Genomic DNA, 115,343 nt, shown 5'->3' on the forward strand with positions numbered 1-115,343 from the left:
ACCTGGATTGCGGAAGTCATACTGGAGGAGGTGTTAGCGGTCGCCTGGGTGGGTCTGACGAAAAAGTATGGACAGCCCCGTCGCGATCATGCGGGTGTGGGTTTTGCCGTTTTTGGTTATGGCAAACTAGGTGGTGTTGAATTGGGTTATGGCTCAGACCTAGACCTGGTGTTTATTTACGATGCCGCCAAAGGCGGAGCAACAGACGGCGAGAACAGTATCGACAATGCTGTGTTCTATACGCGTCTGGGTCAGCGCATGATCCAAATTATCGAGACGCAGATGGCCATGGGTCAGCTGTATGAGATGGACATGCGGCTGCGACCTTCCGGCGATTCAGGCATGTTGGTGAATACAATACAGAGCTTCAGTCGTTACCAGCAGGACTCTGCCTGGACTTGGGAGCATCAGGCGTTGGTGCGAGCGCGCTTTGTCGCGGGCGATCCAGACGTCGCGGCGGCGGTCAATACCGTGCGCCGGGACATTCTGTCCCTGGCCCGCGATGATGTTTCTCTGGCGCGCGAGGTGCATGCCATGCGAGAAAATATGCGTAAGCACTTACTGTCAGATGGGCGCTCCGAAGAAGGGGAATTTCACCTAAAACAGGGTGTAGGAGGTATCGTTGATATTGAATTTATGGTGCAATACGCGGTCTTGACTTGGTCTCATCGCGTGCCTGAATTGGCACGTTGGTCTGACAATGTGCGCATTCTGGAGGCCCTGGGGCAAGAAGGTTTGTTTGAGCAGCAGGAGTGTGAAGCGCTTACGCAGGCCTATTTAATCTATCGCTCCGCCGCCCATCAACTTTCCTTACAACAGCAACCAGGGACTGCCCCGGAGGGGAGTTTTGCGCAAGAACGGGCTGCAGTTAGAGCCAAGTGGCAGCAATTATTTGCGCCTTATATCGACGAAACAACGGATCAATAAACAGGAGTAATGTGATGAGTTTGGCCGATCGTGATGGTCTTATCTGGATGGATGGAGAAATGGTTCCTTGGCGCGAGGCCAAGGTACATGTGCTGACACATACGTTTCACTACGGTCTGGGTGTGTTTGAAGGGGTGCGTGCTTACAAGACAAAGGATCAGGGCACGTGCATATTTCGTTTGCAGGAACATACGGATCGGTTGTTCAACTCAGCCCATATCCTGCGCATGGCTATGCCCTTTGACAAGGAGACTCTGATTCAGGCGCAAAAAGACGTGGTGCGATTGAACGGCCTTGAAGAGGGCTACCTGCGTCCCATGTGTTTTTATGGCGCCGAGGGCATGGGCCTGCGCGCAGACAAGCTAGAGACACACGTGATGGTTGCTGCATGGGAGTGGCCTTCTTATATGGACCCCGAGGCTCGAGATCGCGGCATTAAGGTGCGCACTTCGTCCTTCACGCGGCACCACGTCAACATCTCAATGTGTAAAGCCAAGGCCAACGGTAATTACATCAACTCTATGCTGGCGTTGCGCGAGGCCCTTGATAGCGGTGCAGAAGAGGCATTGTTGCTGGATAACGAAGGTTATGTTGCTGAGGGCAGCGGGGAAAATTTCTTCCTTGTGCGTGGCGATAAAATCTATACACCAGAGCTGACCTCGTGTCTGGAAGGGATTACCCGGGATGCAATATTTGTGCTGGCCGCTGAGCTGGGCTATAAGGTGCGCGAAAAACGCATCACTCGGGATGAGGTTTATGTTGCGGACGAGGCCTTCTTTACCGGAACGGCTGCTGAGGTGGTTCCCATTCGTGAACTCGATGGCCGCATAATCGGTAACGGTGGTCGTGGTCCTTTGACGGAAAAACTACAGGCCATGTATTTTGATTCGGTGCGCGGTAATCGAAGCCAGAACAGCCAGTGGCTGGCGCCGGTGGTCTGATTTCGGGCGTGTTGTCTTCGATGCGCGGTGACAAGAGGTTGATATCACACATGCAGATAGAGATTAAAGCGTGACGAAAAAAGTGTTGGTGGTCGGCGCAGGCGGGCAGTTAGGACAAGAGCTGCAGCGCACATCTGGGCCCGACATTGAATGCCTGCCGATGGCTCGAGCGCAGCTTGATATAGCCGATCTGGCGGTTGTCACGCAGTGCCTCGCGGCTGTCGCGCCGCAACTAGTGATCAACGCTGCCGCCTATACTGCAGTCGATAAGGCGGAATCGGAAGTTGATGCCGCCCAGCGCGGCAACGTTGCAGGGCCTCTCGCCTTGGCACAGGCCTGTGCCCAGCAGGGCGTGAGGTTGATCCACATCTCTACCGACTTCGTCTTCGATGGCAGCGCATCCCAGCCTTACAAACCCGATGCGGCCACCGCCCCGTTAGGCGAATATGGACGTAGCAAGCGTGCTGGAGAGCTGGCGGTGCAAAGTGTACTTCCTCAAGCACTTATCCTGCGCACTGGCTGGGTGTATTCACGTTATGGCAGCAATTTCGTCAAAACCATGTTGCGCCTGATGAGTGAGAGGGATGACCTTGCTGTGGTGGCCGATCAGGTCGGTACCCCAACCTGGGCACACGGCTTGGCCGAAGCGGTCTGGGCCTCCGCGGCTCGGCCTCAGTTGAGTGGCATTTATCATTGGAGTGATGCCGGTGTCTGCAGCTGGTATGACTTTGCCGTTGCTATCTGTGAGGAAGCGCTTGCGCTAGGGTTATTAGCGAGAACGGTCAACATTCGGCCCATTGCGGCAATAGAATATCCTACGCCGGCGTGCCGCCCTGCTTACAGCGTGCTGGATAAGAGCGACAGCTGGCGAGATTTCGCCCTGGCAGGCGTCCACTGGCGTCAACAACTGCGGGCGATGCTCGAAGACTATAAGGCGCTACAAAATGGGTAAATCTCTCTTGGTAACGGGGGCCGCCGGATTCATCGGGGCTAACTTTGTCCACCACTGGATGCGCAATCATCCCGAGGACAGCGTGGTGGCCTATGACGCCCTCACCTATGCCGGCAATCAAGCCAACCTTGATGGGTTGCGGGAGAATAAACGCTTCAGTTTTGTTCACGCTGACATCTGCGACGATGATCGCGTGCTGCAAACGCTGCGCGAGCATAATATCGATACTTTGGTGCATTTTGCTGCTGAGAGTCATGTAGACCGCTCGATCACCGGGCCTGATGCGTTTATTGAAACCAATATAGTGGGCACACATTCGCTGCTTAAGGCCGCGCGCGAGCACTGGCTGGCAGGGGGCAAGTCGCAGCCACATCGATTTCACCATGTGTCCACGGATGAAGTGTACGGCTCTCTCAGTATTGATGCGCCGGGTTTTCATGAAGAACAAAAGTACGAACCGAACTCACCTTATTCGGCGAGTAAGGCCGCCTCTGATCATCTCGTGCGAGCGTATCATCACACCTACGGGCTGCAGGTCAGCACCAGTAATTGCTCTAATAATTACGGCCCTTACCATTTTCCGGAAAAGTTGATTCCCCTGTGTATCACTAACATTCTGCGCGGGCGTCCACTGCCGGTTTACGGTGACGGCAGTAATATCCGCGACTGGTTGTATGTGGAGGATCACTGTCGGGGTATAGAGCTGGTATTGCAAAGCGGCGAGGTGGGTGAGACCTACAATATCGGCGGCAATAATGAGTGGAACAATCTGGATATCGTGCACTTGCTGTGTGATCAGATGGATGCGCGCTTCGTCGCGGACCCGTCATTGGCGCAGCATTTTCCCGATGCACCGGGTGCCAATGGCAGTAGCGCGCGCGAGCTTATCCTCTTCGTAGAGGACAGGGCTGGGCACGATTGGCGCTATGCCATTGATGCCGGCAGAATCACCCGAGAGCTGGGGTATACGCCCCATGAAAGTTTCGAAACCGGTTTGCAGCGCACACTGGACTGGTATCTGTCCAATGAGCCGTGGTGGAAGCCTCTTCTTGTTGCTTGACGCTTTAGCGCAATAGTAAGTGCACGCTATGCTTTTAGGCCTTGTATTCAGATGAAGCGGGGTGTATCGGCCCAGTTCAGGCCTTCGCTATCCTTGGCCGACAATTGCGGGGTCTCCTTGGCGGGTACCGGCCACTGGATTCCCACGGTGGGGTCATCCCAGGCCAGCGTCTGCTCGCTGGCAGGATGGTAAATATCGGTGCATTTGTACACAAAGTCGGCGTAATCGGAGGTGACATAGAAGCCATGGGCAAACCCGGGTGGAACCCAGAGCATCCGCTGGTTTTCGGCGCTGAGGCTAACCCCGAACCACTGCCCAAGAGTGGGGGAATGGCTTCTGAGGTCCACTGCGACATCGAACACCTCACCGGACGTCACCCGCACCAGTTTGCCTTGGGTATGTTCAGTCTGAAAGTGCAGTCCTCTCAATATGCCATGGGCTGACCGACTGTGGTTGTCCTGCACAAAATTAAGGTCGAATCCGGCCTCGCGAAACGTCTCAATATTCCAAGTTTCCATGAAAAACCCGCGTTGGTCGCCAAAGGCCGTCGGTTCTACGAGGTAGACGTCCTGCAAGGGTGTTTCAATAAACTTCATGCGAAGACAACGCCATTATCGTTGAGGAGGCCTTTTAGATAGAGCCCATAGCCACTTTTTTCCAGTGGTTTGGCCAGCGCCAGCAGCTGCTCCGCACTGATATAGCCCTTGCGATAGGCCACTTCCTCGGGGCAGGAAATCTTCAGCCCCTGGCGCTCTTCGACAACACGGATGAAGTTGGCGGCATCCAGCAGGGAGTTGTGAGTGCCTGTATCCAGCCAGGCGGTGCCGCGGCTCATGACCTCTACGTGCAGGTCGCCGCGTTCGAGATAAGCTCTATTGATATCGGTAATTTCGAGTTCACCTCGAGCTGAGGGGCGCACGTCTTTGGCGATATCGACCACATCGTTATCGTAGAAGTACAGACCGGTTACAGCGTAATGTGACTTGGGGATAGTCGGCTTTTCTTCGATATTTTGGGCCACGCCATTGGCGTCGAAGCTGACGACACCGTAGCGCTCCGGGTCTTGCACATAGTAAGCAAACACGGAAGCCCCAGAGTCGCGACTGGCAGCATGGGTTAACGTTTGAGAAAAGCCCCCACCGTAGAAGATGTTGTCACCTAGCACCAAGCTGGCGGGCGACTTGCCAATAAAGGTCTCTCCCAGAATGAATGCCTGGGCCAGTCCATCCGGGCTGGGTTGCACCGCATAGCTGATATTGATTCCCCAACTGGAGCCGTCTCCAAGTAGCTCACTGAAGGCCAGCTGGTCGCGTGGCGTGGTTATGATCAGGATATCGCGGATACCGGCCAGCATGAGGGTGGCCAAAGGGTAGTAAATCATAGGTTTATCGTAGATTGGCATCAGTTGCTTGCTGACGGTGCTAGTCAGCGGATGCAGGCGGGTCCCTGACCCGCCCGCGAGAATGAGCCCCTTATAAGCCGAAGTTGTCATTAACCGTTTTCCTAGTGTCTAGACGGTCGATTATAGCGGTATAAGCCTCTCACTGGCTAATAGGAGGGGCCTTAAGGGGGTAGTTCGGTGATCAGGGCTGGATTTTTAACCAGTAGGTGATTAAAATCTAGCCCCTTTTTGCGGGGCTCCCAGAAAATCAGTGTAATCACATCGCACTGATGCTCTTAAGCTAGCGAGATACGCTGGGGTAGCCGCATTCGTTTCAACACGTAATTATAATGAGGACGCCACTATCTGGCATCAAGGTACAGAGCCGGCAGCTACAATGCCGGCAGATGGAGCAACAACCCCCGTCAAAGCGGTGGGGCTGGGTGGTCCATTGCGTATTGCGCTGCTCGGCTATCGCAGCCAGCCCCATGCCGGTGGGCAGGGCGTTTATATGCGTTACCTTAGTAAGGCGCTGGTCGAGGCGGGTCATAGCGTCGATGTCATTTCTGGCCCGCCCTACCCCCACCTGGATCCCCGCGTTCGGCTTATAGAGCTACCCAGCCTGGATTTGTTTGAAAATGGACTCACGTCTTTGCGCCCGCATCATCTGACGTCCATGAGCAATATCATTGAGTGGGTCAGTCAATTGACCGGCGGCTTCGCCGAGCCGCAAACGTTTGGGCGTCGAGCTGCAAAATATTTACGTCAGCACGGCCACCATTACGACCTGATACACGACAACCAGAGTCTGAGCTACGGCATGTTGGATATCCAGGAAATGGGTCTGCCCCTGGTGACGACGGTACACCATCCCATCACCAGCGATTTACGTATTGCGCTAGGCGCCGCTCGCGGCTGGAAAGAACGACTGTTTATTCGGCGTTGGCACTCTTTCCTGACTATGCAGAAAAAAGTGATCAAGCAGTTACATAATATCGTGACGGTGTCGGATTGTTCTCGTCAGGACATCGCCCGAGATTTCGGTTTGCAGCCGGCGGGGATCAGCGTGGCGCACAATGGCATCGATATAGACACATTCAAGCCTTTGCCGGGAGTGGTGCGTAATCCGTTGCGCCTGATGGCCACCTGCTCTGCAGATGCTCCGCTTAAGGGCCTGCGTTATCTATTGCATGCCTATGCCCTTCTGCTCGAGCGATATCCAGATCTGGAGTTGCTGCTGGTCAGCAAGCCCAATCCGGGCGGCCAGACGGAAAGACTGGTGCATCGTCTGGGCCTTGCGGATAAGGTGCAATTTGTTAAAGGCATCAGCACTGAGCAGATGGTGCAGTATTACGCCGAGGCCGCGATCGCAATAGTGCCTTCAGTGTATGAGGGCTTTGGCCTGCCTGCGGGTGAAGCTATGGCGTGTGGTGTGCCGGTGGTGTCCACTGATGGCGGGGCGTTACCTGAAGTGGTGGGTGATGCCGGAGTGATCGTGCCGGTGAAAAATGTCGATGCCCTGGTAGAGGCGATTGATGCCTTGTTGCAAGATCCGAAGGCCCGTGCCGAGCTGGGCGCCCGAGGAAAACAGCGCATTGAAGAGAATTTTTGCTGGCAGGTCTGTGCCAGACAGATGACGCAGTATTACAATCAGGTGTTGGCCCGTGAAGACGGTTGATTTTGCCCACCTGCCCCTCAAACCGGGCGACATCGTTTTGGACCTTGGCTGCGGTGAGGGTCGTCACGTGATCTCGGCTTATGTCGAGGGTGATGTGCAGTCTGTCGGCGTGGATCTGTCTCTGGACGATCTTAAAATAACCCGTGAACGATTTGTCGGTTTTGCTGAGCCCGAAAACGACGCCAAGTCCTTTGGCCTGTCTTCCGCTAGCGCACTGGAATTGCCTTTCGCCGACGATACCTTTGATAAGATCATTTGTAGCGAAGTGTTAGAGCATATCCCAGATTATCACTGCGCATTAGTCGAGATAGAGCGAGTGCTTAAGCCTGGTGGGCTCTTTTGTGCAAGCGTTCCGCGCCGGTGGCCAGAGCAGATATGTTGGGCGTTGAGTGAGGGCTATTACAATGTGCCAGGCGGTCATCTGCGGATTTTCCGCAGTAATGAGTTGCGAACGGAAATTGAACATTTAGGTTTTGAACATTATCACCATCACTGGGCGCATGCGCTGCATGTGCCCTTTTGGTGGCTAAAGTGCCTGTTTTGGAAAAATCAGGACACAAACTGGCTGGTCGCTCAATACCATCGCTTTTTGGTATGGGACTTAATGGAAAATCCAGCGCTGACTCGGATATTGGAGAAGTGCATGAACCCGTTTATGGGTAAAAGTGTCGTGATGTATTTTCGCAAGGATGCCAAATCATGAGTGGTTTATATCTTAGCCCGGGCTTATTCCCCGAGGAATTCCTGCGTCCGACCGTAGACTTTATTCTCGGCTGCCAGCGCGACAGCGGCGAGATTCCTTGGTTTGACGGCGGTTACACCGATCCCTGGGATCATGTGGAGTCGGCGATGGGCCTGTCTATCGGAGGCGAGTTGGAGGCGGCTCACAAAGCCTATCAATGGCTAGCGCAAATGCAGCTAGAAGATGGCAGTTGGTGGGCGTCCTATCGCGGGCAGGAAATCGACAACGCCAGCCGGCGCGAGTCGAATTTTGTCGCCTACATCGCCACCGGTGTCTGGCACCATTACTTAATCAGTGCTGATGATGACTTTCTGCAAGCAATGTGGCCGATGGTCGATAAATCGATAGGCTTCGTGTTGTCTTTGCAGTCCGAGCATGGGGAAATTGATTGGGCCGTGGATGGCACCGGAAAGCCAAAAGGTGATGCGTTGGTGACCGGTTGTAGTTCGATTTACAAAAGCCTGGAGTGCGCACACAATATTGCCGTGACGCTGGGTGAAAGTCGCAGCCATTGGTTGAGCGCGCGCGATCGTTTGGGCAACGCCCTGCGCCAGAAGCCGGAGCGTTTTGACCGAACATGGGAAACTAAGTCACGCTATTCCATGGACTGGTTTTATCCGGTGCTGACCGGCGTCTATACCGGAGCCGACGCTCGCGCTCGTCTCGTGTCGCGTTGGGATGAGTTTGTAGAGGACAAGCTGGGGTGTCGCTGTGAGAAGCAGCAGCCGTGGGTGACGATTGCTGAAACTTGTGAGCTGGTCATGGCTTTATTGGCCGCAGGGGATCATGCGCGCGCAGTCGAGGTTTACAGCTGGCTGCAGCAGTGGCGTGCCAGTGATGGCTCATATTGGACGGGTTATCAACTGGTCGAAGATTTGCTGTGGCCGGATGAAAGGCCCACCTGGACCGCTGGGGCCATTTTGTTAGCAGCCGATGCGCTTACCAAGCACACGCGAGCCGCTGGGCTGTTTTGCAGTGTGCGCTTGTTGGATCAGCCTGCTGACGATGTTCCTGAGCGTCGGAGTTTAGTTGACTAAAGTCGAGCCCCATCGCCCGCTACAAGCGCAGTAACAAGCCTAGGCTATTCACTTGCCCTAAGTTTTCAAACAGACCAGACGCCAGCGCCATGCGATAGACCGCATAGGGCGCTTGGCCACCCTTGTGTGGGTCGTCGAACAGATCGTGTATCGCTAGCACGCCACCGCGCATCAGATGTGGCATCCAGCAGCGGTAGTCTGTGAGCGCCGCCTCTAGACTGTGTCCACCATCGATAAAGACCATTGCCAATGGCGTTTGCCAGTGTCTGGCCGCCGCCTCTGAGCCGGCCACAACCGGCACTACCACTTCGTCCAGTCCTGCCCGACGCATATTGCGACGAAACTCTCGAAAGGTATCCATGACGCCCTCGCCGGCGTCGTAGAGGTCGGGGTCGTGAAAAAATTCCCCTTGTTGGTGTTCTTCCGAGCCGCGATGATGATCTAGCGCAAAGACTGTGCTGTTGTTAGCGCGACAAGCCAGCCCTAAGTAAATGGTGGACTTGCCACAGTAGCTGCCGATTTCCAGTACCGGCCCCATGGTGCTGGCCCGAAGGGCCTGCTCGAACAGTGCCTGTGCCTCATCCGCGGCAAGGAATCCCTTGATCTGGTCAATGTCAGCGGGCAGGTCGGGGATCATACGGCGCAACGTCCTTTTCTACGGTGAGCCGATAACGGATTTGGCTGATGGTGAGGTGGGAGGCACGAGAAAGGCGTCCAGTTTGAGAATGTCTGCCGGGCTGAGCAGTCCGGCATTTTCGTTCAGGCGCATCAGGTTAAGAATGTAGTCGTAACGGCTGTTGGCGTAATCACGTTCCGCCCGGAACAACGTATTTTGGGCATTAAGTACATCGACCACGTTGCGCGTTCCCACTTCGTAACCGGCCTGCGTAGCATCTACAGAACTCTTTGAAGAAATAATGCTTTGTTTGCGCGCCGCGATGCGCGATACATCACTGAGTACCGTCATATGCAGGGATCGCGTGTTGGTGACTGTGTTGCGTGAGAGGTTGATGCGCTGCTCCCGTGCGGCGCTGAATTCCTGGGCCGCGCGTCGTCGGTTGGCGCTGATCGCACCACCGCTGTAGAGTGGGACGCTGAGGGTTACCCTCCACATGTGCTCTTTGAGGCTGCTATCGGGGGGACTATTGATGCCGGTATCGGGCTCGACATAGATGTTCCCGTCGACGTCAAAGTCAGAATACTCATAGCCGCCGTTAACCTTGGGGGCGTGTTCCATTTTGTTCGCCTTGGCCGTTTGGCGTGCCGCCTCTTCTCTGTAGGTAGAGGCCAGAAGCTCAAAGTTATTTTGCAGCGCGAAATCGACCCAGGCAGCACGATCAATAGGGTCTGGTGGACGAATTTTGAAGTCTTCCACCAGCACGTTGAGGTTGCTTTGCCGCTGGCCAGTCAGCACCGAGAGCCGCTCCAGTGCCACGGATACATCATTTTCGTCCACAATGCGCTCGACCTCAGCAAGGTCTCTAGCGGCCTGAGCTTCATACACGTCGGTGATGGCAATGAGGCCGACCTCGAAGCGCTGCTGGGTCTGCTCTAACTGGCGCTCGAATGCGCGCTCCTGCGCCTGTGAGGCCGCTAGATTGTCCTGTGCGCGCAGCACGAGAAGGTAGGCTTCTACGACTCTCACGATCAGATTCTGCTGGTTCGCGGCAAAAGTGGCCTCCGCCTCTTTGGTGACTTGCTTGCCCGATTGAAAACTGAACCATGCTGACAAATCGAATAACGTTTGATTGAGGGAAATGACGTAGCCCTCGGTATTGATATCGCGGTTGGTGAACGTATCGTCAATAATGATGCCGTCTTCGCTAAAAATTGGGCCAAGGCCATCCGTATCCCCGTCTGAGTTTTGATAGGAATAGGAGGCGCCCACTTGCGGAAGCAGTGCAGAGCGGCTAAGATTTTCGGTTTCCCGTCTCGCTAGATAGACCGCTTCTTCTGACTTCAGCTGAGCGTCATTTTGTAGCGCCAACTGGTAGATATCACTCAATGAGTCCGCTTGTAAACTGACAGATGAGAGAAAGAATGCCAGAGATGAAAGCGCAATAACCAGATTTTTCATGCAACAATTCCTGAAAGAGAATTCGCTATTTTTGAGCACGTGATTGTACCAGCCTCTCGCGAACTCTGCATACATTGAAACTGTCATGCAAAGGGTGCAGTTCGGAGTCGTTTGTGCCATCTTAGGAACAGCGCTGCGGCCGTTTATGGTCAAAAGCTCTCCATAACGCGGCAGTTTTTATCCACTTACAAGGGCCGAACGCCTGGGCAAAGTTTTGCAAAATTCGACTAGACAATTATTTAAACTGGATTTGACGGAGTTGCACGCGATCTGTGATGCCAACTATCTCCGCCTGAAACGCCTCTTTCCCGATTATGAGAACTGTAATTCCCGCGAACTTTTGGTGGGCGCCGCTAAAGTGCGGCTGAGCGTTGTAGAGCGTTGTCGTTACACCACGATTTTTCATATCCACCAGCAATCTGCAGAATCCCGCTGGCTGGGCTTATTAAATGTCGAAGTGAGGGCTTATCATGACGCTCGTATGTTGGAGGTCGGAGCCTTTCAGTCTTATCGTCAGGTGTCGGCCCGATACCAGTACCCGAATGATCAAATGTTTGCGCAGGATGAAAAGTCCCAGCAGAATCGATTTTTGGCAGACTGGCTGGAACACTGTCTGCAAAACGGGCGTGCCGCGCTTGATGTTGTCGCCGCGACCGTGACCGATACCTAACGCGGCCGCGCCAGAATGCCCCAGACCCGACACCCGATCGAAACCGTCGACACCCAAGATGAGACCGTTCAGCTTGTGCAGTTGACCGATACGCACCTCTGTCGTTTGCGTGGAGGCACTTTGCTGGGCATGGATACCGACCACTCGTTGCAGGCCGTCATCAATCTGGTGCAAAAAGAGCGCCCTGTCATTGATCTGCTGCTGGGTACCGGAGACCTGTCTGATGGTGGCGCAGGTTCTGCTTACGAGCGACTGCAGGACTATTTCGAACAGCTGACCCCCGTCAATTACTGGCTGCCGGGCAATCATGATGATCGAGCGGCGATGGAAGCTGTTGCGGCAAGCCCTGCGCGCCTGTGCAGAGAAATCAGGCTGCCCCGCTGGCAGATTTTGCTGCTGGATTCCCAAATTGTCGGGCATGTCGGGGGGAGATTAGGCGAGGCGGAGCTGATGCTGTTGGAGCGGTCTTTGGCGGCCGCGCAGAAGGAGGGGCGACATACTTTGGTTTGTCTGCATCATCAGCCGGTGGCTATTGGCTGTGAATGGCTGGATCAGCAGAGGGTCGCCGATGCCGATGCGTTTTTTAACGTGCTCGACCGCTACACCGGCATCAAAGCCGTGCTGTGGGGCCATGTCCATCAGGAAATAGACCGTATTCGCAATGGTGTGCGACTGCTGGCATCACCGTCTACCTGTGTCCAATTCGCACCGGGCAGTGAACATTTTAAAGTCGATGATCAGCCGCCGGGTTACCGCTGGCTGGAATTACACAGTGATGGTCGCTTTGACACTGGCGTGTCCAGGGTGTGGGACACCCAATTTACGGTCGATCTGGATTCAGGCGGTTACTTATAGCTCGCACTGCGCGAGCCTCACTGTACAATGATGGCTAGACTGAACTCCACCGCAACGCACGATAAGTTATCACAATGAGCCAATATACCGCCGAAGACATTGAAGTCCTTACTGGGTTGGAGCCGGTGCGCAAGCGCCCTGGCATGTACACAGACACGACTCGCCCGAACCATCTCGCACAGGAGGTCATCGATAACAGCGTTGATGAGGCCCTGGGTGGGCACGCCAGCGAGATTGATGTCTGTCTGAACAAAGATGGCTCAGTCACGGTGACTGACGATGGTCGCGGTATGCCTGTCGACCTGCATCCCGGAGAAAAAAAGCCTGGGGTAGAAGTCATCCTCAGCACGCTGCATGCTGGCGGTAAGTTTTCGGATAAAAACTATCAGTTCAGTGGCGGGCTGCACGGTGTGGGTGTGTCGGTGGTCAATGCGCTGTCCAGCGCTCTGGAAGTGGTGATCCGCCGCGACGGCAATATTTACAGCATGACATTCGCGGGCGGAGAAAAGAAAACGGAGCTGGTGGTTGTCGGCAGTTGTGGCAAGCGCAATACCGGCACGGCGCTGACCTTTACGCCCGATCCCCAATATTTCGATTCGGTTAACTTTTCCGTATCCAGGTTGCGGCACGTATTGCGGGCTAAGGCGGTGCTGTGCCCGGGCCTGCGAGTCAAGTTCAAGGATGAGAAGAAAGACGAGACGGAAGAGTGGTATTTCGAAGACGGGCTTAAGGACTATTTGGCGGATGCCACCATCGACTTTCCGGTTATTCCCGAAGAGCCCTTCGTGGGCAGCTTCAGTGGCAGCAATGAAGGCGTAGACTGGGCCGTGCAGTGGTTGCCAGAAGGCGGTGACATCACGGCCGAATCCTACGTCAACCTGATTCCCACAATTCAGGGCGGCACCCATGTCAACGGTATGCGGACCGGGCTGTTGGACGCGATGCGCGAATTTTGTGAACTGCGCAGCCTGCTGCCTCGTGGCGTTAAGCTGGCGCCAGACGACATCTGGGAGCGATGCTGCTATGTGCTATCTTCCAAGATAGGTGACCCGCAGTTCTCCGGCCAGACCAAAGAGCGCCTCTCTTCGCGGGAGGCTGCGGCGTTTGTGTCCGGTATCGCCAAAGACGCTTTCAGCTTGTGGCTCAATCAGCACACAGAAGAAGCAGAGAAACTGGCGGAGTTGTGCATCGCCAACGCTCAGGGCCGATTGCGTCTGGCCAAACAGGTGACGCGTAAAAAAGTGACTGCCGGCCCCGCACTGCCGGGTAAATTGGCCGATTGTTCAGGGGGAGACCCGTCACGCGGTGAGCTCTTTCTGGTGGAGGGGGATTCCGCCGGCGGTTCTGCCAAGCAGGCGCGCAGCCGGGAGTTTCAGGCGATCCTGCCTCTGCGTGGAAAGATATTAAATACGTGGGAGGTCGACTCGCAGGAGATACTCGCCTCGCAGGAGGTGCACAATATTTCAATCGCCCTTGGCGTCGATCCAGCCAGCGATGACCTCTCCGGCCTGCGCTATCACAAGGTCTGTATTTTGGCAGATGCCGATTCTGACGGTCTGCACATTGCCACGCTAATTTGTGCATTGTTTGTGCGCCATTTTCGACCGCTGGTAGCGGCCGGTCATATCTATGTTGCGATGCCGCCGTTGTTTCGCGTCGATGTTGGGAAGGAAGTGTTCTATGCCCTCGATGAGGCTGAGAAGCAGGGCATCCTAGATCGCATTGAGGCGGAAAAGAAAAAGGGCAAAGTCAATGTACAGCGCTTCAAGGGTCTTGGAGAAATGAACCCGTTGCAATTGCGTGAAACCACCATGGATCCGGACACCCGACGTCTTGTGCGTCTGGTACTGGACGCCGGCGATGGTACCAATGAGATGATGGATATGTTGTTGGCCAAAAAACGTGCACCTGATCGCAAAGCTTGGTTGGAGGAGAAGGGGGGTATTGCCGAGGCTGCATTGTGAAAATTGAAGTGACAACGTTGCCTGAGGAAAACGTCAGCTGTTCAAATTGCAGAGCCTGTTGCTGCAGGTTGGAGGTCATGCTTGTCACCGATACAGGGGTTCCTAGCCGGTTTATTGTGGAGGATGAGTGGGGAGGTAGAACCATGTCTCGTTTGGAAGATGGGTGGTGTTCCGCTTTAGATAGGAACAGTATGATGTGCAGTATCTATGAGAAGCGCCCGTTAATTTGTCGAGACTTTGAGATGGGAGACTACGAGTGCAGGTCAGAAAGAGCCGCTGACGTTTAGCGCATACAACAAGACGATTTGTGCAGGGCCTAGAACATCGCTGCAATCATAGGTCTGCAATGTAAACCATTGAGTATACGTCGAGCATTCTATTAGCAACTTATTAGCAAACGTGGAAGGAGAAATGTATGGCGAAGGGCCAAGATTCAAAAAAAGCCGTTAAAAAGAAGCCTGAAAAAACAATGAAAGAAAAGCGCAATGAAAAGAAGGAAAAAAAAGCCAATAAAAAGTAGATAGATATTTTAGGTTCAGCGAAGGCCGGTCGGAGCGAGAGCATTACTATGAGCAGCGTACAAAAATTTCAGCAGTGGTTACTGGTCATTGTGTTGTTGATTCCTTTCGGCTCAGCCTGGGCTGATTGGGAACTGGACAGCACGCAATCAGCGATCAATTTTATCTCGATTAAAAATGATAGCGTGGGCGAGGTGCATAGTTTCACCTCGTTAGCGGGATCTATTGGCGCGACGGGTCAGGTTCAGATAGTGATCAACCTCAATAGTGTGGAGACGCTGGTGGAGGTGCGCAATGAACGCATGCGCGGACTATTATTTGAGACGGTCACATTCCCGGCCGCCCAGATAACAGCACGCGTTGATCCGACGATGCTGGCCGCAGCAGTCGACCGTGGTGTTATAACCACCAGCGTGCCCGTCACACTGGCACTGCACGGTCAGGAAAAAACAATGACCATTGCCGTGGTGGCAGTCGGAGAAGGTGATGGCAGTTTACGTGTTTTCACACCGCGTCCTGTCATCATTAACGCGTCTGATTTTGGGTTAGAAAAGGGTGTGGCGGCGTTAACGACTATCGCGGGCCTGCAGTCAATCAGCAGCGCTATCCCGGTGACGTTTGATTTGCAGTTCACGGCGACACCGTAATATAACGTTGCCTGCTCGGCTGTTCAACATGGGCAGCGACAGGCTAGTGGAACAGCATAGAGCGTCACCTAGCCTGCCAGAGCGAAGGCTGTCCTACTTGCCACTTGAGTGCTTGCAGGGCCTTTAAGGATTGTCCTTGGAAAGGCCATTGATCCTAATCCAGCCACGTTGGCGTTGATTGGCAGGCAATAAAAACCCGCACTAGGCCTTAGATGGCGGGCGCAACAGTAGTCATAAGACAGCGGGGTCTACTTTAGGTGAAACCAGTTTAATGCCTCTAAAAAGAAAACCCAGAGCCCGTTTGTCTTCCGAGAGCCCCAATGCGTGAGGGGACATGGGTTTTTTGATCTCAAAGCGCACTTTAATTTTTCCGGATACAAATTCTGGCAATTGGATTAAGAACTCTTTGGGATTATCCATTCCATAGGATAAGCTTATTTCCTCTACAAGATTCTCATTGACGAAAATGTCCGCTGTTTGCTGAGGGTGCTCACGTTTCAAATATGGAGATAAATCCAGCTGCAGTGTATCGGGGTGGCAGCCTTGTTCTGGCAACAACGACAATTCAACAACTGAACCATTACTCCATCTGCCGTGAGGTCCATGGCCGGAAAGACCTCTAGCGCCAAAATACCTGTCTGCCCCATCATCGCTGAAAGCAATTGCTGTATTGCAGGCGATCGGGTCTATCCAACGATCTGTTTTTATTCGACATGACGCACGCGTAAAAAGCGATGATCCATAGTGCAGATAGACAATATCTTGATCTTCAGAATCTATAAAATAACCTTCCCAGCTAACCTTTCTTCGAACAAGCATCGACACTAGATCAGTTCTATTTGCGGGGAACATGTATCCAATGATACTGCCCTGGTCATTAGAGATAGGAATTTGGCGGTGCCGCACAGCCGAATTATTATCGATATGCCCTGTCGCCATTGATATGCCTGGCCATCTTGACGGTTTAACCTTGAGATCTACATCAGGACAATCCCTTGATACTTGAAAACCACTTAGCCTCTTTGTATTAGCCACATGCCTAACTTGGTGCCGTCTGGATAAAAACTTATTGAGCTGTGTGCCGGACATTCCGCGTTTTTGCCCAAAACTTAAAAGAGGTTGGTAAACATCGGCGTCAGGAATACCCAATGGACTCAATACTGACATGCGCTCCGTCATCAGCCTGTTAGCGTGAGCACTTTGGTTATGAACCAAATGATCAGGGTTGGCAAGCAGAAAAGCAGTAATCCCAACGCAGCACAGGGTTGAAATCAATCGCCATAACGGTTTATTGCGGTTTACCGCCCAAGCAAAGCCTAACAGCATATTGCACACGCTAAGCCAGTAGACCATCACAATAGTTTGATAGCGCTCTAGCAATGGACCTCTGAAAAAGTTTGGCTCCAAGTATGTCGAGAGGACGATACCCAAGCATAAAGTCGCCATAACAAGCGCTAATTCAAACCACGCATTATGCCGGTAGCGGTCAAAAAATTTAGAGATTAACACCTTTAGCCACCCGCAAATAATGAGCAGTAAAGAAGCGCTAACTGCGATGTTTGCTACTAGAGGGTGGTGCTGAGACGCCGGAGAACCTAAGCCAATATATGTTTGCGAAAACATGTATACCACTTGATTTTTCAGTTGTTCAAGGAGCGTAGGCGGCTGAAAGTCCAACGCGGTCAAAGTCTCAACAGGTAGAGGAGAATTTTTCAACGCAGTGGCCAAAGTGTCAATAAATATAGGATGATTTGCGAGACTAGCTTCATTAGACCCGATTCCGGGCAGATAGAGCGCTAGCAAAACGCCTGAACATAGTCCCCCAAGTAATCCTATAGAAATGCTCCTCATTGCAATCACCAATGGCAAAAGCAGCCAAACGATGACGCCGCCAAAATTAGCGAGACCAGCAATAATAGCGAGAACATAAGCCACAGAGAAAACAAAAAAACTTGGCGGCGCCGACGTTTTTGTAATCATATGAATCGCAAGAGCGCTCGCCCCTAGGGCCATGTACCAGGTAGTATTGACAATCTGTATAAGATTCACGAACTGGGTATGGCTCGACAAAAACAGGAGCGCCAAACCGGTGGAAAAAATTAGAAGCGCAGTCTCAGAGCGATAGGTCTGTCTAAAAGCGCGTGTATAGACTACAAGTATTAATGCAATAGACAACCATGCAACGGCATAGCTCACGTAGCCGTACCCCGCGAAGAATCGATAATCTACGAACATTAGTGTCCGGATCAGTGCAATGCGATGGGCGCCAGCGTGGATAGAAAACCAATCCTGTAAATTGGTTGACCAGATTCCATGTTCGAGTGCACTTGCTATCAGTGGTATTTGAAGAATTGCATCATTGCTTGGAATATTTATATGGTATCGCACCCACATATCGATATTTAGCAGGAAAAAAAAGGTACCTGCTGTAAACGTGAGTAGGGCAATCACTGCGATTGTATACGTCAGTATGTTTCTATCTACAACACCCTTCGTAGTCACGGTATGAATCCTGCACAATTAGAGAGCCGTGGTGAATCATGATCTGGAGAGAGGGTCTCAACTTGGGCGCGTGGGTGAAAAGTATAGAAGCTCAGCGGAAAATCCACAGCCCAAGCTCCGCTACTCCCGATTAAAGAGGCAAAGAGCAAGCCGATTGAGATGATGTGTCGTAAAGGAATATTCAATGTTATTTCGCTGTTAATAACTAATAGGGCAAGTTCGCCACAGCGTGGCCTGTAAAAGACTAATCTTTGTTAAGAGTTTATCTTTTTTGAAGAGTACTGGCGACAGGCATATCTATGCTTCTGGTAAGAGAGCGACTGCTAAGGAGTAAAAGTCGTGATGCAGTTTGTGCCGACACAGTAATACAGAGTTTGGCGGTTCGCTGTTCACCATGGGCATCTACAGGCAAGTGGAACAGCACAAACCTTGACCTAAAACCTGCCAAAGCGAAGTAGGCCGTACTTGCCGCTTGAGTGCTTGCAGGGCCTTTAAGGATTGTCCCTGGAAAGGTCTTGGTAAAGCTTCTGGTAAGTGCGATTTCCCGGTGCGATTTGCGTCAATATTTTGGCGTAGCCTAGCGCCTTTTTGCGTTGGCCTAACTCCGTGTTGTAGTCGGTTAACGCAAGCAGTACTTCGGCGCTCTGCGGCACACTGCGTAACAACGCCTGTAACTGTGCGATCGCCTTGGCAGGGTGCCCTAGGTCATGCAGCGCAATGGCGTAGACAAACCGATGGCGGGTGCCCTCGGTTTCCAGCTCGGCGGCCTGTCGCAGATAAGTCAGTGCGATCTCGGGCTGTCCGCTGCGTGTTTCCAATAATCCCAGGGCATGCAGAGTCGGACCATTTTCTGGAAGGATCGCCAAAGCCTGGAGCAATATCGTTCGCGCGGCGGGGTCTCTAGATTGCCCGCGCAGCAGGTCCGCGAGGTTGAGGTAAGCGGGTATTAATTGTGAGTTGAGGTACAAGGCCTCCCGGTAAGCGGCTTCCGCAGCTTTCTCGTCTCCCTGCGCAATATAAAACACACCTAGCTGTAATTGCGCGCCGGGCATATCGGCATTCTGTTGCAGGTTGCTGAGGTATTCGTCGAATAATACGCGTAGTTGCGCAGCCTGTTCGGGCGACACCTGGTCCAGCGGCACCCCTGCAAGAGAATAGGCAACTGCCATACGCACGGCCGTAACGTCATCGGCGATGAGTGGCTGCATCAACGGGTAGCGTTGGTTCAGCGGTAGAAAGTCAAGTGCACGGACGGTACTGGCGCGCAGCAGCGCGTTGTCGTCGTACAACAGCTGCGTGGCTGTTTGCAAGGCATCGCGCCCGCCGACCTGTCCCAGTGCGTCCATGGCCGTGGCGCGCCAGATCGATGCGGTACTTGGGTCACTCGCAATGTTAACCAGCTGCGGTACCGCGCGGGTGTCGCCCATGGCGATATGCTGAAAAGCGCGGGCGGGATGACTGCCGGTATCGCGAAACTGTACACCCCATTCACGTAAAGCCGCTAAGGCCCAAGGCGCGTCTTCATCTAGGTGACACTGGTTGCAGGCATTGGGTGTGCCCATGACGACGCTGAGGTCAGGACGCGGAATACGCATGCTGTGATCTCGGCGGTCATCAACCCCCATGTAGGTTGTCTCCGGCATATGGCAGTTAGCGCACAGGGCGCCAGTTGAGTCTGTCGGGTGGCGGTGGTGTTTCGCGGTATCGTAATGTGCCGGTGCATGGCACTGAGCGCATACGCCATTGTTGGGAGCGCGTAGTTTCAGGCTGTGCGGATTATGACAATTACTGCAGACTGCGCCGGCCTGATGCATTTTGCTTTGCACCCAGGAGCCGTGCACATAGTCTTCATCGCGGATCTGACCATCCGGATAATACAGAGGCCACTGCGGCAACACCGGGTCATGGGTGTCGAGCAGCTCTGCACCGTAGTGGTAATCGCCTAGCGTAGCGCGTCGGGAGTGACAGCGAGCACAGCTGTCTATCTGGGCATTGGACTTTAAGGGCGACGTCCGTCGAGCAATGTTGGCATCTGTTGGAAACATCCATTGCCCGCGTTGAGCCAAAGCCGTAGGGAATCCGCCGTTTTCTGCGTCTTGCAGTGTGTTGGCTGCGGCCAGCGCCTGATGCTTTTCGCCTGGGCCATGGCAAGCTTCGCAGCCGACATTTAATTCCGCGAATTGTGTATCAAAGGAACGGTCGAGTGCATTGTAATTTTTCTTGAGGTCCGTGCTGTGACATTCCGCGCAGCTCGTATTCCAGTTTTGGTAGGTGCCGGTCCAGTGCAGTGGATCCTTATAATCGATTTTCTCGTCAGGATAAAGATGGTACCAGCGCTGGCCGCCCTCCGCTTTTGCGCGCGCATCCCAGGCGATACTCAGCGCCTGCAGTCGACCCCGGGATAAGGGCAGTAGATACTGCTGCAAAGGACTAACACCGAATACGTACGACACTTCAAAATCTTGTGATTGTCCGTCTTCACCGTCAGTATTCACCATGAATTTTTCACCCTCGCGAAAGAATCGGGTCGTGATGCTGTTATACGTAAAGGTGGTGTTGTCAAAGTCTCCCAGCACGGTTGCGGACGACGGTAGCTGCATCGCGAGATCATGATGGGAACCGCGCCATTGCGCATGCTCTTCTGCATGGCAGTTCTGGCAGGTATCTGAACCGACGAAGGCGCTAGCGTTAGCAGCCCATAACACGATTGCGGTGAAAAGAAGTTTTGTCAGCAGCACGTAGCAGCAACCGTATCCATATCTGTAGGGGGGAAGCACACATTACCAGCCATCCTGGGGTATGGACAGCTTCGAGGGCGCTACCTATTATAGGCCACTTTCGTGGTAGTTGGAGACAGGAACATGGACGTTAGTGAGGATAGGTTATGAAGCTGGGGATTCTAAGAACAGATGCGGTTCGTCCGGAGTTGAAGCTCGAGTACGGCGAGTATCCGGACATGTTCATCGCGCTGCTCCGACATTCGGACCCCAACCTTGAGTATGCCGTCTACGATGTGGAGCTTGGGCAGTACCCGGCCGACATTGATGAGGTCGATGCGTATCTGATTACCGGTAGCAAATCCAGCGTCTACGAAGACAAGCCTTGGATTGTCGAGCTCATGGAGTTTGTCCGGGAGCTAAACAGGCGACACAAAAAACTGCTGGGGTTTTGTTTCGGCCATCAGCTCGTCGCGCAGGCGCTGGGTGGGAAAACCGAGAGGTCAGCCAAGGGCTGGGGCGTGGGATTGCATACGCATCGATTCACTACTGTGCCCTCTTGGCATGATCAGGGTGATGTGGACCTGAATATTCTGGTCAGTCACCAGGATCAGGTCGTGGCTGTGCCTCACAGTGCGCGCGTATTGGCTGGAAGCGAATTCTGCGAGAACGCGGTGTGTCAGATCGGCGATCATATTCTGACCTTCCAGGGCCACCCAGAATTTGTGCCCGAATACTCACGTGAACTCCTGTCTATCAGGCGAGAGCGAATTGGTGAGGCGGCTTATGCGGCGGGAGTGTCCTCACTGAGCGGTATTGCCCAGGGTCAACGTGTGGGCAGTTGGGTGCTCAATTTTCTGGACGCGTAATGCACACTGTCCATTGGGTCTGCCTCACTTAGAGTGCGTTTTTTTACACGACACGCGAAAGAGAAAGCCTGCCCGCAAGTCAATTACCAGTCGCCGATATTTTCCATGGATGCCCAGGGTTCCTGCGGAGGCAGGGGCGCTCCGGCCTGCAGCAACTCAATGGAAATGCCATCAGGAGAGCGCACAAAGGCCATATGCCCGTCCCGCGGCGGACGATTGATCACCACACCTTTATCGATTAGGCGCTGGCACAGCGCGTAGATATTCTCCACGCGGTAGGCTAAGTGGCCAAAATTGCGGCCACCTTCATAGTCTTGTGTGTCCCAGTTCCAGGTGATCTCCACCAGAGGGCTCTGGCCCTGATGAGCACTTTCGATATCATCCGGCGCGGCCAGAAACACCAACGTAAATCGGCCCGCTTCGCTGGCATAGCGATTGACTTCAACCAGCCCTAGTTGGTCACAGAAAAAATTCAGCGTGTCATCAAGATTCCGTGCCCGCACCATGGTGTGCAGAAATTTCATGAGCGTGCCCTCGCAGCAGCTTGCTTGCCTGCCAGGCGGCCAGAGAATGAGGCATCCCCCACTGACATGCCACTGCTATACCCCTCCGCTCTGCGCACGACACCGCACGCGGTGCGACCTGCGGCATACAAGCCTGGGATCACATCCCGCTGCGGATCAACCACTTCACCGGTAGGCAGAGTGTCCAGTCCGCCTAAAGTGAAAAAGGGTAAGAAGGATCCCCGTCCCGGGGTGATGTCCAGTGCGACCAGCGGCGGCACCAGCGGTTCCAGCCACTCAGCCGCTTTGTGGCATTGGGTGTCTTTACCACTGACACAGTCTTCGTTGTAGACCTTAATGGTCTGTTGCAGGGTGCCCTCGCGCAGCTCCAGTTCCTCTTCCAGTTCTTGTACGGTTTCTCCGGTGCCCGCGACCCCAGAGCCCATGTAGCTGACCCGCTCATAGTCGCCATATTGCTCTACCGAGAGGATGAAGTAGACACGTTCTGATTGTTGGCGCACGACGAAAGCCCCGAGGCGGCCGTGATACACATCTTCATTGATGAAGCGCTGCCCCTGATCGTTAATCACGATACCCTTAGTCATGCTGGCCGGAGGGTAATAAGGCAATGTTATGAAACCCTCGTGCATATTGATCGCAGCGCCGCCTACGGACATACCCATCAGTATGCCGGTGCCGGTGTCCCCTGGGTTGCCGATGGGCGTGTTACCGGCGGTCAGCATGGGGGCGTACTTGCGAATCATTTCCTCGTTCATAACGAACCCCCCGGCGCACAAAATGACGCCCTGGTGAGTGCGCACATTCAGTTCCTTCTGGTTCTGGCGTATCACTAGGCCGACAACCGAATCCTCTTCATCCACGATCAACGTTAGGACGCGCGTTTCGTACGCAACCGTAATGGCTTCACGCCGGTCGACATTTTCTGCGACGATTTTCATAAACAACGGGCCACCGTTGTCACCCTCAACATGCAGGTTGTGACCGCGCGGACAAGGCTTGGCCTGTTGCGCGAAGGGGTAGGCTTTTTCACTGCCTGTATACAGCAGACCGTCATCCGTCAGGCACATGATAGCCCGCTCTTGATGAAAGCTGTCTTTAAAGGGAATGCCGATATCCACCAGCCACTGAAAGTGATCGGTACTGTTTTCACAGTAGTTGCGAATTTTCGCCTCATCTGCCTGCGGCCCTGCTGACATCATCATGTAGGTGATCATGTCCTCGGTGCTGTCTTCGAACCCGCAGGCTTGCTGCACGCGGGTACCGCCATTGCCGCCCATGTAGATTTCTGCGCTGGACATCGCGGTGGAGCCACCGTTGTCACTAGCAACTTCGAAGAGGGTGACGCTGGAGCCGGCATCTGCCGCTTCGATGGCAGCGCAGCCACCCGCGCCGCCAAATCCGACGACGGCCACATCCGTTTCCAGGTCCCATTGCGCTACGTCACGGATTTTGCGCGGTTTGGAGGGGTTTATTTTTGACTTGTCGGACATTTCTGCACACCTCGGTGTTGGGCGCGATAAGAGGCGCCCGAGTCATTTTTCTCATGATACGGGATTAAAGCGTTTTCATCGCGGGCTTACAACGGCGCATGTCGCTGCTGAGGTTAAGAAATTGTACGCGGCGCGGCTTTTTGCCCCGACATCGCATAGATTGTCGCTAGCGACCCCTTCTGATGGATGCGCGCTGGTAATGGAGGGCGGCTGGGGTACAATCTCCGGCTTTTGCGAGAGGCAGTAATCCCCCATGTGGTTCAAGAATATCCGAGCATATCGTCTGACCAAGCCCTTTGACCTGTCCCCTGAGCAGCTGGGGCAAAAACTCTCCGGACACGGCTTTGTGCCCTGCGGAAAAGTCCAGGCTGTGTCCTCGGGCTGGGTGCCACCGCTGGGCGAGGAGTCCGAAGAGCTAGTGCACGCTGCTGCTGGCCGTATGCTGCTCAAGCTAAAGAGAGAAGAGAAGTTACTGCCCTCTACTGTCGTGCGCGAACAGGTGGATGAGAAAGTTGCCGTTATTGAGTCCGAGCAGGGGCGCAAGGTTTATCGTAAGGAACGGCTGAACCTGAAGGATGAGATTGTGCAGGATTGCCTGCCTCGGGCATTCACTCGCTCGACCTATGTGTACGCTTATATCGATGTTAAGGCGAATTGGATTTTTGTGGATGCGGCCAGTGCCACGCGGGCAGAGGAGTTACTCAATCTACTGCGTGAATGTATCGGCAGCTTTCCTGTGCTGTTGCCGCAGGTTAATAACGCGCCGTCCGCGGTGATGACGGCTTGGCTGTTACACCGTAATCTGCCCGATGATTTTGAGCTGGGGCTGGAGTGCGAGTTGCGTGAACTGGGTGAAGAGGGCGGAGTGGTCCGTTGTCGCGGCGTTGATTTGTTGAGTGAAGAGGTGGAAACTCATCTGCATGCGGGTAAACAGGTCGCCCGTCTGTCACTGACCTGGGATGAGAGACTCTCCCTGGTGCTGGCAGAGGACCTATGCCTGCGTCGCCTCAAATTTGCGGACGAGCTGATGAAGGAAAACGAAGAGATCCCGGAAGCAGATCAGGCCGCTCGGCTGGATGCTGACTTTGCCCTGATGGCAGATGCGGTGACAAGCCTGCAGGAGCGAGTATTGGCGCTGTTTGGCGGTGAGGTCGAGTAACGACGTCTATGTCTGAGCGCCCTGACACGACAGATTATCGAGCGCTTTTCCTCAGCCCGACACCGATGATGGATATGCGTGCACCGGCTGAGTTTACACGCGGGGCGTTTCCCTCTGCACTCAGCCTGCCTTTGATGAGTGATGATGAGCGCGCTCAGGTGGGGATTTGTTACAAGCAGCAGGGTCAGGATGCGGCGATCGCGCTGGGACATGCATTGGTTAGCGGTGATTTAAAAGCGCAACGTCTGGCACAATGGAAGGCCTTTACACAACAACACCCCCAGGGCTACCTCTACTGCTTTCGCGGAGGCCTGCGTTCGCAAACCGTGCAGCGGTGGTTGCGCGAGGAAGGCATCGATTACCCCCTGATTACGGGCGGCTACAAGGCTATGCGACAATTCCTGTTGCAGGAGTTGGAGCGTTCAGTCGCCAGTGCCTCCTTTGTTCTGATCAGCGGTAGGACCGGCACCGGCAAGACCCGTGTGATTACCCGTCTGGCGCGAGGGGTCGACCTCGAAGGGCTAGCCAATCACCGTGGCTCCAGCTTTGGCCAGATGACCACACCACAGCCTAGCCAGATTGATTTTGAAAACGCCATCATTATGTCCTTGATGAGATTGCTGGCGACGGGCGCGGAGCGTATTTTCTTGGAAGATGAAGGGCGGCTTATTGGCTGCCTGTCTCTGCCTGGCTCATTGCTTGAGAAAATGGCGGACGCTCCTATGGCCGTGGTTGAGGAGACTCTCGATGACCGCATTGATGTTGTTATTGAAGACTATGTACTGGATCTGGGCAGGCGTTACGTTGAGTTGTGCGGGGAAGATGGTCCGCACTTGCACGCTGAAAGGCTGCAGAACGACCTTCTTAGGATACGCAAGCGCCTTGGCGGACAGCAGCAGCAAAACGTGAGCGCCCTGATGGCAGAGGCTTTCGAACAACAGTGGCAACACGCTGACCTCGGCGCACATCGGCATTGGATCGCTGTCTTGCTGGAAAAATATTACGACCCTATGTACGAATACCAACTCTCCAAACGCGCCGGCAAGCAATTGTTTAGCGGTGATCGCCAGGCGGTGATCGCCTGGGCGCAGCAGGGCGCCTAGAATGAAGGCGGCGGTTGAACTGCGTCGTGACTTGGTGCTGGTCGGCGGTGGCCACAGTCATGTTCTGGCGATGCGCATGCTGGCAATGACGCCCATCGAAGGGCTGAGAATTACGCTAATTTCTCCCGCTAGTCACTCGCCCTATTCGGGCATGCTGCCCGGCTTGATTGCAGGTCACTATACTTTCGAGCAGACACATATCGATTTGGCGCGTTTATGCCAGTGGGCGGGAGTGCGCTTTGTTGCGGCTGAAGTGGTCGCGCTTGACCCATTGAATCGACGCTTGTCTTTAGCGGGTCGCCCTCCTTTGAGCTATGACGTAGTGAGCATTGATATTGGTTCTCAGCCGGAGCTCGATTCAGTGCCAGGCGCAAGAGAACACGCAACGCCGGTGAAACCGGTGTCGGGTTTATGGCAACGTTGGCTCGCAGCACAGCAAAGAGTCAACGAACAGCGCGGGGCGGAGGAATACTGCATTGCCGTCGTCGGGGGGGGTGCCGGCAGCGTGGAGTTAGCGCTTGCGATAGCGCACCGTCTCAAAGGCAAATCGTTGGTGTTAGATTTGTGGTGTGGCGCCCCGGTGATTTTGCAGCACTACAATGCCCGAGCCAGGCGGATGGTGATGATGGCGCTGCAGCGCCACGGTATACGCGTGCATCTCAACGCCCGAGTGACAGAGGTTGAATCGGCTGCCCTGTCTTTTGCGGACGGGACGCATGCCGCGTATGACCAATTGTTCTGGTGTACAGGTGCTTCTGCTGCGCCCTGGATTGCGGCAAGCGGGCTTGCCACCAATGAGCACGGGTTTCTCGCAGTCCGCGACACGCTGCAAGCCATGGACCATGACGATATATTCGGCGCCGGCGATATCGCCACTCAGGTGAATCATCCAAGACCCAAGGCGGGTGTCTATGCCGTGCGTCAGGCGCCGGTTTTAGCCCACAACCTGCGCGCGGTGCTACTCGATACATCGCTGCGTCTGCATCGGCCGCAGCGCCGGTTTCTTTCCCTAATATCGCTGGGTGACAAGCGTGCGACTGCCGAGTGGGGGCTGCTCTGTGCGACCGGTAGGTGGACGTGGCGCTGGAAGGATCGGATCGACCGAGCCTTTATGGCACGCTTCGAAACACTGCCGGTGAATATGCCGCTCACACCGTCCTACCGCTTGCCCGCCTCGGACTCTGCGTCGTTGCAGCCTGTCTGTGGCGGTTGTGGCGCGAAGGTCGGCGCAGATGCTTTGCGTGGTGCCTTGGCGCAGCTGAGGCAGGATTATCCGCAACATTGTTGCGGTACAGATGATGATGCGGTGGTCGTGCCTGCGCCTGCCGGAGCGCCGGTGCTGCAAAGCTTGGATGTCCTGCGCCAGATGGTGTCCGATCCTTGGCAGATGGGGCGCATCACGGCTAATCATGCGCTCAGTGATCTTTATGCCTGTGGTGTTAGGCCCCTATCTGCTTTGGCAGCAGTGATACTGCCTTATGCCAGCAGCACGCTGTTGCAGCGGGAACTGCAGCAGCTGTTGGGCGGCGCCTTGCACGAGTTTGCCGCCGTGGACTGCCAGTTGAACGGCGGACACAGCATGCAGGGACCGGAGCTCAGTCTCGGCTTTACCGTAAACGGTGTGCCAATGGCTTCTAACGGGGCACTATTGACCAAGACGGGTGCCTCGCCGGGCGACCAACTGATATTGACCAAGCCTCTAGGCACAGGGGTGTTGTTTGCGGGGCATATGCAGTTGGCTGCGGACGGGCGTGATGTGAGTGCGGGGATATCTTCCATGCTACAGGGGAACGGCGCGGCGGCGGAATTGGCACTGGCGCATGGCGCTACTGCCTGCACCGATATTACCGGTTTCGGGCTGCTGGGACATTTACTGGAAATGCTGGCGCAGGAGCATGCCGCGCGTTTGGATTTGTCAGCTCTGCCACTTCTCAATGGCGCGATTGAGCAGATTCGTGCTGGGACTGTGAGCACTATGCACGCGTCAAATGTGCGTGCCAACGAGCCTTTTTTGGAGTGCACCGCATCGGTTGATGAGGCTCGCAGGCAGATGCTGTTCGATCCCCAAACTAGCGGCGGGTTACTGATCGCGATTCCTGCGCACTGCGCGCTGGCATTGTGTGAAGCGTTACAAAGCAGCGGCTATGCCGCTGCTCGGATCATGGGTGAGGTAGTGGCACTGAACCCCAAGAGCACAGCGCTCGTCCAGCTTCACCCTTCGCTCCAGTAGTGGGCCATTTTAAGATAGAGGAAAGAGGCCGTCCACGTAATCAGCACTAATCCGGTTAGGGCCTCCAGCCCTGCGAGAAAACGCAGATCACCGTGAGGCACAACATCGCCAAAACCTAACGTGGTGTAGGAGGTGAAAGAAAAGTACACCGAGTCCATCAGACTGCCGCTATAGTTCCCCTCAAAGTAACCCCAGCCCTGTGCTTTGTTCATCCAATAGAATGCAATGCCAAACACCCATATCTCAAAGATGTGCGCAGTAACGGCTAAAATCACGCCTAGCACGATCCGCAAGCGGTGGCGCATAGGGAGCCTGGGGGTAAGACGATTAATCCGGTAGAGACATTCGTAGTGGCCGGTGACGACTATGCCAACAATGAACATATTAACCAGATAAACAACAACCGTTTTACAAATACAGACCGCTAAGGCGAGTATGAATAATGCTGTCGGCTTCGCTCATGATGCGGTCGATGAGCTCCTGCACAGAGGGAACATCGTGAATTAATCCGGCGACCATCCCGCATGACCAGGCGCCTTCATCGTGCTTACCTTCAATCATAACCTTGGGATAGACACCCGCGACCTCGTCAATAATGTCTTCGAACTTTAGGTCTGCACCTAGAGTCCGCTCTTTTTCCAGCAAGCGCTCTACGGCGGGGTTGTTCAGCACGCGCTCTGTATTTCGCAGCGGCCGCATAACCAGGCGAGTATCCAGTTCACTCGCGACGACGATAGCTTGTTTCACGTTATCGTGTACGGGCGCTTCTTTCGTGGCGATAAAGCGAGTGCCCATGTTGATACCATCTGCTCCCATCGCCAGTGCACCTACCAGGCTGCGGCCGTCAGCCATGCCGCCAGAGGCCACGAAGGGTATGGTCAGCTCATCAGCTGCGCGGGGCAGCAAAATAAAGTTGGGGATATCGTCTTCACCTGGGTGCCCGCCGCATTCAAACCCATCGACAGATGCTGCGTCGCAGCCAATAGTCTGGGCTTTCAGTGCATGGCGCACAGCGGTACATTTATGGATCACCTTGATGCCAGCCTCTTTTAGCATGGGGAGATACTGCGCAGGGTTATTGCCCGCGGTTTCAACGATCTTCACGCCGCCATCGATAATGGCTTGGAACAGTCCGGGGTAGTCAGGTGGGGTCAGCGTCGGCAGGAAAGTGATATTCACGGCGAAGGGTTTATCTGTCATACCGCGACAACGCTTAATTTCTGCCGCAAGTTTCTCCGGCGTGCCCTGCGTCAATCCGGTAATGATACCAAGGCCACCCGCATTGGAGACTGCAGCTGCGAGCTCTGCCAGACCGACAAAGTGCATGCCGCCCTGAATGATCGGATATTCAATGTCAAACAGTTCAGTGATTTTAGTTTTCATAGGATTGTGCCCTAACAATGAGATTTATGCTGACATCGCTGTCACCGTGTCTATTGAAAATCACGCCTTCAATGACCCCCGTTCAAACCCTATTACGCATAGCATTTTAAACTGGGATGCAGACATTAAAACAAGTCGCTGGTCGACGCAAGCCGATTAAAAACAGGAAAACACGGGCTCTAAAAACCGAAGCTAATCCATTTTTTATCTTGCCGTCTTTAGCCCTATTTTGACCAGAGGCCGGCAGAGGCGCGTGACGCAGGTCGATCCTGTCTGTAAGCTAGCCGGTAAGCGAAGGACGCCCACCAGGACAACACACAGGAGCTATTTGTTATGACGGATGCAGCCGCTTACGAACCCCCCAAAATTTGGCAGTGGGATCCCAACAACGGTCAGGCGTTTAGCAATATTAACCGTCCGACGGCGGGTGCGCAGCAAGAAAAGGCATTGCAGGTAGGAAAACACCCGCTGCAGCTCTATTCACTAGGCACACCCAACGGAGTAAAAGTCACCGTTATGCTCGAGGAATTGCTGGCCAAGGGTCACGCGGGTGCCGAGTACGATGCATGGCTGGTCAATATTGGTGACGGTTCTCAGTTTGACAGCGGTTTTGTCAGTGCGAACCCCAATTCTAAAATTCCGGCGCTGATGGACCACAGCATGGCGAAACCGACTCGCGTATTCGAGTCCGGCGCGATTTTGCTCTATTTGGCAGAAAAGTTTGGTGAGTTTGTGCCGACAGATCCATCTGATCGAGCGGAATGCTTGTCGTGGCTGTTCTGGCAGATGGGCGCGACGCCGCTGCTCGGTGGCGGCTTCGGTCATTTTTATGCGTATGCGCCAATAAAAATTCAATATGCCATTGACCGCTATGCGATGGAAGCGAAGCGTCAGCTTGACCTGCTCGATAAGAATTTGGCCGAACGTCAGTATATTTGTGGCGACGATTACACGATTGCCGATATGGCCATTTGGGCCTGGTACGGTGCAGTGGTGCAAAACAAAGCCTATCAAGCGGCAGAATTTTTGCAAACTCAGACGTACACGAACCTGATTCGCTGGGTCGACGAGGTGGGAGCGCGCCCCGCCGTTCAGCGTGGCCAAATGGTGAATCGGCCTTACGGCCATAAGTCACGACAGTTGCTAGAGCGGCACGACGCGAGTGACTTCGAACTGCGCACGCAGGATATCCTTGACCCCGATCCGAAGCCAGAGGACGCCTAAGTGCCGAAAACCCCGCGTATGCTTGTACTGTAAAATCAATAGCGCACTGAACACCCAGAGGGCTATTGAGTGATCAATAAGCAATGGATCTTAGGGATTGATATTGGCGGTAGCGGTGTTCGTTGCCTACTGGTCAATACAGCCTCAGGTGACACGTTTAACAGCGCCTGCAGTGGCTGGGAGTTTCCTGAAGCGCCGGCAACCATCGCCGGGTTTGATATCGACCTTGATAGGATCTGGAGGCACATCGGTGAAACCACCCAAAATGTCTTAGCCAAAGCAGGGATCAATGGCGACAGCGTGATGTCTGTCGCTGTATCGGCTATTCGCTTTGGCACGGTTATCGTGGATAAGGACGGCAGCCCATTGTTTGCCGTTCCCACGCGTGATGCTAGAGCCGCAGGCGAGTTTCTTGAGCTCGCTGAAGCTGAAGGCGATGACATACTGCACGACACCGGCTGCTGGCCCCTGCCCATTTACGCATCAGCGCGCCTGATGTGGGTGTTACGCGAAAAGCCCGAAATCCTTAAAAGCGCAGCCGCTGTTTTCAGTATTGGCGACTGGGCTAACGCTAAACTCACTGGCGTTAATGTCACCGACTACACGCAGGCCGCCAGCTCCGGCTTATTTGATATTCACAAACAGCAGTGGAGCTGGGATCGCATTGCAAGGCTGGGTTTGTCCAAAGATATTTTCCCTGAGGTCAGGCGTTCCGGTACAGCGATAGGAAACATGACCCGCACTGCAGCCGCCCACCTGGGCTTACACCCCGATGTTGTGGTGGGCTTGGGCGGCGGTGACAGCCAGTGTAGCCTGCTCGGTGGTGGCATTATCACTCCGGGTCAGACAGCTTTTGTCAGCGGTACGACAGGCCCCATTCAGACCCTTTGTGACAAGCCTGCCATTGATCTGGAAGGCCGCTGTTTTAGTGGTTTGCATGTCGTGCCTGATCAATGGGTACTGGAAAGTTCAAGCGGCCCCATGGGTGAGACGTTAACGTTTATGGCGCAATTATTGTTTCCCGAAGCACCTGACCCCGAGCTTCGCTTGCTCGCCGAAGCCCAAACGGCAGAGGTAGGGTCTTGCGGTATGCTTTCGACCGTTGGCGCCGAAGTGATGAACGCCAAGTCGCCTGTGTTGTCGTCGGGCCAATTGACCCTCAGCCATACCTTGATGGCTAAGGACGCCAATCCGCGCAGCCAGATGTGTCGCTCATTGATTGAGGGCTACGCCTGTGCGGTGCGTGCAAATATCGAGCAACTCGAATCCGTAACAGGCCCCATTAGTCAAGAGGTTCATCTCACCGGCGGTTTCTCGCGCAGCGGCGTTTTTGCGCAGATACTGTCTGACCTGTGCGGCCGCAATGTTATTCGGTCAGACACGCACTTGACGTCTGCGCTAGGCGCGGTCATTTGCGCCTCTGTTGCGGTGGGGCTACACACGGATTTTAAGTCGGCGGTTAATGCGCGGGTTAAACCCACCTCCCCGGTGGTACCCATTGCCGAACATGCCGATGCTAATGCTGCGCTTTACAGCAGTTGGAATGGCCTGCGCGAAGCGAGCAAGAGCACTGTTACCCCTGCGATTTTTAATCACACCCTCAGCTGGATGTTTAAAGACCTCGCAACTGATGACGCGATAAAGCGCAAGGCGATTGAGGTCGATAAACCGTTGAGGGCTTTGGTCAGTGCGGCGTTTGATCAGGACTCGCTCGACACGATGAGCACATTAGTAAATGTGACCTATGAGAATTTTCGCGCCGTAAACCGGGTGCTCAGTGGCCAGGGTTTGGTCGACGTCCTCCAGCAGGCGCGCATCAATATTCTGGTGACGGAGGTGGATGTTGTCGATGCAAAAAGTCTCTCTCTACTGCCCGAGTTGCGGGTCATTGCCGCCTGCCGCGGGAGCGCGGTGAATGTTGATGTCGACGCCTGCACCGCGTTTGGTATTCCTGTTCTGTATGCCCCCGGTCGCAATGCACTGGCGGTAGCAGACCTAACCGTTGCCTTTATATTGGCCTCTGCTCGTAAGCTCATGGGAGCGTCCGTATTTTTAAAAGACGAGTCAGTGACGGCGGGTAATATGGGTAAGATGGGCCAGGCATTCAAGCAGTTTCAAGGACAAGAGCTGTGGGGAAAAACGATCGGCCTGATTGGCATTGGCGCCGTTGGCCGTGAGGTCGCCCGCCGCTTAAGTGGGTTTGGCGCCCGCATTCTCGCGGCTGACCCCTACGCCTCCAACGAGCAAGCAGCCCTTGCCGGTGTTGCATTGGTAGACCTTGATACGCTGCTCGGCAACAGTGATTTCATCAGCTTGCACGCTGCTGTCACCCCTGAAACAACCGGCATGTTGGGTGCAGCACAATTTTGCAAAATGAAAATGGGCGCGGTATTGATCAACACTGCGCGCGCGGCTCTGGTGGATGAGCCGGCCCTGATTGCCGCCCTTGAGTCTGGGCATCTTGGCGGCGCCGCTCTCGATACGTTCAACCAAGAGCCTCCGGGCTTTGACCATCCCCTGATTACCCATCCGAATGTCATCTCAACCCCGCACTGCGCAGGTAACACGTTTGAAGTGGCTCGCCATCAGGGTGAAGCTATCGCAGACGCCTTGGCGAAAATGTTACGCGGTGAAACGCCAGACAATGTGCTCAACCCGCAAGTCTTGGTGCACTTTGATTGGAACGCAGAACGAACAACGCTCGATGACAATACCTTGGAAGCCTTGATTAACAGGCCCGGCCCGGCCATCACCGACCTTGATAAGCCGGCCGAGGGCAAGGACGCTGCTGCTGTCGCCGACATGAGCTTAAATGAGGTCACTGCCTCCCCCGATGTCATAGCGAAAATGTCTGTCATCCTGGCGCGCTTTTGTGCCGCTATGAGCGAGGACGAGTATGTCAGAGCATTAAGCATAGGGCTGGACGTGAGCCTTGGGTTTCAGGTTGGCGATCTGGGTTTAGAGTTTTACATTGTGTTGAACGATGGTGTTGTGACTGCCGCGCTGGGTAAAGTAGACGGCGGTGCTGATGTTCGACTCGGAATGCGCGCAGAATACATTGACGGCATGCTCTCGGGGAGTAAAGACGCCATGGAGGCCGTCATGGACGGGTATATTTCGTTCGCTGGGGATGCGGGTAAAGGCCTGACAATTGCGCGACTCGAAGCCGACATGAAGCGCATTTACAATGCCATTGTTGACGAGCTCGGCAGCCCTGGCGATCTAGCCGGTATCCCGCTTCCCGGCAGAGCCATCATCGGGGCGCCGGCCATTGTTGGTGTTGCCGACATTCGTCAGGAGCTTCTTGATACGGTAAATGAGCTTTACGCTGAAGGCGTGATTACCGCGACCGGCGGGAATGTCAGTGTGCGCAACCCCGATGTCGAGGGTCAAATCTGGATCACGCCCAGTCAGGTTTTTAAGGGTGATCTTACGCCTGAGTTAATGGTGCTTATCGATCTTGATGGAAAACCTCTCATTCCCGGGCAAAAAGCGCCCTCCAGCGAGAAAAGTTTTCATACGCAAATACTGACAAAAAAACCCGAAGCCAATGTCGTTATTCATGCTCACGCGCCTTTCGCTACGATTCTCGCTAACGCAGGTATTCCTTTTCTTCCCATATCATCAGAGGCCGCCTTCTTTGGGGGTGACATTGCCCGCGTCCCCTATATGACACCGGGCTCTGACGAACTGGCCGAAGCCGTATCCGATATAATGGTGGATGAATGGGCCGTGTTTATGGTGAACCATGGGGTGGTGTGTGCTGGCAGGAGTTTGCGCAAGGCGTGTGACATGATCCAAATCATCGACCGCACAGCTGAAGTGATCTTAGGCTGTTTTGCTGTCGGGAAGGAACCTCCGCTATTGCCTCAGTCAGCCATTGATAAATTCAGGGCGATTGGCGACATCATTGCCTGATCGAGGAGCCGCCATATCATGGCGCTGTTGTCCGGCAGGCATTAACGGATTGCGTCAACGCCGTATCAGGCTTGGCGGCATATCGTAGCGATCGCCACCCACCAATTATAGGGATTTCCCTACTTCTTAATCCCCTCGTTTTAGGTAAGATAAAACGATGAAATCGATCAGAGATATCGTGATCGCCTCGCCGTTATTCCTCCAATTACCAACGGACAACGGCGGTAAATCGTAAATAGTAAAAGGCCACTGGTAGGGGAAACACCCCTAAAACGTAGGGAAAACCCCCTATTACCAGCACAGCCTTTTTTTTATACTATGGCTCGACATTCACACGCAAGCTTATGCACGCATAGTATTCTTTAGGAGAATTGGGTTGGCATGTACCTGATATGGACCGCTTGCGGCCATCACTGACGCCCCCTGCAACGGAACTGATGATAGACATACACTGCCACATGCTGCCTGGAATTGATGACGGGGCCCGAGACCTAAATACGGCGCTTGTCATGGCGCGCCTGGCGGTTGAGGACGGCATTACAACGACGATCTGCACTCCCCATATCTATCCGGGGTTGTTTGAAAATACCGTAGAGGGGATCCAGCAAGCCGTTGTGGATTTCAGGCAAGCCCTGCAGGTAGCGAAGATTCCTCTGGAGGTAACGTACGGTGCGGATATCCAGATCACGCCCGAGTTGGTGCAGGGGCTGCGCACAGGGTCTCTGCCGACATTGCATCACAGTCGATACTTTCTGTTTGAACCTCCGCATCATATTGCCCCGCCCGGGATGCTGGACTTACTGCACAACGTCATTTTATCGGGCTACGTTCCGGTCGTTACGCACCCGGAGCGACTGTCTTATGTGGAGGAATATTACGATCAATTTCTCGAAGCAGCGTCCATGGGCGCGTGGCTGCAACTAACGGGTGGCTCTCTGCTGGGACGCTTTGGTCCCAGGGTTAAAGCGGTCTCTGAGCGTTTTCTGGCAGATGGCGTGGTACACCTTTTGGCCTCAGATGGGCACAATCTCAAAAATAGGACGCCAGAATTGTCAGAGGCACGCGACGCGGCAGCGCTTTGGGTCGGTGAAGAAGAAGCGCAGCGGCTGGTCCAAGATCGCCCCCGTGCCATTTTGGACAATCTAGAGCCGGGTCTGGTTACGCCACCTCACGTGCAGCGCCCCAGCAAGATAAAAAAAGAGGGCAAAGGGCACACATTGAGTCTTTGGGCTCGCCTTTTTGGCGGAACCGGATGACAGCCCACCCCTTTTCTAATGTTCTGTCAGTGAGCGACCCATGGGCCAAATAGACATGCTACTGGCGATAAGCCTATTTGCAGTGGTGGCGCTCTGGGCGACTGCCGGGTTAGGACGCCGCATCGATCTGGTCGACCGACCCAGCGGTCGCAAGAAACACGCAGGCGATATCCCACTAACGGGTGGCCTCGCTATATTCGCCACCCTACTGTTCGGTGTTGCCATGCTTTCCATTCCGCCTTACACGGCCGTCAGTCTGGCACTCGCGGGCGGGTTGGTTGTGGTTAGCGTTTACGATGACTATCAGCATCTAAATGCCATCGTGCGACTGGCAGTGCACTTCGGCTTTGGCGTTTTACTGGCCGTGACCGGCGGCATCACCATCTCTAATGTGGGAGACCTGCTCGCAGGGGGCGACATTCCTCTGCTGTTGCTGAGCGTCCCGCTTACCGCGCTGGCTGTTGCCGGTCTATGCAATGCCTACAATATGATTGATGGCATTAATGGCCTGTCTGCCAGCCTCGCAGTTCTGCCTCTTGCCGTGCTGTTTTTTTTGGCGCGCAGTGTAGGCCACGACGGTGCCGACTTTGCGCTGCTAATATTGATTCCCTGCCTGGCATTCCTGCTGTTCAACTTGGGCCCTGATAACGCCGTATTGCCCAAGGTTTTTCTCGGTGACGCCGGCAGCGTGACGCTGGGCTTTTTAGTCACCGCATCACTGGTGTTTTTTTCGCAGGGCGAGGACGCGGTGATTCGACCGGTAACGGCACTGTGGCTAGTGGCCGTGCCGTTGATGGACATGATAGCCACCATGCTGGGACGCTGGCGCCATGGGGCAAGCCTGACCAAGGCCGACCGCTCGCATCTGCACTATTTGCTGGTGGATAAGGGCATGGGCACGCGTCAAGCCCTGGTGCTGTTGCTGACCTATGCCGGTGTCTGCGCCGTTGTGGGTTTGGCGCTGGAGCGCGTGCCAGAAAGCCTCAGTCTGCTGGCGTTTTTTGTCCTTTTTATCGGCCACTGCGGGTTTGTTCTGCGCCGTCGCGGCCGCCAAAGCGCTCTGCAACGCTCGTAGCGCTGCGCGCGCACTGCCACGGTTCGTGGGTCGGGTTGTGCTTGAACCGTGCTGTGAAGCGGTCAAATTGCTCAGGCTTATTAGGTCCCAAACGGTGCAATGCGGTGGGTGCATCAGCGCTGGGGTAGTAACAGGCCAGTTCTGCGCTACAATCGTTGTAGTATCGATGGGTAGTGTTAATCGATTGAGTCCACTGTTGTCGCAGAGTGCGGCCGCCGTTAGGGTTTCCCTGCGGCACTTATATTAGGATATCCAATCATGTTGAGGTTGAGAAGCGACAGGGGTGCCACCTTACACCACCTACTGCTATTACTGGTGGTGCTGGTAATGGGGTTCACCACGGTGATCAGCGCAGAACAGGCGTCTGCGGCGGATGCGGAGCCGGGTGAATTACGCGCCATGCCCGCCACGCCGGCAGAGGGCAGTGGCGTAGTGACCCTATCCACCAATGACTATCGCATAGGCCCTTCCGACCAGCTGGAAATAGACGTGTTTCAGATCGAGGAGCTGTCGGGCGTGGAGCGGGTAAATTCTCGAGGCTATATCAAAATGCCGCTGATTGGCTCAGTGAAGGTTGCGGGGCTGACGCAGGGAGAAGCAGAAAATCTGATCACCGGGCTCTATAGCGAAGAGTATCTGGAAGACCCGCAGGTCAATATCGACATCATAGAATACGCCAGCCAGCAGGTGACCGTGATGGGGGCGGTGAAGCGACCCGGCGTGTTCGCGCTGAAGGGCCGGACCACGTTGCTGCAGGCTCTGGCGATGGCCAAGGGCCTCGACGGCCTGCCCGATAAAGAAGGCATTATAATATTTCGGGCGAACACCGCCGGCAAGGTCGTGGGGTATGTGGTGGATCTGGCGCAAATCGAGAGCGGCCTGCAGGGTGACCCCGAGGTGATCGGCAGTGACAAGATTGTCGTGCCGGTGGCCGGTGTGGCGTCGGGCATTAAGGGGATAACCGATACGCTGCGCGGCTTTGTCGGGTTTCAGCGCTATTAATATGTATAGCACGCTAACGATGCCCACCGCCCTATGTAATAATGCCCAGCGTGTTATTCGGCAGGCGCTACCATGAAAATAGGAATTTTTTGCAGTGTTGTTTGCCTACTCTTAAGTAGTGTATCGCTGGCCTGGTCGGCCGGTTCCGAAATGACGGCTGCGCCCATGCCCCTCACGCCAGAAGACGGTAGCGGCGTAGTAGCCCTGTCGACCAGCGACTACATTCTCGGCCCCTCAGACCTGCTGCAAATTGACGTCTTTCAGGTGGATGAACTCTCCGGTACCGAGCGTATTAATGCCGCGGGGTATATCAAGATGCCGCTGATAGGCTTGGTGAAGGTGGCGGGCCTGAGTCGGGAGCAGTCCGAAGACTTGATCACCGAGCTGTATGCTGAAGGGTACCTGCAAGACCCGCAGGTCAATATTGATATCATGGAGTATGTCAGTCACCAGATTACGGTGCTGGGGCATGTGACGAACCCCGGAGTCTACCCGCTGAAGGGCAAAACCACCTTGCTGCAGGCCCTCGCCATGGCCGGTGACGCCGGCGCGCTGGCTAATGAAGAAGAGGTTGTGGTGTTTCGGTCCGATGAATACGGCGTAGTGGTGGGCTATGTGGTTAACCTGGAAGACGTTTTAGCCGGCACGGCCATTGACCCGGAAATTATAGGCAATGACAAAGTTGTGGTGCCCGTCTCGGGCAGCAAGTCTTTCATTAAGGGCATCACGGATACCCTGCGCGGCTTTGTTGGCTTCGCCACTTTTTAATATGAGTTGAATGACCCATGAGTTCAGATTCTCCGCCTAACAATCCGGTCCCCGCTGACCAGCAGCTGATGATCGCTGAGCTGAAAAATCAGTTGGCGCGCTATGAGCAGGCGATTGCTGCGCCGGCTGCCGCCCCCGTCGATGACGATTTCATTGACCTGCGCGAGGTGTGGAACCTGCTGTGGCGCCGGCGTTGGACTATCTTCATCACGGCGGGCGTTGTATTAGTGGCTACGATTATCGCCACGGCGATGATGACACCGATTTTTCGCGCCACCACTGTGCTGCAGATTGAGCGGGATGCCGGCAAGGTGGTGGAGTATCAGGGCGTGACCAGTGAGGAGTCGTCAGGTTCCAGAGATTTCTACCAAACCCAGTACGAGCTGCTGCAAAGTCGCACGCTGGCGCGACGCGTCATCGATCAGTTGGGGCTGCACGAATCCGGCGCTATGACGCAAGATGACGAAGAGCCGGGTTTTATTGCCGGCATGGTGAACAGTGCGAAGGGTTTTTTCAGCAGCCCGCAGGAGCGTCCGGAAGAAACATTGCCCGCAAACCTAGAGTCGGTATTTTTGGCTAATCTCACTGTGGCGCCCATCAGTAACTCCCGCCTGGTGCGCCTGTACTACGAAAGCCCAGACCCGCGTGAGGCCGCTTTGGTGGCGAATGCCATTGCGGCGTCGTTTGTGGATATGAGCCTGGAACGCCGCTTTGAGGCTTCTGCTTATGCCAAGGGCTTTTTGGAAGAACGGCTTAAACAGGTGCGGGCAGACCTGGAGGATTCCGAGCGCGCTATGATCGCCTACACGCAGGAACGCGGCATTATCAACCAGAATGACAAATTGGGGATTTTGACCGAGAAGCTGAAGGAGATGAACCGGGCGCAGGTGAAAGTTGAATCTGAACGCTTCGCGGCAGAGTCCCAGTATCAGGAAATGCTGAGCGCAAGTATGGCCAGCTTGGCCGAGATGCTGGAGAGTCTCGTGATCCAGAATTTGAAGCAGCAGCGCTCTGATTTAACCTCCGAGTATCAGGAGAACCTGAAGATCTACAAACCGGGTTATCCGAAAATGCAGCAGATGCAGGAAAAAATCACCCAGCTTGATCTTGAGCTGAGTAAGGAGATCGGGCATATCCGCGACGGCATTAAGGTGAAGTATCAGGCCAAGATGCGCGAAGAGGGGATGCTGGCAGAGCGTATTGCGTCTACGCGCGATGAGATCCTCGATCTGGAGGCCAACAGTGTCGATTTTAAGACACTCAGGCGCGGTGTGGATACCAACCGAGAGCTTTACGACGGCCTGTTGCAGCGTATGAAAGAGGTGGGCGTTGCCGCCGGCGCCAGTAACAACAATATTTCAGTGATAGATCGCGCTGAAGTCCCGCGCAACCGGTTTAAGCCAAATATGAAACTCAATGCTGCCCTCGCACTGGTGCTGGGCTTGATGTTGGGAGCGGCGATTGCGTTTCTGTTTGAAGTGATGGACGACAGCATCAAATCCGGTGCCGACCTGGAAAAACTGCTGAATAAGCCCGTGCTGGGCATCATCCCCAACATAAACAGTAAGGAGGCTGCGTTCGAAGAGATAGCCTTAATGGCCTATCGAGAACCCGCCTCGGCGCTGGCGGAGGCTTATCGCTCCATGCGCACCGCGCTGACTTTCTCCACCGCCGAGGGCGCCCCCAAGGTCATGCAGTTCACCAGCGTCGTTCCCAATGAGGGCAAAACCACCACCGCGGTGAATATCGCGATTAACTTTACCCAGACCGGCAGCAAGGTGTTGCTGGTTGACGGTGACCTGCGCAACCCCTCACTGCACAAACTGTTTAGCTGCCCCAACGAACAAGGCTTGACCAACTACCTCACCGGGAATGCTGATCCGGCAGAGGTGACTCAGTCTCTGGGCATCCCCGGGCTGTTCATCATGACCGCAGGGCCCGTGCCGCCCAACCCCGCGGAATTACTGCAAGGCGGCAAATTAATAGAGCTGGTGGCGCTTGGCGCCCAACGGTTTGACTACGTGATTATCGACAGTCCGCCGCTGCTGGGGCTGGCGGACGCCGTCATCATTGCCGATGCCGTGCAGGCGACGATTATGGTTGCGGCCGCGAACAGCACCAGAACGGGCGCGTTCGAGGCCGGCGTAAAGCGCCTGCACCATTCACGTGCCAGCATATTGGGCACGGTATTGACCAAGTTTGATCTGAAAAAATCGGGCGATAGTTATGGCTATGGTTATGGCTATTCCTACGGCGGCGACAGCGATGATGGGCAACGCGCCTGAGTGCTTCCAACACAGTGATTCCCGATCTTCTGGTAGCGGCCCTGGCGTTTTATCGCGAGCCCGCGCGCTTTCCGCAGTTGCGCGACTTCGGCGCGCCGCTGCCTGGGGGCCTGACCGACCTGTTGGCCGCCACCACGTCTATTCTTTCGGATGAGCAGATCACTGCCACTGCGGCCGCGCTGAATGCGACAGAAGGTGAATGCTCAGACAGTGTCAGTTTTTTTCTGAAGCAGGTGATGCTGGATGCAGATCGCGATTACTACCGCATTTTAGGCGTTGCCTCGGATGCGCCGCCCGGGCTGATTAAGCGCCATTATCAGTACCTGATACGGATTTTTCATCCCGACAAGGGGATTGCGGGCGATAGCTGGGATGACGTGTATGCGCCCCGCATCAACGAGGCCTACAACACCCTGCGCAATGCGGCCAAACGCAAGGCCTATGATGCCGCGCTAGCCTCTGTCAACGGACTGCGACCGGATGCCGTGCGCCAGCCGGCGAGTGCAGGCTCTGCTCCGCCAAGCCCACGCGGTGCCACAACGTACTCGGCGACCGCTGGCGGATTTTCGCCACGGGCGAAGAAAGCCACCGTGCTGGCGTTAGTGTTGGTGCTGGTGTTTCTGGCACAACTTTTGTACCGGCAAAATCAAAAGCCCAACTTGCGAATTGCGACTGCAGATACTGTTAGTGCACCGGTTGCAGATGCTGACATCAGTGTGGCTCGGCAGGACCTTTTGGGTCAACGCGGTGCGGTGCGCTTTAACGACAAGCCGCCAGTTGAACTGGCTGTGAATGCGCGAACCCAACAGCCAGAGCCAGAGCCCGAGCCCGAGCCAGCGCCCGAGCCAGAGCCTGAGCCTGAGCCCGAACCCGTGCCAGAGCCAGAACCCGAGCCTGAACCTGAGCCCGAGCCAGAACCCGAGCCAGAGCCAGAGCCAGAGCCAGAGCCAGAGCCAGAGCCAGAGCCAGAGCCAGAGCCAGAGCCAGCGCCAGCGCCCGAGCCAGCGCCAGCGCCCGAGCCAGAGCCAGAGCCAGCGCCAGAGCCAGAGCCAGAGCCAGAGCCAGAGCCAGAGCCCGAACAGGTTGTTCAGGCGCTGGGGCCCGACATCACCCTACCTCAACTGGAGGCACTCATTGATGATTTTACTGAGGCCTATGCGGCCGGTGATGCGGCGGTATTTGCGGCGCTCTTTACTGACGATGCGCAGACCACCGACGGTAACGGTCGTGACGCCATTTATGCAGACTATTTGAATTTCTTTGCGCAGACGGTGTCGCGCCAGATCACGCTGCGGAGTTTCACTTGGCGCAAGGCCACTGAGAACGGACGCTTGGGCTCTGGTCGGTTTCGCATTACTACGCTGGCGGCGGACGGTGAAGCGTCCATTGTCGAGGTGGACATCACTCTGGAGGCGACTCGCCAAGGTGAGATATTGCTGATAAAAAGGATGTATTACCAGTGAGCGATGGGTTTGTAGGCAGTCGCACGGGCCTTGTCCTAAAGCGAATAGGTCTGGCGGTCATCGCGGCGGTTGTGAGCTGGCAGATTCTGACCGTCAATCTGTCTGATTATTTTGTAGAAGACGCCAGTTACGGCAACCCCGAGGCTTTGCAGACGGCGCTATGGTGGGATCAACACCATCCGGTGGCATTGGCGCAATTGGGCGCGGATGCGATACGGCAGGAGCAGCCCGCGGCGGCGCTGGCGCTGCTGCGCGCCGCCATTGCCTCCAACCCGGCAGATGCACGGCCGCAAATGGACGTGGTCGCCCTCTATGCTGCAGACGATGAGGTAGAGCAGGGTGACCGCTTGGCAACGGCGGCTAATACCTTGATGCCAGTGCAATATGCCGCGCAGTTAGACCTGGCGCTCTACTGGTCCGGGCGCGAAGACGTGGAACAGGCGGTGCAGCATTTAGCCATTGCACTGGTAGGGGGCAGGGGGAGACTGCAGGAGACGTACTTTCCGCAGCTACTGGCCGTTGCGGCGCTGGAGCAAGGCCGGGGCGCACTGCTGCCCATCACCGAAAACCCAACACTCTACCCCTGGTGGGAGAGTTTTTTCAGGTATGCCGCGCGTGATGCGCAGGATGTCACCACCGTGACAGCCTTGGTTGACATGCGCGAGGCGTCAACGCAGGTGCCGTTGAGTGCGCTTGAACGCGAACTGTATATCGGCCGCTTGCGTAAAGATGACTTGATCGCCGAGGCCTATCTCTATTGGGTCAATGGTCTGGATAAAGAGGATTTGCAATACTTGGGGTATCTGTTTGACGGCGGGTTTGAGCGCGAAATCGTCTACAAAACTGGCTTTGAGTGGCGCGCTTCCCCGCCCAGAAACAGCGGTATACGCATCACGTCGGGAGATACCTACGGCGTCGAAGGCGACACCGCCCTGCGTGTGTCGTTTAGCGGCAAGCGCATCTGGTTTAGGCACCTCAGTCAAAACCTGTACCTCGGCCAAGGCACCTATGCGCTCAGCGGCAGGGTGCGCCCCGACAACTTAAAGGCCCGCCGTGGTTTACAGTGGCGGGTTGACTGCAATGCAGGGGCTAGCGGGGCACTGGGCAACAGCGACACGTTTGCCGGTACCGGAGACTGGCGCGATTTCGCCTTTGATATCACAGTGCCCGCAGACTGTATCGGCCAGGTGTTGACGCTAATGTCGGTGGGCGCGCGCGACGTAGACCATGAAATAGAAGGGGTACTGTGGGTGGATGCTTTAAGGATTGAACGCAAACGATGAATGCCTCGCCGTCTATTGCCAGCAGGGTGCCACCATTGTTACTGGCCGCGTTGATTATACTGGCGCCTCTGTTTCGCTCCGGCAAGATTCCCCTGGCGACACTGTTGCTGGAGCTGCTGGCGGTAGCGGCCTTTTTAGCCCTGTGGTGGTGGAGTGAGCGACGCTTGGTACTGGGGCGTCTGGAGGTGTTTTTGCTGGCCGCGTTGGCGGTTTTCCCACTGCTGCAGCTGTTGCCGCTGCCCGGGCTCAGTCCGTTAGATCTGCCGGGGCAGACAGATTATTTTATAGCATCGCAGGCGGCGGGGGTGGATCGGGGCGCGACGACGTTGTCGATCATTCCGCGTGAAACACTGTCGGGTTGGCTGGTTTTGTTGGTGCCGATAGCAGTATACCTGCTGACCCGTGCCACCTCGGTGCGCAGCTTGCAGAAGCTGGTGACACTGATGCTGGTGGTCGCGGCGCTCCAAGCAATGCTTGGCCTGATGCAATTTGGCTCGTCGCCATCGCCGATGTTTTATCTTGGCATCGAATTACCCAGTACCGGCAATGCGGTGGGTACCTACACCAGCCGTAACAATTTTGCGGGGTTTTTGTACCTGTCGTTGATGCTGAGTTTGGCGTTATTCATGGCCACCCTCGGTCGTCAGACGGGCAGAACCCAACAGGGGCGGAGCCTCCGCGAGCGCATCCAGTATTATGCAACGGCCGACGGGCATCGTGCGTTTATGTATGGCGCTGTGGCCCTGCTGTTGCTACTGGCGATTATTTTTACGCGTTCCCGTGCGGGTATCGTGCTCACGTTGTTGGGCGTGCTGTTGGTCAGTGCGACCTTTTCCCATCGTATCGGCGGAGGCAATGCGTTTGGTCGCATGGGCGTGATCGTGTCGGGCGCGATAGCCTTGGCGATTGCCATCGGGCTGGGGACGGTGCTGGAGCGGTTCACGGTAAGCGATTCGCTGTCGAATGGCCGCTGGATTATATTTGATGGCGTCTTTGTCGGTATTGGCCAGTTCTTCCCTTTGGGCGCGGGCACCGGCACCTTTCAGCAGACGTTTGCCCGCTTTCAGGATCTCAGTCAGGCCCATTACCTGATCAATCGGGCCCACAACAGCTACCTGGAGTGGATCTATAGCGGCGGGATAGTGGCGCTCGCATTGATACTGGGGTTTCTTGGGTTGTATTTGGCGCGCTGGTTTAGCCTGTGGAAGCGCGGTGATTGGGGTGAATTTCGCTATATTCAAGTCGGCGCCGGCCTGGGACTCATGCTGATGCTGTTACACGAGTTGGTGGATTACAACCTGTTTGTGCCCGCCAATATGGTCTATTTTGCCTTCCTCGCCGGGTTGTACCTGCACCCTTATCGGGAGCCCACTGCGCCCAAGCAGCGTACCAAGCCCGTGGCAGAATCCGCTGCAGCCCGCTCAGAGCAAGCGCTTCGCAAAGTCAGCCTGTTGCCCCAGGCGGGCGAGCCCGGGCGCAACCCGTTTATGGATTAAGTTGAATTTGTAGGGTTTTCCCCCCTTGAAGCCGCGTTTGAAGGGGGTTATCATTTCTTGCTATGATTTTAAAGACTCTGATTTGAGTGAAAAGGATATTACGATGAGAAAAAATATAGCAGTGATTGCAGTCGTGGCAAGCGCACTTTTGGGCAGTAGCCTGAGTGTTATCGCCGAAAACGCCGGAACGCAGCTCACCAGCCTACAGTTGCCCGTTATGATCAATCAGACGGGGACGTATGTTGAGGCACAGACCAATATGACGGTATACCCGGGTGATCGTCTGATGGCGATGGGCGGCGGCTCGGCCACAGTGGTGTATGCCAATGGTTGTGAGCAGTCTGTCAGCGACAATGAAATCGCCCAAGTCGGTACGCCGGAAAGTTGCAACACGCTGGCTGAAGCAGGCACTAATTTTGCTGTCGGTAGTGCTGCTGCCGCTGGCGGCGCCGCGGCTGGTGGCGCTGCGGCCGCGCCAATAACCGGTGGCCTCGTATTTGCCGGCACCATGGCTGCCGGCGCTGGCCTGGTCAAGGTCACGCAAGACGAAGTATTTTCTTCTGGTGACAGCAACGACAATCCGCCCATTTCTAGGTAGGTTTGTTCTAGCCTGAAAACGCCCCAAACGCCCGGTTCTGCTGGGCGTTTTTGTTTGGCCCAAAGCAACACGCCTTTAACGGTGTCCCGTTCCTTAAACTCGGAAACCTAACGCTAATGAGCACGCAGTGGTTTGCAGTGCAGTCTAAGCCACGGCAAGAGTGTACCGCGAAGGTACAGCTCGAGCGCCAGGGCTATACCGCCTATCTGCCGATGATGACGGTGCGCAAACGCAAGCGGGCGGCCTGGACAACGTCAATAGAGCCGCTGTTTCCCCGTTATCTTTTCGTGCACGCCGATGTTAATCAGCAGAGCCTAGCGCCGGTGCGTTCAACGGTAGGCGTGTCGGGGCTGGTGCGCTTCGGCACCATACTCAGGCCTGTGCCGGACGCCGTCGTGCACTATTTACAACAGGCCGAGGCGGCGCAGGGTGCTGAGCCGGGAGAAGACAGCTGGCCTTTTCGGGCCGGCGATAAAGTCGCGGTGTTAGAGGGCCCCTTTGCGGGATTAACGGCCGTGTTTGAGGGCGCTGAGCCCGAAGCGCGGGCCATGATTCTCATTGAACTACTGGGCCGACAAAACACTGTTGAGGTGCCTATCAATGCGCTGAATGCGCTGTAGCGCGCCACCAGCATTGGTTTAAGCCCATTTTTTAGCGCACCACTTCCCTTTGCCAGCAACCTGTGTTCAACTGTTGAACACATCGATATCATGCCACATTGCTCCCGTGAAAAGAACCAGGGCGGGGCGGTAGCGTGTCCAAAGGCAGATCAACCGGTATGACAGAAGACTCCGAATACACCCTCCTTAAGCTGCTTGAGCTGAACCCACAGGCGACGCAGCGCGAGATTGCGAGCGAAATGGGCGTAAGCCTGGGCAAGGTCAACTATTGCGTGCAGGCTTTAGTGGCCAAAGGCCTGGTGAAAGCCACGAACTTCAAAAACTCCCAGCGCAAGGCCGCCTATGCGTATCTGCTAACACCCAAAGGTATCACGGCAAAAGCTGCTATTTCGCTGCGCTACCTGCGCCGCAAAGTGCAAGAGTACGAGGCGATCAAGGCCGAGATCGAAGAGCTGGAATCTGACCTTGTGGCGCAAGGGGTGGATTTAGGTTGAGTGGGTCTTTGGCATTGAAGGCTAGGTTGTGAGTGTGCCGATGCTCGATAACGCTTGTTGTCAATCGCTAGCCTAAACCGATACCGCACGGCTGCGGCTGTGAATAGCGACGCAACACGGTTACCAGCCCCAATTGGCTCAAGATATGAGCCAATTAAGTCAATTATTCGGCTCATATGTTGGGAAAAGCTATATCGGCGGTGCTTGCTGAAGCGCATATCAAGATATATCATGATTAATCAAGAAAGGTCATGATGGGGTCTATTCTATGGCAGCAGTAAGAGAAAAATTTGCGACTCAGGTTGATGCAGAGCTGTTGGAGTCGGTGCGCGAACTTGCTAAGTCAGAAGGTCGGCAGATCCAGGCAGTGGTAGAGGACGCGTTGCGCGAGCACCTCGAGGCCAAACAGTCTCCGAGGCCCCAGGGTCGAGAGCACGTCATGAAAGCCTACCTCAAGAGTACTGAGCGTTATCCCGGGTTGTATCAGAAACTGGCGCAATGAGCTTCGACTATATTCTGGTCGAAGATATTCTCGCGATACACGAAGACCAGATCGAGCGATACGGTGGGGCGCATGGCATCCGGGATCCAGGACTTCTTGAGGCGGCACTGTTTCGTCCCCAGACAGGCTATTACGACACTTTGATTGATGAGGCGGCCGCTCTGTGGGAAAGCCTTTCACAGAACCACCCATTTGTAGATGGCAATAAACGGACTGCCTTTGCTGCGACCTTTGTATTCCTGGCGATCAATGGACTAGATGTCACATCTACCGATGACGATTCACAAGCATTCCTATTGGATCTTTACGATTCCGGTGGAGTTAACTTTGAGAATCTACAGTCATGGTTATTGGTGAACACCGCTCAATGCTGAGGAAAGATAACGCTTGTGATCGCTGCCGCGCTCAATAAGGGATAAGCGTTCTTATCGGATGTTAGTGGGGTGTGAAAACGCTTGTTATCGTTCATTAAATTATCCATTCCTTGAAACTGGCGAGCACCTCCATCGGCGAGGTACGAGTTCGTTGTTAAATAGCAAGTTTGTTGGGTACCCACATTGTACTGAGAGAAAACTATGGTAGATGACGATAGTAGACATACTTATTAAACTTTTTTTGCTCTTGCTTTTCCACTTTATCATCTGCAACGATCAGATGGTCATTCGACCGGTACTGACTATCGAGTTCCCATAGGGCAATAAGTGAATAGCAAAGATCTAATCAAGTATCTTAAGAGATCGTTTGTCTCGGGTATGTCTAAAAATCTCGTAGTAATCCTTTCGACTCTTATTTTACTTCCGTTGATAATTCGCGAGATTGGTATGAATGTATACGGACTGGTAACAATGCCCATGATATTTGGAGGGCTGGTTGTTGTTGCAGATTTCGGTATCTCAAAGTCGATAACCTTTAGGTTGGGTCGGCGACAGCGAGATTCCGAAATTGGGGAAATTATCAGTAGTGGACTCGTAATAAATGGGGCAATTTTATTCATTCTGGGGATCATTATTGCTGTTGCCATTTTTCTCAACGTTCAGCCATTCGGCTCAAAGCTGAATATAACCCAGGCCTTAAGTAATCAAATAGTGCTGACAGGTTATCTGGTGTTTGCCGCGACGCTCATGAATAACTTTTTAACGGCGATTATGGGGGCGTTTTACTTACAACATTATGTCAATGTAGGTTTCGCAATTTCTTCTGTGAGTCTCAATTTGTCGATATATGCCTTTTGCCTACTAACGGATTCGGTGGAGTTGATTATCTTGGCTCCTTTGGTAGCGTATCTAGTTGTGGGCAGCTACTACATGTACGTGGTCAAAACCCGAACGGACGCAAGGCTGGGTGCAACGAGTAAAAGTGACTTGCTGAATGCGGTTTTGATATCGGTTGGGTTTTTCAAAATAAGTATGGTGAGCTCCATAGTTCTTCCAGCAAATAAATATCTCCTGATATTTCTATCGGGTAGTCCCACCGCACTTGCTATCTTTGATCTGTCGCTAAAGATAGCGCAAATGGCTTCCTCCATGCTAAATACAATCTCTCAACCACTGTTCGCGGTTTTTTCAAGTAGCGCTCTTGAGAAAGGCAAGGTCTATTTTTATGCTATTCGCGTGTCAGGAATCATTTTTTTGGGTTATGTCATAGGTCTATCAGCCTACTTCTATATTGGTCCGGAGATTGCTAAATACGTATCTGCTGAAAGTGCCGTGTCAATATACAAACTTAGTTTCACTCTGATTTTTGGCCTAGGGGGGTATGCATGTGCGGAGCCCGTCTACCAAGCGATGCTCGGACGGGGTCAATTAAAAATAGCATTGCAGCTCAAACTTCTTATACCACTTTTCAATATTTTGATTCTTGCACTAATATATTCCGAAAATACGCTTACCAGTATTGTGTATAGCTATGCTGCAGCAGTTTTTTCCGCAGGAGTTGTAGCAATATTATATTTCCTCACATATTTTCTTCGTGGCCACAGTAAGGCAATATGACAATTTTTTTGCTTCTTACTGTCTTGGCTATGGTTGCATATCTTGGTGTTACGCGTCCTACTCTGTTAGTCATATTCTATTTGCTAGCGTCGACAAAGTTCTTGGGTTTTTATGATTTAGGTCTTCTCGTATACAGCGGGATTGATCTTGGGTTTCCGAGCGTTAATTTATGTGTGGGTGTATTAGCAGCGATTTCAGTTCGTTCGCTTAAGATATCAAAAAAAATATTCTTCTTATCTTGCGTTCTTTTTTTGCTAATAGTATGGGGGGTTGCAAGTCCATACTTTCTGGGATATCAGTCGTTTCTTTATTCTGTCATAGCTGCAAAGCAGTTTATGTACTTCCTTTTCATGTGGTATGTAATCGTGAAAAAGTCGCATATCGATGAAATGGTAATCCTCAGATTTGCTAAATGGCTTGGAGTCTATCTCGCAGTAGTTAGTATCTTTTATGCGGTCCTGAATATAGGCCCACCATTCTACAGTATGATGGGTGGGCAGGATCGGGTTGCATATTCTGGATCTCTATCGATTTTTCGCGTGTATTTTCCGACCTATATAAGCCTTTCCATTTTTATCTTTTATGCAGAATGGTCTGAGCGCAGGATAACTGGACGCTCCTTCTTGATTTGGACAGTGGTTTTGTATTGCGGGGTTCTTCTATCGGGATATCTCGCACTGAGCCTTACGACGGCGCTGGGAATTGGCATACTGTTTAGTCTTGATGGCCATACGCGCCGCCAGATCATACAGAATCTCATTGTACGGCCGTTCATGATTGCGCTTATCGGAGTAGTTGTCGTCTTTTCTTCTGAAACTTTGAGGAGTTCAGTGGAGCAAAAAATGACATCCGTTTTGGCGGGCACAGATGTCGCTCTCACTAGTAGGGATAGATACAACGAGTTTCGATGGAGGGCAATCGACGAAAGGCCCTTGTTGGGGTACGGGTTTCTACATAAGTCGTCGACCTTAACGGCCGATATTGGTATGAACGCAAATAACCGTTTTATGGAAAGTCTTGGGGTGATAGATTCAGGATATGTAGATCTGCTGACTCGTTTCGGGTACTTGGGCACCACAGTCTATTTGGCCGCCTTTGGATTATTTTTGTTGCGGATATTTAAAGCGGGTGCGAAAGATAACGTGCTGACTTTTGCGATGGCCATATTTTTATTCCAATACTATGCTATTAACTATACTTGGTCAGTGTTCAGCTACGCACATGGGATCATTCCTATGTCGTTAGCTCTCTTTCTAATTCTTTCGTGTCGGGAGAAGAAATCTGCAGAGCAAAAATTTAGTGAACTATCTCGATCTACTTCGTAGCGACTTGCAACAAGCTAGAAAAAAAACACAAAATTAGGATTTTTCGTCGTTTTGGATATTTCTCACACTTCTATTTTCTTCTCGAGCCTGCCGAGTCCAGACAAGCTGACACAGAATGCATATGTGGAGAGCTTCAATTGAAAATTCAGAGATTGTTGTTTGAACTTGAATTGGTTCATGAGCCTTGATTATGCTCGTGGCGAAATCGAGAACTTGGAGGGTTCACTCAAGTCATGTGAGACCGCACTGCTCATTAGGGTAAAAAACCCCCGGCGGTTTTTTCCCGGGAGGCGGCTTAATGAAGAAATTCTCACAGCAGGTATGGCACTGGCTAAGGGGTACGGTCAGACGAAGTCGCTATACGTATCCTTGGGTTTCCGAAGCTTAGGTTAGAAATTTAAATAACCCACTAATGAGTTAGTAATCTTATAGAGGCAAAATGAAAGAGTTTATATTTATTTGCAAAGAAATATGGAAAGGACACACAATTCTTAGAGCTTTTCTAAATTTGAGATTATCCACGGAAATGCTACGCGGTCTTATAATTGACATTGGTGGTGGCAGAAACTCTGACTATATCCAGTTCATGGAAAAGGAAAAATCAGTGAGTCTGGAAAGTTTTGATCCTAAATCCGGTCAATCGATTAACTTCGAAGTCGACAACCTTCCGGCTGAAAACTCGAGCTATGATACTGTGCTTTTTCTAAATGTAATGGAGCATATATACAACCACAAACATATCGTTAACGAGGTTTATAGAATATCGAGAGAGGGTGGTGTCGTGATTGGTTTTGTGCCATTTATGATGTGGTACCACGCGGATCCCTCTGACTACTTCAGATACACACACGAATGCTTAGAAAGAATATTTAAAGAGGCTGGTGTCGATTCATATGAGATTGAATCGATTTCAAGAGGGCCCTTTACTGTCGCCAGCCATTTTTTTCTGTGGCCTTTACCTCGCGTTTTGAGGGTGCCTATGTATCTGCCATTCCACCTATTGGACGGGATATTTTTGCGGCTGAGACCTGCGCACAAAGATCGGTATGCTCTTGGCTATTTCTTTAAACTAAAAAAAATGCCGGTGGTGCGAATTTGATTTTGGATGACGAAAGATGAAAATTCTTTACATATTATCTTCGTATAATATATACGGTGGTACTCCCAAAAAAACATTGGACTTGATGCGATGTTTTGGTGACAGGTCATCTTTGTATGTTTACGGCAATGGTGGCGCTGAGTTCAAAGATCTATTTTGTGAAACTGGTGCGAACATAGTCGATGGTAATCATGGAAATAGCGTTTATGCGCACTTTAGGTCCCTCATAAGGCTGGTTGATGATAATGAGATAGAGATTATTCACACTCAGTTCTCAATGGGAGAAACTCTCGCTTTTCTAGTAAAGTTATGTCGGCCTAGGGTAAAAGTTGTAAATGCTTTCGTTGGGCCTTTTTCGGCGGGCTATTTTAAGAGAAAACTACTTTCGCTGATCTACAGGAGAGTGGATGCATTTGTCTATGTTTCTAACTATGTAAAAAATGAAAAGCAAGCCCAGTTTCCGATTCTTCGCTCTAAGCGTGGAGAAATTATCTACAATGGGACAGAAATTCGTACGAGTTCTAATTGTGTTGCACCCTCGCCAGAAAAAATTGTTCTTTTTGACGTAGCTGGCTTGGTTGATTGGAAAAATATTCGTGTCCTAATTGAGGCGCTTAACATACTGGTCAACGTAGAGAATATAACAAGGCTGCATTTAAATGTTGCTGGAGATGGTCCGGAGAGGGGCGTCTTGGAGCAATTGGCAGATAGATACAATCTGAGTGAACATGTTTCATTACTTGGCTATCAAACGAACATTGGTGATTTGTTAGATGTCACCGACATATACCTGCACCCAGCCTATGCGGAGGGTTTTGGTATCGCGGTGGCAGAAGCGATGATGGTGGGTAAGCCCCTCATTGTTTCGAATGCAGGCGCGTTATCGGAACTTATAGAGAATGGAGTCTCTGGTTTAGTTGTTGATCCCCATGATCATAAAGCATGGGCCGAAGCGATAAAGAGTCTTATTGAAAACCCTTCTCAAGCGGCATTGTTTGCACAGAATGCAGAAGAACGTGCAAAAAAACTGTTTAGCGTAAAGACGTTTGTAGAAAATTACGAAAATCTCTATCTCTCGTTGATTGCAGGCAGATGAGTCGGGTGTTGTTCCTTGGATGCAATCTAATTTTTGCGCAATACAGGGTTTTCTCGGTGTGCCGGATTTACGTATGAAAGCATCCAGTCAGGATGAAAAACCTCGCGTGCTCATTTTTCACCCGGCGTTGGCGCCTTACCGTCTTGATCTGTTTAACGCGTTTGGCGAAGTGTTCAATCTTAAGATTGTTTTTCTTAGAAAAAACCTTCTCAACCAAAAGTTTGATCAAAAGGCGTTGCTGGGTAAGCTGAATGTGGAGCATAGCTTTCTTGCGAAGGGGGTTACACTGCGTGGGCAAAGTTTTCGACTTGGCGCCAGCAGAGAAATTCGCGAGTTTTCCCCTGATATTGTTATAACTCCAGAATATTCAATGATTACAGCATCGGTGTGCTTATGCCGCGTGCTGCTGCGTAGACGCTTTGCCCAGGTGGTGTGGAGTGACGATAACTCTGAGTCATCATTACGAGATAGTTATTCAAGAAAGCTTCTTCGATATCTAATTATTCCAAGAGTTCAAGGAGTGATATTGATCTCTGAGGAGGCGATTAGCGACTACCGAAGTCGACATAACTGCAGGGCGTTGATGGCAGCCGTACCGATTATTCGTGAGGAAAAACTATATGTGGAGGAGTTGGAGGCATCTAGTGGCCAAGTCGAGCAACTGATTCGAAAGTATTCACTAAGTGGTCGAAAGGTTTTGCTTTTTGTGGGGCGTCTAGCCAGGGAAAAGCGTATAGATCGATTGATCCGCGCTTATGCGGATATATTATCCAAGAACGAGAGATTGAGCTTAGTGTTGGTAGGGGATGGCCCGTTGCGTGAAGAACTGGAATTACTTGCCAAGGAATTGGGCATAGACCAACACGTGGTTTTTCCGGGGCGACAGGAGCATGAATTTCTTGCGGCGTGGTACCGCGTCGGTGGAGTTTTTGTGCTGCCCTCAGAATCCGAACTATTTGGAGCGGTTGTCAATGAGGCACTTTTGGCTGGAATGCCTGTTATCTGTTCAAACAAAGCTGGGGCTAGAGTGCTAATTCAGCACAAAAAAAGTGGAGTAGTGGTTGATGCGGCTAACTTCGGAGAGCTAAAGGGTGCCGTTTTAGAGTACTTGAGGCATTGCGCTCCTGTATCGAACGAAAATGTTACCAGACTCAGGCCGAGCCTGATGACCGCTGAGTTCAACGCCGGGGTAGATCAGGTCCGTTGTCTCGTCGAAAAAATATCGGCTGGCAGAATAGAGCGATGAGTTCGCTTAACCAAGTAGACTCTGATGCTGGAGAGGCTGTTTTTTTGAAGCTTCTTTTTTCAAATCTAAACGCTGGTAACGTCCGTTACGCTGTAATGCGCAACGGCGACTCCCTGCCAATGAGTCTTGGAGGGAGTGATTTGGATATTTTATTTGATCCTTCGGAGCGGATAGCGGTTCTTCGTCACGTGAACGAGGCGATACGCCAAGCGGGAGGGACTGCTATTGGTTGTGCGGACACCATCGGGTTTACCAAAGTATTTGCATTTGGTCGGAGCGGGCAGTCTCCAGAGGATTGGTGGGGGGCTCGTTTGGATTTGTCATTTGGCTTTTTATTCTCTGGAAGTTCGGAGCTAATGGCCGGTCACGTGCTGACAACGCGTGTTGATACCAGAAATGATATCCCTATGTTGTCCGGAGATCTCGCTGCAACGATAGGTGTTATCAAGGAGGTGCTACATAATAGTTCTATCCCATCTAGGTATGTTGAAACAGCTCGTCAGGGTGTACTCAGTAATTGGCCGCAATTGCGTTTGGACCTTGATCCAATGGGCCAGCCAGCCCTGTCTTTGTTAAGGGAACTGTGTTTAGACGAGTTCTCAAGTGCTGAAGTAACTTCCGTCTGTGCGCAGTTACGCAAAGACGTGAAAATGGCTTCGTTTCGCCGTTCTCCTGCACGCTACATGGGCTCGAGAGCGAAGTTTGAGTGGTCAAAGGTTCGCCGATACTTGAAACCACCCGGTGTGATGCTTGCGATGTTGGGGACCGATGGTGCTGGTAAGTCGACAATAATTTCAGCCGTTGAGCCAGTATTGGAGGCGGCAACACATGGTGATTTCACGGTCCAACATTTAAGACCAACAGTTCTGCCTCCTTTATCCGGGTTTAAGGGGCAGCCCAATTCTCCACAGGGACCGGTAACTGACCCCCATGGCTCGGTACCGTCGGGAAAAGTGGGTTCGATGTTTCGGATTCTTTATCTGGCTACGGACTATTTTTGGGGCTACTGGTTCTCTGTACGACCGAAGGTAGCAAAGAGCCCTGGAGTATATTTGTTTGATAGGTATGCATACGATATGTCGATGGACCCGATAAGGTTTCGCATAGCGTTACCTGGCTGGGTAATAAAATCGGTTGTTCGCCTTGTGCCCAAACCAGATATTGTATTTTGCCTTGTAGGTGATCCGGGGCAGATAGCTGACCGAAAACGTGAATTACCGCTCAAAGAGGTCACCCGCCAGGTGGCGATGCTACGAGAATATGCGGAGCATGAACCACGAGCAGTTTTGGTATCAACGGATGACTCGATAGATGACTCGCGAGATCAAGTATTGAACGCACTGCTTGAATACTGCGTCCGAGGAAAGCAAGTTGTCTAATAGTGAGGAAGACGCTGCACTTTTGGATTACCGTTTTGCCTGGCGGTGGTTACTTCCTTTATGCTTTGAGCACAAAAAAGAACTATATGGTTTTACGGAAAAGGAAGTTGAGTTTTGGCAGTCGGCGCACCAGTATGATGCTTTTCCGTCAGAGCCGAACGGCGCAGAAGTATCAATCATCGTAGATAATCAGCTGCCGGAATTCATACAGAAAGACACCCTTGATAGGGTTGAATCCTACTGTGTTATGGGCTCAGCCGATGTTATAGCGGCTTGGGCTAGATGGGATTCGGGAACATTTACCACCGTTCATGAATATGGGTTATTGGAGCCGAAAAATCCGCGACTTGCTGTACCTCTTGGGGATAGGCAGTGGACTAGCGAGGCACTTTCGTTACATCGCCCCGGCAGAATAATCGCGAGGGCGGCAATGTGTATGCTGAAATTGTGCTCTCAATTTGGGTTCGACAAACCACTACGCAAGAAGGTATTGCGTATAGCGGTAAAGGGCGCGGATGTCCTTCCGAGTGGGGCCTACTCATTGGGCTTGGATTTGGCCACATCAGCAGCTATGGGTGATTTCGCACTCTATTTTGGTGCGGAAGGTAAAAAAAGAAAAACCGTGATATTGCCCCTGGGTAGTGCTCAGACCTCGATATTGAAGTACGGCGAGTCCGTGGCTGCACGAAAATCGCTGCTAAACGAGGCAGCCGCATTGAAGTCTTTGAGCAATACAGCGCTGGTGACAAGAGTGCCCAGATTGCTGGAGCTAAGCAATGCCAACGGTCAGGTGACGTTACATCAAAGCTACCGCGCTAGAGTTTGGGCCCCCGTGAGGCGCCTAAAAACTTCAGCTAGCGACTTACTGGCGGACTTGTCCAAGTTGAACAGGCAGGAGTTAGGCCTTGAGGAGGTTCTCTCAAAAATCGAAGCGCGATTTCCCCAAGGAATTAATAGCCAGCTTTCGGATGATGTGGCTGTGGTCAAAGCGCAACTGAATGTCCTCGCGGTTACAGGTCGCAGCATCATTGGACACCGAAGCCACGGTGATTTCGCTCCCTGGAATATCTCATGGACGAAACAGGGGCTATTTGTTTTTGATTGGGAAGATAGTAAGGAATGGGACGTGGCTTTGGGTGATGCGTTTTATTTGGTGGTTGCACCTGCCGTTCAGATCGCGGGCCGGCTTTCGATCAAGGACCTTGAAATGAGAGCGCTTTCATTTGGCCGTAAACTATCAGCGGCTGCTGGCTTGGGCATTGATGATATCAGAGTGTACTGGTCCTTATGGCTACTTGACCGTATGGGGATGCAGCCCCACGCAGTGTATTCACAGCTAATCGCACGGTTGGCTTCCACATGGAAGTGAATAAACGGCTAAGAGTGCTGGTATCCGCTTACGCGTGTAGTCCATATAAAGGGTCAGAGCCGGGTGTGGGCTGGGGGTACGTTAAGGCACTGTCTGAATACCATGATCTTTGGGTCATTGTAGAAGAGGAAAAGTGTCGGGAGGATATAGAGCGCTACCTGGAAGAAAATTCGCAGTTTGCCAGCTCAGTGCATTTCATCTTTGTTCGCAAGCAGCGAAATCGTCTTTTGCGCAAAATCTGGCCACCCTCCTATTACTGGTATTATCGGCAATGGCACCGGGAAGTCTTGAAGCTGGCGCAGCAGTTACAGCAAGACCTAAGTTTTGACCTTGTGCACCAGCTGACAATGGTTGGATTTCGTGAGCCAGGCTACTTATGGAAACTGGATGCCCCATTTGTCTGGGGACCCGTGGGTGGCATGGGTTTGTTTCCTTGGCGGTTTCTACCGGTAGTCGGCGTTTATGGTGCTTGCTACTATCTCGGGTATAACTTGTACAATCTGGCGCAGATGCGTTTGCTGCGCCGGCCCAAAAAAGCGGCGATCAAAGCGGGAAGGGGGTTGATTCTCGCAACACCGGAAAACGCGAGTGGGGCTATCAAATATTGGGGAGTACAGGGAGAGGTGATACCCGAAATCGGTTTGCCCGAGGCGCCTGCCGTTGAGTTTAGTAAGAGATGCGAAGGAGAGCCGTTGCGCATCGTCTGGACAGGGTTACATATACCCAGGAAGGCCTTGAACCTCGCGCTATTGGCGCTATCACGCTTACCAGAATCTACAAATTGGGAACTTCATGTTCTCGGCAAAGGCGAGCAAACCGAAAAATGGATGCGCTTGTCCAAGACTCTCGGTATTGGTTCACACTGCACATTTCACGGATGGATGCCAAGAGAAGATGCCTTACAAGTCATGAAAAGCGCACATGTAATGTTGATCACCAGTCTGCGGGATTTGACGTCGACGGTAACCGTGGAATCGCTGGCATTGGGGCTTCCCGTCGTGACGCTTGACCATTGCGGCTTCTCCTCTGTCGTCGATCAGAGCTGCGGATTGAAAATCCCAGTCACTTCCCCGCGGGAAGTGATGCAGGCAGTTTCCGAGGCACTTGGGAGTCTGGAGCAGGACGAGGGCAAGCGACGGTCGCTTGCAAGTGGAGCCTTGCTTCGAGCGAGTAACTTCGCTTGGGAAGGTAAGGCGGCACAGGTCGACGCAATCTACAGGGCCAAGCTTAAGGAAGTTAACCAGGCCCGTGACTACGGATGCTGAAAATACTGCTTGCCAATAATTTCTACGGTTCTTCCGCGCCTTCGGGTGAGACGCAGGTCTTGGAAGTTGAGCGCAGCCTTCTGCTCAAAAATGGTCACGAAATTGTGGAGTACTATCGCCATAGCGACGAAATACGGGACAAAGGGATAGCTGGAACATTGCAGGGGGCGGTTGCTACCCCTTGGAACCCGTTTGCTGCTGGCGCCATAAGGAAATTGGTGAATGAGAGTAAGCCGAACATACTACATGTTCACAATACGTTTCCATTGCTCTCGCCATCAGTATTCAAAGCGGTTGGCACTCGTGCCGCTCGAGTTCTGACGCTGCACAATTATCGATTATTCTGCCCAGCAGCGATTCCCATGCGTGATAACCAGGTTTGTACGGAGTGCATCGATAGAAAAACAGTTTGGCCCTCGATTCGGCATGGCTGTTACAGGGGTAGCAGATTAGCCACGATACCGCTGGCCACCAATGTTGCGTTACATCGCGGCCTGGGTACATGGCGAAATCAGGTAGATGCATATATCGCGTTAACCGAGTTTCAGCGTGAATTGATGATAAATGCAGGATTGCCAGCCGAGTTGGTGCATGTGAAGCCAAATTTCTATCCTGGAAAACCAACGGTCGTGCCATGGGATAAACGTAATCGATGTGTTGTTTTTGCAGGCCGACTAACGGTCGAGAAGGGTGTTGAGTCACTTGTGCGCGCCTGGATAGGCTGGGGCGTCTCGGCGCCCGAGTTGCGTATTATCGGTGATGGAGATCTGCGTCAGATGTTGGAAGCGCTGGCAAGCTCAGCACCGCAAGTTCCGATTCGGTTTTTGGGTCAATTAGCAGGAGATGCTGCCCAAGCAGAAATAGCGAGTTCACAATTACTGGTGCTGCCTTCCGAATGTTATGAAGGGTTCCCTATGGTCGTTAGGGAGGCATTTGCATTTGGTACTCCTGCGGCGGTTTCGGGGATAGGGCCTCTCCCTTCAATCATCCGTAGTGGAGAGAACGGTGTGGTTTTTGAACCAGGTAATCCGGAATCCTTGCTCAACACTATCAGGTCACTCTGGGAGTCGCCGGGTGAACTTGAGCGCTTGGCGCGTGGAGCGCGGCGTTCATTCGATGCGCTTTATACGGAAGAGGAAAATTACCGAATATTGATGGATATCTATCGGCAAGCCACTGAAGTAAGTAGTCAAAGGAAAGTCTTTTGAATCAGGTACTCCGGGAAAATATAGGTGGGTATCAGGTCGATGTTCCTAACATTAAGTCTTGTGTTTCAAGTATCGTAGACTGGGTACAGCAGTCGGGCCAGAGTGACGCTTGTCGATGGCTGGCTTGTATGAACCCACATTCCTATACGGAGTCGCTCAAGGATGATCTATTTTCGGAGTCACTCCGCCATGCAGATTGGTTGGTTCCGGATGGTAGCGGTGTTGTTCTAGCCTCAAAAATACTGGGTGGGAACATCAAGGAGCGAGTGACTGGAAGTGACATTTTTAGGGGGTTATCTGCCGCAATGAATGCAAACGGTGGTGGTCGGGTGTTTTTTCTGGGCTCAACTGAAGATACTTTAAATCGCATTCGCAGCCGTATGGCAGATGATTATCCAAATCTCGAGGTGGTGGGAACCTACTCGCCACCGTTCAAGCAGGATTACTCGGAGTCTGAGATGGATGAGATGGTGACGGCCATTAATTCAGTCTGCCCCGATGTACTCTGGGTTGGTATGACAGCGCCCAAGCAGGAAAAGTGGATATACGAGCTGAGCCCACGCTTGCAAGTAAAGTTCGCTGCTGCGGTTGGTGCGGTTTTTGATTTTTATACAGGTAAGGTTAAACGCTCGCATCCGATTTTTCAGCGTCTCCATCTGGAGTGGCTGCCGCGGCTGCTCCAAGAACCAAAGCGACTATGGCGCAGAATGGCTGTCTCTGCTCCTCTATTTATTTGGCATGTATTGAGGCAGCGTTTTCGGTTTAACGAGAAATCGACCCCATAAGATTTTTGTCACGCAGTGGGCCTGAGATTGAAGCGCCTCCCTTCAAATCAATTTCTCGAATTACGACCGAAATCCACGGTATTGTATATTCCATTAAAAAATGGTGGCTTCGTTACGGTTAATTGAAAAATATTAGCGTTTAGTGGCGGTGTGTCCCTTGTTAATAATAACGTGGTTATCATTGTTGCCGCTAGACATTCCCTCCGCGCCTCGCTCCGATAAAATGCAGCACATAGACAACAGACTGACAGCAGAGCGGGCCGATGCCTCGGCAAAATGCTTGACGTAGCTAGAGAGATCCTCTGGGGCGTAGTCAAATGGCGCGACGTCATTCTGCGTGCACTACTTTTGAAACTTCTCAATCAGGGGTCGTTATTCCCGAGTTTGATTCACCTCATAACCTTCGCGCACCAGCAGTCGGTTCTTTCTCGCCGCGATGAGGTCGGTGTCTATCATCTCTTTAATCATTTCATCTAAGGTAGTGGTGGGCTGCCATCCCAGTTTGGCTTTGGCTTTAGTGGGGTCGCCCAGTAGCGTTTCCACCTCGGTGGGCCGGTAGTACTTGGCATCTACGCCTACTAGTACATCGCCCAACGCCACGGTTATATTGGGGTCGGCCTTGCTCGAGTCTATAGCGGCCACTTTACCCACCTCTTCCAGTCCCTGCCCTTCAAACGCGATTGTAATGCCCAGCTCGTTGGCGGCGCGGATGATAAAGTCTCGCACCGAAGTTTGTTGCCCGGTGGCAATCACAAAGTCTTCAGCCACCTCCTGCTGCAACATAAGCCACTGCATTCCCACATAGTCACGTGCGTGGCCCCAGTCTCGTTTGGCATCCATGTTGCCCATGTACAGGCACTGCTCCAGGCCTTGGCTAATATTGCATAGGGCCCGGGTGATTTTACGACTGACGAAGGTCTCACCTCTGCGGGGTGATTCGTGGTTAAACAGAATGCCATTGCAGGCATACATGCCGTAGGCCTCGCGATAGTTAACGGTTATCCAGAAGGCGTAGAGTTTGGCCACGCCGTAGGGCGACCTAGGGTAGAAGGGAGTCTTCTCTGTCTGGGGTGTTTCCTGCACCAGTCCATACAACTCTGAGGTGGAGGCTTGATAGATGCGGGTTTTCTTTTCCATCCCCAACAATCGAACGGCCTCGAGTATGCGCAGTGTGCCGAGGCCGTCTACGTCGGCGGTATATTCGGGTTCTTCGAAGCTCACCGCCACGTGGCTCTGTGCCGCGAGGTTGTATATTTCATCGGGCTGCACCTGCTGAATAATGCGCGTGATGTTGGAGCCGTCTGAGAGGTCGCCGTAGTGCAGTACCAGCTTGCGATTTGTGGTGTGGGGCCCTTCGTAGATATGGTCGATGCGCTCGGTGTTGAACGAGGAGGCGCGGCGTTTTATACCGTGTACTTCGTAGCCTTTTCCCAGAAGGAATTCGGCTAGGTAGGAGCCGTCCTGGCCGGTTATTCCGGTGATAAGTGCTGTTTTGTGCGTCATTTAGGTTCTCGCGGTGTCGGCGTGTTCAATGTACCACTGGTAGGCATTTTGCAGGCCGGATGTCAGTGAGTGTTGGGGGCGCCAGCCGAGGCGGGTGAGCTTATTGCTGTCCATCAGTTTTCTGGGAGCGCCGTCGGGTTTACTGGCGTCATAAATAATGGCCCCTGTGTAGCCGGTGACCTTGCCAATGGTGAGCGCCAATTCGCCAATGGAGCAGTCGCTGCCCGTGCCGACGTTAATATGGCTTAGCCGTGGGTCGGTAGCGGCGCTGTAATGTGCGGTCGGCAGGTTCATCACATGAATGGAGGCACGGGCCATGTCATCTACATGTAGGAATTCTCGTAGTGGCTTGCCGGTGCCCCAGATAGTGATGCTTTCTGCGTTGCTATGTTTTGCCTCGTGAAAGCGACGTAGCAGGGCGGGAATGACGTGGCTGTTCTCTGGGTGATAGTTGTCGCCAGGGCCGTAAAGGTTGGTGGGCATGACGCTGCGGTAGTCGGTGCCGTACTGACGGTTGTAGCTTTCACACAGCTTGATGCCAGCAATTTTAGCCAGGGCATAGGGTTCGTTGGTGGGCTCAAGAGGGCCGGTGAGCAGGGCGTCTTCGCGCATGGGTTGTTCGGCTAGGCGCGGGTAGATACACGAGCTGCCTAAAAACAGCAATTTGCCCACGCCGTGTTGGTAGGCCTGGTGCACCACGTTGGCTTCTAGCATCAGGTTTTGATAGATGAACTCGGCGGGGTAGGTATTGTTGGCATGAATGCCCCCTACCTTGGCGGCGCACAGGTATACCTCGTTAATGTTTTGGCAGGCAAAAAATTCTGCCACCGCCTGCTGGTTACACAGATCGAGCTCACTGCTGCTGCGGGTCACTATCGCCACATCTGCCTTGCTGGCCAGTTGGCGGGCGATAGCTGAACCTACCATGCCTTTATGACCGGCGATGAAGATGCGGTTAGTCATAGAAAATCCATTTCGAACTTTGTAATGACGCTATAATACTACATTGAGCCGATCCAAGTCGCATATAAGTCGCCGATTGTTAGCCCAGCTTTAAGGCGCCAGGGCGTTTTATAAGACGAGCCAGAGTCCGCATTTTTTCCTATAATTATCTGGCTCCAGATGTATATAATCCAACACCAGTCATTCCACGTCATTCGCTTTTGGCGCCTATCACCGCTTTAACAATACGACTAAAAAAATAATGAATGTGTTACCGACAATTGAAAAGCACTGGGCACTATTAACTGCCTGTCTTTTCCTCATTATTACGGGGCTGTCATTATCGCCGTTAGACAGTCTTCCTTCGGCGCCTGGCTCCGATAAAATACATCACTTAATAGCCTATGCTGCTTTAGTGTTTCCTGTCGCATTACGTCAACCCAATCGGTGGCTGTGGTTCGTGATTTTTTTTATCGGCTACAGCGGCTTAATCGAGTTGATACAACCGTATGTGAATCGCTATGGTGAATGGCTGGATATGTTGGCCAATACCGCGGGCGTGGTGTGTGGTGTCGCACTGGCGACAGCCATAAACGCGTTTCGTAATCGCAGGCTAAAGGACTAAGTCACTCTGATCTGTTCGGATCGCAGTGTTGAACGGATGTGATGTTCGCTACCCTCGGTGCTTTGGAGAGTATTGGTCAACGCACAGGGGAGGTGTAGTATGGCGGCAGTTGCATTTGATTCATTAGAATATGCTCACCAGCTTGAGGCCGCCGGTATGCCGCGCGCACAAGCGGAGGTGATAGCGCAGGGATTAACGTCTATGTTTGTGCACAATTTTGATTCACTGGTCACCAAAGATTATTTGGATGCGCGTTTTAGCGAGCAGGCTGCCAGGCTGGACGCGATGGATGTCAAATTTGACGCCAAGCTGGGGCTTCTCTCAGCTGAAATCGACGGCAAGTTTAGGCTTTTCTCTGCTGAATTTGACGCAAAGCTGGGGCTTCTCTCAGCTGAAATCGACGGCAAGCTCGGCAAACTCTATGTGATGCTCGGCGTGATTATGGCAGGCGTGGCCGTCCCGATTATTCAAACGGGCATCGCTTGGCTGGCGTAGTGTTGGTCGCGCGTTTGATTAGCCTCCTAACGCCTAACGCCTAACGCCTAACCCTTCCTTCACCCATAGTCTCGCTTGTCGCGCGCGATAAGATCGTTGGCAAGGCGTTGAACAGATGTGATGTTCGCTACCTTCGGTGCTTTGGATAATATTGGCCAAGGCACAGAGGGGGTGTACTATGGCGGCAGTTGCATTCGATTCATTAGAATATGCTCACCAGCTTGAGGCCGCCGGCATGCCGCGCGCACAAGCGGAGGTGATAGCGCAGGGATTAACGTCTATGTTCGTGCACAATTTTGATTCGCTGGTCACCAAAGATTATTTGGATGCGCGTTTTGCTGAGTCAGATGCAAAAATGGATGCGCGTTTTGCTGAGTCAGATGCAAAAACGGGTGCGCGCTTTGAACGGATGGAAGGCAAGTTCAATCTGGTCTTCTGGATGTTGGGTCTTGCGATGATCTGTGTCGTGGTCCCCGAAGTTCTAAAATTTTTGGGTTAAAGGCGTTGGAGCAGCGTGCGACCGCTGGGACATAAACAACATTGCTAGAGACAGAACTCACCTGCTCAAATGCAAGGCCTAACGTCCTAGGCCTTCTTGCTTAAACGAGTGGCAGCGGCACCAACGTTGATCTGGTGGGAGTCGAATACGACGCTGGGCTGTAGTCGCCGTTGGTACCGATGGAACAATACTGAGCAGTAACGACGGCATCAGTTGGACGCCGCAGACAAGCGGTACTATTCAGAACCTAAGAGATGTTGGTGTAGGTAAATCCTCTCCCTCTCCCGCTCTCCCGCTCTCCCGCTAAGCCCCGCCTCTATTCCAACACTGCCGCTACCACTGCTCGTGCTGTTGCCGCTACTGATGGCGGGCACGGGGGCGGTAATGTTTAGACGCAAGCAGAGGTAACAAGGGGTTGAGTCATGGCGACTCTGCCGCCCATAGCACAGTGCTGTGGCACTGCGTAAACCTTTGGCAAGCCCTGCAGATAACACTGATCAGCACAATAAAGCGCGATAAGCAGCACTGTAGCAGATGGGAATCAGCCGTTTTGTGTGGTGTCCACACCAGGGCGAAGGCCACAGCTTTCCAGCAACGCGGCAAGATGACGCGCGTGTTCTCGAGGCGCATCTGCCGCACTGGTCAGCAGTTGGTCCCGTTGGCGGGCCCAGATTCGGTAAGCGTCAGGCATGTTTTTTTGCAGGCTTTGCTCCAGAGCCAGCACGGGCGGCATCAGCTGATTTCGGCGCCGGGCAACCTGCACCGACCAGACTTGTACCTCGCCGATGAAAAACTTGCGCACCACATTGTCAACGACTCGTCCTTCAGGGCTGGGCGTGTTGCCAATGCAAATTGATGCGTGCTCCAGCCTCTGCTGGATCGCGGGTGACGCTGCAGCGAGGGCAGAGCGCTGTAAATCGAGCGCTGCCAGCAGTGCGCCGCCATCGCCGCTGCGAATGTCTCCCAGCAAACGCTCAAGTTCGCCGCTGCCAGCCGCATAGTTTCCGTTCAGCCACTGGTTTGACAGTGCCGCCAGCCGAGCCAGCGAGAGAGCTATCTGGCCTCCGGTATTCGCGGGGTAATTGTCGAGGCGGTGGGGGCGTTTCCAGAAGGCGCGGAATTCCGGCCCGCCGAGTGTGGCATTCCAGATTCGCGTAGACAGCATCCGGTGCTTTTCGGACATGGCGGCTTGCAGCGTAGCGATCAGTTTAGCATCAGCGGTCTGATTCAGCGCACTGATGCAGGCCGGTGCCAGCGACAGAAATTCAAGCTCTAATAAAAGTCGCTGGGAATCATTGGCCAGTTTGCCGAGGCTACTATTGATAGTGCCGATTGTGATACTGAGTTCGCAACTGTTCAATGCCAGCAAATCGAGTAGACCGATAGAGTGTGATTGCGGGTCGATGTGCAGATCGCGGCTGCGGGGCAGTGGCGGCAAACGGTCGGCGTTCACTGTGATAGGCCGATCAAGGCTGTTCGCGAGACGCGTCAGATACTTGTCTAACGGCACGCTGGACCGTTCACTGCACCCGCCCGCTAGGCTTGCAGCCAGCAGCAGAATCGAAATCTTGTTACGCGCGCTCTTCACAGCTGTGCACTCATTGATACAGTGGCCCTGCGCAGGCCTTCGCGCAGTTGCAAGTAAAGTGCAGGAGCAGCCAACGACGAGAGACTCGTTCGCCGGCCCTGCTTACCGGGACGGTTACATCACGCAGTTTTTGGCGTAGGCTTTGGCTTCGTCACCAGTCCACTCGCCTTTTGGCTTATCATTCAGATCTTCGCACCAATCTTCGGAGCCGACGGCCATACCGTCAATCAAACAGTTTTTCGCATACGTTGCGGCATCCGAGCCGGTCCAGTCCGATTTTGGCATTTCGCCCTGAGCGACACACCATTTCTCGCTACCGGGGTCGGTCGTGCAGGCCGCTAGTGTGAGGATGCCGACGATCATTAGAATGCGTTTCATAAGATGCTCCTTGAGGGTATCCTAAAAGAATAAAGCCACAAAAATAGTATACACCTTGTTTAATTCTTTGTGCGACATCGTGCCGTTTTGGGTTTTGTTGGTTTATTCATTTGGCCTGCAAGTGCGGATAAATGTGTTATGAAATATTCTGTAACCGACTACACTTAGCGCTTAGCGACGGCCTGGCTCCCGCAGTAGCAGAAGAAAAACTTAACTCACTGTCCGGAAATAGTTGACCACTACACTTAGCCCTTACCAAGTGCCTACCCAGATTGTGCACAGCGGCATGACCACTTCCAGGCAACAAAAAGCCCCGTCTTTTTCTGGGCTGTCTATCGGGCATCACACCCTATATATGCACCCTCATTTTCAACAATTTCAGGCTATTCACTTGTCAACACGCCTTTTTGCTTGCCCTGATTCAGAATACTCATTTAACACTTCGATTGGCACCTAATCGGAAGTAGACTAATACAATGACAAAATCAAAAAAACAAAAGGTTTCTGGGGAGTACACCGGAGTCGGACAGCTATTGGTGCTGCTGGGTTTGACCGCTTTTGCCATCACTGAACCGCTTCTAACAATATTTGGCTCCAATCCAAGCCTGTTCTATTTTTACAATATAGACAGCATTGTATGGCTTGGCATCTATGCCTTGACCGTCGCGCTACTGCCCGCTTTGACACTTTTTCTAGTAACTGCTGCTGTCAGTTTACTGCACCGACGACTCGGCGGTCTTCTACATCTCATCGTGGTTGGAATTTTGGTGGGACTGTGGGTGATGCAGTTAGCGAAGTGGAGTGCCGGGATAGAACAACCTGCTTTAGTTGTCGTGTTCGCAGTTGCATCAGGATTAGTCGGTGCTCTCACGTACAGAAAAGTGCCTGCTGTAGGTGGCTTCTTGCAGGTAGCGGCAATTGCCTCGGTGATTCTTGTGGGCAATTTTCTGTTTTTGTCAGATACCGCAAGTGTCGTGGCAAAAAGTAGAAGCATCAACCCTGAACAGGCACAAAAAAAGGACCTCCCAACAGTCCTCTTCATATTGCTCGATGAATTCCCAACCATGGCTCTGATGGACGAAAATAATCTACTCGACAAAGGTCACTTCCCAAACCTGGCCCAATTATCAGATCAGGCGACCTGGTATCGTCACTTCACGGTTACTGCGCCAAAGACCGTCTATTCAGTTCCATCAATTCTCACTGGCAATCTGCCGAAATCACTCGCACCAAGCATCACCAATCACCCCAACAACCTATTCACCCTTCTGGCGCCCACCCACCATCTCACAGCCTATGAAGAGTTAACTGGCCTTTGTGCGCTACCTAAGTGTGGTGAAGGCCCTCCAGGGGAGCCCATCGAGCGCCCTACAGTGGAGCTGGGCATGCTGCTGTCAAAGACTGAAAATCTCTGGTTACAAAGGATAACGCCCTCAAGTAAAAAAGGCGCGAGCTACGATGATTTTCAGGAAAAGATCACAACTAATCTTGCCACACCGAGGGCGCTAAAGACTCCGAATTTTGACGATTTTTTTAGTCCGGAAAAACAGCTGGGGACTCTGCAGGAAAAGCCGGCGCGCCTGGATAAGTTCATACGAACATTTACTGCCGGACAACCCTCCGTTCTCTATTATATGCACTTGCAGATGCCGCATGCGCCTTGGCGCTTTTATGACAGTGGCGAGGTGTACGACATACCTTTTTCAAGATTGCCCATGTCATACAACAATTCCGATGGAGGAGCATGGCTAGCCGCACTGTCAGAATACAGGTTTATGCAGCAGGCTCAGCACACAGATACACTTTTAGGCGAGGTGTTTTCAAGATTCAAGGCTCTGGGAATGTGGGATGATGCTGTAGTAGTGGTCACGGCTGACCACGGTCGTTCATTTAAATATAAGACAGAGGGGCGAAGATTTTCCGCCAAAACAATCGATGGCATCGCCTACTCTCCCCTATTTGTTAAGGCTCCAGGTCAAGTTGATGGGCGCATTGATGACAGCAACATAATGTCCCATGACCTTTTACCTACACTGGCAAACGTAATGGGCATCGATATACCTTGGCCTGTAGATGGGTTACCGGCAGGTGATGTAAAAATGGCTGACCGCGGAGACAACAAGACATTCTTCGCCATAGAAAGCCGAGGACTATTCTCCACTATCCGTTTGGGAAAGCAGCAGATGTATGATGATCGAGAGCATTTCCCTCGTTTTTCGAATCGATCAATTGGCAAATCAGAACAGGGAAAGGAATCGCTTCGCCTACTGAACTCCAGACTAGGACTGGATGACTATATTGGCCAATCACCCGAGAAATTCAGCTACGCCTCAGGGGGGCGAGCCATCATCGACGAACTGGAAAATCTACAGACCCCGACTCCTGACCGACCGGCTCTAGGTGTCATCGTAGGTAATCTGGAATTTGAAGCCTCGGGAGACAATGTGCTTATCTCAGTTAATGACCAGTTTGTCACTGGCTCCCCGTTAGTGGAGTTCAAGGAAGTACCCAACACTTTTATTGCCATGCTTCCCGACGGTGTTTTAAGACACAGGAATGAAATAAGAGCTTTTTTGGTCCAAGAAGACAAGTTGGTCGAACTAAACATTCACTAGACAGACAGCAGACATTGTTGTGACATATACCCCGAGGCTTCTCCACCTTTCCCTCGTCAATCCGCTGTAACAAGCAATGCCTAGTGTTGTTTGAACTTCCGTCCACAGCCTGAAAGTAGAGTTCACGGCGGACAGTTAAGTTATCGATACCCCGCACATGATCCGCCACAGGCTATTCGCTACACAGCTGAAGACGATACGGAGGAAAATACACAACGTCCGAATAACATGCTAAAGTGAAATAGACACTGGTATAAGAGTGTCTCCCAATAACTGACGTATCCTCTGCTGGTGTAAAGCGGATAAATCGTGATGGCACGCTATGAAGGTATTTTGCGTTTATTTTTTGCAATCGCATTTTGCAGCCAAATAAAAAAACAAGCGCTAGTATTGAGACTCACGCCAAACAGGAGCAGGCCTTATTGTACAACTGGGGCAATATTGGAGAGTCTTCTCAACGCATAAATAATGGGTTCCCCAAATGATAAAGTATTTTCTTACATCGCTTTTACTAATCACTTTTTCCCAGCAAGCCGCAGCTTACCTGGACCCGGGTACCGGGAGCATGATACTGCAGGGTATTATCGCGAGTATTGCAGTAGCCGGATTTACTATAAAAAACTATTGGTACAGGATACGCGCATTTTTCGGCAAAGAGGCGCCCAGTAGCCTTCTGGATGATGAGGAAGATGAGACTCAAAAACCCTTATAATTGTACAGTGCTAGCTTCCCAAAAAAGCGCTCAACTACTCCCCCCTTAACCGGATTTGCAATGGAACCATTACCCTCGTCTTTTCGAGACCCGAGCGGATTTGTCTTTTCTCATGCCGGCTCGGTCTTTCGCCAGATTAACAACAGCTTCGCCCAAAGTTATGACGCGTTTATTGCGTCCGGCCTTTACGACAAACTTGTCGACAGGGGCTTATTGGTAGCGCACGAAGACATAGTCGATGACACCGTCCCCAATGCACCGGACTGCTACAAGTTGATAAAACCGCAGCAGATCTCTTTTATTTCCTATCCCTATGAATGGAGCTTCGGCCAGTTGAAAGCGGCTGCAATGTTGACTCTTCGAGTGCAACATGAAGCCTTTAAACACGGTTTCATCCTCAAGGACGCTTCCGCTTTCAATGTGCAATTCATCGAATCCAAACCAATCTTCATCGACACACTGTCATTTGAACCCTACGCGCCGGGCAGCCCCTGGGTAGCCTACAAACAGTTCTGCCAGCATTTTCTCGCGCCGTTGACCCTGATGGCACACACTGACGTCGAGCTTTCAAAGCTGATGATCAGTCATATTGACGGCGTCCCACTGGCACTAGCCAGCAAGCTGCTGCCCTTTAGCACAAGACTGAATTACTCCCTGGCAACTCACATTCACCTGCATTCGAAAATGCAGCGAAAACACGCTGATGCCGCAGGAACGGACTCAACAGCTAAGGCAAAAAGCGCCCAGCTGTCAGAGCAGGGCATGCGAGGCTTGATTGAAAGCCTCGCCAATACGGTAGAAAAGCTGAACTGGAAAATGCCGGAAACAGAATGGGGAAACTACTACGCTCAGACCAACTACTCTGATCAAGCTGGTGAAGAGAAAAGAGCTCTTGTAGACAGATTCCTGGGCAGGATTCCAGACCCATTGACGGTCATCCAGGATTTTGGCGCAAATACCGGTGAGTTTAGTCGTATTGCCGCAAAGCATTGCACGCTGGTGGTATCCCAAGATATTGATCCCGTTGCCGTCGAGCTAAACTACCGCGAAAATTCAGCTAACGGCCCCAAAAACATTCTGCCTCTGATCCAGGATTTTAGCTCGCCCTCACCAGCAATCGGGTGGGGCAACGCCGAGCGCTCTTCCTTTTTGGAACGCAGTCAGTGCGATGCCTTGCTAGTTCTCGCCCTGATCCATCATCTAGCCATAAATAATAATGTGCCCCTGTCCAACATTGCGAAGCTGTTATCGAGCATCACCAAATGGCTGATCATTGAATTTGTACCCAAGGCTGATTCCCAGGTGATCAGGTTGCTTGCTACCCGGGAAGACATCTTTGTGAACTATACGGCGCAGGGTTTTGAGGCGGCATTTTCAGAATATTTTTCTATCGAGAGCACCGAAAATGTCCGCGATAGCGAGAGAACCTTGTACCTGATGAAATCACTTCCCAAACTGTAAGTGGCGAAATCGCACGTCATGATTAATGTCAGCGCGTTGATTGTTCAGCTCGGTTATTCTCATACTATTTGGTGTTGTGGATCGTCTCGGATATCAGTTCCCTGTGAGCGACCCCATAACTGCGGAGATTGTTCGTCACAATCTACCTGGGATGACAACCTTGAGACCTGATCTAGCGCCTAAGTAATGTGCCGATTCACCAGTTTGGAATGTGTTGCGCAGCAGTCTGCGTAGAGCGCGGAGCTGTAACCTTCGGCATCGCGGGCATCTGCCTCGGAGTAAAACTCTGCAGCCTGCTCCGGAGCACTGTCTAGATCCAACTCCAGGAAAAGCCTGGTGAAAGTTGTCAGGGACGCTGCACACATGTACTCGTAACTGAGGAATAGGGTTCCGGCCGGCGCCACAGCTCGGGCAGAATCCCCGCTTCTTGCAGGAAAACGCTACGAGCCGCTCGAAGTGGCACTTATCGCAACGTACCCGCAGGAACCCGTGTTCGAGGCGACCGCATTTTAGGTACGCTTCAAACTCTCGATGGACATGAGTTGGCAGATTTTTGCCCTGGAATTCCAACTGCTCAACCAGGGTGGGGTAGTGTTTCTCTACAAGTTGGTAGAGCGGGGTTTGCTCTGGCTGAAGTTTTAAGGAGACCGAAATGAGCTTGTATGTGGTGCCCAGAGACAGAATCGAACTGCCGACACGGGGATTTTCAATCCCCTGCTCTACCGACTGAGCTATCTGGGCAATATGCGCAACCGCAATTGGCGCGTATTAAACCCGTCTGGGCAGCGCGAGTCAAGTTGCTCTGATGTGTGCCGCGGGCTGGCGGGCTACTCTGAGGGCGGAACGTAACCCTCTGCCCGATCATAGTCTTCCCCTGAAAAGTATTTATCCATCTCTGTTTGCAGATACTTCCTCGCCTCCGGATCCACCAAGCTCAGGTGCTTTTCGTTGATCAGCATAGTTTGGTGGCCCTGCCAGTCCAGCCACGCTTTTTTAGAGACATTGTCGAACACGTCCTGACCTTTAGGCCCTGGATAAGGAGGCGCGTCGAGTCCTTCCAGTTCTTCCCCGTACTTCTTGCAAAAAATCATCCGAGACATGCTTGTTACTCCGTTTGTGGTGGGTGGCTCGCCAGCTTTTCCAGCAGCGAAGCCACCGGGGCCGCGAGGCCGATTTGTGGTGGGTTGCTCAGGTTATACCAGAGCTGCCCTGAGGCTTCCATCACTGCATGTGGGGTGGTGCCCAGTGCTACTATGATGGGTGTGATATCCAGGTGGTAGTGGCTGAACGTATGACGAAAGCCCGGTTGAGGCGCTACTGTTATCGGCTCAATGCCCCATCGGTCCAGACAGTGCTGCACACTTGTCTGTGGGTCACTGATCTCGGGAAAGCACCACAAGCCCCCCCAGATACCGCTGGATGCGCGCTTCTCCAACCAAACATCGCCTTGTGCACTGCGTACGATCAGAAAGCAGGTGGCTTTGACCGGCACAATTTTACGCGGTTTTTTGCCCGGATAGTCACGCTGATCGCCATTGGCCAGTGCTTGGCAGTCTGCTGCCAGCGGGCAGAGCGTGCAGGCAGGCGTCGAGCGGGTGCAAACGGTCGCGCCCAGGTCCATCATGGCTTGGGTGTAGTCGGCGCAACGTTCGGTCGGCGTATATTGCTCGGCAACATCCCATAGCCGTTGGTGCACGGCAGACTGTCCGGGCCAGCCCCCCACGCGCCGGTAGCGTGCTAGCACCCGCTTGACGTTGCCATCGAGAATGCTCGCGCGCTGCCCAAAGGCAATACTCACAATGGCTCCGGCGGTGGAGCGACCCACGCCGGGCAGGTCACATAGCCCTTCGATCGTGTCGGGAAATTGTCCGTCTAGCACGTTTGCCACCTGTTTTGCGGCCTTGTGCAGGTTTCTCGCCCTGGCGTAATAGCCCAGCCCTGTCCACAGGTGCAACACGGCATCTTCCGGCGCATCCGCGAGTGTTTGTACATCCCCAAAGGCAGCCATAAAACGCTCAAAATAAGGAATGACCGTCTTCACCTGAGTTTGCTGCAGCATGATTTCTGACACCCATACGCGGTAGGGGCTGGTGTCCTGTTGCCAGGGCAGGTCTTTGCGGCCGCACTGGTCAAACCATTCAAGGACGCGTTTAGAAAAAGGTTCAGGACTTGGCATGAAGAAGAATCGGGTGCCGATTGGCGTCACAGAGTAATGCCTCACCTGCCATAGTGCCAGTGAATTAAGCCTTGTGTTCCCTTATAATATGCCTCTTTTCGGGGGCTTTCCTTGAAACCAATCGAGTGGAGAGAACGATGGCTGCGCGCAAGGCCACAGTAACGCGAGATACGCTGGAGACCCAGATCACCGTTTCGGTGAACCTGGACGGCTCCGGTAAAACGGCGTTCGACACAGGCATCCCTTTTTTAGAACATATGTTGGATCAGGTTGCACGTCACGGCATGGTTGATCTGGATATCAAGGCCAACGGTGACCTGCACATCGACGACCACCACACGGTCGAAGATATTGGCATCACCCTGGGGCAAGCCGTCGCTCAGGCGGTGGGCGATAAGAAAGGCATCCTCCGGTATGGCCATGCGTATGTGCCGCTGGATGAGGCCCTTTCAAGGGTGGTCATTGATTTTTCTGGCCGCCCTGGGGTCGTATTTCAGGTGCCGTTTACGCGCTCCTCGGTGGGCGGTTTCGACGTGGATTTGTTTATGGAATTTTTTCAGGGCTTTGTGAACCATGCCCTCGTCACCCTGCACGTGGATAACCTGCGCGGCGACAACAGCCACCACCAGATAGAGACCGTCTTCAAGGCCTTTGGTCGTGCGCTGCGCATGGCCTTGACGGCCGATCCACGTATGGAGGGCATCATGCCCTCGACCAAAGGCGTGTTGTAAACAGGGATCCAGGGTATGAGTGGTATTGTCGCCGTTATTGACTACGGCATGGGTAACCTGCATTCCGTCGCCAGCGCGTTGGAGCATGTTGGCGCGAGTGAGGTGGTAGTCACGCACGACGCCGATGTGATCCGACAGGCTGATCGCGTGGTGTTCCCGGGCGTGGGTGGCATTCGTGACTGTATGTCGGAAATTCGCCGCCTCAAGTGTGATGAACTTCTGACGCAGGCGCTAACGCAGCAGCAGGTGCCCGTGCTGGCGATCTGTGTGGGTCTGCAGGCCCTGATGAGTCGTTCGGAAGAAAACGACGGCGTCCATTGTCTCGACACGATTCCCGGAGAGGTCCGTTATTTTGGCAACCCGCTCACCGATGCTGAGGGCGCGCGCCTGAAGGTGCCGCACATGGGTTGGAACGAAGTGCACCAGACCATGAATCATCCCTTGTGGGCGGGCATTCCTGATATGACCCGCTTTTACTTTGTGCACAGCTATTACGCGCACGCGTGGGATCGCAGCCTGTTGGCAGGCAGCGTCCAATATGGCGTTAGCGCTGATGCGGCATTGGCCCGCGACAACCTGTTTGCAGTGCAATTTCACCCGGAGAAAAGTGCGACTGCCGGGCTAAGACTGCTGAAAAATTTTCTGGAGTGGAACGGACAATGCTGATCATCCCCGCAATTGATTTAAAAGACGGACAGTGTGTGCGTCTGCGTCAGGGCCTGATGGATGACAGCACAGTTTTTTCTGACGACCCGGTAGCGATGGCGGCGCGTTGGGTTGAGGCCGGTTGCCGACGTTTGCATTTAGTGGACCTGAACGGTGCCTTTGCCGGTGAGCCAGTAAACGGTGCAGTGGTAACGGCCATCGCTGCAGCTTACCCTGATTTGCCAATACAAATTGGCGGGGGTATCCGCACTCTGGACACCATCGAGCACTACATTAATGCCGGTGTCAGCTACGTGATTATTGGCACCAAAGCCGTCAAAGAACCTGAATTTGTGGCCGAGGCCTGCGCCGCTTTCCCCGGTAAAGTCATCGTGGGTCTGGATGCCAGAGACGGTCTTGTCGCCACCGACGGTTGGGCTGAGGTGTCCGAGGTGCGCGCCACCGATCTTGCCAGGCGCTTTGAATCCGACGGCGTGGCCGCCATCGTCTACACCGATATCGCGCGCGACGGCATGATGCAGGGCGTCAACGTTGAAGCGACTGTGGCGATGGCGCAGGCCTCTAGTATTCCGGTGATCGCCTCTGGTGGCATCACCGATATTCAGGATATCCGGGCATTGATGAACGTGGCGCATACGGGCATTTGTGGCGCCATTACAGGCCGAGCGATTTATGAAGGCACGCTGGATGTGGCCGACGCACAGCAGCTGTGTGATGAGGGGGTCGCCTAGCCATGGGTCTGGCCAAACGTATTATTCCCTGCCTCGATGTCGAGAACGGGCGCGTCGTAAAGGGCGTGAACTTTGTGGATATTCGCGATGCCGGTGATCCGGTGGAAATCGCTATGCGGTATAACGAGCAGGGTGCCGACGAGTTATGCTTTCTCGATATCACCGCCAGCCACGAAGGCCGCGATACGACCGTCCATACCGTCGAGCAGATCGCTGAGCACGTGTTCATTCCACTGACCGTTGGCGGCGGCATTCGCGCGATAGAAGACATTCGCACCATGCTGAATGCGGGTGCCGACAAAGTCAGTATCAATACGGCCGCCATTCACAATCCTGAACTGGTGCGAGAATCTGCCCAGCGCTTTGGCTCTCAGTGCATCATAGTCGCAATTGATGCCAAGCGAGTGGACGATGTGGAGGGTCAGCCCCGCTGGGAAATATTCACCCACGGTGGACGCAAGCCTACCGGTATTGACGCAGTCGCTTGGGCGGTGAGAATGGCTGAGCTGGGCGCGGGGGAAATTCTCCTGACCAGTATGGATCGAGACGGCACTAAAAATGGTTTTGAGTTAGGGGTGACGCGGGCGATTACCGATGCCGTTGAAATTCCAGTGATTGCTTCTGGTGGTGTGGGCACGTTGGATCATCTTGTTGACGGTGTCATTCAAGGCGGTGCCGATGCGGTGTTGGCTGCGAGTATCTTCCACTTCGGCGAGTACACCGTGCCCCAGGCGAAAGCCTACATGGCCCAGCACGGCATTGAGGTGCGGCGGTAATTAGCGCTTAGGGTGTATCCGCGGCTTTGGCAGCTACTTTTTTCTCATGCAACCGAAGGATGTTCAGGCCTTTTAATAGGGCAAGAGCTTCGTATAACTGGTTATCATCGGTGAGTAACTCTGTTTCGACGACGACGTCACGCTTGCTCTGACGCGTGCCGTTGGCATTGCTGAGGTGGCCTGACAGATCCGCTTCGCTGATCCGTTGCGTGTTGTCATAGGCGGTGATGATAGCGCGCTCGACGAGAATGTCGGGCACGATGCCTTCGGCCTGAATAGAGCGGCCATTGGGTGTAAAGTACAGTGCAGTAGTGAGTTTGATCGCACGGGAATCAGACATAGGCAGCACGCTTTGCACGGACCCTTTGCCAAAACTTTGGGTGCCCATAATGACAGCGCGGCTGTGATCTTGCAGGGCGCCGGCAACAATTTCTGAAGCGCTGGCGGAGCCTTGGTTGATCAGCACAACAATCGGCACACCGTCAGTGGCGTCGAGTGGAGCGGCGTCATAACGTGTATCCGAGCCGCTGACACGACCCTCAGTGTAGACGACATTGCCCTCGTCCATGAACAGCTCAGCCACATCGACACTGGCACGTAAAATGCCACCGGGGTTGTTGCGCAGGTCTAGTACAAGCCCTTTGAGCTCCCCTTTTGAGAGAAGTTTATCCAGCGATTTTTTTACGTCCGCGCCTGTGCTGCTTTGAAACTGGGCTATGCGGATGTAACCGTAACCGGGCGCTAGTATGCGCTGACGTACGCTGGCAACCTTAATCACATTGCGCACAAGGGTGACGTCGAAGGGCTCGCTGTTGCCGGGTCGGCCGATAGAGAGCACGATTTTGCTGTCCTTGGGGCCGCGCATTATCTCGATAGCCTCGTTCAGAGACATGCCTTTCACCGGAACGTTATCCAGTTTGAGAATGATGTCACCACTTTCCAAGCCGGCGTCTGCTGCGGGCGAGCCATCGATAGGGGCGATGATTTTGACGTAGCCATTTTCCGTTCCTACCTCCAAGCCCAGCCCGGTAAATTCGCCGGACGTGGAATCTTGTAGGCCCTGATAAGCGTCTTCTGTCAGGTACATCGAGTGCGGGTCGAGGCCCATCAACATGCCCTCAATGGCGAACTCCAGCAGTGTGCTGTCATCAATTTCTTCGACATAGCCCGTTCGAATCTGGTTGAACACTTCGGCGAAAGTGCGCAGTTCATCCAGCGGCAGTGCGGCCTGTTCTTCTGCCGCAGTCAGCGGAATGGAAACCGCCAGTGCAAGAGCGGCAGTCATGCTGGTCAGTGTAGGGCGGAGCCAAGAATTAAAGCGCATGGGTGTGGTCTGCGAGTCGGTAGCTTGAAGGCGACAGTTTACCTTATTCTCTATTACAAATGACATGTGCGTTGGCGCTCCACAGATTTAGCGTTTACACCAATTTGCCGGGTTGGTGGGCACGCCGTTATGACGCACTTCGAAATACACGGCGGTCTGCTCCATGCCGCCACTGTTGCCTACGGTGCTGATGGGGCTGCCGGCAGTGACCCACTCGCCGACCTCCCGCAGTAGACTCTCGTTATGCGCATACAGGCTCATATAGCCGTCGCCGTGATCGATAATCAGCAGCAGTCCAGAGCCTCGCAACCAGTCAGCATAGACCACGCGGCCGTGATGGATAGCCTTGACGGTAGTCCCTTCCTTCGCCGCTATCGTGATGCCCTGCCACTGCATTTTACCTGCGTTGCGTGAGCGACCGAACTGATTGCTCTGTTTGCCTTCTACCGGCCAGGCCATGTTGCCCTTGGCGCTGTCAAAGGTTGCATAGTTGGCGGGGACTTCCAGGTCGACAATGGCTTCTTCGATGGCTTGTAAGAGGTCTTCGAGTTGCTGTCGGTCCTGCTCTTTCTGTTTTAGTTGGGCGTTGTTACTGCGGATGCTTTGGTCCAGTTGAGTCACGGCCAGTGAGCGGTTGGCCTGTGCTGCAGTGAGATTGACCTGCTGTTCTTCCAGAGTCTGAGCGCGGGCTTCCAGCTCTGCCACAGTGGTATCAATGCGTTGCTGCAGAGCCACCAATTGACGTAGGTTTTCACGATACTCTGCGATCATGGTGTTGCGAGCCCGGAAAAAATAGCGGTAGTAGCCCAGCGACCGCGCCACAGTGTGTGGGCTTTTCTGGCTCAATAGCACTTTGACTTGTCCCTGGCGGCCGACCTGCCAAGCGGTCTTCATTTCCACGGCAATACGCGCCTGTTGCTCGTCGCGAGCTTTCTCATGTTGGCCGCGCTGTTCTTCCAGATCGACCAGCTTGTTGGCGCTGTCTTCAAAGGCTTGTTGATTCTTGGCTATATCGCGCTGTAGCGTTCCCAGTTCTATCTCGGTTTTTTTCAGTTGTGTTTGTAGCGCAGTCTGGCGGTCACTGGCATTGGATATTTCCGCTGTGATGCGTGTTATTTCGAGGTCAAGTTGTTGCAGCTGTTGTCGCGTTTTTTCTTCATCGGATTGTGCGACGCCCTGACATGATACGCCGAGAAACAGCAGTGCAAACAGTATTTTCCAGGGGGCAGGTAGTGTCAGAGCTGGCCTGTGCATGTCAGGCATCGACGCAGCCCCGGCAAAGGTGTCTATAGGTCAAGTGCGCTCGGTGAGGAGGCTGGTGCCCGTCATCTCTGACGGCTGCGGCAGCTCCATCAAATCGAGAAGGGTCGGCGCGATATCAGCCAAAATTCCACCAGACGGTTTCAGCTGGGCTTGTTTGGGCCCGATATACACAAGAGGCACCAGCTCCGTGGTGTGCTGAGTGTGCGTTTGGCCTGAAGCATGATCGGCCATCTGCTCACAGTTACCGTGGTCAGCGGTCACCAGGGCCTGGCCTCCCGCGTTAAGCAGCGCGTGTTCTACTCTGCCCAGGCACAGGTCCAGAGCCTCCACGGCTTTGACCGCAGCATCGAATACGCCAGTATGGCCCACCATATCGCCGTTCGCGTAGTTGCAAACGATCAGGTCGTATTTGCCCGAGGTAATTGCCTGCACCAGTTTGTCGGTCAACTCGGGCGCGCTCATCTCTGGCTTGAGATCATAGGTTGCAACATCCGGTGAGGCGATTAACTGTCGATCCTCGCCCGCAAATGCCTCCTCGCGGCCGCCGCTAAAAAAGAACGTCACGTGAGCGTACTTTTCTGTCTCAGCAATGCGTAATTGGGTCATGTGCCGTTGAGCCACATAATCGCCCAAGACGTTATCCAGTGTTTCCGGCGCGAAAGCGCAGCAGGCATCCATGTCTGCGGCATATTCCGTCGCCGTCACGAAATCCGCCAGCACCGGCACCGTGCTGCGCGGGAATCGATCAAAGTCTTTATCGACAAATGCTTGGGTTAACTGCCTTGCCCGGTCGGAGCGAAAATTCATAAATACGACGGCGTCGTTGTCGCTGACGAGGGCAGCCTTGTGCTGTTCATCGCAGATAACCGTGGGCAGCACGAATTCATCACTTTCGCCGCGCTGGTAAGCCGCGGCCAGGGCATCGCTGCTGCTGTCTGCACGGTATTGTGACGCACCTTCCGTGAGGAGGGCATAGGCTGATTCAATGCGATCCCAGCGGTTATCCCTGTCCATTGCGTAATAGCGGCCACAGACGGTAGCTGTGCGGCCGCAGCCGAGCTCTGCGAATAGGGCATCTGCCTTCTCCAGAGAGGGCCCCGCGCTGCGCGGGGGCATATCGCGTCCGTCAAGAAAGGCGTGCAGATACACCTGTTTAGCGCCGCGCGCGGCAGCCAAGCGTATGGCGGCGAAGATCTGTTGCTCGTGGCTGTGGACGCCGCCTGGGGAGAGCAGTCCGAACACGTGCACCGCTCCGCCAGCGGCGGTGGCCTTGTCGATAGCGCTGGTGAAGGCTGTATTGTGGTTGAAACTGCCGTCTTTTATCGCCTCGTCAATGCGTGAAATATTCTGATAGATGACGCGGCCTGATCCCAGACTCATATGGCCCACTTCGGAATTGCCCATTTGTCCGCTGGGGAGGCCCACGTCTTCGCCGGAGGCAGAGATCAGCGCGTGTGGAGCATCCGCCCATAGTCTATCCCACACCGGAGTGGAGGCCTTGGCAATGGCATTGTCTTGTGTCTCTTCGCGGTAGCCCCAGCCATCCAGAACAATCAAGACAGTGGGTGTTTTGTGACTTGCGGGCATGTGGATTCTCGACCGGTCAGAATGTTAATGGGTCTCATTTTAACCTTTCTGAGAAGTGAGCGCATCGTCTCTGTGGCCGGTTGACGATGGCCAGTGTCGTTCGCTCCTCGGGGCTGGTTGCGCCTTAGTAGACCCTGTATACTTGGCGCCCTTTAAATCGACCCAGATGTGTTTGACCGCATCATCAGTGTGCGCAGCTTTGGCACAACGGTCTTAATGCTTCTTAACAGGCATCAGTTAACAAAACCATGGCACTATTTTTTGAATTTTTGACACAGCAATGGATGCTAGTGGGTGCGCTTCTCGTCGTCGTCATCATGCTGATCATGAATGAGTCACGCAAGTCTGGCCCGGCTGTGACGCCGCAGCAGGCGATCACTATGGTGAATGCTGAAGATGGCGTGTTTTTGGATCTGCGCGATGCTGCCGAATTTAAGAAAGGGCATATCGTTGGCGCGATGAATATTCCCGCCACAAAACTGCCGGCGCGCATGGGGGAGCTTGAAAAATTAAAGGGTAAACCCATCGTGCTGGTCTGTAAGATGGGCCAGCAGTCTGGTGGCGCGAGCAAGCAGCTTAAGGCTGAAAATTATGAACAAGTCTATAAAATGACCGGTGGGATGATGGAGTGGGGTAACCTGCAACTGCCCACGGTCAGCTGATTCAGTTGTCTATATGAGCCACAGTGTCACTCTTTATACGACGCGTTTCTGCCCCTACTGTGTCCGGGCTAAGGCTTTATTGGACCAAAAAGGGGTCATTTATACGGAGATCGCGGTCGATAACGACCCCGGGTTGCGTCGAGAAATGATGAGCCGCAGCGGTGCTACCTCTGTGCCGCAGATATGGATAGGCGAAGAACACATAGGCGGCTGTGACGAAATGCTGTTATTGGAGCGGCAGGGTCGCCTGGATGGATTGATCGAGCGGGCGCTCGCCGCGCCCTGATTTTTGATAAACATAGGAGTATGACTTTATGGCCGATGAGCCCGTAGCAAGCGAGCAGCAGCCGCCTCAGCAACAGTTTTTGATGCAGCGTATCTATATCAAGGATTTGTCCTTTGAGTCCCCTTCAACACCGCTTTTGTTCAAAAAGCAGTGGCAGCCCAAAATCAGCGTTGATCTGAACACCAAAGGCGAAGCCATCGATGACCAGGGCAACTTTGAGGTTGTCCTCACGATTACTATTACCGCTAAGCTTGAAGAGGAGACGGCCTTTTTGATCGAATTACAGCAGGCCGGTATCTTCGCTATCCTGGGGTTTGAGGGTGAGCAACTGCGGCGGATGTTGGCTACGGCAGCCCCGAATGTTCTGTTTCCCTATGCGAGAGAGACGATCGATTCCATTTGTGTGAAAGGCGCTTTTCCTGCACTGATGTTGGCGCCGGTAAGCTTTGAAGCACTGTACCAGCAGGCTCTCCAGCAGGCGCAAACACAGGCTGATGCAGCTGCTGAGGCGACGCACTAAGCCGCTTCGGTTCCTAATTTTACTGGTCTACACCGAGAGTAAGCGCTCGCTTACTTGAGTTCTGGAAAATCCAACTGACGTAGGCCTTCGTAGACTACGAGGGCCGCAGCGTTGCTGAGATTGAGGCTGCGGCTATCCGCCTTCATCGGAATGCGGATGGTCCGTTCAGCACCCAGATTGTCTAATATGGTCGTCGGCAGTCCACGGGTTTCCGGGCCAAATAAGATGGCGTCACCAGGCTGATACTGTATCTGATGATAGGCTGTGTTGCCCTTGGTGGTAGCGGCGAAGATCCTTGGATTGCCTTGTTGCTGACGGAAGCTCTCAATGCTGGGGTAGAGTTGGACAGGGGCGAATTCGCGATAGTCCAGTCCGGCGCGGCGCAACTTTTTATCGTCCAGGTCAAACCCCAGTGGTTCGATGAGATGGAGCGAGCAGCCTGTATTGGCGCACAGTCGAATAATATTGCCTGTGTTGGGAGGAATCTCCGGCTCAAACAGAACGATTTTCAGCATGGTGCGGGCGACCTTGTGCGTGTCAGCGTCTAGAGTTTTAGTTCTTTCATTTTGCGTGTCAGCGTATTACGCCCCCACCCAAGTAATTCTGCAGCGTCCCGTTTTCGTCCATGGGAGTGCTCAAGCGCGACTTGTATCATGACCTTTTCAAACGCAGGTACTGCGTCCTGCAGAATTTTTTGCTTGCCTTGTACCAGCTCCTTGCGGGCCCAGTTAAATAGCAAGTCGGGCCAATCGGGGTGTTCGCTGGTCTTTGGCTCTGGCGAGCCGGTGCCGAGTTCTGGCGGCAAATCGCTCAGGTGCACTTCCCGGCCCGAGGCCATTACGGTGACCCAGCGACAGCAGTTTTCGAGCTGTCGCACGTTGCCGGGCCAGTTGAGGCCGCACAAAAAGGCTTCTGCCTCTGGCTGCAGAATCTTTGTTTCCCCGCCCAACTCTTTCGCCGCTTGCTGGAAAAAATATTGCATCAGTCGCGGGATGTCCTCTCGCCGCTCGGCCAGTTTGGGAATATGGATGCGAATCACGTTCAGTCGATGGAACAGATCCTCTCTGAAAGCCCCTTGTTGTACCAGACGCTCCAGATCCTGATGGGTCGCGGCAATAATGCGCACATCGACCTTAACCGATACGCGCCCGCCTACCCGATAGAATTCTCCGTCAGCAAGAACCCGCAACAGTCGGGTCTGGGTATCGGCAGGCATATCTCCGATCTCATCGAGGAACAAGGTGCCGCCATCGGCCTGCTCAAAACGTCCCTCGCGCTTGTCGTTCGCGCCGGTGAAAGCCCCTTTTTCGTGACCAAATAACTCCGATTCCATCAGATCTTTGGGAATAGCCGCCATGTTCAAAGCGATGAAAGGCGAGTTGGTGCGAGGGCTGTGACGATGCAATGCGCGCGCTACTAGCTCCTTGCCGGTACCGGACTCGCCGTTTATTAGCACGGTGATATTGCTGTGCGCCAATCGTCCAATGGCCCGAAAAACCTCCTGCATGGCAGGTGCTTCACCGATAATCTCAGCGAACGGTAGCTCCTCTGGTGTGGGGGTCTTGCTGCGTTTTTCTCGCGCGTGGGCGAGCGCACGCTCGGTAACCGCAACCACCTCGTCTAGGTCGAAGGGTTTGGGAAGGTATTCAAACGCACCCTTTTGGTAGGAGGCAACAGCACTCTCCAGGTCTGAGTGAGCAGTGGTAATGATAACCGGCAGATCGGGGTAGCTTTCGCCGAGGAGAGACAATAGCGTAAGTCCATCTGTTCCGGGCATGCGGATATCGCTGATGATCACATCCGGTTGTTGCGAGGCGATTTCCCGCAGCAGTGCATCTGCATCCTCAAAGCACCTGTTTGCAATGCCTGCCTTGTTGAGGGCACGCTCCAGCACCCAGCGGATCGAACTGTCGTCGTCTGCAATCCAGACTTCTGTGGGGTTAGGCATCGCGTGTATCCATGGGTAAGTAAAAGGTAAATCGGGTTTCCCCGGGGCGGCTATCACATTCAAGTGCGCCCCCGTGAAGAGAAATGATGGACTGGGCAATGGATAACCCTAGACCGGTGCCATCGGCGCGGCCAGTCACCATGGGGGCGAACACGGCAGGCATGAGATCTGCGGGTATTCCCGGGCCGTTATCAATGATGTCTATACGGCAAACCAGCCGATGTAGCTTTGCGCCCACGGTGAACTGCCGCTGTGAGCGACTGCGCAGGATGATCTCGCATTGATCGAGGTTTGGCGCGGCCGCTTGTAGCGCGTTGCGCATGATATTGAGCACCGCTTGAATCAGCTGTGCTCTATCGCAGGGAAACTCGGGCAGGCTAGGGTCATAGTCGCGTTTAATGACGACCTGATTGCCAGACTCGGCCGTAATCAGGTTGCGCACATGTTCCATAATTTCGTGGATATTGAGTGGCTGAACATCCAATTGTCGGTTGGGGCCTAGCAATCGATCGACGAGATCACGCAAGCGGTCAGCCTCGCGGATAATAACGTCTGTGTACTCGGCTAACGCCGCGTTGGGTAATTCCTTGGCCAGCAACTGGGCTGCTCCGCGCACGCCGCCTAATGGGTTTTTGATTTCATGGGCCAGACCACGAATGATCGCTCGGCTGGTTTCCTGGGCGTGTTGTGCGCTCTCATCCCTGCTGATTTTCAGTAAACGGTCAACGGCCGTCAGCTCAACCACCAATCTGAATGGGCCTTCACCATCGACAATAGGCGTGATGATGATATCGACACGCACTTCCTGTCCAGAGACTAATACCAGAGAAACACCGCGGCTGGCCTGTGGGGTATTATTGGATAGCGCCTGTTTCAGCTTCTGCAGCCAGTCTGCGGAGTGCAATATCAGGCTCCCGGCGTGTTGCCCAATACAGCGCGCCTCTGATGTTTCCAGCAAGGCCTGTCCGGCGGCGTTGAGCGCGACGATCTGTAGATTCGCGTCCAGCGCTACGATACCCGTACTGATACTGTCCAGTAGTTCCCGAATGTGTCTCATCCTTGCCTCACGGTTGGGTCGGCTCTCGCTTGTTCAAGTGGTCAACGCTGACGCGGAAGTCTTTGCGCGTTCCCCCTCTCTCTACCGTGCTAGCAAAAATTGGGCCAGAATGACGCAGCAGTGGGTGAAAAGGGAGTAAATGTCCGAGTATTGTGCCGGCAGTAAAGGTAAGCGCTCATATCGGTGGTGTAGTGAGCGATTTAGACGCCTGAGAATTATTCGGGTAGGTATCGAGAAACGCCTGCCGGGCACTTTACGCACCATAATGGTGCGCTTATGGTCAGGCGCTGTCCAGCACTTTCACTTTTTGTTACGGTTCCGCCTAATGCTAGAAATTCGAACGACAAAAACGCGCACGGCGGGCGAGATGGCTAATATCGCCCCGGAGCCGTCAATGACTGCCGCAGTAAGATCCTGCTGGCCGGGAAAGACATTGGTGAGCTCCCATGTGGTCGCGCGCTGCGGCTCACCCTGGGGCGTGCCGTTGATGAATAACTGCAGGCGCTCACTCACTCCCAGCTCAGCGCTGACAATGGTGCTGACGGAGAAGTTACCGGGCCCTGCGGGTATGGTGGTTTCGTTAGCCGGCGCTGAGATAGACACAGAGTAAGCCGGAGTCTCCCGCTGCTCTTTTCCTGCGGTATTGTCCGGTACAGGGATAAACAGCGCCTGTGGAGCTGGCGTGGTGTTGATCTGCGGGATGTCGACTTGTTGTGAAGGACTGCTATCGGGCGGCGGTGTGTCTGTGAATACGGCATTCCCGCGCGCGTCCGTTGTGCGGTAAATGGTGTCGGCAACACCGCACATGGGCATTAGCAGCAGGAGGGCAAAGAGAAATTGGGGCATGAATATCGCCTTACAGGATTCCTAACGTCTTTACCGTAGCAGAAATCTTAAGCCCAGCAGAGGTTTTATCGGCATAAATTGTGATTCCGAGCGCCATAATCAGGCAAAAAAAAGCCCGCCGAAGCGGGCCTATTCCGTGTGCCGGTTAGGCGTTATACGGAGTAATACATTTCGAACTCGATAGGGTGAGTCGTCATGTTGAGGCGCTGGATTTCGCCTTCCTTGAGCTCAATGAATGCATCGATCATGTCGTCGGAGAACACACCACCTTTGGTCAGGAATTCACGGTCAGCATCGAGTGCCGCCAAGGCCATTTCAAAGCTGGAGGCAACAGTCGGAATAGCCTTTGCCTCTTCGGCGGGCAGGTCGTAAAGATCTTTGTCGGCAGGGTCGCCGGGGTGGATCTTATTCTGGATGCCGTCCAGGCCAGCCATCAACATAGCGGCGAATGCCAGATAAGGGTTGGCGGTTGGATCCGGGAAGCGGATTTCAATGCGCTTGCCCTTGGGGTTGGCTTCGTACGGGATGCGGATAGACGCGGAGCGGTTGCGGGCCGAGTAGGCCAGCATTACCGGAGCTTCGAAGCCAGGCACCAGACGTTTGTAGGAGTTCGTAGACGCGTTCGCGAAAGCATTCAGTGCGCGCGCATGCTTGATGATACCTCCAATGTAAAACAAGGCAGTCTCTGACAGGCCAGCATAGCCGTCGCCAGCAAAGATGTTTTCACCGTCCTTGCCGATGGATTGATGCACATGCATGCCGGAACCATTATCACCGACAATTGGCTTGGGCATAAAGGTGGCTGTTTTGCCGTAGGCGTGAGCCACATTATGCACGCAATATTTCAGCACTTGCACTTCATCGGCCTTTTTCACCAGCGTGCTGAACCGCACACCGATTTCACATTGTCCTGCAGTAGCCACTTCGTGGTGATGCACTTCGATATCCAGCCCCATTTGCTCCATGGCGGTACACATGGCGCCACGAATATCGTGCAGGGAGTCGACCGGTGGCACGGGGAAATAGCCTCCTTTAACGCCTGGACGGTGGCCAGTATTGCCTTCCTCAAAATTGTGGTTGGAGCACCAGGCCGCTTCTTCTGAGTGGATTTTGACACTGCAGCCGCTCATGTCGACATGCCACTTGATGTCATCGAAAACGAAGAACTCTGGTTCAGGGCCAAAGAAAGCGGTATCGCCGATACCGGTGGACGTCAGATAGTCTTCTGCGCGCTTGGCAACGGAGCGTGGATCGCGGTCGTAGCCCAGCATAGTGGTAGGCTCAGCGACGTTACAGCGCAAGATTACGGTGGCATCGTCGGTGAAGGGATCCAGCACCGATGTGCTGTCGTCAGGCATTAGCACCATGTCAGAATCGTTTATGCCTTTCCAGCCGGCGATAGACGAGCCATCAAACATCTTGCCCCCATCGAAGAAGTCCTCAGACACTTCCTTGGAAGGAACGGTCACGTGCTGCTCCTTGCCGTGGGTGTCAGTGAAGCGCAGGTCTACCCAGCGGACTTCGTTTTCTGTGATGAGTTTCAGGGTTTGCTTTGACATCTTGTTTTCTCCATAGGGTAGTAATTGATTCGGCCTTGCCGATAGCGTTTTTTCTTGACGCCAGACAAGCCGGTTGCACAGGTAGCATCAGCAGTCTTAACAGAAGCAAGAGCCATGCCATAAAGGGTGCTTGAGGTAACGCACTGAAATCTAAAGAATTTATATCACCCACCACACTAACAAAGCCAATATGCACCATAAAAAAGCGTTTTTCGCTCTATTTTGGTGCAATTACTAACGCTGCGAACGTGTGATCGCTTCACAAGGTGGTCGGAGCGAAGCCAGTAAAATACCAGCTCCGAACAGAGGGAATGTTTATGGCCTCTATACAATTCGTTGTCAAGTATTTCTCTGAAATGATGATGAAAAGAGCCTGTTGTGCCTTTAACGGTGCAAATTGATACGCAAGCATGCAGCATCAATAAGGCTCAATATTGTAGGGTGACGCTGGTAAAGCGCCGCAACACCACCCCCCGCGGTTGACCCTACTAGCACTACATTAGTATACAAATCACACAAGTCCTAGCATGCAGTTGCTTTGCTATGGGTTATACTCCGCGCGTTTTTAAGCCACCCCGCCGTCCAGAGGTAATCCCTTGATCGAGAAACTTCGCAATATCGCCATTATTGCCCACGTAGACCATGGCAAAACCACCCTTGTGGATTGTCTGCTGCAGCAATCGGGTACGCTCGATCGTCGCTCCGCGGGAGCCGAGCGTGTGATGGACTCCAACGATCAGGAGCGCGAGCGGGGTATTACCATTCTGGCCAAAAATACGGCCATCGAATGGGACGGCTACCGCATCAATATCGTTGATACCCCCGGTCATGCCGATTTTGGTGGCGAGGTTGAGCGGGTGTTGTCTATGGTCGATTCAGTCTTACTACTGGTTGATGCAGTGGATGGCCCGATGCCGCAAACCCGATTTGTGACGTCCAAGGCATTTGAACAGGGCCTAAACCCGATTGTAGTGGTCAATAAAGTGGATCGCCCGGGTGCGCGCCCCGACTGGGTGGTTGACCAGGTATTCGATCTGTTCGACAGGCTGGGGGCGACAGACGAGCAGCTGGACTTTCCGATAATCTACACCTCCGCTATTCAGGGTATAGCGGGCCTGGACCATGAGGAGATGGGTGTGGACATGCAGCCTCTGTTCCAAACGGTCATCGACAAAGTGCCTGCACCACTGGTCAACTCTGATGGCCCACTGCAAATGCAGATCAGTGCACTGGATTACAATAGTTACGTCGGTGTTATTGGTGTCGGTCGGATAACACGCGGCACCTTGACGCCTAATTCCCAGATTGTTGTGGTCAACAGTGAGGGTGCTGTGCGCAAGGGGCGCGTACTGCAGGTCATGGGTTATTTGGGGCTAGAGCGAGTGGATGTGGAGTCCGCAGAGGCGGGCGACATCGTTTGTGTGACGGGTATCGAGGGATTGAATATCTCCGATACTTTGTGTGACCCCGCGACACCGGAACCGCTTCCACCGCTTTCAGTGGATGAGCCGACAGTGAGCATGACATTTCAGGTTAACGATTCGCCTTTTGCGGGCAAAGAGGGCAAGTACGTTACCACGCGAAATATCAAGGAGCGACTCGAACGGGAACTGATTCACAATGTCGCTTTGCGGGTAGAGCCCGGTGAAACCCCCGACAAGTTCAAAGTGTCTGGGCGTGGTGAGTTACACCTTTCTGTGTTGATTGAATCGATGCGTCGTGAAGGCTTTGAGCTGGGTGTGTCCCGGCCAGAGGTGATTCGCAAAGAAGTGGATGGCGTCATGCAGGAACCTTATGAGCAGCTGGTGATCGACTGTGAAGAGGCTCATCAGGGTGCAGTGATGGAAGAGCTGGGCCTGCGACGCGGCGAATTAGAGAATATGGTGCCAGATGGCAAGGGCCGAATTCGACTGGAGTTTATTATTCCCGCCCGCGGGTTGATTGGGTTTCGGTCGCTGTTTTTAACGCTGACATCCGGCGCCGGTATTTTGACCCATGTCTTCGACCACTATGGCCCGATCAAGAATACGGAGATCATTCACCGTGCTAACGGCGTACTGGTGTCTATGGTCAAAGGCAAGGCGCTGGGCTATTCCCTGTTCAATTTGCAGGAGCGGGGCCGCATGTTTGTCGAGCCCAATGTTGAGGTCTACGAGGGGCAGGTTATCGGCTTGCACAATCGCGGCAACGATCTGACGGTCAATCCTATTAAGGGTAAGCAGCTGACCAACGTGCGTGCATCGGGAACCGATGAGGCGTTGACGCTGACTCCCCCGGTCCGCCATTCGCTAGAACAGGCACTGGAATTTATAGAAGACGATGAATTGGTGGAGGTGACTCCCGCTAGCATTCGTTTGCGCAAGAAGCTTCTATTGGAGCATGAGCGTCGCCGCGCTGGTCGCATCTAAGGCAGCAGCTGAAGGATGAAGTCTCTGTTGCAGCGTGTTAGTCGCGCTACCGTAACGGTGAACGCAGAGACTGTTGGTGAGATCGAGCACGGCCTGCTGGTGTTCCTGGGCCTGGATCGGGATGATGACCGGGCTGGCGCAGATCGTATGGTGGATAAGCTGCTAGCGTACCGGGTATTCGCCGATAGCGAAGGCCGCATGAACGCTAGCGTGGTAGATGTGCATGGCGGCGTGCTACTGGTATCCCAGTTCACTCTGTCAGCAGATACCCGCAAGGGGCTACGGCCGGGATTTTCGTCGGCTATGCCACCGCGCGAAGCCGAGCAGCTTTATGACTATACGCTAGCACAATTGCGCCGCCACCATCCGCTGGTAGCGTCCGGCGTGTTTGGTGCCGATATGCAGGTTAGTCTGGTCAATGACGGCCCCGTGACATTTCTTCTGAACGCCTAGTCTCCTTCCGCTAGTGAGACGCCATAGCGCATTTTTCGATGCGGTATGTTGTCTTCCAGATATTCGTCACCTTCGGCGATAAACCCGCAGTCAGCATAAAAATCTTGCAAATGCGCCTGTGCGCTTATGCAGATATCATTATTTGGCCAATGCAGCAGGTTGTGTTTAACGCCGCGTTGTACCAGTTCTCGGCCCAGCTGCTGGCCGCGCATCGTCGGACAGACAATGATTCTACCCAGCGAGCTTTCCGGATAATTCAGCCCGGGCGGGAGGCACCGTTGGTAGGCGACTAGTTCTGTGCCTCGCATGCCGAGCATATGTGCCGCCGGCTGATCAAGATTGTCGAGATCCAGATACGCACACTTTTGTTCGACGACGAAAACTTGCTGGCGTAAGCGTAGCACAGCGTACATTTTCTCCAGGGTCAGCCGGGCAAATGATAGGGTTTGCCACTGTAGGTTCATCACATTCCCGTGTTAGCCGTAGGGTAGTTTTAACAAAACTTGGGCGCAACGTTCTCCGTCAGCGCATTAGTTGATACTATAAGCCCTCAACGGCCGTGGTAACAGGGCCTGACTTTGAGAGCGTGTGGCACACAAGGCTTTGGGCGCTGAGGCAAAATATGTATTCCCTTCAAAATAGAGCAGGGTCTAGCTGATGTTGGTAAATGTTGACACTCAGGATGTCTCGGCACTCAGTCAGCAGTTCGCAAAACTGGTGGGCGCATTACTCGAAGTAGTGAACATGTCGGCCTTGCCGATTGAGGTCGATTTTACACCTGAGGAAAATTTCCGTGGTTTCGATGCGGACCAATTCTATGTTGTACAACAAGGCACTATAGCCGCTCGATATCAGGCCAAAACAATTTACACGCTGCAAGTGGGTGAAATTTTAATGCCCGATATCGCCGGCAGTATGGACAAAAAAATTGCGGTGTTTTATGGCAGCGATACTGGGGCTCAGTTACATTGCTATTCCGCGTTGGAGTTTATGCAGCGTGTGTTTGACGAGCCGGCGGCCATTAGGCTGTGGACGCGTCTATTGATTACATACGCCGGTTTGATGCTAAGAATTACCGCCGCAAGCTCCGAGAGGGATGCGCCAGCCACGCTCGGATTTGATATTTACGAGCCGGGAGACGTTATTATTCGTCAAGGCGACAGGGCAGACCATGTTTACAATATGGGCTCCGGCGTTGCAGAGCTGTTGGTTGATGGCGTTAATGTGGGGGGCATCGGTGAAGGCGAAATTTTTGGGGTGATGGCGGCTCTGACGCACGGCGATCGCAGTGCGTCAGTGAGAGCCAAAACACGCTGTGCTGTAGTGAAAGTTCCCAAGGATCAATTTATCGGGTTGATCAAGAATCATCCTGGAAGCGTTCAAGCCTTATTGATGGACATGGCGAATACTATCGCCAACCTCAATGAGCAACTGGTCGGTTTGCAAGGAAACCGCCACGAGCATCACAAAGGGAGTTAATGTTTCCATAAACCTTGAGCCGCTTGGCGCAACGTTTATAGGATCATTCATTCGAGGTCAATTCAGATAGTCGTTATACAGGCCAGCGTTTAATGTCCGAGATTTTGGAAATCGATAAAGACGGCACCGAGCAGGTGTCACTCAAGCTCTACGCTGAGAAGGCTTACTTGGATTATTCCATGTACGTCATTCTCGATCGAGCGCTCCCTCACGTGGGCGATGGGCTTAAGCCTGTGCAGCGGCGCATTGTCTATGCCATGAGTGAGCTGGGACTGAAGTCCTCTGCCAAATTCAAAAAGTCGGCGCGCACCGTTGGCGATGTTATCGGTAAGTTCCATCCGCATGGGGATAGTGCCGCCTACGAGGCTATGGTACTGATGGCGCAGGACTTCAGTTACCGCTATCCGCTGGTGGATGGACAGGGCAATTGGGGTTCACCCGATGACCCTAAATCTTTTGCCGCCATGCGCTACACAGAGTCGCGTCTCACCGCCTATGCCGACGTCTTGCTCAGTGAGCTGGGTCAGGGCACAGTGGATTGGATACCCAACTTTGACAGTACGCTTGATGAGCCGGTGGTGCTGCCTGCGCAGGTGCCTAATGTACTTTTGAACGGCACAACGGGGATTGCTGTAGGTATGGCCACAGATATCCCTCCGCACAATCTGCGAGAGGTAGTGGCGGCAACGGTGCTGCTGTTGGACTCACCCAAAGCCACGGTGGCTCAGCTGTGTGAGCATATTCAGGCGCCCGACTTTCCCACCAATGCGGAAATCATCACACCTCGCGAGGACATTCTCGCGCTTTACCAAACGGGGCGTGGTGGTTTGCGTATGCGTGCGGTGTGGGAGTCTGAAGGCGGCGATATTGTGATCACCGCCCTGCCCCATCAGGTATCCGGATCAAAGGTGTTGGAGCAGATTGCGCAGCAGATGCAAGCAAAAAAATTGCCTATGGTGGCGGACCTTAGGGATGAGTCGGATCATGAAAACCCGACGCGCCTGGTTGTGGTGCCACGCTCCAATCGCATCGACCTTGAGGCTCTTATGAGCCACTTGTACGCCAGTACAGATTTGGAACGCAGTTACCGCGTCAATCTCAATATGATCGGTATCGACGGTCGCCCTGGGGTTAAAGGGCTGGATAGAATTCTCAAGGAGTGGCTGAAATTTCGCACCTCTACCGTTCGGCGTCGGCTGGAATACCGCCTCGATCGCGTACTGAAGAGATTGCATATCCTAGACGGTTACCTCGTTGCGTTCCTTAATATTGACGAAGTGATTCATATTATTCGAACAGAGGAAAAGCCCAAAGCCGCGCTGATGGAGCGTTTCGGGATCACCGATATTCAGGCTGAGGCTATTCTAGAGCTGAAACTGCGCAATCTGGCAAAGCTGGAAGAAATGATTATCAGCACAGAGCAGGAGCAATTGCAGCAGGAGCGTGACCAGCTGCAAAAAGTCCTAGGCAGTGAAGCTCGGCTCAAGAGTCTAATCAAGAAAGAGCTTCTGGCCGTGGCAGAAAAATATGGGGACGAGCGCCGTTCGCCACTGGCAGTGAGGATTGACGCCAAAGCGTTTAGTGAGCTTGACCTAGTCACCGCTGATCCGATCACGGTGGTGATGTCAGAAAAAGGCTGGATCAGGGCGGCAAAGGGGCACGATATTGATCCTACTAGCCTCAGTTACAAGTCCGGTGACAGTTATCAAATGTGTGCCTATGGGCGCAGTAATCAGCCTGTCGTCATCCTGGATTCAACAGGGCGGGCTTACACTGTGCCCTCCCACAACCTACCTTCGGCGCGGGGTCAGGGCGAGCCGGTCACGGGGCGTATCAATCCGCCTTCGGGAGCGAGCTTCGGTGGCTTGATGATGGGTGCGGATGACAGCCTTTATTTGTTGTCCAGTGATGCCGGATACGGCTTCGTGGCCAAGTTAGGTGATCTGCAGTCAAAAAATCGGGCAGGTAAGGGGGTTATCAGTTTGCCCAAGGGGGGGCAGGTGATGCACCCCGCGGCGATTCAATCATTAGAGGAGTCGCAGGTTGCGGCGGTCACTACCGAGGGTCGCTTGCTGATCTTCCCGCTGGCGGACCTGCCGCAGATGGCCAGGGGCAAAGGCAATAAAATTATAGGTATTCCCTCCGCTCGGGTGCTGGCTCGCGAGGAATATGTAGTGGCTATACAAGTATTTACGGCACAAGATACCATTGTGATTTATTCCGGTAAGCGCCACCAAAACTTCAAAATGAAGGATCTCGAGCACTATCAGGGCGAGCGGGGTCGGCGCGGAAACAAGCTACCGCGTGGCTTTCAGAAAGTGGACGGTATGAGTGTTGAGCGCTTGATCAAGCGGAGCGAACCGGAATAGCTTAGAGCCTCGTTGGGTCCGTCAATCGCTTCAGCATCAGGCGCAGTTGGCGTTCCAGTAAATCCTGATAGGGCCCGGCAAACTCCTCGATGACAGCGTAATCCATCACTTCGGTCGGTCTATATTGCAGGCGCCCTGATATATCCGTGTCTTCACAGATAGTGGGCGAGAGCAGAATGTTAGGAGGCCTGCTGGTGCAGACGGTGTGTAATTCATCGAGCGTATGCTGCGTGTACAATCCTGGATAGATATCGGTGCCATTTCCCACGCCCAGTTCGCTCTGTGCAATGGCCATTGACATGGAAAGGGACAGCGACATCTGCTTTTCCAGCGCCAGGCTTGCGGCCTGCACCAGCCAGGCACAGGATGCAGCTCGAAATGCTGCGCTACCCGCAGTGTTGTGCCCGCTGAAGTAAACTGCCAGGCCGAACTGACGCGCGACCTGTAAATCTCCCGCATAAAAACCTGCTGCGGCGTAAATGGTCTGATGCAGACGGTCTGTATAGCGTTGCAGCGAGAGTTCGTCGAGCGTATCGACATAGTGCTCGAGACTGGAGAGGTGGAGGTACAGCACTGCAGTCGTTTGGTAGTTCTCGTCCTGCGGGCTGGGTTCGCTGCGGGTGCGCAGCAGATCCATTGGCAGGGCCTCAATTTTTTTGGACAGTAGCAGTAGCTCATTCGTCGGCCCTGCCCTAGGATCCTCCTCCTCGAGTGCGATCTTGCGGGACAGGTCGGACAGGTGGTTTCCCAGTTGCTGCCCAAAGCGGCGACTGACACCGTAAACCGCCAGACTGAGCAGTACCGCTAGGCCCAGCATACTTAAAATAAAGCGCAGCTGTGCGGCATGGGCATTTGCTGCGTTGATGGTAATCACGACTTCGCCGGCGATATCGGTTTCGATATGCACGGGTGCGCTGTACTGGTAGAGGCTTTGCCCATCGGTTTCACCCATTTGTCTGAGTGTCTTACCTTCTACATCCTGAATCAGAATCGCCTGCGCTGCAGACGTGTCGATAATACGCTGCAGTGAGGCTGAAACACTGAGTAGGTCGCTGTTTTCCATAGCGGTGCTGACACGAGTTGCTACCAGCGTGGCCAGAGCGCTGCCGTATTCTTCCTGCAATAGCGTTTGCATATGGCGAGTGGAAATTGCGCCCAAAATGACAAGGGCAAGCCCCATCAGCAGGCATAAACCTGCAGTGAGAATTGCCAGTTGTTGGCCGAGGCTAGTGTTAGTAAAGCGATTATTCACGCGCGATGACTGACTTACCCAATTGCGACGGGGCTAGTATAAACTAGACACGGCGGCAAATATCCTTTTTTGAGCCCTTGAGATTGAATATGGGATTTGAGGCTATTGAAAGTGAGGTTTTCAGCCCTTGTCACGAACAGGTAGAATGGCGCACCAAGATAACTGTGGAACCCGTTAAGTGAATCATATACTCCTTATCACTATCTCCGGCGAAGATCAGCCGGGGTTCACAGCTGGATTGACGGCGATCCTGGCGGACCATTCCGTGAGTATTCTCGACATTGGCCAGTCCGTCATACACGCCACTTTGTCGTTGGGCTTGTTGGTGGAGCTGTCCGAGAACTACGCCGGCGAACAGGTGGTCGAGGCGGTACGTAATTTCGCATTGGAGCGAGATTTGCGCGCGGTTACCAGCGTGGTATCCCCCGAAAGCTATTCCTACTGGGTTGAGGCTCAGGGTCTGGCGCGCTACATCATTACGCTGTTGGCGCGCAAAATCACCTCGGACCAACTCGCACGTGTGACCGCAGTGATATCCAAACATGGCCTTAATATCGATAGCATCAACCGCTTGTCAGGTCGTATACCGCTCGGAGAACCGCCTGCTCTGAGCAAGGCCTGCGTGGAGTTTTCAGCTCGCGGTTCTATACGCGATTCTGCCGTCTTTCGCAGGGAATTACTGGAGGTCGCGGGCGTGCTGGAGGTTGATCTGGCATTCCAGCAGGATAATATGTACCGCCGTACCCGGAGGCTCGTGGCGTTCGATATGGATTCGACACTGATCGAGGCAGAGGTTATCGACGAGTTGGCCAAACTGGCGGGAGTCGGTGAGCAGGTCAGCGCGATAACCGAGCGCGCCATGCGGGGAGAGATCGATTTCAGTGAGAGCTTTCGCGCCCGTGTCGCTCTGCTAGAAGGACTAGAAGAGAGTGCACTGGACCGCGTGGCGAGCGAATTGAAAATAACCGAGGGCGCGGAGCATTTGATTTCCACGCTTCGCACGCTGGGGTACAAGACGGCCATACTGTCAGGAGGCTTCACCTATTTCGCCAAGCACCTGCAAGCGCGATTAGGTATGGATTACGTTTATGCAAACGAACTCGATATTGCCCAAGGTGTGGTCACGGGCAAAATTCAGGGCGAGATTGTTGATGGTGCACGTAAGGCTCAACTGTTGCGGCAATTGGCGGATGATCTAGGCATAGACTTACAGCAGGTGATTGCCGTGGGTGATGGCGCTAACGATTTGCCGATGCTGAGCATCGCTGGATTGGGAATTGCTTTTCGCGCAAAACCCCTGGTGAAAAAATCAGCGGAGCAGTCGATATCGACTTTGGGCCTGGATGCGATCCTTTATTTACTGGGTATTTCTGACAAGCAACAGAGCAAAGTCTAGGTTTTAAAGGCGTCATGTGATGGCGCTAAATCTTGCTCCATAGCGAGTCGTAATACACGTTCAATTGTCCCTGTTGGCCCTCAGCCAGTACATCGCCTAATTCTCTTGGGTAGCTAAACTGGAACTGTTGAAACGTCGCCCTTGAATCAATACTTGGCAGTAGCTTGATGTCGTGACTTTCGATGCCGTTCCCAAGCGTGAGTTTTTGTCCCTCCCTAAAGCCGATCCTAGGGGTGATCAATGTATTCGGTTGACCCACTAGCGTGACCTCCGGCAGCAGCAACACTCTTATGGGCGCGGTTTTCTCGCCAGTCTTGTGTTGAATGCTGGCGCCATACGCGACTGCTCGAGGGTTAAGGAGCTCAACTCCAATCAGAGTTTTAGTATTATCGATCCGTCTTAACCAGCGGATGACGGCAATCAGCCAGTCTTTTTTTCCTGTGTCTTCTTTCAATCCGACAACCTCGCCGACCCTGATGTCGCAGGGCGAATCAGTAGGCCACTCTACACAATAGCCACCGGGGCTGGTATCGGCGAGTTGGGCCTTGAAAATGGGATAGCGTTCATCGGGCGTAAGATTGGACGGTGGAAACGGGTCGTCTGCTGCGTGTGAGCCCTGCTGTCTGTCGTCGTCATCGAGCAGGTCCTCGAACAGGCGTTTGCCAGCCACGTGATAATGGGTGCTGCTAAGCCCCAGACATAGCCACAGCGGATTGCTAGAGGCTGACCGTTTAAAGTTGCGTGGACTGACACTGCAAAGAGACAGAATCAGGTGGTCGAGTAAACTGACGGACGCGTGGATGCTCTCGTCGAAAGTGGTGCCGTGGGTGCCTGTTTCCTTCTTCAGTATTTCCAACTGCTCCATCAGTAATGTGCAATCGATAAGGCGACATTGTGGCCCCGGAGGTTTGCGATAGAAGGCACTGTACAGTGGAGGGTGGTCGCTATCCAAGTCGACGATAAACAGGCTGTTTTCATTCTTGTGTGGGTCAAGTTTTATCAGCTTGCTCCACTGCTGTAGCCCGCGGTGCAGCGCTGTCAGCTCGCCCTGGAGCAACTGATTGGGATTGCAGCAGCTGATCATTATTGCCTGTAAGTAAGTTGCAGTGATGGTGTCGCCGCCGGAGAGTGACTTCGGTACGGGAAGGTCGGCTAGGCGCTGGTTAAGGGCAAGTGCATAGAGCTGGTGCAATGTTTCCCAGCCATGAACATCGATGGACCTGTGGAGCTGAAAACGTTGTAGGACTTTACGTCCCGCGAAGATCAGCGCTTGCTGTATGGCTTGACAGGTGAGGCGTGCAGGATGGGTGTCGTGGACAGTCTTGTGCTTCTGAATCGTCTCGATGGCGATGATGGTGAAGGCGGTAGTGCTCAGGGTGAGCAGCCTGTCGCTGAGTTTCGCTGCTGTTTGCGACGCTTCTGGCATCACTAACGGTTGATTAAGAAATCGCTTGGATAGATTGGCCTGGGCATCATCGATCTTGGGGCGCAGAACTTCCATGATGTTGTCGCGAAGTTGGGGTGAGAGCGGCGTCCGATTGAGATCATTCAATGCCTGAACGAGTAATCGGGCCGGCGCGGTGCCATTGGCGAGTGGTAGGCTCTGAGCCCAACTGCTGGCGGCCTCGGTATCGGGCTCAAACAGTGACAACGCGAGCAGGTCTTGGCGTGGGATCTTGAATTTGAGGGTTATAGGGTGTTCCATATAAGCAATCTCCTGATGTTAGCTGTGCCCAGCCCTATGCAACAAGAATAGACTAAATTGGAGGCTCATCGCCACTCGGATACGAGAATCTGCCATTGGCGGGCGACGTGCTGTATTATAAACTGCTTTTTGCAGCAACCAAATGAGAGCGTCATGGCAAACTTTTCTACGAATGAATTTCGCGCTGGCCTGAAAGTCATGCTCGATGGTGATCCGTGCAGTATTATGGATAATGAGCTCGTGAAACCGGGGAAAGGCCAGGCCTTCAATCGGGTAAGACTGCGCAACCTAAAGACCGGGCGGCAGTGGGAGCGTACCTTTAAATCCGGGGAGTCACTCGAGGGCGCAGATGTTGTCGAGCGGGATATGGAGTATCTGTATACCGATGGCGAGTTCTGGTATTTCATGGAACCCGATACTTTTGAGCAATATCAGGCCGATGCTGCTGCTGTAGCGGATAGTCATTTATGGCTAAAGGCGCAGGACAAGTGTGATATTACGCTCTACAACGGTGCGCCTTTATCCGTTGCGCCGCCTAACTTTGTGGAGTTGGAGATTACAGAAACTGATCCGGGCCTCAAGGGTGACACAGCCACCGGCGGCACCAAGCCGGCGACGTTGAGCACCGGAGCCGTGGTTAAGGTCCCTTTATTCATTAGTATGGGAGAAGTGATTCGGGTCGATACGCGCACCGGTGAGTACCAGAGCCGCGCGAGCAAGTCCTGATTGTAGTGGCAGAGTATAGCCGGACGTGAATTGGCGGCCTGTAGCGGACATTCAGTGTATTCGTCAGCGGGCAGAGGTATTGGCTAGGCTGCGCCAGTTTTTTTCTGATCGCTCGATCCTCGAAGTAGAAACACCCCTGCTGTGTCGCAACGGCATAACAGATCCTTCCATTGAGCCATTGATCGTCGAAGCTGCGCAATTCTCGGGTCAGTCGCGGCTTTTGCAAACATCGCCTGAATACATGATGAAACGCCTGCTCGCCGAGTTCGCAGAGCCCATCTTTCAGATTTCCAAGGCGTTTCGGAGTGACGAAGCCGGTTCCCGGCACAACCCGGAATTCAGTTTACTCGAATGGTATCGCCCCGGTTTTGATCACCATCAGCTGATGGCGGAAGTGGCGGATCTGGCCCAATATTGCTTGGGACCGAGGCCCGTAAAGAAGTACAGCTATCGTGAGCTGTTTCAGCAATGTCTCCAGATCGACCCTTTCACCGCGACCATTGCGGAACTGGAAGCTGTCGCTCGCCTCCATCTTGACCCCGGCAATTTGAGCGGCGACCGAGATCTATGGCTGGATCTATTGATGAGCCATGTGCTTGAGCCACAGCTGGCTGGTGAAGGGGTCTGTTTTGTCTATGATTATCCGGCGTCTCAAGCGGCCCTCGCTTGTGTTGTTCAGGCCGGCGATGTAAGGGTCGGACAGCGCTTTGAGCTCTATGTTGACGGTATGGAGCTGGCCAATGGTTACTGTGAGCTTACCGATGCCCTAGAGCAGCGTCAGCGCTTCGAGCGGGATAACGTCTTGCGCCGTCAGCGTGGTCAGGTTGAGCGCGCGTTAGACGAACAGCTGTTAGCCGCATTGGCAAGCGGCCTGCCAGATTGCAGTGGCGTGGCTTTAGGTATTGATCGATTGCTGATGCTGAAGACGGGATCATCTGACATCAGGGATGTGTTGGCTTTTGATTGGGAGCGATCATGAGGACCTGTCGAGTCCTGCAGATGTTTCGGTAGCAAAAAAAATGCCGGCGTGATGGCCGGCATTGTGTGCAGCGCCTACGTGCTTAAGAGAATTCTCTCACCAATCCAGCAATAGATTCCTTGGCATCGCCAAACAGCATGCGCGTATTCTCTTTATAAAAGAGTGGATTTTCGATCCCAGCGAAGCCTGACGCCATAGAGCGTTTCAGTACAAAGACTGTGCGCGCGTGGTCAACGTTAATCACTGGCATGCCATAAATGGGAGACGATTCATTTTCCCGGGCAGCAGGGTTCACCACGTCATTGGCGCCGATGACGATAGCGACGTCGACATTTTCCATGCGTGGGTTAATCTCGTCCATTTCCAGCAGCTGGTCATAGGGGACGTCGGCCTCTGCCAGCAGCACGTTCATATGCCCCGGCATACGACCTGCGACAGGATGAATACCGAAGCTAACTTCAGCACCATTTTTTTCCAACAACTCGGCCAGCTCTTTCACCACATGCTGAGCCTGAGCGACCGCCATACCGTAACCTGGAACAATGGCCACGGTGCTGGCGGCTTCCAAAATATAGAAAGCGTCTTCAGCAATGATGGGCTTAATTTCGCCTTCCACTTTACTGGTTTCCACTTTTCCACTGCCGAAACCGGAAAACAGTACATTGGTCAGGGAACGATTCATGGCTTTGCACATGACTTGCGTCAAGATGATACCGGAAGCACCGACCAAAGCGCCTGCCACGATCAAAATGTTGTTGTCCACTGCGAAACCCGCGGCGCAGGCGGCTAGGCCTGAGTAGGAGTTCAGCAGCGAGATCACCACCGGCATGTCAGCCCCGCCGATAGGAATGACCACCATTATACCGAACAGCAGCGACAGACCGATGACCCAAAACAGCCATCCGCCACCGCTGGGCTCCAGACAAAACATCACCGAACTACCCACGATGCCCAGAACGATGAGACTGTTCACCACCTGCTGGCCGCTGAATATAAGCGCGGCGCTGCTAATTCTTTCTGAGAGTTTACCGTAGGCGATCATAGAGCCGGTAAAGGTCACGCCACCAATCAGGATGGACAGGATAATCGTAACCAGCGTGAAGGTGCCGACGTCGGGTCTAAAGGCGAAAGCTGCCCAGCCAACGAGTAAGCTGGCCATGCCGCCAAACCCGTTAAACAGGGCGACCATTTCCGGCATCTTAGTCATTTGCACCATTCGCGCAGCCGTACCACCGATGATGCCGCCGATCACAATGCCAATGGCAATCCACTGGAAGTCGACAATATCTTGGCCCACTAGCGTCGCCACGATGGCAATCAGCATGCCCAGCGACGAAATAGCGTTACCGCGACGCGCCGTTGCAGGCGAGCTCAGTTGCTTCAAGCCGTAAATGAACAGTCCCGCGGACACGATGTAGGCGTATTGAGTCAGAATATCCATAGTGATCAGCTCCCCCTCTTCTTAAACATGGCGAGCATGCGATCGGTGACTAGGTAACCGCCCACTACGTTAATAGTGGCCAGAGCGACGGCTGCTGCACCCAGCCAGTTGGCCAGATCCTGCTGGCCGCTGCCGGCCAGGCTTATTGCGCCTACGACGGTGACTCCTGAGATTGCGTTGGCACCCGACATCAAGGGCGTGTGCAAGGTGGCGGGCACCTTATTGATGAGTTCGAAGCCCAGAAAAATGGACAACATGAGGATAAACGTGAGGAAAACTTCAACAGGTATCATGTTATGCACCTCCTTCGAGAATATTCTTGATCGTTGTGTTGGTGACTTCACCGCCATGGGTGATGATGCAACCGGGCAAAATATCGTGCTCGAAATCAACCACGAATTTCTTCTCTTCGTCGTTCCAGTTGTCCTCCACAAGGCTGAACAGATTGGAGGAGTACATCTGGCTGGCATCGCGCGCCACTTCTCCGGCGAGGTTGCCTTTGCCGATCACGGTGACGCCTGCGATTTGAACGATCTCATTGGGGACAGAGCCTTCGACGTTGCCGCCTGTTTCAGCCGCCATATCGACAATCACCGATCCGTGTGCCATTCCCTCGATCATGTCTTTAGTGACCAGTACCGGAGGCTTGCGCCCAAAGACCTGCGCAGTCGTAATCACTACGTCTGATTTAGCGATCACTGCTTTTTGTGCCTGCTGTTGTATGTCTATTTGTTCTGGCGTCAGCTGCTTGGCATAGCCGTCGGCAGTCTCGCCGGTTTCGCCGAGGTCGATTTCCAGAAATTTCGCGCCCACTGAGCGCACCTGCTCTGCCACTACCGGGCGAGTATCAAAGGCTGTGACCTTGGCGCCTAGACGTTTCGCGGTGGCGATGGCCTGCAGGCCTGCTACACCCGCGCCGATAACAAATACATTGGCCGGCTTCAACGTGCCTGCTGGAGTCATCATCATAGGAAAAATGCGCGGCAGGTGGGTCGCGGCTTGCATGACCATGACATAGCCCGCTAGGTTCGCTTGGGAGCTCAGAGCATCCATTTTCTGGCTGCGGGTGCTGCGCGGTATCATCTCCATGCTGATGGCCGTAATGCCGCTATCTTTAAAAGCATTCACCAGCGCATGTTCGTTGAAGGGGTCCAGATAGCTGATGTGAATAGCACCGCGCTTCATTAATGCTATTTCCTCCAGCTGCGGTTTGCGCAGTCGTAGCAGGAGATCTGCGCTGCTGAACAACGCATTGCGGTCTTGAGAAATAGTCGCCCCCGCATCGGTGTATTCGGAGTCAGAAAAACCGGCCCCGAGGCCCATCCCGGACTCGACAACCAGATCGGCCCCCATAGCGCACAACTTCTTAGCGTTATCGGGTGTAATGGGTATCCGGTTCTCTTCCGGGTGAGTTTCTTTAGGAATGGCGATGCGCATGCGGTGTGTAACCCCGTACCTTCGTTTATGTATTCTGCCGGCGAAGAGTGGTAATTTTGCCTCTCTGTCAGCTTCAAAGAACCCTGTCTGATTCTCAATGCGACCATGATCGACATTGATATTCCAGCAGGCGCGACTTTAGCACAGCATTTGTTCCGCGTGAATAATGCATACCACTATACGATATGCTAGCAAAATGCGATCTCAATGCCGTTGAGGGCGGCCAGCGTTTCTTTATATAGCCTTTGGGCCCGCTAAATCAGGCGACGTGGCAAGCGGCACAGCGATGTTTCGAGTGTACCAGATCGCTGATTTCAGGCATTCTGGCAGGCTTGGGCATACAGCTGTTCTACTTATTTGAGCAAGTATTTAAGGAGTATAGACAATCGCAACGGCTTCTTCGCAGCATCCCCCGCCGCTGACACTCGCCTTGGCCCTGATACCGATCATTTTTCTGGTCGCGCTTCTGGCCACCTCGGTGTACCTGTTTGGGGCCGATTCGTCTTACGGTGCCAATCAGATAGCGCTCATATTGGCCTCTTGTGTCGCGGCTTTGGTCGGACGGCATGTTGGAGTTTCATGGCAAGAAGCGCAAAACGGCATCGTTGATGGGATAAATGTGGGCCTGGCCCCGATTTTGATTTTATTGTCGGTAGGCATGCTGATCGGTACTTGGATATTGTGCGGTACGGTGCCGGCTATAATCTATTATGGGGTGGAGGTGCTCAACCCGAGTATTTTTTATGCCGCTAGTGCTGCTATTTGCGGCATTGTCGCGATCAGCATAGGCAGTTCCTGGACAGTGGCCGGTACGCTCGGGATCGGGTTGATGGGCATCTCGGCCAGTTTTCAATTGTCACCGGCCATCACTGCGGGTGCCATTATCTCAGGCGCCTACTTCGGCGACAAATTATCCCCCATGTCGGACACCACTAATCTGGCCTCTGCAGTCAGTAGCGTGGACCTGTTCGATCATATCCGGCACATGCTTTGGACGACGGTGCCCAGTTTTGCGCTTGCGTTAATGCTGTTTGCTTTTATCGGCAACTCGGAAGCCGTTGCGCCTCGTGAAATCGATGAATTGCAAAAGGCGCTGGCCACGGAATTCAATATTGGAGTGTTCCTGCTGTTGCCATTACTGTTGATGCTGGTTCTCGTCTACAAACGTTTTCCTGCGTACCCTTCTATCGTCGTTAGCGCACTTGTGGGTGCTGTCTTTGCCGTTGTCTTTCAGCCCGATTCAGTGATTAAGCTGGCCGGAGGCTCCGGTGATGTGGGCAAGTTTTTTGCGCTGTGCAAGGGCGTTTGGATAAGCCTGTTCGACGGTTACACGTCCAACAGCGGGAACGTGTTACTTGATACCTTGCTCAGTAAAGGGGGCATGAGCAGTATGCTCAACACAGTTTGGTTGATTATCTGTGCCCTGGGTTTTGGTGGCGTGCTGGAGCGCACGGGAATTTTGACTTTACTGTTACAGCTTGCTCTTAGCGGTGTAAAGAGCACCGGTTCGTTAATCGCGGTTACTGCGCTGACCTGCTTTGGAACGAATGTTTTGGCCGCAGATCAGTTCATTTCCATTGCCCTTCCAGGGCGCATGTATAAGGATGAATATCAGCGCCGCGGTCTGTCCAGATTAAACCTGTCGCGAACATTGGAAGACTCCGGCACTCTGACATCCGTGCTGATACCTTGGAACACCTGTGGTGCGTATATGTCTGCAACACTGGGCGTGGCGACGTTGACCTATGCACCTTTTGCCTTTTTCAACATGCTGTGCCCGCTCGTCGCTATTCTCTATGGGTATACCCAGTTCGCGATAAAACCGCTAGAAGCGGATGAAGATCTGACCCCATTGGAGACCTTGTGACTGACTTGGATCAGGAGTGGGACTATCCCAGCCCACACATTTTGCGCACCCATGTGCGGGCCGAAGATATCGACGGACTGAATCACACGAATAATCTGGTGTATGTCGATTGGTGTCAGCAAGCGGCGTGGACCCACTCGGAGGCCCTGGGCCTGGATCTAAACTGCTACCGTGAGCTTGATCGAGCGATGGTTATCGCCCACAGTGAGTTTGACTATTTGCGGGCTTCTCAGGAGGGTGATGAGGCCATGGTTGCGACGTGGATTGTAGACTGGGATCGAAAGTTGAAGATGGCACGCCATTTTCAGATTATTCGTGTCGCAGATGGGGTCACGCTACTGCGAGCAAGCATGCGTTTCGTGTGTGTCGAGCTCAGTAGCGGCCGCCCCCGGCGTTTGCCACCGGAGTTTATTGCTGGTTATGGACCAGCGATACTGAGTGAAATACACTCCTGCTGAAGCATGGCTTGATAGTTTTGGCATTGGTGCCATCGCATCATTTATGCGCGTGAAGGTAGGGCGCGCTTGATGGATCGGACCTGTTGTCAGCGTTCAAATCAGGCTCGCGAAATTGCAGGCTGGCCAGGCGAGCGTAGAGCTCGCATTTCACCAATAGCTGGTCGTGGGTGCCCGTGGCAACCAGCTGGCCCTCGTCCAGCACAGCAATATTATCCGCGTGCAGAATGGTAGACAGGCGGTGGGCAATAATGACGGTCGTACGGTTTTTCATCAATTCTTGCAGTGCCAGTTGCACCTGATATTCACTTTCGGTGTCCAATGCGCTGGTTGCCTCATCCAGTAAAAGAATTTTCGGGTTGTTGAGGATCGCTCTGGCCAGCGCGATACGCTGGCGTTGTCCGCCAGATAGTCTGACGCCCTGTTCCCCAAGATGGCTTCCATAGCCATCGGGCAGTGCCGTGATAAAGGTGTGGGCATGAGCAGCGCGAGCAGCCGCAACAACTTCGCTATCGGTGGCGTCCAGCTTGCCATACGCAATGTTGTAGCGCACGTCGCCGGTAAACAGTGCCGGTTGCTGCGGCACGAGTGCAATATGCTCACGCAATGTTTTGAGGCCCATAGCACGGACGTCCTGTCCATCGAGCAAGACCTGGCCCTGCTGCGGGTCGTAAAAGCGCTGTAATAATTCGAACACCGTGGATTTACCTGCCCCCGAGGGCCCTACCAGAGCGAGACTTTTACCGGCTTCAATGCGTAGCGTAAAGTTTTCTAGTGCAGGTTGCTTGGGCCGGCTGGGGTAGTAAAAAGAGACGCGCTCCATATGCAATTCGGGCTGTGCACTGATGGGTGTTGACGCCACGGTAACGGGATCATCAATCAGGCTTTGGGTGTTAATCAATTCCACGAGACGCTCTGAAGCGCCGGCGGCGCGCTGGAGGTCACCCCAGACTTCAGAAATTGTTGCCACGCCGCTGCCGACCATAATGGCGTAAAAGACAAAGGCGCCCAGCTCTCCACCGGTCATGCTGCCGTTAATGACATCCTGGCCGCCTTCCCACAACATGCCAGACATGCCGACGAACAACAGCAGTATGGCACCACAAATGAGCAGTGAGCGCTGCCAGATGCGGCGGCGAGCGATTTCAAAGGCGCGCTCTACTTCGCGATCGAAAGCTTCAGACTCGAATTGTTCGCGCGTATAACTCTGCACCACACGGATATGCTGGATCACTTCGCCGACGTAGCTGCCCACGCTTGCAATGCTGTCCTGGCTTTGATTAGACAGCTTCCTCACCCGTCGGCCGAATACCAGTATCGGCAGCAGCACCAGAGGTACGCCTACCGCAATGATCAAACTCAGCTTTAGATTGGTGATAAACATCAGGACCAGCGCGCCGCTGGTGGTGAGGCTACTGCGCAGCGCCATACTAAAGGAAGAGCCGATGATGGTTTGTAGCAGGGTGGTGTCGGTGGTCAGTCGCGACATAATCTCCCCACTGCGATTGGTTTCAAAAAACCCCGGATGCAGACGAACAATGTTCTCGAAAACACGTTTGCGGATATCAGCGCTGATCCGTTCCCCCAGCCAGGACACCAGATAAAACCGGACAAACGTACCCACCGCCATGGCCGCTGCGATGGCAATCAGAAGTAGAATGGCACTTTTAAGGCCGGTACTAGACTCGCCTCCAAAGCCTTGGTCTATCAGTACTTGCAAGCCTCGTCCCAACGAGAGAGTGGCCCCGGCGGTAAACAACAGTGCGATGCTGGCGCCGACCAGACGCAGTTTATACTGTGAAAGCAGGGCTAAAACCGGTAGCAGGGCAGGCAGGCCCTTTCTGGCGCGAGAAGACATCAGGCGTGTGAGATCTGGAACGGCTGGTGACGCGCGGGCACGCAGGCCGTGCGACATGGGTCAAAAAGTTTAACTAGTGTAGACATCATGAGTGTGTTCCGTGGTGGTCGGGCTGCTTCGTGATAGTGTAATTGTTCGGCGGTGTTAATGGTATCAAGTAGAAAATTACGATGGAGATGATAACAATGGGTGATAAGTTCAAGGATAAGGTGGTCATTGTAACCGGCGGCAGTCGTGGCTTGGGTCGAGCCATCTCTGTGGGGTTTGCGCGCGAGGGCGCTCAGGTTGTCGTCGCCAGTCGCAAGATCGCCGCCTGCCAGGAGGTGGTCGCGCTTATCGAGAAAGCGGGTGGAATTGGAATGGCGCATGCCGCCCATATGGGTGAGGTTGCTGACCTCGACGCCCTCATTGCCGCGGCGTATGAACGTTTTGGTCGTGTCGATGTGCTCGTTAACAATGCCGGTATCAATGTCGCGCTGGGTCCGCTGTCGGAGATTACGACCACGGCGTTTGATAAGATGGTGGATGTCAATTTGAAAGGCGCTTGGTATCTGGCATCAAGACTTGCACCGCGCATGGGTGAGCACGGTGGTGGCTGTGTGATTAACATGTTGTCAGTCGCCGCCTTGTGCACGCCCGCTTACTCCGGTATTTATGCAGCAACCAAGGCAGCCTTGAAGGCTTTGACCGAGGTGATGGCGCAGGAATGGGCGCCATGGAATATTCGAGTCAACGCCTTGGCTCCGGGAAGTTATCACTCAGATCTGACCGATGGCGCGATTGCGGCACTGCCACATTACGGCGAAGGTATGGTGACAGCTGCTCTGATCCCTCGCATTGCGGAAACGGAGGAGATTCTCAATCCGGTGTTTTATCTTGCCTCGGAAGCGTTTACCACGGGAATTACTCTGGTTGCAGATGGCGGTCTGATGGCCAAACGTTAGGGACCGCCCAGGTTTTTGGAACCCTGCGTCAGTCCACCGATGTAAACACCAATTTCAAATAGCAGCCACATGGGTATCGCCAGCAGTGACTGGGAAATGATGTCGGGCGGGGTCAGTAGCATGCCAAAAATAAAGCAGCCCACAATAATATAAGGACGCTTTTTGGCTAGCGCTTCGGCGGTGGTGATGCCGGCCCAGATCATCAGTATCGCTACGATTGGAATTTCAAACGCCAAGCCAAAAGCAAAAAACAATTTCAGCACGAAGTTAAGGTAGCTATTGATATCGGTCATGATGGTGATGTCTTGGGGCGCCACGCTGGTAAAAAAAGAGAATATCAGTGGAAAGACGACGTAGTAGGCAAATGCGGATCCTGCATAAAACAATAGAACACTGGAGGCGAGCAGTGGAATTGCCAGGCGCTTTTCATGCTTGTACATTCCTGGCGCGATAAAGCTCCAGGCCTGATATAACACGTAGGGCATTGCCAGAAAAACTGCCGTTACCAGGGAAAGTTTGAACGGGGTGAAGAAGGGTGAGGCGACCTCGGTGGCAATCATCGTTGCGCCTGGAGGTAAAAGCGCACGTAAAGGCTCCGAGACGAATGTGTAGATATCGTTGGCAAACGGAAACAGGCAAATAAACACTAGCAGCACGGCTAACAGGGCGCGCAGCAGTTTGTCGCGCAGTTCCGTGAGGTGTGTGACCAGGGGCAGTGGTTGGTCCGTAGATTCCTGATCGCTCATTCGGTTTTCTTTTGTGCTGCTTCAAGGTCTGTCTTGCCCGGGATGGCGTGGCTATCCCGTGCTGGGGTCAGCGACTGGGCCGCGTCCTTCAAATCAGACCCGATAGACTCGGTGTCTTTTTTTAAACTCTCGCCGGCTTTGCGCAGTTCCTGCATGACGGAGTCATTATGCAGTTCCTGTTGAACTTCTTGTTTGATCTCGTTGAACCCGCGCCTGATTCGATTCAGCCATATGCTTGCGGTTCGAATAGCCTCAGGCAGGCGTTCGGGCCCGATAACAAAAAGGGCAACTACCCCTATGATGAGGAGCTCGGCAAATCCTATATCGAACATTCAGGCGCTATTTATCTTTCGTCGCAGTGTCCGCTGTTTCATCGGGCTCTGCTTCGTCGCTCGGTTCGGCTGCTTCGCCGTCATCCGACATACTTTTGCGAAAGCCTTTCACCGCACTGCCCATGTCGCTGCCGAGTGTGCGCAGCCGTTTGGTGCCAAACAACATGATCACGATCGCCAATATAATTAACAATTGCCAAATACTGATTCCACCCATTCCCATTCTCCTCTACAAATATGTATTCACTGCTGACAGCTTATCAGTTGCCCCGCGTGTCTCGCGCTGCCTTCTCGTCGAGTCCTGAGACACCAAAGCGGTCGCCAAGGCACAGCAGGACCTCTTGGGTGTCGAGTTCAAGATGTGACAGCATCACCATTGTGTGAAACCACAAATCGGCAACCTCGCCAATGACGGCGTTGCGGTCACCGCCGCGCTCGGCGTCTTTGGCCGCAAGAATGACTTCGGTGGCCTCTTCGCCCACTTTTTCTAAAATCTTGTTTAGCCCCTTGTGATGCAGGCTTGCAACATAGGATTGCTCTGGGTCGCCCTGTCTGCGCGCAGCGAGAGTCGTAGCCAACTGTTCCAGTACATCACTCATGATTTTTTCCCGTATATATCGTCGGGTTGTTTGATGATGTCATCGGTGACATGCCAGACGCCATCCTTCAGTTGTCGATAAAAACAACCGCGCCTGCCAGTGTGGCAGGCAATGCCTCCGATTTGTTCCACCTTCATTAGAACGGTGTCCGCATCACAGTCAATACGCAACTCTTTCAGGCGCTGAACATGCCCAGATTCCTCGCCTTTACGCCACAGAGCCTGTCGTGAACGTGACCAGTAGATGGCGCGGCCTTCGCTGATCGTCAGTTGCAGGGCATCACGGCTCATCCAGGCCAGCATCAGGACTTCGCCGGTCTGCCAATCCTGTGCAATAGCGGGGATTAGTCCCTGCTCATTCCACTTGATGTCTTTTGCTAGCGTGCTGGGTTCAGTCATAACGTTGTCTCATGAGAGATCACAGTATGGCACATGGCAGGGCGAGGCACATATATTCAGTCGCCTCTGGGCCAGAACAGGCTTATGCCCAAACCGGCCAGCAGCCAGCTGATCAGGGGCGCATTCGCCAGATATTGTCCAACGTTCGGAAAGGTGCTTGCAGCCGCGGCGAGACAGACAATGCCTGCTAGTAGATGGCGTCGCCGACGTGAGCGCCCCTCTTTTTGCCGCTTTTTTTCGTTCAGAAGCTGTGGCCGTTCTGACGGGTGTCGCTCGATGCCGCGGGAATGTTGCAAGCTGTCCAGCACTGCCTCTGGGAGCTGCGGCAGCTGCTCAAGCCATGAAGGGGCATGGCGTTGCAGTCGTTTTAGGACAGATTGTGGGGAGTAGCGTTGTTGTACCCACTCTTCCAGAAAGGGCTGTGCTGTGTCCCAAAGATTGAGGTCGGGATACAGCTGACGCCCCATACCCTCAATATTAAGGAGGGTTTTTTGCAACAACACCAGCGAGGGTTGAACTTCCATATCAAATCGGCTGGCGGTCTGGAACAGATAGACTAACAGCTGGCCAAAAGATATCTGGCTGATAGGCCTTTCAAATATGGGTTCACACACGGCGCGCATTGCTGATTCAAAGTCCTGCACGTGGGTTTGGGGTGGCACCCAGCCACACTCAACATGCAGCTGCGCGACTTCACGGTAGTCGCGGCGGAAAATTCCGAGCAGATTGCGGCCCAGGTAATACTGGTCTGCGTCTGAAAGGCTACCGATGATGGCGCAGTCCACGCCGATGTAGGTCGGATCTGCCGGGTCTGTTGCATCCACAAAGATATTGCCCGGATGCATGTCAGCGTGAAAGAAACTGTGGCGGAATACTTGCGTAAAAAATATTTCTACACCGCGCTCGGCCAGTAGTTTCAGGTCTGTACCTCGGGCGCGTAAAGTTTCAAGGTCGGTGACGGGAATCCCCGAAATACGCTCCATGGTGAGTACATTTCGGCAGGTGTAGTCCCAGTAAATTTCAGGCACATAGAGCAGCTTGTTGTTCTCGAAGTTGCGGCGCAACTGACTGGCGTTGGCGGCTTCACGCCCCATATCGAGCTCATCGAGAATGACCATCTCATAATCTGATACAACTTCCACCGGACGCAGTCGGTGACCTTCAGGGTGATATTTTGCCATCAGTCTTGCCAAGGTAAAAAGGAGAGCAATGTCTTGGCGGATGATCGGCTCGATATCCGGGCGCACTACTTTGACGACTACCTGCTCGCCGCTGTGCAGCGTGGCGCAGTGCACCTGGGCCACGGATGCAGAGGCCATAGGGGTGTTTTCGAAACGGGCAAATAGCTCAGACACGGGTTTACCCAGCGCCTTTTCAATAATCGCAACAGACTGTTCCTGCGGAAAAGGCGGAACATTGTCCTGTAGCTTGGCCAGTTCGTCAGCGATATCTTCCGGCAGCAAATCGCGTCGAGTCGATAGCATCTGTCCGAATTTTATAAATACTGGCCCCAATTCCTCAATGGCGCGGCGCAGGCGGACCCCCCGCGGGAGGTCTGGCACGGGGTGTAAACGCCACGGCGCCAGACCCAGAGCGAAGCGCGGTAGCGCGGAGAGCTGTTCTACATCGACAAACTCATCCAGTCGATAGCGGCCGACGATGCGCAGTATTTTAGCCAGTCGTATGGCGCGGGACATGGCTCAGCTCCGCGCGTTCTGCAAGCGCAGTTGCAGTCGCTCTGCGCGGGATTGCAGTCGGTCTACACGCAACCCCAGCTCTTGTAAGTCCCGGTAGAAATCTTCCACCTCGAGTCGCGGCGGACTGAGCCGAGCTTCCTCATGGACGAATTCTTCCAGCTGTCGGGTCAGGCCGGTGGAAGCTTGCTTGCCCCAACTAAAAGCATGGCGCAATGTCTGCGCAAGTTGGTGTCCGGCGACGTCGCCGAGGGTGTCGACCAGGGGCGCTTCCCAGTCTATGTCCAGCGTTGCCAAAACCTGTTGTAGCGCAATGAGCGGGGCACTGTCTCCCTCGAGCTCGAGACCACCATTGATCAGCGTGGCAGTTGGGTCGCGAGAGGTCGCTAGCTCGGTGAAATCAGAGGCTTCACCCTTTATGCTTGTTGTGACCGGGCCGTGATGGGTGCCGGCCAGACGAATGCCCTGGGCACTAGGGTGAAGATAAATGTCCAGGGTTGGAGCGGTACAATGCAGCGCGAACACGCAGTCCTCGAGTCGCGCCAACCCCGACTTGCTTTGTGGAGAGAGGTCCAGGGTGCGGTTGAGTCCCGCTTCCAGCGCGGCCAGTGCGGCAGTGTGCAGCGTGGGGTCTATAGTCGTCGTCATTTTACGCTTTAATGCCCCGGTGCAGTGCTACAACACCTCCGGTCATGTTGTGGTATTCACACTGGCAGAAACCAGCGTCTTCCATCATATTCTTAAGCGTACCCTGGTCGGGGTGTTTGCGGATGGATTCGGCGAGGTACTGGTAGCTTTCGCTGTCATTGGTCACTAATCGGCCCATCACAGGCAACACGCGAAAAGAATAGGTATCGTAGGCTTTGCTGAGCAGAGTGTTCTGCGGTTTGGAAAACTCCAACACCAGCAAACGGCCCCCGGGCTTGAGAACACGCAGCATGGAGCGCAGGGCTAGGTTGATATCGGTGACATTGCGCAGGCCGAAGGCGATGGTGACGCAGTCGAAGCTGTTATCTGGGAACGGCAGGAACTGGGCGTCGGCCTGCACGAATTCGATATTGCCCTGGCGGCCCTGGTCCAGCAGCTTGTCTCGGCCTACCTGCAACATGGAGTCGTTGATATCGGCCAGTACCACACGCCCCTCGGGGCCTACAAGCTCTGCGAAACGAGCCGCCAAGTCACCCGTGCCACCGGCGATGTCCAGTACCGCGTTGTTCTTGCGCACTCCGCTCAGTTCGATGGTAAAGCGCTTCCAAATACGGTGTATGCCGCCTGACATGAGGTCGTTCATCAGGTCATAGCGGGCTGCCACCGAATGGAATACATCGGCGACCATGCCGGCCTTGGCATCCTTCTCGACTTCCTTGTAGCCGAAGTGTGTGGTTTCTTTGTCGCTCATGGCGCTTCTGCCTTGGGTTTACGAGTTACGACGTATTATAACCCGATGTGGGCGTCTGGTCAGGTCGACAGGTTTACCCCGAAAAGAATGAAATGCTTAGGCGCCCAGATTGAGAACTTGTACATCTGGGTCGCGACCCGCCCCGGCCTTTTCTAGGCGCGCAAGGTAATCTTGCCACTTAGCGTCCTGGTCCTGACACAACTCATAGAGATAGCGCCAAGAATACAGGCCGGAGTCATGGTCGTCGTCAAATACTAGCTGCAGTGCGTAGTTTCCAACCGGCTTTATTGCCGTAATAGCGACGTTGATCTTTCCTGTCTGTAGTACTTCTTGGCCCGAGCCGTGACCCAGGACTTCGGCGGATGGAGAGTAGACGCGCAGAAATTCGCAGCTCAGGGAGTAACGTGCACCCCCGGCATATTCCAGCTCCAGCTGTCTGGAGCGGCTGTGCAGCTGAACCCCGATGGGTTTATGTTGCTCAGACACAGGTGCAGTCACAGGATAAATCGGGATAAATCATCATCACTGCTGAGCTCCTGTAACTGCGTGTCAACATAAGTGGCGTCGACTTTGAGGGATGTGTCCTGCAAGCCCGTATCGGCCGCGCCGAAAGAGGTCTCTTCCAATAGTCGCTCCATAACAGTGTGTAGCCGTCTGGCACCAATATTTTCAGTTCTCTCGTTGACCTGCCATGCGGTTTCTGCAATGCGACGCACGCCGTCCTGTGTGAACGTGACGTCCAAGTTCTCGGTTGCCAATAACGCCTGATACTGTTCGGTCAGTGAGGCGTTTGGCTCCGTCAGGATGCGTTCGAAGTCGTCGGGAGTGAGTGCTGACAGTTCAACACGAATGGGCAGGCGACCCTGCAGTTCTGGTATCAGGTCCGAGGGCCTGGCCATGTGAAATGCGCCGGAGGCAATAAACAGGATGTGGTCGGTCTTGACCATGCCATGCTTGGTGCTGACTGTGGAACCTTCAATCAGGGGTAGCAGGTCGCGCTGCACACCCTCACGAGACACATCGGCCCCAGCGCCCTCGGAGCGCTTGGCCACTTTATCTAGCTCATCAATAAAGACGATGCCGTTTTGTTCAGCTTCTGCCAGAGCCTTTTGCTTGAGCTCATCTTCATTCACGAGTTTCGCCGCTTCTTCCTCGCACAGCGCCTCTAAGGCCGCCTTGACCGACATTTTGCGTGTTTTGCTTTGTTGCTGGGACATATTAGAGAACATACTTTGCAGTTGGCTGGTCATTTCCTCCATGCCCGGCGGGGCCATGATTTCCATACTGGGGAGGCTGGTGCTTAGTTCGACCTCGACCTCTTTGTCGGCGAGATCTCCTTCACGCAACTTCTTGCGCAGCAGCTGCCGTGTGCTTGAAGAGGAATCGAAAGCGGCATCGCGGGCCGGTGGTAACAGGATATCGAGAATACGCTCCTCAGCGGCTTCTTCGGCTCGGAAGCGCACGCGTGTCATCTCCTGCTCCCGGTACATTTTGATCGCCACATCCACCAGATCGCGCACAATAGATTCAACGTCACGACCCACATAGCCCACTTCTGTAAATTTGGTCGCTTCAACTTTTACGAACGGAGCATTGGCCAGTTTGGCTAGTCGCCGCGCGATCTCTGTTTTGCCGACGCCAGTGGGACCTATCATGAGGATATTTTTGGGGCTGATCTCAGCACGCAGCTCCTCGGGCAACTGCATCCGTCGCCAGCGATTCCGCAGAGCGATGGCCACTGCACGTTTCGCCGCTTCCTGGCCGACGATGTGTTTGTCGAGTTCGTGAACAATTTCGCGAGGTGTCATATTGGACATGTTAGGGCCTAAAAATCCAGTTGTTCTATGGTTCGGTTGTGGTTGGTGTAGATGCAGATGTCAGCGGCGATGCCCAAGCCCTTTTCAACAATGGTACGGGCATCCAGCTCAGTGTTGTCTAGCAAGGCGCGCGCCGCAGACTGCGCGAAGGGTCCGCCCGAACCGATAGCAATCAGATTGTCTTCTGGCTCAATCACATCGCCGTTTCCGGTGATAATGAGAGAGGTATCCTTGTCGGCAACCGCCAATAAGGCCTCAAGGCGTCTTAGGGCGCGTTCGGTGCGCCAGGCCTTGGCCAACTCAACGGCGGCGCGCACTAGATGGCCCTGGTGCTTTTCCAGTTGTGCTTCAAACAGTTCGAACAGAGTGAAAGCGTCGGCAGTGCCGCCGGCGAATCCAGCTAACACCTTATCCTGATAAAGGCGCCGTACCTTGCGGGCATTGCCTTTCATCACAGTGTTGCCCA

Annotated in this window: 107 protein-coding genes and 1 tRNA gene (2 of these 108 cut by a window edge); 64 read left to right on the plus strand and 44 right to left on the minus strand. The window is 53.6% G+C overall.

The features are described 5' to 3' along the window. The 4 genes from glnE to rfbB form a co-directional block, all read left to right on the plus strand. Positions 1–927, plus strand: partial view of a bifunctional [glutamate--ammonia ligase]-adenylyl-L-tyrosine phosphorylase/[glutamate--ammonia-ligase] adenylyltransferase gene (gene glnE, locus ABXT62_RS00245; RefSeq protein ID WP_415356541.1) — the end only. 1,965 nt of this gene lie to the left of the window's left edge; the window shows 927 of its 2,892 coding nt (coding positions 1,966–2,892); its start codon lies beyond the left edge, outside the window; its stop codon occupies positions 925–927. Between the two features lie 14 nt (positions 928–941). Beyond that, positions 942–1,868, plus strand: a complete 927-nt coding sequence (locus tag ABXT62_RS00250) for a branched-chain amino acid transaminase (protein ID WP_415356542.1) — start codon at positions 942–944, stop codon at positions 1,866–1,868. A gap of 70 nt (positions 1,869–1,938) precedes the next feature. Next, positions 1,939–2,820, plus strand: coding sequence for a dTDP-4-dehydrorhamnose reductase (rfbD, locus tag ABXT62_RS00255; protein WP_415356543.1), 882 nt, complete (start codon positions 1,939–1,941; stop codon positions 2,818–2,820). After that, the gene (gene rfbB / locus ABXT62_RS00260) at positions 2,813–3,880 is read left to right on the plus strand and encodes a dTDP-glucose 4,6-dehydratase (RefSeq protein WP_415356544.1); all 1,068 of its coding nucleotides are present in this window, start codon (positions 2,813–2,815) and stop codon (positions 3,878–3,880) included. The genes rfbD and rfbB overlap by 8 nt, the downstream gene beginning before the upstream one ends. Positions 3,881–3,927: 47 nt before the next feature. Here rfbB and rfbC read toward each other — a convergent pair whose 3' ends face one another. Together rfbC and rfbA are read right to left on the minus strand one after the other, a co-directional pair. After that, the gene (rfbC, locus tag ABXT62_RS00265; protein WP_415356545.1) at positions 3,928–4,476 is read right to left on the minus strand and encodes a dTDP-4-dehydrorhamnose 3,5-epimerase; all 549 of its coding nucleotides are present in this window, start codon (positions 4,474–4,476) and stop codon (positions 3,928–3,930) included. After that, the gene (rfbA, locus tag ABXT62_RS00270; RefSeq protein WP_415356546.1) at positions 4,473–5,372 is read right to left on the minus strand and encodes a glucose-1-phosphate thymidylyltransferase RfbA; all 900 of its coding nucleotides are present in this window, start codon (positions 5,370–5,372) and stop codon (positions 4,473–4,475) included. Before rfbA ends, rfbC begins: the two co-directional genes overlap by 4 nt. Before the next feature lie 286 nt (positions 5,373–5,658). Here rfbA and ABXT62_RS00275 point away from each other — a divergent pair, with 286 nt between their 5' ends. From ABXT62_RS00275 to ABXT62_RS00285, 3 genes are read left to right on the plus strand one after another with little or no spacing between them, the layout of a single operon-like run. Beyond that, on the plus strand, positions 5,659–6,939 hold the full coding sequence (locus ABXT62_RS00275; RefSeq protein WP_415356547.1) for a glycosyltransferase family 4 protein: 1,281 nt from the start codon (positions 5,659–5,661) through the stop codon (positions 6,937–6,939). Continuing rightward, positions 6,926–7,642 (plus strand): class I SAM-dependent methyltransferase, encoded by a 717-nt coding sequence (locus ABXT62_RS00280; RefSeq protein ID WP_415356548.1) that lies wholly within the window; start codon positions 6,926–6,928, stop codon positions 7,640–7,642. The genes ABXT62_RS00275 and ABXT62_RS00280 overlap by 14 nt, the downstream gene beginning before the upstream one ends. Next, a complete protein-coding gene (locus ABXT62_RS00285) occupies positions 7,639–8,718 on the plus strand; it encodes a prenyltransferase (protein ID WP_415356549.1) in 1,080 nt (359 codons plus the stop codon). The genes ABXT62_RS00280 and ABXT62_RS00285 overlap by 4 nt, the downstream gene beginning before the upstream one ends. Positions 8,719–8,737: 19 nt before the next feature. On the opposite strand, the gene ABXT62_RS00290 is transcribed toward ABXT62_RS00285, so the two are convergent. Together ABXT62_RS00290 and ABXT62_RS00295 are read right to left on the minus strand one after the other, a co-directional pair. Then, complete coding sequence (locus tag ABXT62_RS00290) at positions 8,738–9,355, minus strand: class I SAM-dependent methyltransferase (protein ID WP_415356550.1); 618 nt, start codon at positions 9,353–9,355, stop codon at positions 8,738–8,740. 18 nt (positions 9,356–9,373) lie between these two features. Then, the gene (locus tag ABXT62_RS00295) at positions 9,374–10,795 is read right to left on the minus strand and encodes a TolC family outer membrane protein (RefSeq protein ID WP_415356551.1); all 1,422 of its coding nucleotides are present in this window, start codon (positions 10,793–10,795) and stop codon (positions 9,374–9,376) included. Between the two features lie 214 nt (positions 10,796–11,009). Here ABXT62_RS00295 and ABXT62_RS00300 point away from each other — a divergent pair, with 214 nt between their 5' ends. The 5 genes from ABXT62_RS00300 (at position 11,010) to ABXT62_RS00320 (ending at position 15,449) form a co-directional block, all read left to right on the plus strand. Next, positions 11,010–11,465: a DUF1249 domain-containing protein gene (locus ABXT62_RS00300; RefSeq protein WP_415356552.1), complete on the plus strand. Its 456-nt coding sequence runs from the start codon at positions 11,010–11,012 to the stop codon at positions 11,463–11,465. Between the two features lie 15 nt (positions 11,466–11,480). Then, a complete protein-coding gene (gene cpdA, locus ABXT62_RS00305; protein WP_415356553.1) occupies positions 11,481–12,320 on the plus strand; it encodes a 3',5'-cyclic-AMP phosphodiesterase in 840 nt (279 codons plus the stop codon). Between the two features lie 74 nt (positions 12,321–12,394). Next, entirely contained in the window at positions 12,395–14,284 is a 1,890-nt protein-coding gene (gene parE, locus ABXT62_RS00310; protein ID WP_415356554.1) for a DNA topoisomerase IV subunit B, read from the plus strand. 8 nt (positions 14,285–14,292) lie between these two features. Continuing rightward, positions 14,293–14,571, plus strand: coding sequence for a YkgJ family cysteine cluster protein (locus tag ABXT62_RS00315; RefSeq protein WP_415358239.1), 279 nt, complete (start codon positions 14,293–14,295; stop codon positions 14,569–14,571). Between the two features lie 281 nt (positions 14,572–14,852). Next, positions 14,853–15,449 (plus strand): YceI family protein, encoded by a 597-nt coding sequence (locus ABXT62_RS00320; RefSeq protein WP_415356555.1) that lies wholly within the window; start codon positions 14,853–14,855, stop codon positions 15,447–15,449. 231 nt (positions 15,450–15,680) lie between these two features. Here the strand turns inward: ABXT62_RS00320 and ABXT62_RS00325 are convergent, their stop codons facing one another. Both ABXT62_RS00325 and ABXT62_RS00330 read right to left on the minus strand, forming a co-directional pair. Continuing rightward, positions 15,681–17,951, minus strand: coding sequence for a hypothetical protein (locus ABXT62_RS00325; RefSeq protein ID WP_415356556.1), 2,271 nt, complete (start codon positions 17,949–17,951; stop codon positions 15,681–15,683). A gap of 491 nt (positions 17,952–18,442) precedes the next feature. Next, a complete protein-coding gene (locus ABXT62_RS00330; protein ID WP_415356557.1) occupies positions 18,443–20,689 on the minus strand; it encodes a tetratricopeptide repeat protein in 2,247 nt (748 codons plus the stop codon). 146 nt (positions 20,690–20,835) lie between these two features. Between ABXT62_RS00330 and ABXT62_RS00335 the strand changes: the two genes are divergently transcribed. Then, the gene (locus ABXT62_RS00335) at positions 20,836–21,537 is read left to right on the plus strand and encodes a glutamine amidotransferase-related protein (protein ID WP_415356558.1); all 702 of its coding nucleotides are present in this window, start codon (positions 20,836–20,838) and stop codon (positions 21,535–21,537) included. 83 nt (positions 21,538–21,620) lie between these two features. On the opposite strand, the gene ABXT62_RS00340 is transcribed toward ABXT62_RS00335, so the two are convergent. Together ABXT62_RS00340 and ABXT62_RS00345 are read right to left on the minus strand one after the other, a co-directional pair. Continuing rightward, entirely contained in the window at positions 21,621–22,061 is a 441-nt protein-coding gene (locus ABXT62_RS00340) for a VOC family protein (RefSeq protein ID WP_415356559.1), read from the minus strand. Continuing rightward, a complete protein-coding gene (locus ABXT62_RS00345; RefSeq protein WP_415356560.1) occupies positions 22,058–23,551 on the minus strand; it encodes an FAD-dependent oxidoreductase in 1,494 nt (497 codons plus the stop codon). Before ABXT62_RS00345 ends, ABXT62_RS00340 begins: the two co-directional genes overlap by 4 nt. 253 nt (positions 23,552–23,804) lie before the next feature. Here ABXT62_RS00345 and rdgC point away from each other — a divergent pair, with 253 nt between their 5' ends. From rdgC to selD, 3 genes are read left to right on the plus strand one after another with little or no spacing between them, the layout of a single operon-like run. Continuing rightward, positions 23,805–24,710, plus strand: a complete 906-nt coding sequence (gene rdgC / locus ABXT62_RS00350; protein ID WP_415356561.1) for a recombination-associated protein RdgC — start codon at positions 23,805–23,807, stop codon at positions 24,708–24,710. Positions 24,711–24,718: 8 nt separating this feature from the next. After that, complete coding sequence (mnmH, locus tag ABXT62_RS00355; RefSeq protein ID WP_415356562.1) at positions 24,719–25,813, plus strand: tRNA 2-selenouridine(34) synthase MnmH; 1,095 nt, start codon at positions 24,719–24,721, stop codon at positions 25,811–25,813. A gap of 1 nt (position 25,814) precedes the next feature. Then, positions 25,815–28,043 (plus strand): selenide, water dikinase SelD, encoded by a 2,229-nt coding sequence (gene selD / locus ABXT62_RS00360; RefSeq protein ID WP_415356563.1) that lies wholly within the window; start codon positions 25,815–25,817, stop codon positions 28,041–28,043. Here selD and ABXT62_RS00365 read toward each other — a convergent pair. Together ABXT62_RS00365 and ABXT62_RS00370 are read right to left on the minus strand one after the other, a co-directional pair. After that, positions 28,025–28,348 carry a potassium channel family protein gene (locus tag ABXT62_RS00365; RefSeq protein WP_415356564.1) on the minus strand — a complete coding sequence of 108 codons (324 nt, stop codon included), beginning with the start codon at positions 28,346–28,348 and terminating at the stop codon, positions 28,025–28,027. The genes selD and ABXT62_RS00365 overlap by 19 nt on opposite strands. 103 nt (positions 28,349–28,451) lie before the next feature. Continuing rightward, positions 28,452–29,426 (minus strand): NAD(P)H-dependent flavin oxidoreductase, encoded by a 975-nt coding sequence (locus tag ABXT62_RS00370; RefSeq protein WP_415356565.1) that lies wholly within the window; start codon positions 29,424–29,426, stop codon positions 28,452–28,454. Positions 29,427–29,759: 333 nt separating this feature from the next. Between ABXT62_RS00370 and yghU the strand changes: the two genes are divergently transcribed. The 25 genes from yghU (at position 29,760) to ABXT62_RS00495 (ending at position 60,173) form a co-directional block, all read left to right on the plus strand. After that, positions 29,760–30,650 (plus strand): glutathione-dependent disulfide-bond oxidoreductase, encoded by an 891-nt coding sequence (gene yghU, locus ABXT62_RS00375; protein WP_415356566.1) that lies wholly within the window; start codon positions 29,760–29,762, stop codon positions 30,648–30,650. A 69-nt stretch (positions 30,651–30,719) separates the two neighbouring features. Beyond that, positions 30,720–34,568 carry an NAD(P)-dependent oxidoreductase gene (locus ABXT62_RS00380; RefSeq protein ID WP_415356567.1) on the plus strand — a complete coding sequence of 1,283 codons (3,849 nt, stop codon included), beginning with the start codon at positions 30,720–30,722 and terminating at the stop codon, positions 34,566–34,568. Between the two features lie 392 nt (positions 34,569–34,960). Further along, a complete protein-coding gene (locus ABXT62_RS00385; RefSeq protein ID WP_415356568.1) occupies positions 34,961–35,824 on the plus strand; it encodes a tyrosine-protein phosphatase in 864 nt (287 codons plus the stop codon). 40 nt (positions 35,825–35,864) lie between these two features. Then, complete coding sequence (locus ABXT62_RS00390; RefSeq protein ID WP_415356569.1) at positions 35,865–36,899, plus strand: hypothetical protein; 1,035 nt, start codon at positions 35,865–35,867, stop codon at positions 36,897–36,899. A 258-nt stretch (positions 36,900–37,157) separates the two neighbouring features. After that, complete coding sequence (locus ABXT62_RS00395) at positions 37,158–37,901, plus strand: polysaccharide biosynthesis/export family protein (protein WP_415356570.1); 744 nt, start codon at positions 37,158–37,160, stop codon at positions 37,899–37,901. A gap of 72 nt (positions 37,902–37,973) precedes the next feature. Further along, on the plus strand, positions 37,974–38,669 hold the full coding sequence (locus ABXT62_RS00400) for a polysaccharide biosynthesis/export family protein (RefSeq protein ID WP_415356571.1): 696 nt from the start codon (positions 37,974–37,976) through the stop codon (positions 38,667–38,669). 17 nt (positions 38,670–38,686) lie between these two features. Continuing rightward, positions 38,687–40,954, plus strand: a complete 2,268-nt coding sequence (locus tag ABXT62_RS00405) for a GumC family protein (protein ID WP_415356572.1) — start codon at positions 38,687–38,689, stop codon at positions 40,952–40,954. A gap of 14 nt (positions 40,955–40,968) precedes the next feature. Continuing rightward, entirely contained in the window at positions 40,969–42,417 is a 1,449-nt protein-coding gene (locus tag ABXT62_RS00410) for a DnaJ domain-containing protein (protein ID WP_415356573.1), read from the plus strand. After that, positions 42,414–43,700, plus strand: a complete 1,287-nt coding sequence (locus tag ABXT62_RS00415; RefSeq protein ID WP_415356574.1) for a hypothetical protein — start codon at positions 42,414–42,416, stop codon at positions 43,698–43,700. The genes ABXT62_RS00410 and ABXT62_RS00415 overlap by 4 nt, the downstream gene beginning before the upstream one ends. After that, complete coding sequence (locus ABXT62_RS00420) at positions 43,697–45,196, plus strand: O-antigen ligase family protein (RefSeq protein ID WP_415356575.1); 1,500 nt, start codon at positions 43,697–43,699, stop codon at positions 45,194–45,196. Before ABXT62_RS00415 ends, ABXT62_RS00420 begins: the two co-directional genes overlap by 4 nt. 103 nt (positions 45,197–45,299) lie before the next feature. Beyond that, entirely contained in the window at positions 45,300–45,794 is a 495-nt protein-coding gene (locus ABXT62_RS00425; RefSeq protein WP_415356576.1) for a hypothetical protein, read from the plus strand. 116 nt (positions 45,795–45,910) lie between these two features. Then, positions 45,911–46,414, plus strand: coding sequence for a transcription/translation regulatory transformer protein RfaH (gene rfaH, locus ABXT62_RS00430; RefSeq protein WP_415356577.1), 504 nt, complete (start codon positions 45,911–45,913; stop codon positions 46,412–46,414). A gap of 158 nt (positions 46,415–46,572) precedes the next feature. Then, positions 46,573–46,908: a MarR family EPS-associated transcriptional regulator gene (locus tag ABXT62_RS00435; protein ID WP_415356578.1), complete on the plus strand. Its 336-nt coding sequence runs from the start codon at positions 46,573–46,575 to the stop codon at positions 46,906–46,908. 268 nt (positions 46,909–47,176) lie between these two features. Further along, positions 47,177–47,410: a ribbon-helix-helix protein, CopG family gene (locus tag ABXT62_RS00440; protein WP_415356579.1), complete on the plus strand. Its 234-nt coding sequence runs from the start codon at positions 47,177–47,179 to the stop codon at positions 47,408–47,410. Continuing rightward, positions 47,407–47,784: a type II toxin-antitoxin system death-on-curing family toxin gene (locus ABXT62_RS00445; RefSeq protein WP_415356580.1), complete on the plus strand. Its 378-nt coding sequence runs from the start codon at positions 47,407–47,409 to the stop codon at positions 47,782–47,784. Before ABXT62_RS00440 ends, ABXT62_RS00445 begins: the two co-directional genes overlap by 4 nt. A gap of 378 nt (positions 47,785–48,162) precedes the next feature. Continuing rightward, positions 48,163–49,401: an oligosaccharide flippase family protein gene (locus tag ABXT62_RS00450; RefSeq protein ID WP_415356581.1), complete on the plus strand. Its 1,239-nt coding sequence runs from the start codon at positions 48,163–48,165 to the stop codon at positions 49,399–49,401. Between the two features lie 101 nt (positions 49,402–49,502). Beyond that, positions 49,503–50,726 carry an O-antigen ligase family protein gene (locus tag ABXT62_RS00455; RefSeq protein WP_415356582.1) on the plus strand — a complete coding sequence of 408 codons (1,224 nt, stop codon included), beginning with the start codon at positions 49,503–49,505 and terminating at the stop codon, positions 50,724–50,726. Between the two features lie 439 nt (positions 50,727–51,165). Further along, a complete protein-coding gene (locus ABXT62_RS00460) occupies positions 51,166–51,825 on the plus strand; it encodes a methyltransferase domain-containing protein (protein ID WP_415356583.1) in 660 nt (219 codons plus the stop codon). 16 nt (positions 51,826–51,841) lie between these two features. Further along, a complete protein-coding gene (locus ABXT62_RS00465; protein ID WP_415356584.1) occupies positions 51,842–52,921 on the plus strand; it encodes a glycosyltransferase family 4 protein in 1,080 nt (359 codons plus the stop codon). Positions 52,922–52,940: 19 nt separating this feature from the next. Further along, positions 52,941–54,167 (plus strand): glycosyltransferase family 4 protein, encoded by a 1,227-nt coding sequence (locus tag ABXT62_RS00470; RefSeq protein WP_415356585.1) that lies wholly within the window; start codon positions 52,941–52,943, stop codon positions 54,165–54,167. Next, positions 54,164–55,546, plus strand: a complete 1,383-nt coding sequence (locus tag ABXT62_RS00475) for a hypothetical protein (protein WP_415356586.1) — start codon at positions 54,164–54,166, stop codon at positions 55,544–55,546. Before ABXT62_RS00470 ends, ABXT62_RS00475 begins: the two co-directional genes overlap by 4 nt. Beyond that, positions 55,539–56,915, plus strand: coding sequence for a phosphotransferase (locus tag ABXT62_RS00480; RefSeq protein ID WP_415356587.1), 1,377 nt, complete (start codon positions 55,539–55,541; stop codon positions 56,913–56,915). Before ABXT62_RS00475 ends, ABXT62_RS00480 begins: the two co-directional genes overlap by 8 nt. Further along, positions 56,906–58,180, plus strand: a complete 1,275-nt coding sequence (locus ABXT62_RS00485) for a glycosyltransferase family 4 protein (RefSeq protein WP_415356588.1) — start codon at positions 56,906–56,908, stop codon at positions 58,178–58,180. The genes ABXT62_RS00480 and ABXT62_RS00485 overlap by 10 nt, the downstream gene beginning before the upstream one ends. Then, the gene (locus ABXT62_RS00490) at positions 58,174–59,388 is read left to right on the plus strand and encodes a glycosyltransferase family 4 protein (protein WP_415356589.1); all 1,215 of its coding nucleotides are present in this window, start codon (positions 58,174–58,176) and stop codon (positions 59,386–59,388) included. The genes ABXT62_RS00485 and ABXT62_RS00490 overlap by 7 nt, the downstream gene beginning before the upstream one ends. Beyond that, a complete protein-coding gene (locus tag ABXT62_RS00495; protein WP_415356590.1) occupies positions 59,385–60,173 on the plus strand; it encodes a WecB/TagA/CpsF family glycosyltransferase in 789 nt (262 codons plus the stop codon). The genes ABXT62_RS00490 and ABXT62_RS00495 overlap by 4 nt, the downstream gene beginning before the upstream one ends. Positions 60,174–60,545: 372 nt before the next feature. Here the strand turns inward: ABXT62_RS00495 and gmd are convergent, their stop codons facing one another. Further along, complete coding sequence (gmd, locus tag ABXT62_RS00500; protein WP_415356591.1) at positions 60,546–61,676, minus strand: GDP-mannose 4,6-dehydratase; 1,131 nt, start codon at positions 61,674–61,676, stop codon at positions 60,546–60,548. Next, a complete protein-coding gene (fcl, locus tag ABXT62_RS00505) occupies positions 61,677–62,639 on the minus strand; it encodes a GDP-L-fucose synthase (protein ID WP_415356592.1) in 963 nt (320 codons plus the stop codon). Between the two features lie 241 nt (positions 62,640–62,880). On the opposite strand from fcl, the gene ABXT62_RS00510 reads away from it, so the two are divergent. The 3 genes from ABXT62_RS00510 (at position 62,881) to ABXT62_RS00520 (ending at position 64,237) form a co-directional block, all read left to right on the plus strand. Beyond that, a complete protein-coding gene (locus ABXT62_RS00510; RefSeq protein ID WP_415356593.1) occupies positions 62,881–63,243 on the plus strand; it encodes a VanZ family protein in 363 nt (120 codons plus the stop codon). A gap of 99 nt (positions 63,244–63,342) precedes the next feature. After that, positions 63,343–63,738 (plus strand): hypothetical protein, encoded by a 396-nt coding sequence (locus ABXT62_RS00515; RefSeq protein ID WP_415356594.1) that lies wholly within the window; start codon positions 63,343–63,345, stop codon positions 63,736–63,738. A 178-nt stretch (positions 63,739–63,916) separates the two neighbouring features. Then, positions 63,917–64,237, plus strand: a complete 321-nt coding sequence (locus ABXT62_RS00520) for a hypothetical protein (RefSeq protein ID WP_415356595.1) — start codon at positions 63,917–63,919, stop codon at positions 64,235–64,237. Between the two features lie 541 nt (positions 64,238–64,778). Here the strand turns inward: ABXT62_RS00520 and ABXT62_RS00525 are convergent. Beyond that, positions 64,779–65,825, minus strand: a complete 1,047-nt coding sequence (locus ABXT62_RS00525; protein ID WP_415356596.1) for a DUF3080 family protein — start codon at positions 65,823–65,825, stop codon at positions 64,779–64,781. Positions 65,826–65,939: 114 nt separating this feature from the next. Then, positions 65,940–66,203 carry a DUF3012 domain-containing protein gene (locus tag ABXT62_RS00530; RefSeq protein WP_415356597.1) on the minus strand — a complete coding sequence of 88 codons (264 nt, stop codon included), beginning with the start codon at positions 66,201–66,203 and terminating at the stop codon, positions 65,940–65,942. Positions 66,204–66,679: 476 nt separating this feature from the next. Here ABXT62_RS00530 and ABXT62_RS00535 point away from each other — a divergent pair, with 476 nt between their 5' ends. The 3 genes from ABXT62_RS00535 (at position 66,680) to ABXT62_RS00545 (ending at position 70,991) form a co-directional block, all read left to right on the plus strand. Beyond that, entirely contained in the window at positions 66,680–68,818 is a 2,139-nt protein-coding gene (locus tag ABXT62_RS00535) for a sulfatase-like hydrolase/transferase (RefSeq protein WP_415356598.1), read from the plus strand. Positions 68,819–69,299: 481 nt separating this feature from the next. Beyond that, positions 69,300–69,530, plus strand: coding sequence for a hypothetical protein (locus ABXT62_RS00540; protein WP_415356599.1), 231 nt, complete (start codon positions 69,300–69,302; stop codon positions 69,528–69,530). A 213-nt stretch (positions 69,531–69,743) separates the two neighbouring features. Then, a complete protein-coding gene (locus tag ABXT62_RS00545) occupies positions 69,744–70,991 on the plus strand; it encodes a hypothetical protein (RefSeq protein ID WP_415356600.1) in 1,248 nt (415 codons plus the stop codon). 135 nt (positions 70,992–71,126) lie between these two features. On the opposite strand, the gene ABXT62_RS00550 is transcribed toward ABXT62_RS00545, so the two are convergent. The 4 genes from ABXT62_RS00550 to mutY form a co-directional block, all read right to left on the minus strand. Beyond that, positions 71,127–71,702, minus strand: a complete 576-nt coding sequence (locus ABXT62_RS00550; protein ID WP_415358240.1) for a transposase zinc-binding domain-containing protein — start codon at positions 71,700–71,702, stop codon at positions 71,127–71,129. Further along, positions 71,657–71,732 (minus strand) — tRNA-Phe (locus tag ABXT62_RS00555). The genes ABXT62_RS00550 and ABXT62_RS00555 overlap by 46 nt, the downstream gene beginning before the upstream one ends. A gap of 86 nt (positions 71,733–71,818) precedes the next feature. Then, complete coding sequence (locus tag ABXT62_RS00560) at positions 71,819–72,091, minus strand: oxidative damage protection protein (protein ID WP_415356601.1); 273 nt, start codon at positions 72,089–72,091, stop codon at positions 71,819–71,821. Positions 72,092–72,096: 5 nt separating this feature from the next. Then, on the minus strand, positions 72,097–73,167 hold the full coding sequence (gene mutY, locus ABXT62_RS00565; protein ID WP_415358241.1) for an A/G-specific adenine glycosylase: 1,071 nt from the start codon (positions 73,165–73,167) through the stop codon (positions 72,097–72,099). A 137-nt stretch (positions 73,168–73,304) separates the two neighbouring features. Here mutY and hisB point away from each other — a divergent pair, with 137 nt between their 5' ends. From hisB to hisF, 4 genes are read left to right on the plus strand one after another with little or no spacing between them, the layout of a single operon-like run. Further along, positions 73,305–73,898: an imidazoleglycerol-phosphate dehydratase HisB gene (gene hisB, locus ABXT62_RS00570; protein WP_415356602.1), complete on the plus strand. Its 594-nt coding sequence runs from the start codon at positions 73,305–73,307 to the stop codon at positions 73,896–73,898. A 15-nt stretch (positions 73,899–73,913) separates the two neighbouring features. Further along, positions 73,914–74,564 carry an imidazole glycerol phosphate synthase subunit HisH gene (hisH, locus tag ABXT62_RS00575; protein ID WP_415356603.1) on the plus strand — a complete coding sequence of 217 codons (651 nt, stop codon included), beginning with the start codon at positions 73,914–73,916 and terminating at the stop codon, positions 74,562–74,564. Then, on the plus strand, positions 74,558–75,295 hold the full coding sequence (gene hisA, locus ABXT62_RS00580) for a 1-(5-phosphoribosyl)-5-[(5-phosphoribosylamino)methylideneamino]imidazole-4-carboxamide isomerase (protein WP_415356604.1): 738 nt from the start codon (positions 74,558–74,560) through the stop codon (positions 75,293–75,295). Before hisH ends, hisA begins: the two co-directional genes overlap by 7 nt. A 2-nt stretch (positions 75,296–75,297) precedes the next feature. Then, positions 75,298–76,071, plus strand: a complete 774-nt coding sequence (gene hisF / locus ABXT62_RS00585) for an imidazole glycerol phosphate synthase subunit HisF (protein WP_415356605.1) — start codon at positions 75,298–75,300, stop codon at positions 76,069–76,071. Between the two features lie 7 nt (positions 76,072–76,078). Here hisF and ABXT62_RS00590 read toward each other — a convergent pair whose 3' ends face one another. Genes ABXT62_RS00590 through gpmI form a run of 3 tightly spaced genes read right to left on the minus strand, consistent with a single transcriptional unit; the run spans position 76,079 to position 80,245 of the window. After that, positions 76,079–77,461: a S41 family peptidase gene (locus tag ABXT62_RS00590; RefSeq protein WP_415356606.1), complete on the minus strand. Its 1,383-nt coding sequence runs from the start codon at positions 77,459–77,461 to the stop codon at positions 76,079–76,081. A 21-nt stretch (positions 77,462–77,482) separates the two neighbouring features. Continuing rightward, positions 77,483–78,649, minus strand: coding sequence for a murein hydrolase activator EnvC family protein (locus ABXT62_RS00595; protein ID WP_415356607.1), 1,167 nt, complete (start codon positions 78,647–78,649; stop codon positions 77,483–77,485). 39 nt (positions 78,650–78,688) lie between these two features. Beyond that, positions 78,689–80,245, minus strand: a complete 1,557-nt coding sequence (gene gpmI, locus ABXT62_RS00600) for a 2,3-bisphosphoglycerate-independent phosphoglycerate mutase (RefSeq protein WP_415356608.1) — start codon at positions 80,243–80,245, stop codon at positions 78,689–78,691. A gap of 248 nt (positions 80,246–80,493) precedes the next feature. Between gpmI and ABXT62_RS00605 the strand changes: the two genes are divergently transcribed. From ABXT62_RS00605 to secB, 3 genes are read left to right on the plus strand one after another with little or no spacing between them, the layout of a single operon-like run. After that, positions 80,494–80,907, plus strand: coding sequence for a rhodanese-like domain-containing protein (locus ABXT62_RS00605; protein ID WP_415356609.1), 414 nt, complete (start codon positions 80,494–80,496; stop codon positions 80,905–80,907). A 13-nt stretch (positions 80,908–80,920) separates the two neighbouring features. Beyond that, positions 80,921–81,193: a glutaredoxin 3 gene (gene grxC / locus ABXT62_RS00610; protein ID WP_415356610.1), complete on the plus strand. Its 273-nt coding sequence runs from the start codon at positions 80,921–80,923 to the stop codon at positions 81,191–81,193. Between the two features lie 28 nt (positions 81,194–81,221). Next, positions 81,222–81,713: a protein-export chaperone SecB gene (secB, locus tag ABXT62_RS00615; RefSeq protein ID WP_415356611.1), complete on the plus strand. Its 492-nt coding sequence runs from the start codon at positions 81,222–81,224 to the stop codon at positions 81,711–81,713. 50 nt (positions 81,714–81,763) lie between these two features. Here secB and trmL read toward each other — a convergent pair whose 3' ends face one another. The 5 genes from trmL to glnA all read right to left on the minus strand — a co-directional run bounded on the left by trmL (position 81,764) and on the right by glnA (position 87,123). Next, positions 81,764–82,228 carry a tRNA (uridine(34)/cytosine(34)/5-carboxymethylaminomethyluridine(34)-2'-O)-methyltransferase TrmL gene (gene trmL / locus ABXT62_RS00620; RefSeq protein ID WP_415356612.1) on the minus strand — a complete coding sequence of 155 codons (465 nt, stop codon included), beginning with the start codon at positions 82,226–82,228 and terminating at the stop codon, positions 81,764–81,766. 29 nt (positions 82,229–82,257) lie between these two features. Then, a complete protein-coding gene (gene glnG, locus ABXT62_RS00625) occupies positions 82,258–83,661 on the minus strand; it encodes a nitrogen regulation protein NR(I) (RefSeq protein ID WP_415356613.1) in 1,404 nt (467 codons plus the stop codon). After that, complete coding sequence (gene glnL, locus ABXT62_RS00630) at positions 83,654–84,718, minus strand: nitrogen regulation protein NR(II) (RefSeq protein WP_415356614.1); 1,065 nt, start codon at positions 84,716–84,718, stop codon at positions 83,654–83,656. Before glnL ends, glnG begins: the two co-directional genes overlap by 8 nt. Before the next feature lie 300 nt (positions 84,719–85,018). After that, on the minus strand, positions 85,019–85,564 hold the full coding sequence (locus ABXT62_RS00635; protein WP_415356615.1) for a DUF4124 domain-containing protein: 546 nt from the start codon (positions 85,562–85,564) through the stop codon (positions 85,019–85,021). Between the two features lie 152 nt (positions 85,565–85,716). Next, positions 85,717–87,123, minus strand: a complete 1,407-nt coding sequence (glnA, locus tag ABXT62_RS00640; protein ID WP_415356616.1) for a glutamate--ammonia ligase — start codon at positions 87,121–87,123, stop codon at positions 85,717–85,719. A 596-nt stretch (positions 87,124–87,719) separates the two neighbouring features. Between glnA and typA the strand changes: the two genes are divergently transcribed. Both typA and dtd read left to right on the plus strand, forming a co-directional pair. After that, entirely contained in the window at positions 87,720–89,531 is a 1,812-nt protein-coding gene (gene typA / locus ABXT62_RS00645) for a translational GTPase TypA (protein WP_415356617.1), read from the plus strand. A gap of 15 nt (positions 89,532–89,546) precedes the next feature. Then, complete coding sequence (gene dtd / locus ABXT62_RS00650; RefSeq protein ID WP_415356618.1) at positions 89,547–89,984, plus strand: D-aminoacyl-tRNA deacylase; 438 nt, start codon at positions 89,547–89,549, stop codon at positions 89,982–89,984. On the opposite strand, the gene ABXT62_RS00655 is transcribed toward dtd, so the two are convergent. Continuing rightward, positions 89,981–90,448 carry a GNAT family N-acetyltransferase gene (locus ABXT62_RS00655; protein WP_415356619.1) on the minus strand — a complete coding sequence of 156 codons (468 nt, stop codon included), beginning with the start codon at positions 90,446–90,448 and terminating at the stop codon, positions 89,981–89,983. The genes dtd and ABXT62_RS00655 overlap by 4 nt on opposite strands. Positions 90,449–90,641: 193 nt before the next feature. Here ABXT62_RS00655 and ABXT62_RS00660 point away from each other — a divergent pair, with 193 nt between their 5' ends. Together ABXT62_RS00660 and parC are read left to right on the plus strand one after the other, a co-directional pair. After that, positions 90,642–91,463 carry a cyclic nucleotide-binding domain-containing protein gene (locus tag ABXT62_RS00660; protein WP_415356620.1) on the plus strand — a complete coding sequence of 274 codons (822 nt, stop codon included), beginning with the start codon at positions 90,642–90,644 and terminating at the stop codon, positions 91,461–91,463. 92 nt (positions 91,464–91,555) lie between these two features. Then, positions 91,556–93,832: a DNA topoisomerase IV subunit A gene (parC, locus tag ABXT62_RS00665; protein ID WP_415356621.1), complete on the plus strand. Its 2,277-nt coding sequence runs from the start codon at positions 91,556–91,558 to the stop codon at positions 93,830–93,832. Between the two features lies 1 nt (position 93,833). Here the strand turns inward: parC and ABXT62_RS00670 are convergent, their stop codons facing one another. Next, positions 93,834–95,084, minus strand: a complete 1,251-nt coding sequence (locus ABXT62_RS00670) for a hypothetical protein (protein ID WP_415356622.1) — start codon at positions 95,082–95,084, stop codon at positions 93,834–93,836. Between the two features lie 178 nt (positions 95,085–95,262). Here ABXT62_RS00670 and serB point away from each other — a divergent pair, with 178 nt between their 5' ends. Beyond that, complete coding sequence (gene serB, locus ABXT62_RS00675; RefSeq protein WP_415356623.1) at positions 95,263–96,480, plus strand: phosphoserine phosphatase SerB; 1,218 nt, start codon at positions 95,263–95,265, stop codon at positions 96,478–96,480. 25 nt (positions 96,481–96,505) lie between these two features. Here serB and ABXT62_RS00680 read toward each other — a convergent pair whose 3' ends face one another. Further along, positions 96,506–98,185 (minus strand): hypothetical protein, encoded by a 1,680-nt coding sequence (locus ABXT62_RS00680; protein WP_415356624.1) that lies wholly within the window; start codon positions 98,183–98,185, stop codon positions 96,506–96,508. 153 nt (positions 98,186–98,338) lie between these two features. Here ABXT62_RS00680 and efp point away from each other — a divergent pair, with 153 nt between their 5' ends. Further along, positions 98,339–98,911, plus strand: coding sequence for an elongation factor P (efp, locus tag ABXT62_RS00685; protein ID WP_415356625.1), 573 nt, complete (start codon positions 98,339–98,341; stop codon positions 98,909–98,911). A 25-nt stretch (positions 98,912–98,936) separates the two neighbouring features. Further along, positions 98,937–99,890, plus strand: a complete 954-nt coding sequence (gene epmA / locus ABXT62_RS00690; protein ID WP_415356626.1) for an EF-P lysine aminoacylase EpmA — start codon at positions 98,937–98,939, stop codon at positions 99,888–99,890. A gap of 82 nt (positions 99,891–99,972) precedes the next feature. Here the strand turns inward: epmA and ABXT62_RS00695 are convergent, their stop codons facing one another. From ABXT62_RS00695 to ABXT62_RS00705, 3 genes are read right to left on the minus strand one after another with little or no spacing between them, the layout of a single operon-like run. Beyond that, the gene (locus ABXT62_RS00695; protein ID WP_415356627.1) at positions 99,973–101,331 is read right to left on the minus strand and encodes an NAD(P)(+) transhydrogenase (Re/Si-specific) subunit beta; all 1,359 of its coding nucleotides are present in this window, start codon (positions 101,329–101,331) and stop codon (positions 99,973–99,975) included. A 5-nt stretch (positions 101,332–101,336) separates the two neighbouring features. Then, positions 101,337–101,624: an NAD(P) transhydrogenase subunit alpha gene (locus tag ABXT62_RS00700; RefSeq protein ID WP_415356628.1), complete on the minus strand. Its 288-nt coding sequence runs from the start codon at positions 101,622–101,624 to the stop codon at positions 101,337–101,339. Position 101,625: 1 nt separating this feature from the next. Then, positions 101,626–102,768, minus strand: coding sequence for a Re/Si-specific NAD(P)(+) transhydrogenase subunit alpha (locus ABXT62_RS00705; protein ID WP_415356629.1), 1,143 nt, complete (start codon positions 102,766–102,768; stop codon positions 101,626–101,628). Positions 102,769–103,198: 430 nt separating this feature from the next. On the opposite strand from ABXT62_RS00705, the gene nhaC reads away from it, so the two are divergent. Further along, the gene (gene nhaC, locus ABXT62_RS00710; protein WP_415356630.1) at positions 103,199–104,635 is read left to right on the plus strand and encodes a Na+/H+ antiporter NhaC; all 1,437 of its coding nucleotides are present in this window, start codon (positions 103,199–103,201) and stop codon (positions 104,633–104,635) included. Next, positions 104,632–105,093: an acyl-CoA thioesterase gene (locus ABXT62_RS00715; RefSeq protein WP_415356631.1), complete on the plus strand. Its 462-nt coding sequence runs from the start codon at positions 104,632–104,634 to the stop codon at positions 105,091–105,093. Before nhaC ends, ABXT62_RS00715 begins: the two co-directional genes overlap by 4 nt. Positions 105,094–105,130: 37 nt before the next feature. Here ABXT62_RS00715 and ABXT62_RS00720 read toward each other — a convergent pair whose 3' ends face one another. After that, entirely contained in the window at positions 105,131–106,948 is a 1,818-nt protein-coding gene (locus tag ABXT62_RS00720; RefSeq protein WP_415358242.1) for an ABC transporter transmembrane domain-containing protein, read from the minus strand. A 185-nt stretch (positions 106,949–107,133) separates the two neighbouring features. Here ABXT62_RS00720 and ABXT62_RS00725 point away from each other — a divergent pair, with 185 nt between their 5' ends. Beyond that, positions 107,134–107,892, plus strand: a complete 759-nt coding sequence (locus tag ABXT62_RS00725; RefSeq protein ID WP_415356632.1) for an SDR family NAD(P)-dependent oxidoreductase — start codon at positions 107,134–107,136, stop codon at positions 107,890–107,892. On the opposite strand, the gene tatC is transcribed toward ABXT62_RS00725, so the two are convergent. From tatC to hslV, 11 genes are all read right to left on the minus strand, one after another. After that, positions 107,889–108,638 (minus strand): twin-arginine translocase subunit TatC, encoded by a 750-nt coding sequence (tatC, locus tag ABXT62_RS00730; RefSeq protein WP_415356633.1) that lies wholly within the window; start codon positions 108,636–108,638, stop codon positions 107,889–107,891. The two genes, ABXT62_RS00725 and tatC, sit on opposite strands and share 4 nt — an antisense overlap. Next, entirely contained in the window at positions 108,635–108,970 is a 336-nt protein-coding gene (gene tatB, locus ABXT62_RS00735; protein WP_415356634.1) for a Sec-independent protein translocase protein TatB, read from the minus strand. The genes tatC and tatB overlap by 4 nt, the downstream gene beginning before the upstream one ends. 7 nt (positions 108,971–108,977) lie before the next feature. After that, a complete protein-coding gene (gene tatA, locus ABXT62_RS00740) occupies positions 108,978–109,193 on the minus strand; it encodes a twin-arginine translocase TatA/TatE family subunit (protein ID WP_415356635.1) in 216 nt (71 codons plus the stop codon). Between the two features lie 37 nt (positions 109,194–109,230). Next, entirely contained in the window at positions 109,231–109,569 is a 339-nt protein-coding gene (locus tag ABXT62_RS00745; protein ID WP_415356636.1) for a phosphoribosyl-ATP diphosphatase, read from the minus strand. Next, positions 109,566–109,967 carry a phosphoribosyl-AMP cyclohydrolase gene (gene hisI / locus ABXT62_RS00750; protein WP_415356637.1) on the minus strand — a complete coding sequence of 134 codons (402 nt, stop codon included), beginning with the start codon at positions 109,965–109,967 and terminating at the stop codon, positions 109,566–109,568. The genes ABXT62_RS00745 and hisI overlap by 4 nt, the downstream gene beginning before the upstream one ends. Positions 109,968–110,023: 56 nt before the next feature. Next, positions 110,024–111,664, minus strand: a complete 1,641-nt coding sequence (gene ubiB / locus ABXT62_RS00755) for a ubiquinone biosynthesis regulatory protein kinase UbiB (protein WP_415356638.1) — start codon at positions 111,662–111,664, stop codon at positions 110,024–110,026. Positions 111,665–111,667: 3 nt separating this feature from the next. Further along, positions 111,668–112,309, minus strand: a complete 642-nt coding sequence (locus tag ABXT62_RS00760; RefSeq protein WP_415356639.1) for an SCP2 domain-containing protein — start codon at positions 112,307–112,309, stop codon at positions 111,668–111,670. A 1-nt stretch (position 112,310) separates the two neighbouring features. Beyond that, entirely contained in the window at positions 112,311–113,060 is a 750-nt protein-coding gene (gene ubiE / locus ABXT62_RS00765) for a bifunctional demethylmenaquinone methyltransferase/2-methoxy-6-polyprenyl-1,4-benzoquinol methylase UbiE (RefSeq protein WP_415356640.1), read from the minus strand. A 96-nt stretch (positions 113,061–113,156) separates the two neighbouring features. Further along, a complete protein-coding gene (locus ABXT62_RS00770) occupies positions 113,157–113,546 on the minus strand; it encodes a gamma-butyrobetaine hydroxylase-like domain-containing protein (RefSeq protein WP_415356641.1) in 390 nt (129 codons plus the stop codon). Between the two features lie 8 nt (positions 113,547–113,554). Then, positions 113,555–114,877: an ATP-dependent protease ATPase subunit HslU gene (hslU, locus tag ABXT62_RS00775; protein ID WP_415356642.1), complete on the minus strand. Its 1,323-nt coding sequence runs from the start codon at positions 114,875–114,877 to the stop codon at positions 113,555–113,557. Positions 114,878–114,885: 8 nt separating this feature from the next. Continuing rightward, positions 114,886–115,343: the 3' portion of an ATP-dependent protease subunit HslV gene (gene hslV / locus ABXT62_RS00780; protein ID WP_415356643.1), read on the minus strand. Its footprint extends 82 nt past the window's final position; only the last 458 of its 540 coding nucleotides appear in the window; its start codon lies beyond the right edge, outside the window; its stop codon occupies positions 114,886–114,888.

The sequence above is a fragment of the Halioglobus sp. Uisw_031 genome (assembly GCF_047729875.1).
Classification (GTDB): domain Bacteria; phylum Pseudomonadota; class Gammaproteobacteria; order Pseudomonadales; family Halieaceae; genus Marimicrobium.

Coding starts and splice junctions, on each gene's coding strand:
- ABXT62_RS00465 (WP_415356584.1), top strand. CDS start 51,842: ATGAAAATTCTTTACATATTATCTTCGTATAATATATACGGTGGTACT.
- ABXT62_RS00460 (WP_415356583.1), top strand. CDS start 51,166: ATGAAAGAGTTTATATTTATTTGCAAAGAAATATGGAAAGGACACACA.
- ABXT62_RS00425 (WP_415356576.1), top strand. CDS start 45,300: ATGAGAAAAAATATAGCAGTGATTGCAGTCGTGGCAAGCGCACTTTTG.
- rdgC (WP_415356561.1), top strand. CDS start 23,805: ATGTGGTTCAAGAATATCCGAGCATATCGTCTGACCAAGCCCTTTGAC.
- ABXT62_RS00635 (WP_415356615.1), bottom strand. CDS start 85,564: ATGCCCCAATTTCTCTTTGCCCTCCTGCTGCTAATGCCCATGTGCGGT.
- ABXT62_RS00450 (WP_415356581.1), top strand. CDS start 48,163: ATGTCTAAAAATCTCGTAGTAATCCTTTCGACTCTTATTTTACTTCCG.
- rfaH (WP_415356577.1), top strand. CDS start 45,911: ATGAGCACGCAGTGGTTTGCAGTGCAGTCTAAGCCACGGCAAGAGTGT.
- ABXT62_RS00695 (WP_415356627.1), bottom strand. CDS start 101,331: ATGGATATTCTGACTCAATACGCCTACATCGTGTCCGCGGGACTGTTC.
- ABXT62_RS00250 (WP_415356542.1), top strand. CDS start 942: ATGAGTTTGGCCGATCGTGATGGTCTTATCTGGATGGATGGAGAAATG.
- mnmH (WP_415356562.1), top strand. CDS start 24,719: ATGTCTGAGCGCCCTGACACGACAGATTATCGAGCGCTTTTCCTCAGC.
- efp (WP_415356625.1), top strand. CDS start 98,339: ATGGCAAACTTTTCTACGAATGAATTTCGCGCTGGCCTGAAAGTCATG.
- tatB (WP_415356634.1), bottom strand. CDS start 108,970: ATGTTCGATATAGGATTTGCCGAGCTCCTCATCATAGGGGTAGTTGCC.
- ABXT62_RS00520 (WP_415356595.1), top strand. CDS start 63,917: ATGGCGGCAGTTGCATTCGATTCATTAGAATATGCTCACCAGCTTGAG.
- ABXT62_RS00420 (WP_415356575.1), top strand. CDS start 43,697: ATGAATGCCTCGCCGTCTATTGCCAGCAGGGTGCCACCATTGTTACTG.
- gmd (WP_415356591.1), bottom strand. CDS start 61,676: ATGACGCACAAAACAGCACTTATCACCGGAATAACCGGCCAGGACGGC.
- hisI (WP_415356637.1), bottom strand. CDS start 109,967: ATGACTGAACCCAGCACGCTAGCAAAAGACATCAAGTGGAATGAGCAG.
- ABXT62_RS00530 (WP_415356597.1), bottom strand. CDS start 66,203: ATGAAACGCATTCTAATGATCGTCGGCATCCTCACACTAGCGGCCTGC.
- ubiE (WP_415356640.1), bottom strand. CDS start 113,060: ATGAGCGACAAAGAAACCACACACTTCGGCTACAAGGAAGTCGAGAAG.
- ABXT62_RS00275 (WP_415356547.1), top strand. CDS start 5,659: ATGCCGGCAGATGGAGCAACAACCCCCGTCAAAGCGGTGGGGCTGGGT.
- ABXT62_RS00295 (WP_415356551.1), bottom strand. CDS start 10,795: ATGAAAAATCTGGTTATTGCGCTTTCATCTCTGGCATTCTTTCTCTCA.
- glnA (WP_415356616.1), bottom strand. CDS start 87,123: ATGTCAAAGCAAACCCTGAAACTCATCACAGAAAACGAAGTCCGCTGG.
- ABXT62_RS00660 (WP_415356620.1), top strand. CDS start 90,642: ATGTTGGTAAATGTTGACACTCAGGATGTCTCGGCACTCAGTCAGCAG.
- ABXT62_RS00720 (WP_415358242.1), bottom strand. CDS start 106,948: ATGTCTTCTCGCGCCAGAAAGGGCCTGCCTGCCCTGCTACCGGTTTTA.
- ABXT62_RS00680 (WP_415356624.1), bottom strand. CDS start 98,185: ATGGAACACCCTATAACCCTCAAATTCAAGATCCCACGCCAAGACCTG.
- rfbC (WP_415356545.1), bottom strand. CDS start 4,476: ATGAAGTTTATTGAAACACCCTTGCAGGACGTCTACCTCGTAGAACCG.
- parC (WP_415356621.1), top strand. CDS start 91,556: ATGTCCGAGATTTTGGAAATCGATAAAGACGGCACCGAGCAGGTGTCA.
- hisB (WP_415356602.1), top strand. CDS start 73,305: ATGGCTGCGCGCAAGGCCACAGTAACGCGAGATACGCTGGAGACCCAG.
- hisH (WP_415356603.1), top strand. CDS start 73,914: ATGAGTGGTATTGTCGCCGTTATTGACTACGGCATGGGTAACCTGCAT.
- ABXT62_RS00340 (WP_415356559.1), bottom strand. CDS start 22,061: ATGAAATTTCTGCACACCATGGTGCGGGCACGGAATCTTGATGACACG.
- mutY (WP_415358241.1), bottom strand. CDS start 73,167: ATGCCAAGTCCTGAACCTTTTTCTAAACGCGTCCTTGAATGGTTTGAC.
- ABXT62_RS00595 (WP_415356607.1), bottom strand. CDS start 78,649: ATGCACAGGCCAGCTCTGACACTACCTGCCCCCTGGAAAATACTGTTT.
- trmL (WP_415356612.1), bottom strand. CDS start 82,228: ATGCTGAAAATCGTTCTGTTTGAGCCGGAGATTCCTCCCAACACAGGC.
- ABXT62_RS00335 (WP_415356558.1), top strand. CDS start 20,836: ATGAAGCTGGGGATTCTAAGAACAGATGCGGTTCGTCCGGAGTTGAAG.
- dtd (WP_415356618.1), top strand. CDS start 89,547: ATGAAGTCTCTGTTGCAGCGTGTTAGTCGCGCTACCGTAACGGTGAAC.
- rfbA (WP_415356546.1), bottom strand. CDS start 5,372: ATGACAACTTCGGCTTATAAGGGGCTCATTCTCGCGGGCGGGTCAGGG.
- glnL (WP_415356614.1), bottom strand. CDS start 84,718: ATGAGACACATTCGGGAACTACTGGACAGTATCAGTACGGGTATCGTA.
- ABXT62_RS00590 (WP_415356606.1), bottom strand. CDS start 77,461: ATGTCATTTGTAATAGAGAATAAGGTAAACTGTCGCCTTCAAGCTACC.
- tatC (WP_415356633.1), bottom strand. CDS start 108,638: ATGAGCGATCAGGAATCTACGGACCAACCACTGCCCCTGGTCACACAC.
- ABXT62_RS00485 (WP_415356588.1), top strand. CDS start 56,906: ATGGAAGTGAATAAACGGCTAAGAGTGCTGGTATCCGCTTACGCGTGT.
- ABXT62_RS00700 (WP_415356628.1), bottom strand. CDS start 101,624: ATGATACCTGTTGAAGTTTTCCTCACGTTTATCCTCATGTTGTCCATT.
- ABXT62_RS00515 (WP_415356594.1), top strand. CDS start 63,343: ATGGCGGCAGTTGCATTTGATTCATTAGAATATGCTCACCAGCTTGAG.
- glnG (WP_415356613.1), bottom strand. CDS start 83,661: ATGCCTAACCCCACAGAAGTCTGGATTGCAGACGACGACAGTTCGATC.
- secB (WP_415356611.1), top strand. CDS start 81,222: ATGGCCGATGAGCCCGTAGCAAGCGAGCAGCAGCCGCCTCAGCAACAG.
- ABXT62_RS00365 (WP_415356564.1), bottom strand. CDS start 28,348: ATGCGCCACCGCTTGCGGATCGTGCTAGGCGTGATTTTAGCCGTTACT.
- ABXT62_RS00475 (WP_415356586.1), top strand. CDS start 54,164: ATGAGTTCGCTTAACCAAGTAGACTCTGATGCTGGAGAGGCTGTTTTT.
- ABXT62_RS00385 (WP_415356568.1), top strand. CDS start 34,961: ATGGACCGCTTGCGGCCATCACTGACGCCCCCTGCAACGGAACTGATG.
- fcl (WP_415356592.1), bottom strand. CDS start 62,639: ATGACTAACCGCATCTTCATCGCCGGTCATAAAGGCATGGTAGGTTCA.
- parE (WP_415356554.1), top strand. CDS start 12,395: ATGAGCCAATATACCGCCGAAGACATTGAAGTCCTTACTGGGTTGGAG.
- ABXT62_RS00290 (WP_415356550.1), bottom strand. CDS start 9,355: ATGATCCCCGACCTGCCCGCTGACATTGACCAGATCAAGGGATTCCTT.
- ABXT62_RS00745 (WP_415356636.1), bottom strand. CDS start 109,569: ATGAGTGATGTACTGGAACAGTTGGCTACGACTCTCGCTGCGCGCAGA.
- ABXT62_RS00435 (WP_415356578.1), top strand. CDS start 46,573: ATGACAGAAGACTCCGAATACACCCTCCTTAAGCTGCTTGAGCTGAAC.
- ubiB (WP_415356638.1), bottom strand. CDS start 111,664: ATGTCCCGCGCCATACGACTGGCTAAAATACTGCGCATCGTCGGCCGC.
- hisF (WP_415356605.1), top strand. CDS start 75,298: ATGGGTCTGGCCAAACGTATTATTCCCTGCCTCGATGTCGAGAACGGG.
- tatA (WP_415356635.1), bottom strand. CDS start 109,193: ATGGGAATGGGTGGAATCAGTATTTGGCAATTGTTAATTATATTGGCG.
- hslU (WP_415356642.1), bottom strand. CDS start 114,877: ATGTCCAATATGACACCTCGCGAAATTGTTCACGAACTCGACAAACAC.
- ABXT62_RS00540 (WP_415356599.1), top strand. CDS start 69,300: ATGATAAAGTATTTTCTTACATCGCTTTTACTAATCACTTTTTCCCAG.
- ABXT62_RS00535 (WP_415356598.1), top strand. CDS start 66,680: ATGACAAAATCAAAAAAACAAAAGGTTTCTGGGGAGTACACCGGAGTC.
- ABXT62_RS00725 (WP_415356632.1), top strand. CDS start 107,134: ATGGGTGATAAGTTCAAGGATAAGGTGGTCATTGTAACCGGCGGCAGT.
- ABXT62_RS00445 (WP_415356580.1), top strand. CDS start 47,407: ATGAGCTTCGACTATATTCTGGTCGAAGATATTCTCGCGATACACGAA.
- ABXT62_RS00440 (WP_415356579.1), top strand. CDS start 47,177: ATGGCAGCAGTAAGAGAAAAATTTGCGACTCAGGTTGATGCAGAGCTG.
- yghU (WP_415356566.1), top strand. CDS start 29,760: ATGACGGATGCAGCCGCTTACGAACCCCCCAAAATTTGGCAGTGGGAT.
- hisA (WP_415356604.1), top strand. CDS start 74,558: ATGCTGATCATCCCCGCAATTGATTTAAAAGACGGACAGTGTGTGCGT.
- selD (WP_415356563.1), top strand. CDS start 25,815: ATGAAGGCGGCGGTTGAACTGCGTCGTGACTTGGTGCTGGTCGGCGGT.
- ABXT62_RS00705 (WP_415356629.1), bottom strand. CDS start 102,768: ATGCGCATCGCCATTCCTAAAGAAACTCACCCGGAAGAGAACCGGATA.
- ABXT62_RS00320 (WP_415356555.1), top strand. CDS start 14,853: ATGAGCAGCGTACAAAAATTTCAGCAGTGGTTACTGGTCATTGTGTTG.
- ABXT62_RS00760 (WP_415356639.1), bottom strand. CDS start 112,309: ATGACGACGACTATAGACCCCACGCTGCACACTGCCGCACTGGCCGCG.
- ABXT62_RS00390 (WP_415356569.1), top strand. CDS start 35,865: ATGGGCCAAATAGACATGCTACTGGCGATAAGCCTATTTGCAGTGGTG.
- ABXT62_RS00285 (WP_415356549.1), top strand. CDS start 7,639: ATGAGTGGTTTATATCTTAGCCCGGGCTTATTCCCCGAGGAATTCCTG.
- ABXT62_RS00605 (WP_415356609.1), top strand. CDS start 80,494: ATGGCACTATTTTTTGAATTTTTGACACAGCAATGGATGCTAGTGGGT.
- gpmI (WP_415356608.1), bottom strand. CDS start 80,245: ATGCCCGCAAGTCACAAAACACCCACTGTCTTGATTGTTCTGGATGGC.
- ABXT62_RS00560 (WP_415356601.1), bottom strand. CDS start 72,091: ATGTCTCGGATGATTTTTTGCAAGAAGTACGGGGAAGAACTGGAAGGA.
- ABXT62_RS00655 (WP_415356619.1), bottom strand. CDS start 90,448: ATGAACCTACAGTGGCAAACCCTATCATTTGCCCGGCTGACCCTGGAG.
- ABXT62_RS00470 (WP_415356585.1), top strand. CDS start 52,941: ATGCAATCTAATTTTTGCGCAATACAGGGTTTTCTCGGTGTGCCGGAT.
- ABXT62_RS00395 (WP_415356570.1), top strand. CDS start 37,158: ATGTTGAGGTTGAGAAGCGACAGGGGTGCCACCTTACACCACCTACTG.
- ABXT62_RS00405 (WP_415356572.1), top strand. CDS start 38,687: ATGAGTTCAGATTCTCCGCCTAACAATCCGGTCCCCGCTGACCAGCAG.
- ABXT62_RS00400 (WP_415356571.1), top strand. CDS start 37,974: ATGAAAATAGGAATTTTTTGCAGTGTTGTTTGCCTACTCTTAAGTAGT.
- ABXT62_RS00490 (WP_415356589.1), top strand. CDS start 58,174: ATGCTGAAAATACTGCTTGCCAATAATTTCTACGGTTCTTCCGCGCCT.
- cpdA (WP_415356553.1), top strand. CDS start 11,481: ATGCCCCAGACCCGACACCCGATCGAAACCGTCGACACCCAAGATGAG.
- ABXT62_RS00345 (WP_415356560.1), bottom strand. CDS start 23,551: ATGTCCGACAAGTCAAAAATAAACCCCTCCAAACCGCGCAAAATCCGT.
- grxC (WP_415356610.1), top strand. CDS start 80,921: ATGAGCCACAGTGTCACTCTTTATACGACGCGTTTCTGCCCCTACTGT.
- rfbB (WP_415356544.1), top strand. CDS start 2,813: ATGGGTAAATCTCTCTTGGTAACGGGGGCCGCCGGATTCATCGGGGCT.
- ABXT62_RS00510 (WP_415356593.1), top strand. CDS start 62,881: ATGAATGTGTTACCGACAATTGAAAAGCACTGGGCACTATTAACTGCC.
- ABXT62_RS00370 (WP_415356565.1), bottom strand. CDS start 29,426: ATGAAAACTAAAATCACTGAACTGTTTGACATTGAATATCCGATCATT.